At 31.9% G+C, this 111,748-nt stretch carries 90 protein-coding genes (1 of these 90 only partly in view); 26 read left to right on the top strand and 64 right to left on the bottom strand.

All coding sequences use genetic code 11. The features are described from left to right. The 4 genes from Q0891_RS05410 to Q0891_RS05425 all read left to right on the top strand — a co-directional run. Positions 1-847 carry the 3' portion of a DUF6268 family outer membrane beta-barrel protein gene (locus tag Q0891_RS05410; protein WP_299099494.1) on the top strand. 44 nt of this gene lie to the left of the window's left edge, so only the last 847 of its 891 coding nucleotides appear in the window; its start codon lies beyond the left edge, outside the window; its stop codon occupies positions 845-847. Between the two features lie 2 nt (positions 848-849). Continuing rightward, the gene (locus Q0891_RS05415; RefSeq protein WP_299099496.1) at positions 850-2,013 is read left to right on the top strand and encodes a sigma-54 dependent transcriptional regulator; all 1,164 of its coding nucleotides are present in this window, start codon (positions 850-852) and stop codon (positions 2,011-2,013) included. A 628-nt stretch (positions 2,014-2,641) separates the two neighbouring features. After that, complete coding sequence (locus tag Q0891_RS05420) at positions 2,642-6,925, top strand: T9SS type A sorting domain-containing protein (RefSeq protein WP_299099498.1); 4,284 nt, start codon at positions 2,642-2,644, stop codon at positions 6,923-6,925. 147 nt (positions 6,926-7,072) lie between these two features. Then, complete coding sequence (locus tag Q0891_RS05425) at positions 7,073-7,951, top strand: PPK2 family polyphosphate kinase (RefSeq protein ID WP_299099500.1); 879 nt, start codon at positions 7,073-7,075, stop codon at positions 7,949-7,951. A gap of 51 nt (positions 7,952-8,002) precedes the next feature. On the opposite strand, the gene Q0891_RS05430 is transcribed toward Q0891_RS05425, so the two are convergent. Together Q0891_RS05430 and lysA are read right to left on the bottom strand one after the other, a co-directional pair. Then, positions 8,003-9,022, bottom strand: a complete 1,020-nt coding sequence (locus tag Q0891_RS05430) for an AI-2E family transporter (RefSeq protein ID WP_299099502.1) — start codon at positions 9,020-9,022, stop codon at positions 8,003-8,005. A gap of 90 nt (positions 9,023-9,112) precedes the next feature. Next, a complete protein-coding gene (lysA, locus tag Q0891_RS05435) occupies positions 9,113-10,318 on the bottom strand; it encodes a diaminopimelate decarboxylase (protein WP_299099504.1) in 1,206 nt (401 codons plus the stop codon). Positions 10,319-10,439: 121 nt separating this feature from the next. Between lysA and Q0891_RS05440 the strand changes: the two genes are divergently transcribed. From Q0891_RS05440 to Q0891_RS05450, 3 genes are all read left to right on the top strand, one after another. Continuing rightward, complete coding sequence (locus Q0891_RS05440) at positions 10,440-11,096, top strand: hypothetical protein (RefSeq protein WP_299099506.1); 657 nt, start codon at positions 10,440-10,442, stop codon at positions 11,094-11,096. A gap of 63 nt (positions 11,097-11,159) precedes the next feature. Continuing rightward, on the top strand, positions 11,160-12,350 hold the full coding sequence (gene sucC / locus Q0891_RS05445; protein WP_299099509.1) for an ADP-forming succinate--CoA ligase subunit beta: 1,191 nt from the start codon (positions 11,160-11,162) through the stop codon (positions 12,348-12,350). Positions 12,351-12,513: 163 nt separating this feature from the next. After that, positions 12,514-12,852, top strand: coding sequence for a hypothetical protein (locus Q0891_RS05450; RefSeq protein ID WP_299099512.1), 339 nt, complete (start codon positions 12,514-12,516; stop codon positions 12,850-12,852). 87 nt (positions 12,853-12,939) lie between these two features. Here the strand turns inward: Q0891_RS05450 and Q0891_RS05455 are convergent, their stop codons facing one another. Then, a complete protein-coding gene (locus Q0891_RS05455; protein WP_299099514.1) occupies positions 12,940-13,200 on the bottom strand; it encodes a DUF1456 family protein in 261 nt (86 codons plus the stop codon). A gap of 8 nt (positions 13,201-13,208) precedes the next feature. Continuing rightward, positions 13,209-14,012: an alpha/beta hydrolase-fold protein gene (locus Q0891_RS05460; protein WP_299099516.1), complete on the bottom strand. Its 804-nt coding sequence runs from the start codon at positions 14,010-14,012 to the stop codon at positions 13,209-13,211. 142 nt (positions 14,013-14,154) lie between these two features. On the opposite strand from Q0891_RS05460, the gene Q0891_RS05465 reads away from it, so the two are divergent. Next, positions 14,155-14,556, top strand: a complete 402-nt coding sequence (locus Q0891_RS05465; protein WP_008268994.1) for a hypothetical protein — start codon at positions 14,155-14,157, stop codon at positions 14,554-14,556. Between the two features lie 59 nt (positions 14,557-14,615). On the opposite strand, the gene Q0891_RS05470 is transcribed toward Q0891_RS05465, so the two are convergent. The 10 genes from Q0891_RS05470 to Q0891_RS05515 form a co-directional block, all read right to left on the bottom strand. Then, a complete protein-coding gene (locus Q0891_RS05470) occupies positions 14,616-15,107 on the bottom strand; it encodes a hypothetical protein (RefSeq protein ID WP_299099518.1) in 492 nt (163 codons plus the stop codon). Positions 15,108-15,185: 78 nt separating this feature from the next. Beyond that, positions 15,186-17,189: an excinuclease ABC subunit UvrB gene (uvrB, locus tag Q0891_RS05475; protein WP_299099521.1), complete on the bottom strand. Its 2,004-nt coding sequence runs from the start codon at positions 17,187-17,189 to the stop codon at positions 15,186-15,188. A 143-nt stretch (positions 17,190-17,332) separates the two neighbouring features. Beyond that, the gene (locus Q0891_RS05480; RefSeq protein WP_299099523.1) at positions 17,333-18,742 is read right to left on the bottom strand and encodes a tail fiber domain-containing protein; all 1,410 of its coding nucleotides are present in this window, start codon (positions 18,740-18,742) and stop codon (positions 17,333-17,335) included. Positions 18,743-18,744: 2 nt separating this feature from the next. Then, the gene (locus Q0891_RS05485) at positions 18,745-19,227 is read right to left on the bottom strand and encodes a T9SS type A sorting domain-containing protein (RefSeq protein ID WP_299099525.1); all 483 of its coding nucleotides are present in this window, start codon (positions 19,225-19,227) and stop codon (positions 18,745-18,747) included. A 449-nt stretch (positions 19,228-19,676) separates the two neighbouring features. Next, complete coding sequence (locus Q0891_RS05490; protein ID WP_299099527.1) at positions 19,677-20,369, bottom strand: hypothetical protein; 693 nt, start codon at positions 20,367-20,369, stop codon at positions 19,677-19,679. A 24-nt stretch (positions 20,370-20,393) separates the two neighbouring features. Continuing rightward, positions 20,394-22,115, bottom strand: a complete 1,722-nt coding sequence (locus tag Q0891_RS05495; protein WP_299099529.1) for an OmpA family protein — start codon at positions 22,113-22,115, stop codon at positions 20,394-20,396. Between the two features lie 8 nt (positions 22,116-22,123). Further along, positions 22,124-23,704, bottom strand: a complete 1,581-nt coding sequence (locus tag Q0891_RS05500) for a hypothetical protein (protein ID WP_299099531.1) — start codon at positions 23,702-23,704, stop codon at positions 22,124-22,126. A gap of 14 nt (positions 23,705-23,718) precedes the next feature. Then, positions 23,719-24,339, bottom strand: a complete 621-nt coding sequence (locus Q0891_RS05505) for a hypothetical protein (protein WP_299099533.1) — start codon at positions 24,337-24,339, stop codon at positions 23,719-23,721. 318 nt (positions 24,340-24,657) lie between these two features. Then, positions 24,658-27,594, bottom strand: coding sequence for a response regulator (locus Q0891_RS05510; RefSeq protein ID WP_299099535.1), 2,937 nt, complete (start codon positions 27,592-27,594; stop codon positions 24,658-24,660). Between the two features lie 468 nt (positions 27,595-28,062). Beyond that, positions 28,063-28,185, bottom strand: a complete 123-nt coding sequence (locus Q0891_RS05515; RefSeq protein ID WP_299099537.1) for a hypothetical protein — start codon at positions 28,183-28,185, stop codon at positions 28,063-28,065. 106 nt (positions 28,186-28,291) lie between these two features. Here Q0891_RS05515 and Q0891_RS05520 point away from each other — a divergent pair, with 106 nt between their 5' ends. Further along, positions 28,292-28,960: a DUF3800 domain-containing protein gene (locus Q0891_RS05520; RefSeq protein ID WP_299099539.1), complete on the top strand. Its 669-nt coding sequence runs from the start codon at positions 28,292-28,294 to the stop codon at positions 28,958-28,960. A gap of 4 nt (positions 28,961-28,964) precedes the next feature. Continuing rightward, positions 28,965-29,504 carry a hypothetical protein gene (locus tag Q0891_RS05525; protein ID WP_299099541.1) on the top strand — a complete coding sequence of 180 codons (540 nt, stop codon included), beginning with the start codon at positions 28,965-28,967 and terminating at the stop codon, positions 29,502-29,504. A 222-nt stretch (positions 29,505-29,726) separates the two neighbouring features. On the opposite strand, the gene Q0891_RS05530 is transcribed toward Q0891_RS05525, so the two are convergent. Then, a complete protein-coding gene (locus Q0891_RS05530; protein WP_299099542.1) occupies positions 29,727-30,659 on the bottom strand; it encodes an IS1595 family transposase in 933 nt (310 codons plus the stop codon). Positions 30,660-30,754: 95 nt separating this feature from the next. Here Q0891_RS05530 and Q0891_RS05535 point away from each other — a divergent pair, with 95 nt between their 5' ends. The 4 genes from Q0891_RS05535 to Q0891_RS05550 all read left to right on the top strand — a co-directional run bounded on the left by Q0891_RS05535 (position 30,755) and on the right by Q0891_RS05550 (position 32,850). Further along, entirely contained in the window at positions 30,755-30,961 is a 207-nt protein-coding gene (locus tag Q0891_RS05535; RefSeq protein WP_299099544.1) for a hypothetical protein, read from the top strand. A 353-nt stretch (positions 30,962-31,314) separates the two neighbouring features. Next, positions 31,315-31,896 carry a hypothetical protein gene (locus tag Q0891_RS05540; RefSeq protein WP_299099546.1) on the top strand — a complete coding sequence of 194 codons (582 nt, stop codon included), beginning with the start codon at positions 31,315-31,317 and terminating at the stop codon, positions 31,894-31,896. A 326-nt stretch (positions 31,897-32,222) separates the two neighbouring features. After that, positions 32,223-32,453, top strand: coding sequence for a hypothetical protein (locus Q0891_RS05545; RefSeq protein ID WP_299099548.1), 231 nt, complete (start codon positions 32,223-32,225; stop codon positions 32,451-32,453). 103 nt (positions 32,454-32,556) lie between these two features. Next, positions 32,557-32,850, top strand: coding sequence for a hypothetical protein (locus tag Q0891_RS05550; RefSeq protein WP_299099549.1), 294 nt, complete (start codon positions 32,557-32,559; stop codon positions 32,848-32,850). A 125-nt stretch (positions 32,851-32,975) separates the two neighbouring features. Here Q0891_RS05550 and Q0891_RS05555 read toward each other — a convergent pair whose 3' ends face one another. The 7 genes from Q0891_RS05555 to Q0891_RS05585 all read right to left on the bottom strand — a co-directional run bounded on the left by Q0891_RS05555 (position 32,976) and on the right by Q0891_RS05585 (position 50,544). Then, a complete protein-coding gene (locus tag Q0891_RS05555; RefSeq protein ID WP_299099551.1) occupies positions 32,976-35,327 on the bottom strand; it encodes a choice-of-anchor L domain-containing protein in 2,352 nt (783 codons plus the stop codon). A gap of 295 nt (positions 35,328-35,622) precedes the next feature. Continuing rightward, the gene (locus Q0891_RS05560; RefSeq protein ID WP_299099554.1) at positions 35,623-40,464 is read right to left on the bottom strand and encodes a T9SS type B sorting domain-containing protein; all 4,842 of its coding nucleotides are present in this window, start codon (positions 40,462-40,464) and stop codon (positions 35,623-35,625) included. Positions 40,465-40,859: 395 nt separating this feature from the next. Beyond that, the gene (locus tag Q0891_RS05565) at positions 40,860-42,584 is read right to left on the bottom strand and encodes a gliding motility-associated C-terminal domain-containing protein (RefSeq protein WP_299099556.1); all 1,725 of its coding nucleotides are present in this window, start codon (positions 42,582-42,584) and stop codon (positions 40,860-40,862) included. 95 nt (positions 42,585-42,679) lie between these two features. After that, positions 42,680-45,148 (bottom strand): T9SS type B sorting domain-containing protein, encoded by a 2,469-nt coding sequence (locus tag Q0891_RS05570; protein WP_299099558.1) that lies wholly within the window; start codon positions 45,146-45,148, stop codon positions 42,680-42,682. Then, complete coding sequence (locus Q0891_RS05575; RefSeq protein ID WP_299099560.1) at positions 45,145-48,582, bottom strand: T9SS type B sorting domain-containing protein; 3,438 nt, start codon at positions 48,580-48,582, stop codon at positions 45,145-45,147. Before Q0891_RS05575 ends, Q0891_RS05570 begins: the two co-directional genes overlap by 4 nt. Positions 48,583-48,710: 128 nt before the next feature. Continuing rightward, positions 48,711-49,535 (bottom strand): ABC transporter permease subunit, encoded by an 825-nt coding sequence (locus tag Q0891_RS05580; RefSeq protein WP_299099562.1) that lies wholly within the window; start codon positions 49,533-49,535, stop codon positions 48,711-48,713. A 106-nt stretch (positions 49,536-49,641) separates the two neighbouring features. Then, positions 49,642-50,544 (bottom strand): ABC transporter ATP-binding protein, encoded by a 903-nt coding sequence (locus Q0891_RS05585; protein WP_299099564.1) that lies wholly within the window; start codon positions 50,542-50,544, stop codon positions 49,642-49,644. A 135-nt stretch (positions 50,545-50,679) separates the two neighbouring features. On the opposite strand from Q0891_RS05585, the gene Q0891_RS05590 reads away from it, so the two are divergent. Beyond that, positions 50,680-51,735 (top strand): hypothetical protein, encoded by a 1,056-nt coding sequence (locus tag Q0891_RS05590; protein ID WP_299099566.1) that lies wholly within the window; start codon positions 50,680-50,682, stop codon positions 51,733-51,735. Positions 51,736-51,814: 79 nt separating this feature from the next. Here Q0891_RS05590 and Q0891_RS05595 read toward each other — a convergent pair whose 3' ends face one another. The 6 genes from Q0891_RS05595 to Q0891_RS05620 form a co-directional block, all read right to left on the bottom strand. Next, positions 51,815-52,333 (bottom strand): hypothetical protein, encoded by a 519-nt coding sequence (locus tag Q0891_RS05595; RefSeq protein ID WP_299099568.1) that lies wholly within the window; start codon positions 52,331-52,333, stop codon positions 51,815-51,817. Positions 52,334-52,532: 199 nt separating this feature from the next. After that, entirely contained in the window at positions 52,533-53,549 is a 1,017-nt protein-coding gene (locus Q0891_RS05600; RefSeq protein WP_299099570.1) for a COX15/CtaA family protein, read from the bottom strand. Then, positions 53,546-54,001, bottom strand: coding sequence for a GNAT family N-acetyltransferase (locus tag Q0891_RS05605; RefSeq protein ID WP_299099572.1), 456 nt, complete (start codon positions 53,999-54,001; stop codon positions 53,546-53,548). Before Q0891_RS05605 ends, Q0891_RS05600 begins: the two co-directional genes overlap by 4 nt. A gap of 3 nt (positions 54,002-54,004) precedes the next feature. Further along, positions 54,005-55,417 (bottom strand): HD domain-containing protein, encoded by a 1,413-nt coding sequence (locus Q0891_RS05610; protein ID WP_299099573.1) that lies wholly within the window; start codon positions 55,415-55,417, stop codon positions 54,005-54,007. A gap of 162 nt (positions 55,418-55,579) precedes the next feature. Next, positions 55,580-56,278, bottom strand: a complete 699-nt coding sequence (locus Q0891_RS05615; protein WP_299099575.1) for a sugar phosphate nucleotidyltransferase — start codon at positions 56,276-56,278, stop codon at positions 55,580-55,582. 3 nt (positions 56,279-56,281) lie between these two features. Beyond that, on the bottom strand, positions 56,282-57,478 hold the full coding sequence (locus Q0891_RS05620) for a UDP-N-acetylglucosamine 4,6-dehydratase (RefSeq protein WP_299099577.1): 1,197 nt from the start codon (positions 57,476-57,478) through the stop codon (positions 56,282-56,284). Positions 57,479-57,721: 243 nt separating this feature from the next. On the opposite strand from Q0891_RS05620, the gene Q0891_RS05625 reads away from it, so the two are divergent. Beyond that, entirely contained in the window at positions 57,722-58,486 is a 765-nt protein-coding gene (locus Q0891_RS05625; RefSeq protein ID WP_299099580.1) for a lipopolysaccharide kinase InaA family protein, read from the top strand. Here the strand turns inward: Q0891_RS05625 and Q0891_RS05630 are convergent, their stop codons facing one another. Then, on the bottom strand, positions 58,487-59,257 hold the full coding sequence (locus Q0891_RS05630; RefSeq protein WP_299099582.1) for a glycosyltransferase family 2 protein: 771 nt from the start codon (positions 59,255-59,257) through the stop codon (positions 58,487-58,489). A gap of 40 nt (positions 59,258-59,297) precedes the next feature. Here Q0891_RS05630 and Q0891_RS05635 point away from each other — a divergent pair, with 40 nt between their 5' ends. Further along, positions 59,298-60,122 carry a glycosyltransferase family 2 protein gene (locus Q0891_RS05635; protein ID WP_299099584.1) on the top strand — a complete coding sequence of 275 codons (825 nt, stop codon included), beginning with the start codon at positions 59,298-59,300 and terminating at the stop codon, positions 60,120-60,122. Here the strand turns inward: Q0891_RS05635 and Q0891_RS05640 are convergent, their stop codons facing one another. From Q0891_RS05640 to Q0891_RS05655, 4 genes are all read right to left on the bottom strand, one after another. Further along, positions 60,123-61,211: a CDP-glycerol glycerophosphotransferase family protein gene (locus Q0891_RS05640; RefSeq protein WP_299099586.1), complete on the bottom strand. Its 1,089-nt coding sequence runs from the start codon at positions 61,209-61,211 to the stop codon at positions 60,123-60,125. Positions 61,212-61,242: 31 nt separating this feature from the next. After that, positions 61,243-62,181: a Stealth CR1 domain-containing protein gene (locus Q0891_RS05645; RefSeq protein ID WP_299099588.1), complete on the bottom strand. Its 939-nt coding sequence runs from the start codon at positions 62,179-62,181 to the stop codon at positions 61,243-61,245. Positions 62,182-62,207: 26 nt separating this feature from the next. Further along, on the bottom strand, positions 62,208-63,122 hold the full coding sequence (locus Q0891_RS05650; protein ID WP_299099591.1) for an ATP-grasp fold amidoligase family protein: 915 nt from the start codon (positions 63,120-63,122) through the stop codon (positions 62,208-62,210). Positions 63,123-63,221: 99 nt separating this feature from the next. Continuing rightward, on the bottom strand, positions 63,222-64,037 hold the full coding sequence (locus tag Q0891_RS05655) for a 2,3,4,5-tetrahydropyridine-2,6-dicarboxylate N-succinyltransferase (protein ID WP_299099593.1): 816 nt from the start codon (positions 64,035-64,037) through the stop codon (positions 63,222-63,224). Positions 64,038-64,501: 464 nt separating this feature from the next. Here Q0891_RS05655 and ruvX point away from each other — a divergent pair, with 464 nt between their 5' ends. The 4 genes from ruvX (at position 64,502) to mazG (ending at position 66,964) form a co-directional block, all read left to right on the top strand. Continuing rightward, entirely contained in the window at positions 64,502-64,915 is a 414-nt protein-coding gene (gene ruvX / locus Q0891_RS05660; RefSeq protein WP_299099595.1) for a Holliday junction resolvase RuvX, read from the top strand. A 168-nt stretch (positions 64,916-65,083) separates the two neighbouring features. Further along, positions 65,084-65,674 (top strand): peptide deformylase, encoded by a 591-nt coding sequence (def, locus tag Q0891_RS05665; protein ID WP_299099597.1) that lies wholly within the window; start codon positions 65,084-65,086, stop codon positions 65,672-65,674. A 10-nt stretch (positions 65,675-65,684) separates the two neighbouring features. Further along, complete coding sequence (locus Q0891_RS05670) at positions 65,685-66,113, top strand: DUF5606 domain-containing protein (RefSeq protein ID WP_299099599.1); 429 nt, start codon at positions 65,685-65,687, stop codon at positions 66,111-66,113. Positions 66,114-66,190: 77 nt separating this feature from the next. Continuing rightward, the gene (gene mazG / locus Q0891_RS05675; protein WP_299099601.1) at positions 66,191-66,964 is read left to right on the top strand and encodes a nucleoside triphosphate pyrophosphohydrolase; all 774 of its coding nucleotides are present in this window, start codon (positions 66,191-66,193) and stop codon (positions 66,962-66,964) included. 364 nt (positions 66,965-67,328) lie between these two features. Here mazG and Q0891_RS05680 read toward each other — a convergent pair whose 3' ends face one another. The 16 genes from Q0891_RS05680 to Q0891_RS05755 form a co-directional block, all read right to left on the bottom strand. After that, the gene (locus Q0891_RS05680; RefSeq protein ID WP_299099603.1) at positions 67,329-69,329 is read right to left on the bottom strand and encodes a DUF349 domain-containing protein; all 2,001 of its coding nucleotides are present in this window, start codon (positions 69,327-69,329) and stop codon (positions 67,329-67,331) included. Positions 69,330-69,473: 144 nt separating this feature from the next. Next, a complete protein-coding gene (locus Q0891_RS05685) occupies positions 69,474-70,244 on the bottom strand; it encodes a shikimate dehydrogenase (protein ID WP_299099605.1) in 771 nt (256 codons plus the stop codon). After that, positions 70,213-71,232 carry a DUF368 domain-containing protein gene (locus Q0891_RS05690; RefSeq protein WP_299099607.1) on the bottom strand — a complete coding sequence of 340 codons (1,020 nt, stop codon included), beginning with the start codon at positions 71,230-71,232 and terminating at the stop codon, positions 70,213-70,215. Before Q0891_RS05690 ends, Q0891_RS05685 begins: the two co-directional genes overlap by 32 nt. Continuing rightward, on the bottom strand, positions 71,232-72,200 hold the full coding sequence (locus tag Q0891_RS05695; RefSeq protein WP_299099609.1) for a DUF368 domain-containing protein: 969 nt from the start codon (positions 72,198-72,200) through the stop codon (positions 71,232-71,234). The genes Q0891_RS05690 and Q0891_RS05695 overlap by 1 nt, the downstream gene beginning before the upstream one ends. 37 nt (positions 72,201-72,237) lie before the next feature. Then, positions 72,238-73,644, bottom strand: coding sequence for a tetratricopeptide repeat protein (locus tag Q0891_RS05700; protein ID WP_299099611.1), 1,407 nt, complete (start codon positions 73,642-73,644; stop codon positions 72,238-72,240). 161 nt (positions 73,645-73,805) lie between these two features. Continuing rightward, on the bottom strand, positions 73,806-74,981 hold the full coding sequence (locus tag Q0891_RS05705) for an aspartate aminotransferase family protein (protein ID WP_299099613.1): 1,176 nt from the start codon (positions 74,979-74,981) through the stop codon (positions 73,806-73,808). Then, a complete protein-coding gene (locus tag Q0891_RS05710; RefSeq protein WP_299099615.1) occupies positions 74,982-76,778 on the bottom strand; it encodes an OstA-like protein in 1,797 nt (598 codons plus the stop codon). Between the two features lie 83 nt (positions 76,779-76,861). Continuing rightward, positions 76,862-77,443, bottom strand: coding sequence for an outer membrane beta-barrel protein (locus Q0891_RS05715; protein WP_299099618.1), 582 nt, complete (start codon positions 77,441-77,443; stop codon positions 76,862-76,864). Between the two features lie 9 nt (positions 77,444-77,452). Next, the gene (locus Q0891_RS05720; RefSeq protein WP_299099620.1) at positions 77,453-78,733 is read right to left on the bottom strand and encodes an adenylosuccinate synthase; all 1,281 of its coding nucleotides are present in this window, start codon (positions 78,731-78,733) and stop codon (positions 77,453-77,455) included. Positions 78,734-78,742: 9 nt separating this feature from the next. Continuing rightward, entirely contained in the window at positions 78,743-79,198 is a 456-nt protein-coding gene (locus Q0891_RS05725; RefSeq protein WP_299099622.1) for a Fur family transcriptional regulator, read from the bottom strand. A 115-nt stretch (positions 79,199-79,313) separates the two neighbouring features. Beyond that, positions 79,314-81,521, bottom strand: coding sequence for a RelA/SpoT family protein (locus Q0891_RS05730; protein WP_299099624.1), 2,208 nt, complete (start codon positions 81,519-81,521; stop codon positions 79,314-79,316). Positions 81,522-81,613: 92 nt separating this feature from the next. Next, positions 81,614-82,096: a DUF2628 domain-containing protein gene (locus Q0891_RS05735; RefSeq protein WP_299099626.1), complete on the bottom strand. Its 483-nt coding sequence runs from the start codon at positions 82,094-82,096 to the stop codon at positions 81,614-81,616. A 209-nt stretch (positions 82,097-82,305) separates the two neighbouring features. Further along, positions 82,306-83,025, bottom strand: a complete 720-nt coding sequence (locus tag Q0891_RS05740) for a 3-ketoacyl-ACP reductase (RefSeq protein ID WP_299099628.1) — start codon at positions 83,023-83,025, stop codon at positions 82,306-82,308. A 113-nt stretch (positions 83,026-83,138) separates the two neighbouring features. After that, complete coding sequence (locus Q0891_RS05745; protein ID WP_299099630.1) at positions 83,139-83,588, bottom strand: SET domain-containing protein; 450 nt, start codon at positions 83,586-83,588, stop codon at positions 83,139-83,141. Positions 83,589-83,602: 14 nt separating this feature from the next. After that, positions 83,603-84,835 carry a M48 family metallopeptidase gene (locus Q0891_RS05750; protein WP_299099632.1) on the bottom strand — a complete coding sequence of 411 codons (1,233 nt, stop codon included), beginning with the start codon at positions 84,833-84,835 and terminating at the stop codon, positions 83,603-83,605. A gap of 4 nt (positions 84,836-84,839) precedes the next feature. Then, positions 84,840-85,637: an RNA methyltransferase gene (locus Q0891_RS05755; RefSeq protein WP_299099634.1), complete on the bottom strand. Its 798-nt coding sequence runs from the start codon at positions 85,635-85,637 to the stop codon at positions 84,840-84,842. Between the two features lie 336 nt (positions 85,638-85,973). Here Q0891_RS05755 and Q0891_RS05760 point away from each other — a divergent pair, with 336 nt between their 5' ends. The 3 genes from Q0891_RS05760 to Q0891_RS05770 all read left to right on the top strand — a co-directional run bounded on the left by Q0891_RS05760 (position 85,974) and on the right by Q0891_RS05770 (position 90,859). Further along, positions 85,974-86,759 (top strand): hypothetical protein, encoded by a 786-nt coding sequence (locus Q0891_RS05760; RefSeq protein ID WP_299099636.1) that lies wholly within the window; start codon positions 85,974-85,976, stop codon positions 86,757-86,759. A gap of 179 nt (positions 86,760-86,938) precedes the next feature. Beyond that, positions 86,939-89,953: a choice-of-anchor L domain-containing protein gene (locus Q0891_RS05765; protein WP_299099638.1), complete on the top strand. Its 3,015-nt coding sequence runs from the start codon at positions 86,939-86,941 to the stop codon at positions 89,951-89,953. A gap of 105 nt (positions 89,954-90,058) precedes the next feature. Beyond that, a complete protein-coding gene (locus Q0891_RS05770) occupies positions 90,059-90,859 on the top strand; it encodes a DUF6503 family protein (protein ID WP_299099640.1) in 801 nt (266 codons plus the stop codon). A gap of 90 nt (positions 90,860-90,949) precedes the next feature. On the opposite strand, the gene Q0891_RS05775 is transcribed toward Q0891_RS05770, so the two are convergent. The 3 genes from Q0891_RS05775 to Q0891_RS05785 form a co-directional block, all read right to left on the bottom strand. After that, a complete protein-coding gene (locus tag Q0891_RS05775) occupies positions 90,950-92,260 on the bottom strand; it encodes an amidohydrolase family protein (RefSeq protein WP_299099642.1) in 1,311 nt (436 codons plus the stop codon). Between the two features lie 10 nt (positions 92,261-92,270). Then, positions 92,271-95,255: an amidohydrolase family protein gene (locus tag Q0891_RS05780; protein ID WP_299099644.1), complete on the bottom strand. Its 2,985-nt coding sequence runs from the start codon at positions 95,253-95,255 to the stop codon at positions 92,271-92,273. Positions 95,256-95,421: 166 nt separating this feature from the next. Next, entirely contained in the window at positions 95,422-96,489 is a 1,068-nt protein-coding gene (locus tag Q0891_RS05785) for a DUF3810 domain-containing protein (protein WP_299099646.1), read from the bottom strand. 548 nt (positions 96,490-97,037) lie between these two features. Between Q0891_RS05785 and Q0891_RS05790 the strand changes: the two genes are divergently transcribed. Continuing rightward, entirely contained in the window at positions 97,038-98,501 is a 1,464-nt protein-coding gene (locus Q0891_RS05790; protein ID WP_299099648.1) for an aminoacyl-histidine dipeptidase, read from the top strand. A 157-nt stretch (positions 98,502-98,658) separates the two neighbouring features. Here Q0891_RS05790 and Q0891_RS05795 read toward each other — a convergent pair whose 3' ends face one another. From Q0891_RS05795 to Q0891_RS05805, 3 genes are read right to left on the bottom strand one after another with little or no spacing between them, the layout of a single operon-like run. Continuing rightward, positions 98,659-99,840, bottom strand: a complete 1,182-nt coding sequence (locus Q0891_RS05795) for a peptidylprolyl isomerase (RefSeq protein WP_299099650.1) — start codon at positions 99,838-99,840, stop codon at positions 98,659-98,661. Then, positions 99,833-100,366 carry a gliding motility-associated peptidyl-prolyl isomerase GldI gene (gldI, locus tag Q0891_RS05800; RefSeq protein WP_299099652.1) on the bottom strand — a complete coding sequence of 178 codons (534 nt, stop codon included), beginning with the start codon at positions 100,364-100,366 and terminating at the stop codon, positions 99,833-99,835. Before gldI ends, Q0891_RS05795 begins: the two co-directional genes overlap by 8 nt. 10 nt (positions 100,367-100,376) lie before the next feature. Beyond that, entirely contained in the window at positions 100,377-101,411 is a 1,035-nt protein-coding gene (locus Q0891_RS05805) for a bifunctional oligoribonuclease/PAP phosphatase NrnA (protein ID WP_299099654.1), read from the bottom strand. Between the two features lie 211 nt (positions 101,412-101,622). Between Q0891_RS05805 and Q0891_RS05810 the strand changes: the two genes are divergently transcribed. After that, a complete protein-coding gene (locus Q0891_RS05810) occupies positions 101,623-102,042 on the top strand; it encodes a nucleoside-diphosphate kinase (RefSeq protein ID WP_173301589.1) in 420 nt (139 codons plus the stop codon). 359 nt (positions 102,043-102,401) lie between these two features. On the opposite strand, the gene Q0891_RS05815 is transcribed toward Q0891_RS05810, so the two are convergent. From Q0891_RS05815 to Q0891_RS05855, 9 genes are all read right to left on the bottom strand, one after another. Further along, a complete protein-coding gene (locus Q0891_RS05815) occupies positions 102,402-102,794 on the bottom strand; it encodes a hypothetical protein (RefSeq protein WP_299099656.1) in 393 nt (130 codons plus the stop codon). A gap of 170 nt (positions 102,795-102,964) precedes the next feature. After that, a complete protein-coding gene (locus Q0891_RS05820; RefSeq protein ID WP_299099658.1) occupies positions 102,965-103,546 on the bottom strand; it encodes a hypothetical protein in 582 nt (193 codons plus the stop codon). A 4-nt stretch (positions 103,547-103,550) separates the two neighbouring features. Next, positions 103,551-104,042: an RNA polymerase sigma factor gene (locus Q0891_RS05825; RefSeq protein ID WP_299099660.1), complete on the bottom strand. Its 492-nt coding sequence runs from the start codon at positions 104,040-104,042 to the stop codon at positions 103,551-103,553. Positions 104,043-104,371: 329 nt separating this feature from the next. Then, positions 104,372-104,812 (bottom strand): hypothetical protein, encoded by a 441-nt coding sequence (locus tag Q0891_RS05830; RefSeq protein WP_299099662.1) that lies wholly within the window; start codon positions 104,810-104,812, stop codon positions 104,372-104,374. 14 nt (positions 104,813-104,826) lie between these two features. Beyond that, the gene (locus Q0891_RS05835) at positions 104,827-105,225 is read right to left on the bottom strand and encodes an immunity 7 family protein (protein ID WP_299099664.1); all 399 of its coding nucleotides are present in this window, start codon (positions 105,223-105,225) and stop codon (positions 104,827-104,829) included. Between the two features lie 359 nt (positions 105,226-105,584). After that, positions 105,585-109,535 carry an Eco57I restriction-modification methylase domain-containing protein gene (locus Q0891_RS05840; protein WP_299099666.1) on the bottom strand — a complete coding sequence of 1,317 codons (3,951 nt, stop codon included), beginning with the start codon at positions 109,533-109,535 and terminating at the stop codon, positions 105,585-105,587. After that, on the bottom strand, positions 109,522-110,532 hold the full coding sequence (locus Q0891_RS05845) for a restriction endonuclease subunit M (RefSeq protein ID WP_299099668.1): 1,011 nt from the start codon (positions 110,530-110,532) through the stop codon (positions 109,522-109,524). The genes Q0891_RS05840 and Q0891_RS05845 overlap by 14 nt, the downstream gene beginning before the upstream one ends. After that, the gene (locus tag Q0891_RS05850; RefSeq protein WP_237275260.1) at positions 110,529-110,729 is read right to left on the bottom strand and encodes a helix-turn-helix transcriptional regulator; all 201 of its coding nucleotides are present in this window, start codon (positions 110,727-110,729) and stop codon (positions 110,529-110,531) included. Before Q0891_RS05850 ends, Q0891_RS05845 begins: the two co-directional genes overlap by 4 nt. 352 nt (positions 110,730-111,081) lie before the next feature. Further along, on the bottom strand, positions 111,082-111,660 hold the full coding sequence (locus Q0891_RS05855) for a hypothetical protein (protein ID WP_299099670.1): 579 nt from the start codon (positions 111,658-111,660) through the stop codon (positions 111,082-111,084). Positions 111,661-111,748: the final 88 nt, after the last annotated feature.

Raw genomic sequence — 111,748 nt, forward strand, 5'->3', positions numbered from 1 at the left:
ATGTTTTGGCTGTTTGCAACTTGCGCAAGCACAATTAACAGATTTGGCGCGTTTAGAATATTCATTTATTCCTAGCAGTAAATCAGAAGATCAATATACTCGTTTAAAAGCTTCGTTTAATTACCCTATTAAAATTAAAGAAAAAAACTATCTCATTGTTGGAGCAGAATATAATAGAATGATACTTAATCTTGAAGAAGATTATCCTTTTAATATTAAACAATTAGAGAAATTACATGTAATTGATTTTAGCTTAGGTTATACGTTTAAAACTAGCGAACATTGGCGATTGGGATTAAAAGTCACACCAAGAATTGCATCTACGCTAACAACTGATCTTACCTCGAATGACCTCTTTTTAAATGGTGGTGTTTTTGCAATTAAGGACAGAACTGATTCTGAAGATTTAAAAAGACCTTACCGATTAATTTTAGGACTTACTTATAATTCTACAGCAGGTATTCCGTTTCCGTTGCCATTTGTGAGTTATTACAGACGTGTCAATGAAAAATGGTCTTTTAGTCTTGGTGTACCGAAGTCTAACGTAAAATATTTCTTTAACGAAAAAAGCCACTTGCAAACATTTGCAGGTCTAGATGGTTATTTTGCCAATATTCAAAATCCTATAGCCGTAAATCAGAAGGTTGCTGATAATATTTCACTTTCAGTTGCCATTGGAGGACTTGGGTATGAATATTGTTTTACAAAACATTTAATAGCATACTCTTATGTCGGTTATACCTTTTTATTGAGTAATCATTTGAGAGATGATGATAGAAAAGATGTCTATAAACTAAATGACTTGAATGCCTTCTATTTTAGAAGTGGATTAAAATTTAAATTATAATTATGCCAAAAATATTAATAATAGAAGACGAAGCTGCAATTAGAAGAGTATTGGTAAAAATACTCTCTGAAGAAAATGATACCTACCAAGTAGAGGAGGCAGAAGACGGTTTAGCAGGTATCGAAAAGATTAAAAAAGAGGATTATGATTTAGTGCTTTGCGATATTAAAATGCCAAAAATGGATGGTGTGGAAGTTTTAGAAGCCGTAAAGAAAATTAAACCAGAAACACCAATGGTTATGATTTCTGGACATGGTGATTTAGATACAGCCGTGAACACTATGCGCTTAGGTGCCTTTGATTATATCTCAAAGCCACCAGATTTAAATAGGTTATTAAATACTGTTAGAATCGCTTTAGACCGCAAAGAATTAGTTGTAGAGAATAAAATGCTGAAGAAAAAAGTCAGTAAAAACTACGAAATGATTGGTAAAAGCGATGGTATTGCGCGTATCAAAGATATGATTGATAAAGTAGCACCAACTGATGCTCGTGTTTTAGTCACAGGTCCAAACGGTACAGGGAAAGAGCTCGTAGCACATTGGTTACATCAAAAAAGTGATCGTTCTAAAGGCCCTATGATTGAAGTTAACTGTGCAGCAATACCAAGTGAATTAATTGAAAGTGAATTATTCGGTCACGTCAAAGGTGCGTTTACTTCTGCAGCAAAAGATAGAGCCGGTAAATTTGAAGCTGCAAATGGCGGAACCATATTCTTAGATGAAATAGGAGATATGAGTCTATCTGCTCAAGCTAAGGTTCTGAGAGCATTACAAGAGAGTCGTATTCAGCGTGTTGGTAGTGATAAGGATATTAAAGTGAATGTTAGAGTTGTAGCAGCTACAAATAAAAATCTTAAAAAGGAGATTGCCGATGGAAAGTTTAGGGAAGATTTATACCATAGGTTAGCAGTTATCTTAATTGAAGTGCCAGCATTAAACGATAGACGCGAAGATATTCCTCTTTTAATTAATTATTTCGCGGATAAGATTTCAGGGGAACAAGGCAATGCTAAAAAGTCATTCTCAGCAAAAGCGATTAAATTACTTCAAAATTATGATTGGACAGGTAACATACGAGAATTAAGAAATGTTGTTGAACGTTTAATAATTCTGGGTGAAAAAGAAGTCAGTGAAAGTGATGTGAAAGCTTTTGCTTCAAAATAAGGTGTAATTTTTCGGATTAGTAACGTTTTCAAATATCAGTGTCTTAAAGAAATAGCTATTAAAATCGGATGAAATACATTTTTTATCCGATAAAATGTATTTTTTTGTTAGATAAAGTGTATATTGCAAAAATTTTAATGACTAATTTAATAGCCTATTTTTGTAATGTTATGAAAGACAATCCCTTATCTTTTGAAGTGTTATATTCGTATAACTACTTCATATAAAGTTAGAGTAAAAAACATATTTTAACTTTAATCAATTCCCTTTATAGAAAAATTTTCCCCTAATTTACTTATACTACAACCCTTAATAGTATCTGGTCTAGAATTACTTCATAAATAAAATTGATTTTACATCTTTTCGAAAGTTTCGACGAATCGATTAATGTCTAAACTTACCGTTAAAATACTGATGTCATTTCTGTTGAATATGCCTTAAATAATTGGGTGAAATCAACTCCTCGACACATAATTGCATTTCATCGTAACTAAAAAGGTGCTTTACCGAAATAGTAGATTTGAGCTGAGTATAGCCGATATCTTTGCATCAGAATTATTGATCTTAGATATGTACTATTTCAATAATCATGGAATCAAAATTGAATAATTAAATACCTACATACGTTATGAATTTAAAACCCTTAATTTTCTGTGCCTTGTTGATGAGTTGCAGTTTAATCAGTTTTTCGCAATCTCCTGGAGGTGTTGGTAAGTCCGACATGTCTATTTGGGTAAGAGGCGACTTTGGTGTGAGTGATGATGGAACATTAACTTGGTTAGATGATAGTGGATTAAACAATGAACTCTATCAAGCTACTGCTAACGCTAAACCAATACAAAGTAGTGCTTTAAATTTTAATAGTACGTTCACTTTTGATGGTGCAAATGATAGTTTTGCAATTTCTAATCTGAATTATGCTAATAATCAAACCATAAACCAGCTGTACGGATTTGTGATTTATAAAACCGATTATAGTTCTACTGGTTATAATGGGAATTGGTCGTTTATTGATTTCGATAGAAGTGAAACCTTTAACTTTTATATTCATGGAGACGGGAGACTAGCAATGTCTTATCAATCTGGTGGAACACGAGATTTAGTAGCAAACACAGCATCAAATGATAATGCCGCGCATTTAGGAACATTTATATTCAATTCTTCAGAGACAAATGAGTCTGTGATGAGATTAGATGGTAATATTGATTATTCTCAAGATATTACATCTTCACCTATTTTAACATCGAGTAATAGATATGGTTTTGTTGGTGATGGATCAGAAGCATCATCCGAAAACGGGACTACAAATAATGTAAATTATGATGGAGAAATTGCTGAAATTATTTTTTACGAAGAAAATAGTTTGTCAGCAACAGACATTCATAAAATAGAATCTTACTTAGCGATTAAATATGGTATTACCTTAAATGAAAGTATCGGTAGTTATGTGAATTCATCGAACACCATTTTATGGGATAATTCTTCATATTGGAATGATGTTTCAGGTATTATCAATGATAGTAGTCTTGGCTCTATTAATCAAAAAGTTGCGCAATCAAATAATAATGAAGAGCTTATAATAGCAACTAGTAATAATTATTCATCTCTAAATAGTGATGCTTCAAGGACAGAATTACCATTAAATACGTCATTGCTTTTTGGTCATAATGGCGAAAATTTTGAAGTTGAAAATTTTGACGTCGCAAATAGTGAATTCATAATCAAAAGAAAATGGTATTTTCAAGAAGTAGGAGAAACAGGTACTGTGTTTATTGCATTGCCAAAATCAGCTTATAATAGTAGTGAAATAGATGTAATAGTTAGCAGCGATGATACGTTTGATTCGAGTGATGCGAGATATCCATTGATAGAGGGATCAGATCACTTTTATACATCAATCAATATCAGCAATGGAGATCGTATAACCTACATTATAAAGGATAACGTAGCTCCAGGTGGAGCAATAGGCTCTAAATTATGGTATAAAGCAGATAAAGGCGTTTCTCAAGTAGGTGGATCTGTAGATGGTGTAAAGAATCAATTAGGAAATAGGAATCATTTATCACAATCTAATGCTACTAATCAACCAAGTAATGTTAATTCAATGAACTATAATCCAACATTTACATTTGATGGAAATAGTGATAGATTACCTATTGAAGACTTAAATTATACAAGCGCAGATAACTTAAACCAAGTTTATGTATGGACAGTATATTCTACAACTTATTCAGATTTATCAGGTGTATCTAATACATATGATAGTATGAACTGGGCATTTTTAGATTTTGATAGAAGTGAGTGGTTTAATACTTCCGTTGGTGGTGATGGTACATTAGGGTTTTCATACCATCCATCTGGGTCTGATATCGTAGACGTTAGCGGAACAACAGTTACAAATGATGGTACACCTCAAATTGGAGGATATGTTTACGATCTCTCAGAGGTAAATGAAACTTCAATAAGATTAAATGGGTCAGAAGAAATTAGTGTGGATATGTCTACAGTAGCTTTAAATAGTAATAATAGACGTTTTGGCTATGTTGGTGATGGTTCTGAAGCCAATAATTTTGATTCTGCAGCGAACAACTTGTACTATTCTGGAGACATCTCTGAAATTATATATTTTGAAAATGTAGTCTTAGAGCCTTCAAAAATTGAGACCATAGAATCATATCTAGCTCTAAAGTATGGTGTTACGTTAAATCAGGACATTACACCAACAAACTATTATGCTAGTAATTGGAATGGTACATCTGGTTTAGTAACTTGGGATGCTACACAAAATATAGGCTACAATAATGATATAGCAGGTATAGGATTAGATAAAAGCACGGGATTAGATCAACGAGTTTCTAAATCTAGAAATGGAGATGCATTAGTAACATTTGCATTAGATAATGACTTTGTATCCTTAAATACAGATGAAATTGCAAGAAGCACTCAGCATGATTCAAATTTAAGTTTCATGACATGGGGAAACAATGATGCCGCTTTATCTTGGTCAGCATTAGATATAGAATCTTGCGAAAAACAAATATTTGATCGTGTTTGGCATATTGAAGAAACAGGTGTTGTAGGTATAGTATACATTTCAGTGCCAGATTATTCTAGTACAGAAACTACAAAAATACCTACAGTAGTATCTAATTTAAGTTTAGTGACTAAACTTGGTGATAATGATTTTTCAACGGGAGCTACAGTGACAGCATTAACATTAAATGGGACAAATTGGGAGTTGCCAGCAGGTATAGATTTAGAAGATGGCGTTTATTTTACCTTCCAAACTTACGTAGAGTCAAAAACTGCTATTGGTACAGATTGGAATACAGCTGCAGATTGGTCGCCTTCTGGTGTGCCAAGTGCATCAAATAATGTTGTTATTCCTAGTGGAATAAATATGAATATAGCAGCAGGACTTAAATCTGCGAATTATATAAAATTAGAAGCTGGTTCAGGACTTACCATAGAAAGTGGCGCAACTTTAGATAGTTACTGTAAAGTTTTATTAGAGTCAAATTCAACAGGCTTTTCAAGTTTAATTTTAGATGGTACAATTAATGGCGAAGTGACTTATGAGAGACATGTAAATATTGCAGCAACGTCAGGTAATGCAACTGCTTCTAATGATTTAATTAGTGCACCATTAACAGGACAATCATTTGGAGATTTTAGAGCAACTAATCCTAATATTCTGTCAGGTACTATTGGTGGAAGTCCGGCGTTTTTATTCGGACCATTTGATACAGCAGCAGATGCCTACGTAAATTATGAGCCAAGTGATGATACATCTACTTTAGATGCAGGTATAGGTTACCGAACAGGTTCTACTGATAATGGAGTTTATAAATTTACTGGTAATATAGAAACAACAACAGTAACTACGCCAGTTGAAACAGGTTCAGAATTGGTATGGAATCTTGTAGGTAATCCATATCCTTCATACTTAAATGTTCAAGATTTTTTAAGCAATGCAGATAACCAACAAATCATTAATAATGGATTTTATTTTGGAGTCTATGGTTATGATGGTGCTGCACATGATGGATGGACGATTTACAACCTAGCCAATACTACGGCGACAACAGCATTGGCGCCAGGTCAAGGGTTTTTTATCGCAACGGAGCCAAATGTCTCTGGTAGCATAACGTTTACAACAGGTATGAGAAGTACTGGTAATTCAGATGATTTCATTGTAGGTAGAAATGAAACAAGCCCATTAACGTACTTAAAACTTAAGGCGAGTACAGATAATGATGCCTACAGAACAGATTTCTATTTTAATACTAACGGAACAAGAGGGTTAGATGTAGGTTACGATGCAATTACAGGATTTGGAGCTTTAAATGGTTTTTCATTGTATTCTAATTTATTAGAGAATAATGTAGGTGAGCCCATAGCACTTCAAACTTTAAATGATGCCGATCTAAATAATGTTACTATACCATTAGGTGTACATGCTAATGCAGGTGAATTGCTAACGTTTAGTATTCAGTCATCGACGTTACCTTCTGGTACTCAGGTTTATTTACAAGATACAGCTACTAATAGATCGACACTTTTATCAGAAACGGATTATATAATCACACCAACTTCTGATTTGAGTGGAACAGGACGCTTTTATTTAAACATTGTAAACAATGCCTTGTCTTTAATTAATTATGAAGATGAATCATTAGTGCTTTTTAATAATCCTAACTCAAATACTTTAGTGTTAAAAGGAATGTTGAGTACAGAAGCAACGATTCAGCTATATGATATACAAGGAAGATTGGTTGAAAGTAGAGTTCTAGAAACGAATGTAAATTCTCAAAACATTAATTATAACAACTTAAAATCTGGAGTATTTGTTGCAAAAATTTCCGGAGAAAATGTTTCAAAAATTCAAAAAGTAATTTTTTACGATAATTAGACCCTTAATTAATTGACATTTTTGAAATCCCGTAATGGGATGAATAAGCTGGCCTCGTGTCAGCTTTTTCTTTTTAATTAAGTTGATCTGAATTCACAAGCCCTATTTTATAAAATCTTCACTATATTTAAGTCATTAAATAAAAACATGAAAAAAATTAAAGTAGAGGATTTTAAAATTTCTTCAAAGGTAAATATTAAAGATTTAGAGACTAAAGTTGATCTTGGTGTAGGTAAAAAACAGCTTGAACGAGAACTTAGAACGGTCAGTGAAAACTTAGCAGATATACAAAATACAATGTATGCTCATGGCAAATATGCTGTACTAATGTGTATTCAAGGTATGGATACTGCAGGAAAAGATAGCCTTATACGAGAAGTTTTTAAGGAGTTTAATGTGAGAGGAATTGTTGCTCATAGCTTTAAAAAACCAACGGAATTAGAGTTGAAGCATGATTATTTATGGAGACATGTTATTGCCTTACCAGCTCGTGGTAAATTTGGTATCTTTAATAGAACTCACTACGAAAATGTGCTAGTTACAAGAGTTCATCCTGAATATTTAATGTATGAGAATATGCCAGATGTCAATAGTTTAGATGATGTAGATGACGCCTTTTGGGACAGACGTTTTAACGAAATCAATAATTTTGAGAAGCATATAGCAGAAAACGGAACTATAGTTTTTAAGTTTTTCTTAAACCTATCTAAAGACGAACAAAAAAATAGACTTTTAAGGCGACTGAATAAACCGAGTAAAAACTGGAAATTTTCTCCAGATGATTTAGATGAACGTAAATGTTGGGATGATTATCAAGACTATTATGAAGATGCTTTAAACAGAACATCTAAAGAACATGCTCCTTGGTATAATATTCCTGCAGATGATAAACCTGCAGCAAGATATATTGTTGCCAAAATTCTTTATGACACTTTAAAGGAATATACAGATATTAAAGAACCAGAATTGCCTGCTAAACAAAAAGCAAATATAGATTTGTACAAAGCGCAGTTAGAGGAAGAATAACTTTAGATTTACTATAACTTGTTTAATAATAAATGTTATTGGCCGATCACATTATATTTGATCGGCTTTTCCATATTCATCTTTATATATTTTAACCAAAGCCATAAACATACTTACTAATAGTGGACCAAAAATTAGACCAATAAAACCAAATAAGGGAACACCAACAATGACACCAATCAATGTGATTAATGGATGGACATTATCTAATTTTTTTAAAACAAATAGTCTAATTAAATTGTCTGTAGAACCTACCACAACAAACCCGTAAATTAAAATACCGTAGGCTTGAAAACTATTTCCAGTGGACAATGTTAAAATAAATACTGGCAGAATACCTACTAAAGTACCTACAAACGGAATCATAGAACCGATTGTTACAATAACAAACCAAAACAAAGGTTCTTCAATACCAAAAATTAAAAAACCAATTAAAGCAATGAGTCCTTGTGCTATGGCAACTAACGGAATTCCGATGGCGTTAGATTTTACCATGGTCTGTACTTCACGACCTATTTCATTGATATTATCATTGTCCATGGGAATGTATTTTCGCAACGATTGTCTTAGTTCCTGTCGGTTGGTAAGCATAAAGTAGAGCATAAAGTACATTAAGCCTATAGCAATAAATAGGTTAAATGTATTGCCAACCATACTTTGCGCACTATCAGATATCCATGTGGTAATAGCCTCAGTATCCATTTGAGAATTTATATCTATACCAGTTTTAAATTTTATTTTCCCAACTTGATCTTGAAATGCATCTATTACTCTTTCGCTATTAGCTGCTATATTCGAAATTTTATTAGCCAACATAATACCAAATCCACTAAGAGGTATCATAACAATAACAAACGAAGCTAACATTAAAATTAATGCGGTTATGTTCGATTTCCATTTGTAATGAGTAACTAAATATCTCATTGGTTTCCTTAGGAGTATATAAAATGTAATTGCGCCTAAAACACCACTCAAATAAGGAAGCATTTCACGGAAAATCAAACTACCAGTGAGTAAGATTAGCAGTAAAACAAATATTTGGCGAATAATTTTAGGCGCAATTTGAGTCATATAAAAGTGGAATAAAATCAATCAAAGATAACCGCAATTGATATTAGTTAGTACTTTATATACACAAAAAGTTAACGCAAATAGATGAAGTTAAAAAGCAATCTCTACCTGATTGTGTATGATGTCCTCAAAAACTTCGCGTTTTCTAATAAGATGTGCTTTACCTTTATAGACTAAAACTTCAGCAGGTCTGTAACGAGAGTTATAGTTGCTCGCCATAGAAAAGCAATAAGCACCAGCATTTTTAAAGCATAGAATATCGCCTTCGTTTATTTCTGCAATACGTCTATTATTAGCAAAGGTATCTGTTTCGCAGATGTATCCTACTACAGAATAGAAACGTTCACGTCCTTTAGGATTAGAAATATTTACAATATCATGCTGAGAACCATATAGCATTGGTCTAATTAAGTGATTAAAGCCAGAATCTATCTGAGCAAAAACCGTGGAAGTAGTTTGTTTTACAGCATTCACGTTAGCTAAAAAGACACCAGCCTCACTCACTAAAAATTTTCCAGGCTCAAAGGCTAAGGTTAAATCTTTGCCGTATTCCTTACAGAATTCATTAAATCGTTTAGATAATTTTTCGCCTAACTCTTCAATATTAGTTTCAATATCTCCTTCTTTATAAGGTACTTTAAATCCAGATCCAAAATCAATAAATTCTAAATTCTTGAAATTTTTAGCCGTTTCAAATAGAATTTCACTGGCATATAAAAACACATCGATATCTAAAATATCGCTTCCTGTATGCATATGAATTCCGTTGATATTCATCTTAGTATTCTTAATAATACGAAGTAATAAAGGAATTTGATGAATGGAAATCCCAAACTTACTATCAATATGTCCTACAGAAATATTAGTATTTCCTCCAGCCATAACGTGCGGATTAATACGAATACAAACAGGAACTTTTGGATGTTTTGTTCCAAATTGCTCTAAGATAGATAGGTTGTCAATATTAATTTGTACACCTAATTTTGCAGCTCTTTCTATTTCTTCAAGAGAAACGCCATTTGGTGTAAATATTATATTTTCTGGTTTAAATCCTGCCTTTAAACCTAATTGTACTTCTTGGATAGATACAGTATCTATGCTAGAACCCAATTTGTTAAATAACTTAAGTATTGATAAATTAGAAAGTGCTTTTACAGCATAATTTAATCGCAACTGTTTAACCTTACTAAAAGCTTTTGTTAATCGTTTGTACTGAAATTCTATTTTTTCAGCATCATAGACATAAACAGGACTTCCAAAATCTTTTGCAATCTTTAATAAGGCGTTATCTTTCATTCTTTCTTTATCTTAAAATTTATTGTTATTTGAAGTGCCGAAAATAGAATGATTCCTTTTAATAAACATATAAATGTAAAAAAAAGAGTATTTTTACACAAATTGTTAAATAATTAACAAAATGAAAACAATCGCATCTTGTGTACAAGAGATAATAGTAGAAAGTCCATTCTTAGAAGAGGGCTTGTCTCGTGAGATCATAAATTTCTCGGCTTTAGCTAAAGATTTGAAAGAACCAATTTCAAAAATGTTAAGAAAACCAGTAAAAGAAGGTGCTATAATGATGGCTTTACGACGCTATCAACAACCTCTGAATCTCAAAAATTCTCAGAGTTTAAAAAAGACATTTGATCAGTTAGGAGATATTACTGTGCGTTCTAATCTAAGTGATTTTACATTTCAGAATTCTACGACCTTAATAGATAGTCATTCTCAAATTTTAGAAAAAATAAGTAGTAATCACCAGATATTTTATGCATTTACTCGAGGTATGTTTGAGAGCAATATTATTATTTCTACCTCAGAAAAGGAAAGTGTATTAAATGCTTTTAAAAACGAAACACAAATAGGGTTGCAAGAAAAATTGTCTGCAATAAGTATTTATTTGCCAAAGGGTAATTCTAAAATAGTAGGATTATATTATCAAATTTTCAAGCGATTGGCTTGGGAAAATATTACGCTTTATGAAGTCGTATCTACAACAAATGAATTTACCATTGTAGTAGAAGATTATTTAGTTGATAAAGCGTTTTCAGCGATAAAGCGATTAATTGATTAAAAACTATTGGTAAAAACTTTTAGTATGTGTATTTTTGTTGGACTAATAAACTTCTGATCAAAAATGAATTTACACGAATATCAAGGAAAAGAATTATTGAGCAGTTTTGGAGTACGTATCCAACGTGGTATAGTAGCCCAAAGTGCTAAGGAAGCTGTAGATGCAGCAAAACAATTAACAGCTGAAACCGAAACAGGTTGGCATGTTATAAAAGCACAAGTTCATGCAGGTGGACGTGGTAAAGGTGGCGGTGTGAAACTAGCCAAAAACCTAAAAGAAGTTGAAGAAATTGCAGGACAAATCATAGGTATGGATTTGGTAACACCTCAAACTTCAGCAGAAGGTAAGCGTGTTCATCAAGTATTAGTTGCTGAGGATGTTTATTATCCAGGTGAAAGCGAGCCAGACGAATTTTATATCTCTGTGCTATTAAATCGTGCTACAGGAAGAAATATGATTGTTTATTCTACTGAAGGTGGAATGGATATTGAAACTGTTGCTGAAGAGACACCAGAATTAATACACAATGAAGAAATTGATCCTTCAACAGGGATTTTACCTTTTCAAGCACGTCGTATAGCTTTTAATTTAGGCTTATCTGGTACTGCTTTTAAAGAAATGACAAAGTTTGTTACTGCTCTATATACAGCTTACGATAAGTCTGATGCTTCTTTATTTGAAATCAACCCGGTTTTAAAAACAAGTGATAGCAAAATAATGGCTGTTGATGCTAAAGTAACATTAGATGCTAATGCTTTATACAGACACAGAGATTTAGCTGAGTTACGTGACTTACGTGAAGAAAATCAAATAGAGGTTGAAGCTGGAGCTTTAGGACTAAACTATGTAGACTTAGACGGAAACGTTGGTTGTATGGTAAATGGTGCTGGTTTAGCAATGGCAACAATGGATTTAATTAAGCAAGCAGGTGGAGAACCAGCTAACTTTTTAGATGTTGGTGGTACTGCAGATGCAGCTAGAGTAGAAGCGGCATTTAAAATTATATTAAAAGATCCTGCTGTAAAAGCAATCTTAATTAACATATTCGGTGGTATTGTGCGTTGTGATAGAGTTGCACAAGGTGTAATTGACGCTTATAAAAACATGGGTAACATTACTGTACCTATCATTGTTCGTTTACAAGGAACAAATGCAGACATTGCTAAAGAATTAATTGACAATTCTGGTTTAGATGTAATGAGCGCTACAGAATTTCAAGAGGCAGCTGATAAAGTTCAGACTGTACTTGCATAAGGATAATAAGATTTATTATTATATTAAAAATGCGCCTTCTAAGGCGCATTTTTTGTTGGCTAATATTTTGGTTTACTTGTTGTTATGTTAAAAAACGTTAAGAATTGTAACAGATTTATTTAATGGTCGTCTATAGAGTATCAATCATATAAATCGAACAATTATGAAAACTTTTAAAACTATTTTACTAGTCGTAGCAATTACGTTTAGTAGTGTACTTGTAGCAAGTACAGATCCAATCAAGAATTCTACGAAAACTACTATCTCAGAGGTTGTAGGAGACTTATTAGAAAAACCAAAATTTCACATTGAAAGTGATGAGGTAATTAATGTGTATTTTTTTATTAACAAGAATAACGAAATTGTTGTATTATCTGTAGAAACAGAAAATTCAACATTAGAAGATTTTGTTAAGAGTCGTTTAAACTACAAAAAGGTACCTAAAGAAATTGCGCAAACCAAAAGATTTAAGATACCTGTAAAGATTTTGAAATCGAAATAATTACGTATTGGAATTTAAAAAGAGCAACTATTGATAGTTGCTCTTTTTTTTATAGCTATTAAAATGGTTGTTTTTTAAAAGAAAGGATCAATCCTTTTTCTTTGCTGTATTTTTCTTCTCTCCCTTTTTTGGCATTGGCCCACGTAAATGAATAATTAATCCATTCAAGAAATTTCTTAGAATTTGGTCGCCACAAGCCATAAATTTAGGATGGTCTTCATTTCTAAACAGTGCATTTAACTCACTTTTAGAAATTCTAAAGTCAACGAGTTCTAATATTTTTACAATATCATCATCTCTTAGTTTGTGAGCTACTCTCAGTTTTTTAAATATGTCGTTGTTTGTCATAATTTGATTTATTTAATTAGCCAATTATAAGCTTTGCCAAAATGCTCTGCCCAAAATTTTTCATTGTGCTGACCACCTTCTATAATATGGCTTTCAATTTGATTTTGTTTTAGTCCTTTAGATGTTAATAATTCTAGCATTTCCTCTAGCTTAGGAATCATTGTTTCACCTTCATCTGTACCTGCTAAAAAATAAAACTTTGTTGATTCTCGAATTTCAGTGGTTTTGACCAAGTCATAAATTTCTGGGTTTATCCAAAAGGCCGGAGAGAATACACCAGCTTTTCCAAAAGTTTCAGGGTATTTAATTACAGCATAAAAAGATATTAATCCACCTAAAGAAGAGCCAAATATAGTTGTATGCTCTGCATCTGTTTTAGTTCTATAGGTTGCATCAATGTGTGGTTTTAAAGTGTTTTTTATAAATGTTAAGTAGGCATTACCATTTCCGCCATCATATATTTCATTAGTATAAGGTGTCAATTCCTCAATTCGTTTGTTATTTCCATGTTCTATACCAACAATGATACTTTTATTCTCGACCAATGTGTCCATATATTCGTCTACTTCCCATTCGCCAGCATATGCTGTTTCGGTATCAAATAAATTTTGAGCATCGTGCATGTAAATTACTGAAAACTCTTTTTCAGAATTTTGATAGTCACTTGGTAAATACACCCAAATTGTCTTAAGTGTATCTAATTGAGGTGCTGCAATTGTAAACTTGCTAACTTGCTTAGAGGCAGTTGTTTGTGCAGGTGTTATTTGAAGTGCAAAAGCTATAATTACGAGGTATAAATGCTTCAGATTCATGTTAATATAGGTGTAGCGAATTGATAAACGTTATTATTTGCCGACTAAATACAATTAATTTTTCGACAAGATACAGTTATTCGACGACAATAAAATAAACAACCTCTGTAACTTTACAGTATAATTTTATTCCCTCAAAATCATGATAAATCGAGCTGAAAAATTGAGCCTACTGTCTGAAATGATCGCATTTGCTCAAACAGATGAAAATATAAGATCTATTGAATATAATTTTCTATTCAGTATTGCTAAACAATTAGATATTTCAAAAGAAGATTTTGAATACCTCTTTGAGCATCCTGTAACCTACGTGCATCTAAAATCGCACAGTGAACGCATTGTACAATTTCATAGATTGGTCCTTCTTATGAATTTAGACCATAAGGTGTCTCCTAAACAGTTAGTGAAAATTCACAACTTTGGTTTACGTATGGGTTTAAGTCATGAGTCAATTAATCGCGTGTTGGATTTAATGGATAGTTTTCCTAACAAAATTGTACCACCAGATTTTTTAATTGATATCTTTAAGGTGCAGTATAATTAAAATTTAACCTTCATATTTTGAAGTTAAGTTGGTTGTCATTTTGGGAATATGACTTGTTTTTAGCTTTTCAATTCAGTACTTAGGCTATTGATCAGCTTTAAAAACTTTGTTTCTTTAAGTTGCTTTTTTTCTACTCCATAGTTTCGAAAGCGCAGTATTAGTTCATAGTTGTCTTTTGTTTTAAAAACAATCTTTTCATTATTTAGTATATCTATATTAGTTATTAAATAATGTAGTACGCGGTTTTCTTTTTGTACTATTTGGTATCTATTTGTATGAAATATAAAATGGCAGTTTCTATCATTGTAATAGTCGAAACCATATATTAATAAATCATCTTCTGAATAGATGATATTCAAATCAACATCCATGAGAATGCGAATTTTCGAAAATTCTATTCTTCCAGTAATCTTAATTAGGTTAGGATAATCAGATTGTAAAGATTTTAAAAACTGCTCAGTACCTCTCTTTCTTTTATTATTAAAAATCCAAGAAATAATCATAAACACGACTAACGAGATAAATAATAAAAAGTTTATATCACTATTCATGTAATGAGTTTGTGAATTTATACAATTTGAGTAATTATGTATGTTGAGCTATTAAGACTAATCTTGATTGTTAATGTATTAGGCCTTTAATTTTTCTAGCTTACTCTGATAAGCAGTAATCTCATCTCTAAAACGAGCAGCTTCTAAAAAGTCTAAAGCTTTGGCCGCTTGTTCCATTAATTTACGTTTTTCTCTTATTTTCTTTTCTAATTCGCCTTTGTTAAGATATTCACTTTCTGGTTCTGCCGCTATTTGTGCATCAAGTTCTGTTCTGTATGTACTTACAGAATTTTGAGTTAAGGCACTATCTAAACTCTTATTAAGTGCTTTTGGCACAAGATTATGCTTAGTGTTATAAGCAATTTGTTTTTCGCGTCTATACTCTGTTTCATCAATAGTTTTCTGCATACTTTTAGTTACTTTATCAGCATACATAATAGCTTTTCCTTCAAGATTTCTTGCAGCTCTACCAACGGTTTGCGTTAATGAACGTGCAGAACGTAGAAAACCTTCTTTGTCAGCATCTAAGATTGCAACTAATGATACTTCAGGTAAATCTAACCCTTCACGTAATAAATTAACACCAACCAAAACATCAAACACACCTTTACGCAAATCTTGCATAATTTCAACACGTTCTAAAGTATCTACATCACTATGAATATATCGTGTTCTTACTGAAATCCTAGTTAAATATTTGGTTAATTCTTCAGCCATTCTTTTAGTAAGTGTTGTTACTAAAGTACGTTCATCTTTTTCTACACGAATTTGAATTTCTTCAATTAAATCATCAATTTGATTTAAGCTTGGTCTTACTTCAATAATAGGATCTAATAAACCAGTTGGCCTAATCACTTGTTCCACAAAAATTCCATCTGATTTTTGAAGCTCGTAATCTGCAGGAGTTGCGCTTACATAAATAACTTGATTTTGAAGGGCTTCAAATTCTTCAAATTTTAAAGGTCTATTATCCATAGCAGCAGGTAAACGAAAACCGTAATCAACTAAGTTAACTTTTCTGCTTCGGTCGCCTCCATACATTGCATGAACTTGAGATATGGTTACGTGGCTTTCATCTACAACCATTAAAAAATCATCAGGAAAATAATCTAATAAACAGAATGGTCTTGTTCCAGGATTTCGTCCATCTAAGTATCTGGAATAGTTCTCAATACCAGAACAATAACCCAATTCGCGAATCATTTCTAAATCAAATTCTGTACGTTCTTTAAGCCGTTTGGCTTCAAGATGTTTTCCTATTTCCTTAAAGTAATCATGCTGTTTTACTAAATCATCTTGTATTTCTTTTATAGCACCATTTAAAACATCTGGAGACGTAACAAACATGTTTGCAGGATAAATATTCAGTCTGTCGTAACGTTCAATGATTTCATTACTACGAGCATCAAAGGCCTCAATTTCTTCAATTTCATCGCCAAAGAAATGAATTCTAAACGCATGATCTGAATAACCTGGAAACACATCTACTGTATCACCTTTAATTCTAAAGTTTCCGTTTTTAAATTCTGCCTCTGTTCTAGAGTAAAGACTTTGCACCAATTGATGCAATAATTTGGTGCGTGAAATGACTTGATCTTTCTCTATAGAAATAACATTTTTCTGAAACTCTACAGGATTTCCTATACCATATAAACATGAAACAGATGCGATTACAATAACATCACGCCTACCAGATAATAGGGAAGAGGTGGTGCTGAGCCGCATTTTTTCAATTTCCTCGTTAATAGATAGATCTTTTTCTATGTAAACACCAGAAACAGGAATATAGGCTTCAGGTTGATAATAATCGTAGTAAGACACAAAATACTCAACCGCATTTTCAGGAAAGAATTGTTTAAATTCTGAATAAAGTTGCGCAGCTAAAGTTTTATTGTGAGCCAAAACCAAAGTTGGTCGTTGTACTTCTTCAATAACATTGGCAACGGTAAATGTTTTACCAGAACCAGTAACACCTAAAAGCGTTTGGTACTTTTCGTTATCATCGATACCTTTTGCCAATTTTTTTATGGCTTGTGGCTGATCTCCTGTGGGTTTAAATTCTGACTCAATTTTAAATCGCATAATGCAAAGTTACGATAAAGAATTAAGGTCATAACTGTTTTTTATTTGAGCAAATAAAACAGACTGAATAGTGAATTTTATATCATAAAAACCTAAGGCCTAATTTAAGTGCTTTTTTAGACCTTAGGTTGAGTAATACTTTATTATTTGTTTTCGAGCACTTCAATACGTGCTTTCAGGGTTTCTATAATTTGCTGTTGCTCTTGTATGGCTTTTAATGCAACTACTGTAAGTTGGTTATAGTCAACCATGAAGGTGCTTTCTTTTCCGCCCTCTCTATTGATCGTTTCTGTAACTAATTCTGGAAATTGTTCTTGTACTTCTTGTGCTATAAACCCTATAAATTGTTTATTGAGATTGGTTTTGTAATTATATGTTTTGGCATCTAATTGAGCCACTTTATCAAGGACATTTTGGGCGGTATTAATATTGGTTTTTAAGCGACGGTCTGAGGTCGCACTGTAGTTACCGCTAGTTGCATCAAAATTACCAACATAACTTCCATTGGCAAAGAGTTGTAAAGTTGTATTAGCTACGTAAAACTCCCAATTATTGTTAGCATCATTTTGATTAATCAATTGCAGACCATAATTACTTGATTGTTCAATACGAACCGAATAAGGATTTGCACTAAAACCAGGTTCTGTACCAATATTTAGCTGACGTGTACGCATTTCAATAATACCTAACCCATAACCACTGGCGTCTGAAGCTATAAGTCTTGTGCGGTCAAAACCAGAAACAGCATCAAATCTAAAATTTGTGGTGGTATTTCCAACAAGTAATCCACCTCCAATAGTATTACCAATAGTTGCAGCAGGAACTCCCCAACCAACTCCAAAATTATCACCAATAACAAGTTCTTCGTCTGGGTTCGTATTGCCAATACCAACATGGCCATTTTGCTTTAATGTAAATCTCGTGTTTGAGTTAGTCACTCCAGAAACTTTAGATTGAAATAACAGGTCTTCACCACTATTTAATGTAGCTAAACGCCATTGATCGCCATTATTTGGATACCCAATTCTTAACGAACCCTCATTAGATTGTACAAGCAAGTCTCCTGCAACGTGCAGATCTACTTCTGGTTCATAAGTGCCAATACCGACATTTCCATATTCATAAGAAATATCATCTTCACCATCTGCAGGATACCAAAATTGATTACCAGCGCTTATGGCGTATGGTACAGCATGTATTTCGGTAGTGCCAATTTCTGTACCGTTTAATGAGACGTTTACATAAGAAGCTAAACCTCCCCATTCAAGAGTATCATAATCGCCTAAGGTTGTTGTACCATCTCCAATTTTAAGATTAAATACACCACCTGCATCTGTGGTAATACTATGTGTTTCTGAATATGACGAAGATACGGTTGGTGCCCCAAAACGTAATTCTATTTCTATGGTAATAGCTTCTTCGGTAAGAATGTCTCCGCTGGCATCTCTAGCAATACCTTGATAATTAATGAAATAAGATTGTCCTGATTGTGCATGTCCTATTTGTGTTGCAATTAGAACTGCTATAATTAAAATGCGTGTAATTATTTTCATGATTATAGTTTTAAGAATTTCATTGTTTTTATAGTTAGCGTTTCAGAATCTTTAATATGCAAAAGATAAAGACCTGCTGATAAATGTTTGATATTTAGATTATTTACTAAAACATTCTCTGAGGTTGATTGATGTGTTTTTTTTCCTTCAGTATTATAAATGGTAAAGACGTAATCTTTTATTTTCTGCATTGAAATATTAAGGATGTCTTCTGCTGGATTAGGATAAATAACTAAGTCATTATCAACCTCAATAGGTTCTGACATACTCAAAGTATTTATAAGATGTGTACTTGCCCAAAAACCTTGATGTAAGGTTTCAGAGTTAGTGATGGTCCCAACTATAGGTTCTCCGATAGTGGAATTAATAGAATTTGTTCCATTGCTATGTAACTCACCTCCATTTGAGAAAGTGTCATTTTCAACCGATTGTGCATTGATATATGCACACATTAATAATAATAGTAACATTGTTTTTGTTTTCATAATTTTTGGTTTTAATTGTGGTTTGTATAAGACTTTAAAATTGTTACTTCAAATCTAAGTATCAGATTATCAGAGGTCTATTTGAGATGTAACAAATGCTGTAATTATTGTAACATGTCAATGATAGTCACGAATAATCGTTGTTTTATAGCCATGATATTTAGGTTTTAACACCTGTTTTTAATGAGAAAAACGTATCAGGTTATTTATTAGGGCTTTGGTAAAACAAGACTGAATCTAATAATTAGAAATAGATCGATTGTTAGGAAATAAATATGGAGATTCTATAAAATTTTGAATGGAAATAGAATCTAATGAAAGTCTACAAACGAAAGTTTTTATACGCCTCTAAGGAATGCGCGTGACTTAAATTATTTTTATTTAGGTCGTTGTAGAAACGTAAATTGAAAATAATGAGGTAATAAAAGCGAATGAGTTACTCTTAATATTTAATCATTAGATTTCTGATTAATTAATTGGGTCATATCGTTAGATTCAAAAAATAGTTTAAATTCTCGTTTTAGAATATTTCTCAACGATTTAACGTATTGTTTTGATAGTTCATTAGAATCTGCACGTGCAAATTTTCCACTTATAGTGATACCTTTTAGTTCAAAATTAATCTGACCCTCTATTTTTATTGGTGTTAGTAAAAGGCTAATGTATTTGTCTCCTGTCCAATCTACTTTGTGCAATGCAGAATCTGATGTTTTATGGTTACTAGTATAAGCATTTAAGCTACTTTTTAAACTAATAGTATCTTGATTCTCAAAGTGAATGGTACAAAATAATTGCTGGTATTTATTGGTTCTAAACTCAACTGAGGAGTTTGTTGCTGACTGAAAATTATATTGCCAATACACAGGACCTTCATGTGGTCCTGATGATAACTTCTTTTTGATTTTTTTAGAAATGCTGTCTTCAGCTATTTCATAACTATCTCTTAAATCTAGTGTTTTGTTTAGATTATCTATTTTACAGAAGGCCGAATCATTTTTTAATTCCACGTTAAAATGTGGAGCGACATTAGTATCTAAAAGCTCTTTAAATTTTTCAATCTCATTTTGCTGGAGCTTTTGACTGTGAGATGTTTGAAACATGGATGCAGTTAAAATGCACATAAATAGAAACTTGTTTTTCATGATAATGATTTTTAAATTATATATCTAATTTGGTACGACTAATATCTCCACACGTCTGTTTTTGCTTCTGTTTTTATCTGAGTCATTTTTTACCAATGGTTTAGATTCTCCATGACCTTTTTCTTGCCACTTAAATTCCGTACTTGGTATTAATGCTCTTAATGCTTTAGATACACTTTTGGCACGTGCAAGCGAAAGTGATTTATTAGATGTTTCGCTACCGACATCATCTGTATGACCTTCAACAATAACTTTTCCTTTTTTAAGTACAGTGATACTATTTACTAATTCTTTTAAAGCGCTTATACCTTCAGCTTTTAATTCGCTTTTTCCGGAATCAAATAAAACCTGACTGTCTAAGTTTAATCGCATCGCAGAACCAATTGCAGCGATGGCATCTACATCTGCTCCAGGAACACCACTTTTTTCTTTTAGATCCTTGAATCTAACATAATAAAAGAGTTCATTTGGCTTAACAAATGGTCCTATGTCAACTTCAGCAACACCACCATCTATCTTACCGATTTTAATCCAAGTTTTTCCATCTTTAGAGATTTCTAGTTCAGTAGGTTCTAATTGTCCAATTTCGAATAAATACAAATCAGGTCCATTGACATCTACCAAAGCGTTGTCTGTAAAACGAATTGTGAGTGTACCAGCAAGACCAAGACTATAAATGCCTGTGGCATCATCAAAAGTTTCAATAACATCTGGTTCTCCAAGTACATTTTTTACGTCTTGAGTTAGGAGTTTTGGGTGATTAACCTTTACCACTTCATCTGCAAAAGACAAAGGACCTAGAGGTAAATACACCGTTTTTTTTAGATTACCAACGTAGCTTACGCCAACATCATCGCCATAAAATAGATCAGGATTTAATTGTTTAAATTTTCGTTTGGCAGCTTGTGATTTGCGTTGAATATCTTTGTGAAAAACATTAACAATTTTCTTTTTATGCGTAATAACACGTTGGTATTGAGGACTTGCCTTCAACGTTCCTGAAGCGATAGCTTTTTCTGTAGCTTCTAATTCTGCAAGGAGTTCTTTAGATTCTTTTTCGCTATGCATTTGCCCAGCTTTATCACTAAGTTTTTTTATTTTCTCTAATTCGTTTGCACTTGCTTTAACTTCATTTTTACGTTCAACATCACTCATAACATAGCCAGCTTCTGTGATGTCGAGTTGAGACATAACATTGGTGCCAGCTAAGGAATCAATCTTTTTTAATTTCGCCATAGTAGCTTCAGGACCAGATTCTGCTTGTACCATTAAAATAGCTTTTTCTAATGATATACCAGTTGACGTTTGTTTTGAACTTAGTTGTTCTTTTGAAATTTTTCCTTTTAGAACTATTTTGTCATCGTTAGCCGCTTGTCGTTCTTTCCTGGCTTGTTGCGCAAGAATTTTAAGACTATCTGGATTATTAATAAGTTGCTCCATTGACTCACGCGATACACCACTTTGTTCTAACATATCTAACAAGGCGTTAGTATCAAATTCTAAATCAGTATTATTGTTTTTGTCTGATCCTTCTAGTAAGCCTTTACTCATGTTTAGAAGGTTGCTGATTTCAGAATTGGAATTTTCATTTACAGTGTTTTTATCTTCGTTTTTAACAGCTTTAGAACCTGAATTCGTTTCGGAATGTGGGCTCAAATTGGTGCTAGATTTATTAGTGTCACTGGATTTTTTACCGCAAGTATAAATTATACTTAAAAGTAATATAAGAAGGAGTGATTTTTTCATAATGTAAATTATTTGGTTATTCTAGCTGCTTTAAGTATGAATATAACTTGACCCACTTGAGCCTCATACGCTCCTATGCTGGGAAACCTATCGCGATCTCCTGTATAGCAAGATTTAATTAGTCTTAAATCTCTTTCCATTTGTTTTATGTAGTAATCGAACTTCTTATCATATTCGTTTTTTAATTTATCCATAGCAGGTCTTACATCTCTTATTAATTTACCATTCCATCCGAGTCCTCCACCTCCTGGTAAACTTGCTCTACTATTTCCCCATGCTATCCAATCATTTAGTTCTGTAGCTTTTTTTAAATAATATTTTTGAAGAAATTGGTAATGACTATAATGTGCTAAATATTTTTGATAAGCTTCATCAATACAAGATTGACAATCAGGAATTTGTTCGCAATATTGTAGAATTTGAAGACCATCATTATGAGTTTCTTGGCTTTCTTGATCTCTTTCGGAAAGTAAATCTACCTCTAGTTCTAATTGTTCTATGCGCCTTATTAGTTCTTCTAATTCTTCTTCAGTTATATCAGTAGGTAGTGTTCTTGTATCTCCGTTAGTCTTTTTTCCAGGACTGTTTTCTCCATAATTATTATTAAATTCTTCACTATTCTCATCCATTCCTCTCTGAATTTCTGCAACTTCATCGCCTGATAATTCAATTGAGCCTTGATTAGGATTCAATTGAACAGGTTGATAGGTTTGACCTCCATCGTTGCTAACATATGCAGTTCGATCTGTAGCAGGCCTTACTCCAGGGTTGTTATAATCTACTGGGACCTGATTTTCTACATTAGTAGACTGATAGTCTACAAAGACGGACTCCATATTTGATGGTGGTATATTATGAGGTATAGATCCTTGAGAAATTACTATCTGTGTAAAACCTAATGAAATTATTAAAAGCATAGTCACTTTCGAAGGTTTGTTTTTCAAAATAAATATGGCAAAAAGTATTGCGATGATAGCCAGCAGACCAATTATAACGTACATTAATGTATTGTCGATATTAGAGTTTGAGTTATTTGTGGATGCACTTTCAGTGTTGGAAGACGTAGAGCCATCTTCATTAAATAGTTGACCCATATAACCTAATTTTCGCATGTGTTGGGTGTACTCTTCTTTATCATCTGTAATACGAATTAAAGATTGGGTTGAAGGAAATTGTAGACCAACTTTTACAGTTATCAAGTATGGGATACCTGCTACTTTAGAACTGATTCCTAATCCTGTTGAACCCATGGTTCTAAAGGTTTTAGTTGCATATTTTTCGCCGTCAGTTGAAATTTTTGATTCTACCTTTTCCCAGTTTTCTTTATGAAAACTTAAATCAATATTGTGATCTGGTGCTTTTGAGATAATTGAGACCATAACCGGAGCTTTAATATCTAAGTCATTAATGATGAATTTTTGTAAAGAATCTAAACTTCCAGTAGTCCACTCAATAGCTCCAGAATACATGCCATTATCTAGTTTATTTAGCTTAATCTCATGTGTAATAATCTTGCCAAAAGGGTCAGTAAGTTGTGCAAAAACAATATGGCTAAAAATTAATAAGATTAGTGTGATTAAAGTTTTCATAGTGTTATAGTTTTTTATTTATTACCAAATACTTTATGAAGATCTGAGTATCCAATTCCACTAAAATTTAATGGAGAAAAAGACACAATAGCCATAGATTGGTCTTCTAATTGACCTTCCTCAAACCTGATTTTCATATTTGTGACCTCAGCGGTTCCTGTTGCTCCTTTAGAATTAGATAAATCTAGGGTTCCTGAGATTTTACTGTCAGGCAAACGTTTGCCTCCTTCATTAAGTAACTGATACATGGCGCTCATTGTTCCTCCTCCTTTTTTTGGAGTTTTAAGAATGGCTGTGGCTTTTTCCAATTGATAGTTGTCGCCATCGTAAAAAAGTTGCACACTTTCTGAGCCTTTATCTAGCTTTTTTTTAAATGTAATAATTGCCGTTCGTTTTTTAGTTTTTGGATGTGTATCTACAATACCTGACGTTTTGGTATAGCTCCAGTCTTTACCGTTTATTTTGCAAAGAAAAGTACCATTAGTATCTGGTTTTTTTTTAGCAGTTTTTGCCGTACTTGCTATTTCTGTTGGTTCTTTTTCTGTTATCTTTTCCGTTTCTGAAGATGTTTTTTTGTCATCGTTACAAGATGTTAAGAATAGAATGAAGACTATTAATAGTTTGAAGGTTTTCATGGTTTTATATTTATAGATTGTGTTAAACATGATTTGCAACTTTATTTTTTAAAGGTTGTTTTTTGTATCACTTTATTTTTATGCATTATTTTTAATACATAAGTTCCAGGCTGTAAATAATTAATATTAAGGTAGATTGTGTTAGTAGGAATTTGATCAAGCTTGCCTTGTAAGGATGTACGTTTTTTTTTCATACACTACAAAGCTAGGAGGAAGGCTCTTTTAACTCTATAAGAAATGTAACAAGTATTATGAATATTGTAACATGCTAGTGTTAGTAAGAGATGTGAGCTGAATTATGATATGTAAATTCGTATTCTAGTTGCGTTTTGCAAACTCAGATGGCGTACAATTATAAGCTTCTTTAAAGCATTTTGTAAAATAAGAATGGTCATTAAAACCTACAGAGTAACCAATTTGAGACATATTGATGTCTGAGTTTTTTAGAAGTTGAGTAGCAAGCTTAAGGCGTTGTGAACGAATAAACTCTGAAGCCGTTAAGCCAGTTAATGCTTTTAATTTTCGGTGTAATTGCATACGACTCATACCAACAGCTTCTGAAAATTCTGAGACATTAAATGAAGGTTCAACGAGGTTCTCATCTAGAGCAGCTTGTACTTTATTCAGAAATTTTTCATCTAAATTAGTAAAAGCAATGTCTTTTGGAAGTAGAACTAACTCTTGACTATAGCGTAGTTGTAATTGTCGTCTTGATTCTATTAGTTTTTCAACCTTTAAGATTAATAATTTTTTATCAAAAGGTTTGGTAATGTAGTCATCTGCACCAACATCAATTCCAGTAAATTGGCTTTCTATATTTGCTTTTGCTGTGAGTAATATAATTGGGATATGCGCTGTTAGTTCATTGGTTTTGAGCTCTGTTGTAAGTTCAATCCCATTTTTTTCTGGCATCATTATATCAGAAATCACTAAATCTGGTATATCCTCTAAGGCCAATTCTACACCCAAATTACCATTGGCTGCGGTAATAACATTATAATTGTTTTTAAAAGTTTGTTTCAATAAATTTCTTAAATCATCATTGTCTTCTACTATTAATAAAATTGGTAATTCACTATCAGTGATTTTAGCTTCGCTATCAATGTTGGTGTTATAATGTAATGTTACATCTTTTATATTTTCATTATTAGGATTAACGACAATGGTATTTTTACTAAACATGTTTTTGTTTAGATTAAGACTTACAAAAAAGATAGTTTCTTTATTTGGTTCGCTTTTTACTTCAATAGAACCTTTATGTAATTCTACCAATTCTTTTACTAGAGCCAAACCGATACCAGAACCTTGGTTTTGTCCATCGGTTTGGTAAAAACGTTCAAAAATATTATTGAGTTCATAAGGTGTTAATCCTTTTCCTGTATTTGAAATTTTAAAAAATAAGGTATCGTTCTTTGTGTAGACTTCGCATGTGACCTTACCATTTTCTGGTGTGTATTTTAAGGCATTAGAAAGTAAGTTAATTGTGATTTTTTCAACAGCATCTTTATCAAACCATCCTGTATCATTAGAGGGTATAATATCAATAATATAAGAAATGTTTTTTTGAGTTGCATAATAGGTAAATGACTCACTTAAAGCAGAGATTAGTTGCGTTACATTGCCTTGTTGGATTTGCAATTTTAGTTGACCATCATCAATTTTAGATAAATCTAAGAGTTGGTTAACGAGTTCTAAAAGCCGCTCAGAATTTTGTTTGGCAATAGTGAATTGTTGTCTTTTTTGGTCTGATATGGTTTCATCCAACAGCGTGTCTTCAATAGGACTCGATATCAGTGTTAATGGCGTTCTAAATTCATGAGAAATATTAGTAAAGAAATTAGATTTTAAGGCATCAATTTCTTTTAATTTAGTGTTGGTTCTTTGTCGGTTGCGATAAAGGATATAAAAAAATAGACCAGCGATAGACATAATGCCTAAGCCACCTAAAAGTAAGTTTCGTTGATTCAGTTTCTGCTGTTCCACCGTTTCATTCTGAGATTTTAATAATGTGATTTGTTGCTCTTTTTTCTCAGTTTGATATTTAGAGTCAATTTCACTAATGGAAGCAATATTTTGAACATTGTTAAGAGAGTCTTTCAGCTTATAAGTTTTATTTAATGTGTTATACGCTAATGAGTAGTTGTTATTTAAGGCGTAGGCTTCAGAGAGACTTTTTAACGTTTTTTGTTGCAATGACCTATTGTCATAATCCTCATAATTCTGAAGTAATTCAGTTAAATAATAAATGGATTTTTTAGGTTCATTTTTGCTGATATATAATTTACCAAGTTCAAGGGTTGCCTCTGCAGTTTCATAACTGTATTTTTTGTCTTTATGCAACTGAAAACCCTCATTTAAGTAACGCTCAGCTGCGTCTAAATCGCCTTTTTTTATTCGTATTAAACCTAAATATGTGCTTATTTTTGCAACTGAAACGTCTTCTTTTATGCCTTTAAAATAAGAGTAGGTTTTTTGTAATATGCTATCTGCTAATGCTAGATCTCCTTTGTGGTAATAGGCTGAACCCAAATGTAAATCTGTTGTGTTTAAATAAAATGTAACATCTGCTGGAATTTTTTTAAATTCATCATTGGCTTTTTTAAAATATGTTATAGACGTGTCGTAATCTTTCAGATCTTCATAAATGGTTCCTAAGCTTTGGTATGTCGCCGCAATTATATCTGGTCTTTGCGGTTCAACGCTATGTATAGAATCGGCTTTTAAATAATATGAAATGGCCATATTCATATCATTGTGCCTTCTATAGGTATTTCCTAAGGCAGTATACGTATCTGTTATAATGGGTAGATCGTTCATCTCTATGGCGACATCTAAACAATTAGTGCAGGCATCTACAGCATTTTCCGTTTCACCTAAAAAATAATGTATTCTACATAGCCCATTTTGCGATAGCGCAATTCCTCTTAAATAATTATGTTCCTTTGCTAATTTTGATGATAAATTGAAATAAAATATTGCGGAATCTAACTTTTGCATTCTTCTGAAATAATAGGCCTTAAAATATGGCGCTTCAACTATCCCAACTGAATAGTTTTTTTCTAAACCAAAGGCTTTAATTTTAGACGCATATACTAATGAGCTATCAGGATTAGGATTAATATGTTTTGCAAATTGTTGCTTTAATTTTAAATACGTTATTGAATCTTTTTTAGATAATTCTTTTACACTATTCTCTGACTGAGCAAAAGAAGCATATTGAAATAGGAACAAGCATAAAAGAAAATGATACTTCATAGTGTTCAATTGTATTGGTTAGATTGATCAATTTAAACGATAATTATGTTTAAAAAATTCTTGAATCTATGTTACGAATTTTTATTGAAATAAAATCGTTTTTAATGAATTATAATTCAGCAATATTAAGAATGTCAGTTACTTAACGCTCGTTGATATGTAACAAAAAATGTTACATACCTTATAAAACTATGAGAAATGGCACTTTAATTTAAAATATGAAGAAATACGGCATCTATATACAATTTACCACAGTTTTGAAAAGTTTTTTTATGTTAGCGAGATTCGCTTTTTTTTGGAAAGTAAGCCCTTTAATCCACGATTGAAATTCCACCTTTTCGGAATTACAGAGCATGAGCATCTTGCCGAAATAATCAAATTAAAGGTAATTCTTATATCAAATAACGTGTCGCACTAGTTAATGTTTGCTCAATTGGGTTTAACCCTAACTCACGGTCAATACCGATGCTATTTATTGTCCTTATCCTTTTCTTTAGGTTTAGGAACTGATACACTTAGAACGCTGTCTAATGTGCCTTTTATTTTTAAGCTACCTTTTTTATCGGTTGGCTTTTTGTCTTGTTTGCTCATTACGCAAAGATAGTTAAACATGAGAAAATAAAACTAATTATGCAAGTGAATTTTGCATAGTTAATTACTTGTTTCTTAGTAGTTTTGTTACTCAACTTTAATTATAATGAATAAAACGTTTAATCTTTACTGCGACGAGAGTACACATTTGCAGTATGACGAAAAACCATATATGATTATATCATATATAAATTGCGCTTACCCTCAAATAAAACAGCATAAAGCATATATAAAACTTTTAAAAGATAGACACAATTTGTCTGGAGAGATGAAATGGTCTAAAATTTCAAAATCTAATGCTGAGTTCTATGCTGATGTAATTGATTATTTCTTTGCAACAGACCTGAGTTTTAGAGCGATAGTTGTCGATAAAAGTCAAATAGATGAATCACGTGAGGGGTTTACTTATAATGACTTCTATTTTAGGATGTATTATCAATTGATAGCACAAAAAATGCATGCTAAATATTGTTATAATCTTTATTTAGATATTAAAGATACACGTAGTCAAGAGAAGCTAGTAAGACTTAAAGATATGCTTAACGCTAAGAGTAATGTGAGAAACATTCAATTCATAAAATCTTACGAAAGTTATTTGATGCAAATATCTGATGTTATGATGGGTGCTATTAATTACCATATAAGAGGTTTAAATAAAGTTACTGCAAAAAATAGAATCATAGAAAAAATGCAGTCTAATGCTAAAATAAACCTAAGAGAATCTACACCTAGAGAAGCGGATAAGATTAACCTATTTTATATAGATTTAAGCTAAGAGTATGCCGCACAATTTAATAAAAATATATTCAGACTTATTAGAAATAATGCATTACAGTGAATACGATAGAAAAAAATCACTTAGAGCTGTTTTTGATAAAGATATTACAGATAATGACAACTTTACATTTAATAATAAAGTTATTAGACCTACTAAAGTTGATGGAGAAATTGATCTAAGTACAGTATTTCATCATCTAACAACAGAAGATTATTTTTTTAAAGATAAAGATGGTAAAACTATAAAGAAGCGTGTATTTGAGAAAGATCGGTCGCACCGTCTACATTGGATAAAACCGCACATAGAAGTGAAAATTAAAGATTCTGTTTATCTTTTTTCTGTAATGGAGAGAGATGTTAAAAAAAGAAAAAACGTACCTAGAACATATATACTAAATACAACTCAAAAATATGTTGTTGTATTAGAACCTCAAGATTCGGGATTAGATTATTACCTTGTTACAGCGTATTATCTTAATAAAAAATATGGGTTAAAACAAATGAAAAATAAAATGAAAAATCAGTTAAAAGAATTGTTATAAAACCGCAAGGCTCGGTACATATCTTGATGTATCGAGCCTCGAAACTCTATCTTCCTATGAGCGGTAAGATGAGCACTGCAAATATATATCTTTTATACCACACAAACAACTAAATTATCCTTTAAATGTATAAAAAACCAGTTGAAACGCATATTTTTTATAACAATAACTTGTTTTGTAAACATGTTATAAACATTTAATCGACGAATGACATACATTAAACTATTTAATTAGTCGTTTATAACTTAATGTACTTTCAGTATCAACCAAAAACTTCTCAAAACGTTCTTGACTTGTCAAAGTTCTAGTATTAAAACGTGCGCTATACTCGTCTAAATAACGCTCCAAATGCTTATCGCTTACTTGGTGGTATATTCCGTAAAAACCACGCTTTAAAACAGACCAAAAACCCTCTATAGTATTCGTGTGAACGTTACCTTCAACATAAATATTAAGCGCATGCTTAACGTTATCATGCGTGTAAAAACGCTTTAATTGATTGTATGCAGGTGCTTCATCAGAATATATAGTTGCATCTTGCGGAACGTGTGTCGTCACAAAATCTACCATATTTTGAGTAGTCTCTCCGCTTACATGTCTTAAAGCTACTTTTCCGTTACGCTCGATAATACCAATAATAGTTTTCTTTGGCTTATATACCTTACCTTCATTGGTTAAACTCAAATTCTCTTTTGAACGTTTCTTATTATAATGTTTATTACGCTCTTTACCACCAATATATGTTGCATCAGTTTCTAACGTTTTACTCTCTCCTAACATTTGCGGAGACTTTTCTCTTAGCATTTCTCTAATTCGGTGTAATACGTGCCAAGCTGATTTTTGAGTTATACCTAAATCTAAAGCCAATTGAACCGAACTGATACCTTTTTTATGTGTTGTAGCTAAAAATATCGCTGCGAACCATATTCTTAAAGGGATATTTGAATTATGGAATATAGTTCCAGTCGTTACAGTAAAATCCTTTTTGCAGTCTTTATCACTACATCTAAAACCTCTTTTAGTTCTATATGCTTTAACGCATCCACAATGAGGACAAGCAACGTCGCCATTCCAACGGATAGTCTCGTAATATTCTTTACAAGTACTTTCCTCTTTAAAGTAATCTAAAAGCTGTGGTAGTGATTTGAAATTCATGGTTGTTTAGTTTGATATATACAAATATATTCGATTATTTTTGTAATACCAAATAATTATGCAATTATTCTCGAGTTTTTTTGTAGTTTTGCAGCATGACTACATACAAAGAACAGCAAGAAAACAAAATGTCCTACGTCTTATTAAAAGATTGTGAGGTTTTGGGAACATTCGGAAATCTAAAAAAGGTTTGCGATTTTATGGAAGATGAGGATTTTCCGAGTTATTGGACTTTAATTAGAAAAAAGAATTTTCCTATTACAATAAATAACTACTCAATTCACAAGGTTAAGCATCACTAAAACAAACTTATTAACATATTATCAGTATTTAAGATAGTGTAATTAGCGACTTTTAACTTATTATAAGTCAAATAAATCGAGTGAATTTGCATATACATAGCTAGTTGATTTTAAGCTTATGCTTTGTGTAGTTTTTTTGTGTAGTTTTCTTTGCTGTATATTAAAAATTATTCCTTATTTTTGAAGAAATAAAAAAGGTGTCATCGCCGCCAAGCAAATAAACACCCTTTTTAATTTTACAAGAATCGTTAGTTTATTGGTTAAAACCCCATTCTGATTTAATGGAGAAATAAGGTTCAATTCCTTATACGATACCTTTTTTATAGAGCAAATATAACAAATACGCAATTATTATGCAAGTAAATAAATTAATATCCACAATAGAAACTTTAAATTCTGTAGGACAAACAGAGTCTATTGTTTCATTAGCAAAGGAATTAAAAGAGGCTTATGACTTTGCATTGAAAATTATAGGAGATAATGAAACACTATCAGATACTAAAACTGATGATAATATAGTTAAAGACAATATCTTAATATCAAATAATTTTAAACAAAAATTTTCTGAATACAACGATAAATGGAATTTAAAAAATAAATTCCTTTACATATTAAAGAAAGAGAATAGGTTTTTACATTTTAGAGAAGTTGCTCAAATCATATTTAGATTAGAGGACAAGAAAAGCTCATACGAAGAGGAAAGAGATTTAGCTAGACTCATTAGTAACAATAATTCTTTAAGAGCATACAAGGCAACAGGGGATATTGTAAATATAAAACACAAAGGAAGTCCTAAAAAAAGTTTTTGGGGGAGTAAAAAATGGGTTGACAAGGATGGAACAATAAAGAGAGGGTATGAGTATTCTTTAGATATTGTGAATAATACTGGTAAGAAATTTAAGTCAAGTAATGAAAAAGACTTATTTAATTTATAACAAAATAAAAGCACCCTAAAAGGATGCTTAAAATACCAAGTGAAAGAGGGGTTGAAGATGGTTTCATTCGCCATTCCTAAATCGAGTTTAGTATACTCAACCTCTTTTATTTACCAAGTCTCTCATCATTAGAGAGCAATAGACCAACTGTTAAAAAGTGTGCCGTCTCTCATTAAGATAGGGCTTTTAGCTTAAAGTCGGAAACGTCAATGCTATGAACATTGACGTTTTTTCATTTTACAAATATAATAATTTTATAATAGGTCGTCCACCTTGTCAAGACCTTTCTTGTGGATATGGTGCTTTTTTGATAGATTTATAAAATTATGACACTCTACGACTTCAACATACTAACACTAGAAGAAAAACAAGCCACCGTTTGGGATAAGGGTATGTTCCTAGATAATTATGTAACTAAGGATGTTAAAATAAACTGCTACGCAATAGATAAATTCTTTGTAGAGGTTCACTACGATTCCAAGCATAATGTTATTACGGATGTTACGGCTTTTAAATACGGTCATAATCTGGATAAATATTCTAACTTAGAGGTATGAGTAAGGAAAACGACAAACACGAAATGTTTTTGTTCGCACTTATAGTTATAGTTGCGGTTCTGTTTGCTATTGCTTCTCGTTAACGTGACTTACTAATCATATTATGAAAAGAAAACCTAAAAAATCTAACAAAAATATTCTCATTAAAAGAGTGTATCTCGATAAAGGTAATTATGATTATGTACCAGTTAAGGAAGTGGATTACTATAATTTATTGACCCAGACAAGAGGTAGAACTTCTGGTCATAAATATGAAAAAGCCGAATGGAATGAGGTATTAAAATATAAGATAAAAAACATTTTAAAAAATCGACACTCTGAAAAAATTGTATATATGATAGTTGGGATGCTAATCGCTCTTTTAGGAAAATATGTATACGACGTATGGATAAATTAAATCTATAATCAAATAGCCTAAAATCAAGTAAACTAAATTTTCTATTTTTTTAATTCTCCTCTTTAAATTTTTATTTTTCATTTTGTGGTAAGTTGTATATAGATGCCAGAAATACTTATCTTTAATTAGCGTTTTAACGCAAAATGACCTGTATAAGTTGAGCCATCAACAAAATTAGCGATATACCAATAATCATCACTAGGTACTTCATTTCCCTTAAAAGTACCATCCCAACCGTCTAAAGAAGTAACTTGTTGCGTAATTAACTTACCGTATCTATTGTATATTTCAATTGAAGAGATAAGTTGAAACTGCTGTTCTGAGCCAAAAGCTTTCCATACAGGATTATCATCATCACCATTTGGTGTAAAGAATTTTGGAAATCCTAAGACGGAAATAGTTTCCTCTGTAATACCACAGCCATTTTTATCCTTAATATAAATGGTGTGAAACCCTTGTGAGACATTAGAAAATACAAGATTGTCATCGTAATACAAACCATCAGGATCATCTAATGACACTTCATAGTCTCCTGTTCCCGAAATAGAAATTGAAATGGTGTTATTTGGAGCTATACCTTCAATATCTACACTTTCAATACTGCCTATTTGAGATTGTGAAACTGTAATTGTTCTGCTAGAAGAACAGCCATTAGGATCTGTAACAACAACTGTATATACACCAGGTTCAGTAACATCATAAAATAATGTGTCAATATCTGTAATTACGCCATTAAATAGCCATTCGTAATAATAATTATTAGGTAAATCGTTGAGTACACCACCATAAATAGTTAGTGGTACTTGCCCTTCATTTATACAATAGAATACCGTTTCATCTTCTTCTAGAATAGGTGTATATAACACATTTAAATTTACTGTAGAAATACTATAACATTGGCTATTGCTATTCACTTTTACGTAAATGGTTTGTGAATCTATTACGCTATTTGTATATGTTGTAGGTAGAGGGTTATTCTCTAGAATCGCATCGATTTCAGATTCGTAAAATGTAGCGAATGCATCAGTAGGAATATGATCTTGTATCGACGTTGTAATATCATTAAGATTAAAAGTAGCCATACCATCTATTACAATACCATCACATTTTTCTAAATTAGGAATTTCAATGATATTATTAGAGGTTTGTAATTCTAATTCTGCAATAGCATAACAATTAGCATCGTTTACTAACCTTGCATAAACCGTTTGAAAAGGTGTTGAATTTTGAAAAACTTCAGGGCTTGTAATTGCATTAATATTTAAACTTGCATCAGATTCTGATAAGAAAAAAGCTGAGACATTATTATCTTGATTACCATTGGTTAAATTTATAGCAGCATCAAACAAGTTATATGTAGTAATTCCGTCTTGGTTAAGATCACATTCTATTAAAACAGAATCAAATCCAATTGGTAAAGTCGCATATTCAATAACAATTTCACCGTAAGACAGGCATCCATTATCTAAAGTTACTTCTACGTTATAAGTACCAGCTTCGCTAATTGTATATTTGCCACAATTGAAGCAATTTCCGGATTGTGTTTCAACTAAGACATTATCTTTATACCAATTATAAATGTTTTGACCCTCTTGAGTAGCATTTAATTCTAGTGTTTCTCCCTCACAAAGGGCATTGCTAGTTTCAATAAGTAAATTAGGACCTAAATCTGAAGATAACTCAAAACTACTCGCTTCTAAAAATACGGCAGAATCATATCTAAAGTTGTGTTCATCGGCAATTACTAATTTTACATGGTAGGTTTCATTTGGAATAATATTAGCTGTAGCTGTCAATACATCAGTCTGCCCATTAAAATTAATAGGTGCATCTGAACCATTAAAACTACCAAAATAAGTTTCGTTAGTAGGAGGGCAGTCGCCAGGTACACCAGGTGTTACAGTAGTTACCTTTACTGGTGTATTGGTATTTGGTACTAATGCAATATTTTCATAAGCGCCTTGACTACTAGCTGGTCGTATTAAAAAACCAAATAAATCTGAGAATAAACAGGTGTTAGAATTATTTTCTTGATATTCTTCAGAGGCAAAAATATAATTGAAACTTACTTGTGTGGCAACTGAGGTAAATTCAAACTCTAATATAGTTGCATTTAGTGTCCCTGTTTCAGCGAGTGCATTTTCTAAATCATTATCGCCAACCCAATTTGTAGCGTCATCATCACTTAAACTTGTATTTGGTCCAGGTACATTTAAAAGCCTTCCAGTGCTGAGAACAATACCGCTTTCAAAAGGAAATGTAGTTCCTGCGGCATCAAAATAACCGTAACTTTGATCACTACCTCCAAAATCGCCACCTACTATATTAGTAACAATAACATTTTCAATACAATCACTATCAATTAAAATATTTTCTATGAGTTCTTGTGCTGTATATGTTTGACTATCTACTGTTATATTTTGAGCAGACGAAAATAGGGATACTATTAAGGCAGTAAAAAGGATTAATCTCTTCATTTTCTGTTTAAGGGACAGCAAAGATAAACATCTTGCAACTTTTGATATGCAAAAAGATGTTAAACATCGTTTGTTATCGATGTAACGTAAAATGAGCGATTACATTTAATATTCTAATATATCGTTTTTCCTGGGCAATAATATAATAACTTGTTTAAGTAAGTTTTATGGAAAACATTTATTGCTGTGAATTAATTAGGATAAGACCTAAAAAAACCCTCTGTTTTAGAGGGTTTGTATAATTGTTTACTTAAATTAATAGCACGCTTAGCGACTTATTAACGTAATGGTTTTCTTAACGTTTTAAAGTGAAATGACCTTTTACATCAAAGGCAATTGAGCCTTGTTGTACATGTGCTATAAACCAATAATCACTAGTTGGCATTTTGTTTCCATTATAATAGCCGTCCCAACCAGGAGAACTAGAATTTAATTGTTTTATAAGCTTACCATAGCGATCAAAAATGTCTATAGTGGTACCTAGTAATGTTTCAATCCCAACAATATGCCATGCATCATTAGAGCCATCAGCATTTGGTGTAAAAAACTTTGGTATATCTACAACTAGTACTTCTTTAGTAACATTTGCACAACCGTTTAAATCTATTATCGTTACTGTATGGTAACCCATAGCTACATTTTCGAAATGATTAGATTCTTGAGGTTCATAATCATCTAATTGATACAAATAGTCACCAATACCACTTATTGTAACTGTAATATTGTTTGGATCAGAGAAATCAACGACTTCTGTTGTTTCTATTGTTGCAGTTTCTGATTCAGACACACCAAAATATTCAGTGTATACACATCCAAATTGTGTTGTTACTTCTACGGAGTAGTTTCCAACATCTGTTATTTCTATTTCTGGTGTAACTTCTCCCGTTGACCATAAATATGTATCTGTAGCAACATTTGTATTTGCAGAAACCAATAATGGACCGCTTTCTAAACAAATGACTTGATCTCCAATATCAACTAATGGCAATGGATGAACAATAGCAGTAAAACTAGTAATATCGTAGCAACCTGTACTATTATTCTCTAAACGTGCATAAATAACTTCGTTATCAAAAGCCATATAATTAAGCTCTAAAGGCGAAGTCTTTTCATTTGCCTTAAGTTCGGAATTATGGTATGTAATACTAAATGAATTAGAATTATTTCCACCTAAAACACTAGAATTTTGTTGAGAAAGATCAAATTCTAAAATACCATCAAAATCATCATCACAAGCTTCCAAGTCATTTGGCTGACCCGCTGTTGGCAGTGGATTTACATTAATATTGAACTCGTAATATGTAGAACAGTGCGTTGTGCTATATTCAGTTCTCACAAATAACGTATCAAAATTAGTTTGATATGTATAATTTGTATCCAAAGCATTTGTATTTGCTATGGCATCTGCTTCGTTGTCAAAATAACTAAATATAACATTGAAATTTGTATCTCTAGCAACTGTGTTAATTTCGGTTAAATCTACTAACTGATCATCGTTAGCACAAACATCAAATACTTGGAAATCATTTATTAATGGTGGCTGATTAACAATTAGTTCAATTGGTGTTGTAACATAACAATTAGAAATGGTGTTAGTTACAGTCATATAAACCGTTTGCGGATTTGAAGTGTTTGTATAATTTTCAGGATTTGAAATTTCATTAATATTAGCTTCTGAATCTTCAAAGTTTTCAAAAAAGCTGAATTCTAAATCTTCTTGTCTTACATCTAATACGTTTGATTGAGCAAAAGTTAAATCAAATTGAAGTGTTCCGTCTGTATCATCATCACATTCAATTAATGGATCTGCAGGTGCAACATCCGGCGTTCTAATTACATTTATAACAAATGATGTAACAGACTGACAGATTGTACCATTATCTATTTGAACATAAATTTGCTGTGGATTTACTGTATTTTGAAATTGAAGTGGAATTTCATTAACATCATTTACAGCATCCTCTTCAGATGTAAAGAACTTTACAGTTTGAATATCTGGAATGCCTGCAGAAACCTCTGTTATTTTATCGGTAAAATCAAACATTGTAGAACCATCTACCACACTATCATCACAGACAAGTAGGTTTGTTGGTTCATTATATATAGGATTTGTACCAACTTCAATAGTGAATGAAGACGTTGTATAACAAGACTCATCTGTAGTGTTATCAATTCTTACGTATATTTCTTGTGGATTTGTTACGTTTTCGTAGATACTCGTTTTATCTATAGCATTTGTTTTATTATCAGCATCGGCTTGGTTAATGTAGTAACTAACGTCTTTACCGGTTTGTCCACTTAATGCTTCTTCATCTTTGTTTTCAAAAATGAATTCACCAAAACCATCTGAGTTATCTTCACAAAAAGTAAGCTCATTGACGTAGTTACTTAAATCACCAACAAATGGCAATGTATTAACGATAACATCTAATTCTTCGATTGCGTAACAACCCGTATTTGTGTTTTCAACACGCATTAAAACGATTTCAGTTTGTGCATTATAGTTAGATACACTAGATATAGCATTTTCGTCTAATTGAGCGTCAGATAATGTGTTATGAAAAGTAACACTTCTGTTAGGTGTTGCTAATATAGAAGTAGGAATACTATTATTTAAATTAATTACAGAAAAACCATCTCTATCTGCATCACAAATAATTATTTGATCTGGTGTTTCACTTTCAGGAGCAGGTAAAACAGTAACTTCAAAGGAGTTTGTGTCGTAACAACCTGTTTCTCCCGAAGTTATTCTAGGATATAAGGTAAAAGGATTTGTTGTATTAGTATAAAAATTTGGTAATACATTGGTGTTATCTTCTGCATCTTGTTCTGTTGGGTAATAACTAACGTTAAAACCTTCTTGACCATCTGTTACGGCATCATCTAGTGTAGACAAGTCTGTTGTAGTAAAGCCATCTTGATCTTCATCACAAACGGTTGTACTTACGATAGAATCAAAGGTTTGAATTTGATTTAATATTAAATCAAATTCAGAAACTTCCTCACAGCCATCTTTTCTCAAGATTATAAATATCGTTTGAGGATTACTCTGGTTAGCGTATGGTATGTCTGGGTTAATTTCATTAACATCATTATCTCTTTGAGTTTCAGTTTCAAAATAATGAACAGTAACACCTTCAATATTATTTACGAAATTTATAGTAATGTCATTAAAATGAAAGTCTTCAGTACCATCGTCTGCAAAATCACATAGAGTGATGTCATCAATTTCTGTACCTGTAAGTAATAGGTTGGTATGTATTTCTATTGGAGCCACCGAGTAACAATTAGAATTGTCACTAACCACTCTGATATAAACAACTTGCTCGTCAATATTGCTGTTTTGGTAATTGGCATCATTTAATATAGGGTTATCTCCAGTATCAGCATCTTCTTGAGTTTCATGAAATGTAACCGATACATCAGTTAGTCCTTCGAGAACTTCAGGGATTATTGATGTTAAATCAAAATCTGCAAAACCATCGTGATCGGAATCACAAGCATCAATATAGTGAGGTTCCATATTCAGTACAGGGCTTTCTAAAACAGAAATATCTAAAGTTGTAGTACTAATACAACCGGTTTCAGAATTTTGTACACTAACAAATAACTGTTCTGTTGGATTAGTGTTGGTATATGGCATAGGATAAGCGTTGACACCTGCTGATGCATCACTAGCAGAACTATGGTAAGTAACAATAAGGTTGTCTTGAGATAAAGTGATTTCAGAATCTTTTAATGCATTTAAATCCATTGCTGTAGTACCATTACCTGATTGGTCGTCGCATATTTCTAAAGGCGTAGGATTAGTGATAATTGGTTTAGAATTAACAATTAAATCAAAAGATGAATAAGCTAAACAACCATTAACCGTATCTTCAATTCTTACATAAATTGTATGTGGATTTCCAATATTTTGAATCGGACTATTTATGGCATTGGCATTGCTAATAGCATCTGTATCAGAATAGTGATAAGAAATTGCATAGGTAGAGGCAGGAACTGAATCTATAACTTCTGCGTCTTTTGTAGTTAAATCAAAAGTTTCTACACCGTCATTACTAATATCATCACATAAAGCAAAATCTGTAATAGGCTCTGATGTTTGCGTAGAATTTAGGGTAATATTAATATCATCCTCAATTACACAAGAACTGCCTGCTAGAGGTAATGAAATTTCAACTCTATAGTTACCAGAAGCAATAGCTGTTAAAGTTGATTGATTTTCTGCTGGAATTTCAACATTGTTTAAAAACCAAGAATATGTCGCATTAGTATTTTGAATATTTCCATTTAAAACTGCACTATTTGCACAGGTTGTAATATCGTCTCCTAAATCGACTGAAGCATCAAAACTGTTACCTTCTATAAATACAGCCGAATCGTAATTTTTATCTGTTTGATCAGCAATAACTAATTTTATTTGGTATTGCACATTAGGTTGTATTGCCGCAGTTGCAGAAAGTACTGTTGTTCTTCCGTTATAATTTGTATCTCCCAAATTGTAGCCTTCAAAATATTCTTCGTTTGAAGCATCACAGAAACCAACAATGTCATCGTGTACAGTATTGGTATTAACTGGTATTGATGTACCAGGCACCAACGCAATATTGGTGTAAGGATCGCTCGTTCCACTTTGTCTTATTAAAAATGCGAATCCATCTGAATATTCACATGGAAAGTTTCCAAAATACTCTTCGGATGCTAAGATGTAATTAAACTGAATTTGGTTGGATATGGAAATGAAATCAAACTCAATGGAAGTAGCATTGACTGTACCAGAAATACCTAAGGCTGTTTCGAGATCACTATCAGTAAGCCAGGTCTCGTCGCCATCGTTTAAGATGTCATTATTCTGTCCGTTTCCAGCAGCATTGGCATTACCTGTGGTTAACACTATTCCGTTTTCAAAGGGGAAATCGGACGCGCCTTTTTCAAAGTAACCGTAACTACCTATACCGATAGATGTTCCGTTTGAAGGTGACGAAATGTTTGAGACTTCTACACAACCTTGTATTAGTGTGTTTTGTATTAAGTCTTGTGGTGAAACTGAATTATCTACGGTAACTTGTTGTGCAAATGAAATGCCACAAATTAAGCCCATAAATAAGCAGAGGGAGCGATTTAAATAAGTCATTTAGTTTCGGTTAAGTTTAAAAGTTCTGGTGTAGAGTGATTTGGGGTCGACTGATACACGTTCTTTATTATGGCCGAAAAGTAGAACTAAAAAAGATGAAATACAAAAAAATACGTTGAAATACGTTAAATGTTAACATTTTTCACGATTTTATGACTTAAATGAGAGAATCAAACTACAAAAATTAGGATCTAAAATAGAATTGATAATTTTTTGTTTAATTTTTTTTGTGAGAAATATCTAACAATGCTAATTATATTTCAATCAAAATCAAGAGGGAAGTTAAAAAAATGAAGAGGGAAATAGTATTGAATTCATACTGACGTGTTTAAAAGTATAATAACATATACTTAATTCCAAAAAAATAAGGTGAACGACCTAAAATTTTAACAGTTTTAATAATTTACGTAAACCCAACCCATCATTGGTTGAAAATTTGAGTCATTTAAATTTAAGATATAATAATATGTACCAACAGGCACAATACTTCCGATATTATTAAGCCCTCTATTTATTTTGCCGAACCAAGGTTTTGAATTATTTCCTTCAAAAATTAAATCGCCGTAACGGTTATAGATTTGCAATTCGTGTTCAGTGAAAATATCATATAACCCTTGAATATTAAACCAATCATTATGTGTGTCATTATTTGGTGAAAATCCCTGCGGAATATAAGGAGGACAATTTTCTGTGGTTAGGTTGAATTGAAAAATTTCATAACAAGGAGGACTGTACATACGCGCATAAATAGTTTCGGGATTAAAACTATTAGTATAATCTGACGGGATTAAAATAGGAAGCATGTTGGCTTCTAAATCCTCGAGCGTAGTAAAAAATGAGAGATCGCTTTCTTCATAGTCTATCCCTAAAAAAGCATCGTATAAATTATAAGATGAGGTTTCAAAGCCTTCATTACAACCAATAAGTAATGGAAGGGTTGTTATTTCGGGTATTAAAAGTAAATCAACATTAAATGTAGTTATGTTATTATCTTCATTTGTTTCTGTAATTATACCATTCATTGTACCATCATCATCAACAATGGCGACCACTGTAACACTAGAATCAATATCATCAGGAAGTGTTAATAAAACAGAATTACTTTCACTTCCGTTTATTGCTATAATATTCTGGGTTTCGCTTTGTCCTAAAAGTATATCGTTGTAATAAAATGCAATTGGTGTATTGGCTGGCAAAGTGGCTGTACTATTGTTGTTATAAACGGTATAATTCAGCTCAATGGTGTTGTTACCACAATTCACAATATAGTCTTCAGTTGTTAATGTTGCATCAGGTAATTGACTATTCAACACAGTAATTATGTTATTAATCATAACAAAATCTTGACCAGAGGTTAGCTGAATAGTTGCAGACGTATCACCAATATTTATATTATTTTGAATATTATATACATCAATATCCATATTATATAGATTTGAAGCTCCTGTAAATGAGTTTGTACCGTTGAAAGCATTATTTGCAGGATTTAATGGGAAGTTACTTATTACACTACCATTAATAGTAAGTTGTTCGTTTACAGAAATCCCACTATCACCTTCCCAAGCAACAAATCCTATTTTTGCATTTTCATTATCTAGTACATTCAGGTTGTCTAAATTTATATTTAAAAAGGTAGGTACACTTTGTAATCCATCATATACATTTAACTGATTAAGAGGTAAGCTTAGATCTTCGTAAATAATAGTAATTGCCCAACCACCAAAATTCGTTCCTGTAGGACAGTACGTTGAGATGACACTGTTTAAATCAAAATCTGAAACTGTATATTCTGTATTTCCTTGAGTTGAGATAATGGAGGTGACATCTGCAAATGCGGCAAAAAATACGCGGTTTGGATCTAATGAATCTTCAAACGAGCGCTCTGCACTTATAGCAATTCCATTTAATGAAATGTCTAAATCTCCAAGTCCCGAACCTGCCCAATATAAATAGGCTGCAACTATAGTTTGATCACTCTCTAGATTAAAATTAGCGGAAGATGAGGTAAGAATTGAGCAGGAGGTTCCCAATCCATTTTCTTCAGTATTCATAGTATTGCCAATGGCAGTGTAATCATATCTTCCATTAAATTGCTGATACAAAGAAATATCTTGCGCCATTAATGGTAGTGTTGCACCAATTAATAAGTAAATTAATATTAAGTTGCATTTATTCAAGATGGTGTATTCTTTATATTTTAGATATTTGATAGGCTTTAGCGTTTTAAAGTAAAGTGTCCTGTTAAAGTTCTTCCGTCTTCAAGTTTAACTTTAAACCAATAATCATTAGTTGGTAATTGAGCACCATTATAGGTGCCATCCCAACCTGCACTCAATGGATCTAGTTTTTTTATAAGTTTCCCATAGCGATCAAAGATAAAAATATCAGAATTCGATTGAAATTGAGTTGATACACCACTGACTTGCCAAAAATCGTTTTCAGTATCGTTATTTGGTGTGAAAAATTTTGGAAAACCAATAACTGAAACTAGTTGATCTGCGATACCACAATTATTTTTATCTCTAACATAAACAGTGTAAAGACCAGCAAGCACATTGTTAAAAATATTAGAGTTTTGGTAAGGACCGTTAATATCGTTTAAGGCATATTCATAATTTCCACCATTACCACTTGCTAAAATTGTAATAGTGTTATTCTGTAAACCATCTTCAACCTCAATACTGGTTATTGTAGCAATATTTGAAGCTACCACAGTTATTGTTCTATCCTTGGAGCATCCAAATGAATTTGTAACACTCACAGTGTACGTTCCTGGAGCATCTACTTCAATTTCAGTAGTTGTTTCACCTGTTGACCATAAATAGCTGTAGTTATTCGGGATATCATTGATTACTCCACCAGTTAAGGTTGTAGTTGATGGCGCAAGATTTTCGCAATAAATTCTTTCATCTGATATTTCTATATTCGGTAACTCATAAACCGAAAGCTCAATTTCACTTATACCGTAACAAGCATTTGAGTTTTCTACACGTGCATAAATGGTTTGATTGTAAGCTACAGTATTGGTATATAAATTATTTAAAGGGTTGGTCTCAATTAAGGCATCTAGATATGTTTCATAATAGGTTAAGATTAAGTCAGATGGTATACCTGCTAAAACATCGTTATTAATAGTATCTAAATCAAATTCCATAAAACCGTCCTCTAAGCCATCTGTGTCGCATAGTTCTATACTGGCGTTATTGGATGAAGTTGTACTTACTTCCAACGATATTTCACTAAAATTTACACAGCCACTGTTAGTATTAGTTACCCTTGCATATACTATTTGAGGATTGAAAAAATTCTCAAATGAAGTTCCATCTATAGGATCATTTTGATTTTCTGCATCTACTTGAGATAGGTAAAATTCAATTGTAGTTTCAGAAATGTTATTAGTAATATCTACAGCAGCTTCGGTCAAATTGAAAATGGTATAGCCTTCTGGAATTCCGTCTTCATCACACTGAATAAGCGAAACGTCATTTGCAATTGGTTTCGCCAATACAGTAGCATTAAATGAGGTAAATCCTATGCATCCAAGATCTAAGTCTTCAATTCTTGCAAATATTTCTGTAGATCCAGGTGCAGTATTTGTGTAAATGAGCGGTAGAGGAGAGGTTAATGATTCGGCATTAGCTTGAGATGAATAATAGCTAATATCATAATTAATATTATTAATTCCTTCAATAATTTCTTGGCTTACGTTATTAAAATCAAAAGTAGCTAGTCCATTTTGATCATTGCCATCTGTGTCATTGTCACAAATTTCGTAATCGTTAGGCTGGTTAAAGTTTGTTAATGCCGTTACATTCAACGTAAAATTGTTAATGATAAAGCAGTCTGTGGTTGTATTTTCTATCCTTACATAAATATCTTGACTACTAGACGTGTTATTAAATACATCACTTAATGCATCTGCATTAATGTTAGCATCACTTTCAGATAAATGATAACTCACAGAAACATCTCCCTCACCATTAATTATATCTTGCGATAGTTGACTTAAATCAAATTCTCTAATAGTATCGTCGTAAGGTGCAAGATCATCGCAAATATTTATGTTAGGTAAAATAGTAGAATTAGGGTTAGACAATAACGGATTTGATGGACCTTCAGGAAAGGTTGCTGTCCCTGTCCAATTTATAGAAAAGGGACTATTTCCGATCGGTCTATCAATAACAATAAAATAGCTTTCACCAGCAAGAGCATCTATTGCGCTCACAAAACTATCACCATCAGCACCAGGTCCTTCATTGGTAGCAGGATCTGTAGTATTTAATCCTGTAAGATTATTGCCTTGGTTTGCCGCAGCAGGATTAGTTGTAGAGCAACGAATTGCTTGTCCTATACTACCACAACTTGCATTTGGCCCAAAAATAAAGAAGTCATAATCTTCATTTATACTACTGCTACCTGGTGTCAATGTAAACGCCAATGTACCATCTGTAGCAATATTAACCTTCAACCAAATACTATTGTTTTCTTGTCCGGAACATGAGTTTGAGCTATTCAGTTCTTGCGTGCCTGAGCCATTAACGTCTAAAGTAAAGTCAGAATTTCCGCAAACCGTTACGGCAAATTGGCAATCGTTTGGTTGCTGTGCAAATACCATAAAGTTGAAAATGAACGTTATGGTAATAGTTAGTGTAGATTTAAAAAAAGTGGTAAAATTTTGGGTCATCGTTTTAATGTGAAATGATTTCTGAAAACACGGCCATCTTCTAATGTAACTTTAAACCAATAATCACTTGCTGGCATTTTAAAACCATTGTAATTACCGTCCCAACCAGGACTTAATGGATCTAGTTCTTTTAGGAGTTTTCCGTATCTGTCAAAGATATATATAATTGAATTTGATTGAAACTGTTCTGTAATACCATAAACCTGCCAGTAATCGTTAATGGTATCATTATTTGGTGTGAAAAATTTAGGAAAACCAATTACTGAAATTAATTCTTCGGTAATACCACAATCGTTTTTGTCTCTTACGTAGATGGTATGTAAGCCTGGTAAGACGTTTTCAAAAGTGCTACTATCTTGGTATGGTCCTAATTCATTATTTAAAGCGTATTCATAATCGCCTGAACCACTTACAAAAACAGTAATAGTATTGTTTTGTGTTGCGTCTGTAACTTCAATATTTGTAATAGAGGCATCTATTGATGGTAAAACAGTTATCGTTCTATCTTTATAACAACCATTTGTATTAGTGACTCTAACTGAATAATTACCTGCTTCATTAATTTCAATCTCGGAAGTCGTTTCTCCTGTTGACCACAGATAATAATAGTTGTTTGGTAAATCGTCTTGAATTCCGCCATTTAAAACAATGGTATCAGGAAAAGTATTGACGCAATATATCGTTTCAAATTCTGTTTCAATATTTGGTAAACTAAAAACGGTTAGGTCAATTTCACTAATTCCATAACAATTGTTATTATTTTCTACACGACCAAATATGGTTTGATTAAAAGCTATTGTATTTGTAAAAGAATTATTCAGTGGATTAATTTCTAACAAGGCATTTTCATAGGTTTCGTAATAGGTCAAATTAACATCAGAAGTTGTTTGAAGCAATACAGCATCACTAGCTTCAGATAAATTAAAGGTCATAAATCCATCTTCTGTGCCATCAGAATCACAAAGTTCTAAGCTTGTATTAAGAGTAGATGTTGTGCTTACTTCTAAAGTTATTTCACTGAAATTTATACAATCAGATTCTGTATTAGTTACTCTGGTGTATATCGTTTGCGGATTATAGTAATTCTCAAAGGCATCTGCATTTATAGCATTTTCTTGGTTTAATGCGTCGGATTGAGATACGTAGAACGAAACAATAGAACCTTGAATATTGTTTGTGATTTCGTCTAAATGATTATTTAAATTGATTAGGGTGTAACCTTCAGGAATTCCATCTTCATCACATTGGATAATAGAAATATTATTTGCTACAGGAATAGGATTTACCTGCAACAAGAAGCTTAATGTAATATAACAATCTTCATTCTGACTATTTTCTATTCTTACATAAATTTCTTCTTCAAAAGCTGTTGTATTACTATAATTAACAGGTAATGCAGAAGCGTTAGAGTCAGCGTCGTCTTGTGAAGTGTGAAATGAAATTATAGTATCAGCAACATCTTGTTCTCCAAATATTGAAGGCATTAAATCTTGAAAATTCACAGTGCCAATACCATCAATTGGATCGTTTAGATTATCACAAATTACAATGTCATTTAATTCTGAAAATTCCGGATTACTAAATACCTCAACAGTAAAAGAGTTAATATCATAGCAATTTGGATTCTCTGTATTTTCCACACGTACAAAAATCGTTTGTGGATTGGCAGTATTACTATAAGGAAAAGTTAGTCTATTCTCTCCAGAATTGGCGTCATCTATAGATGCAAAATATTGCACATTATAAATTGTAGGATCTTGGTTTAATAACGCTTCAGAATCTTTGTCTATAAAATTAAAATCTTGAAATCCATCATTAGTAGAATTATCACAAACATCGATATCAGTGAGGGAATTAGCCACAGGAATATCAAAAATACCAACAACAGCACTCCCTTCAATTGGGCAATTTCCATTGTTAGGTTCAATATATACTTCGTAATAACCAGGTGTGTCCACAAATAATTGCGAAGTGGTTTCAGTTAAAGCCACGTCATTAAAAGACCAATAATAATCTGCGCCAGCGATATCTTCCGCCTGTAAAGTGTAAGAGTCATTGGTGCATAGTTTTAATTCTGTAGTACTAATACCATTTTGAATGATATCTATTTCAGAATTAAATAAAGATTGAATAAAAGGAGGTAAGCCAATTCTACTTTTATTGACGTTTGAACCTAAAATATCGAGTAAAACGCCTTGTTGATTATAATTGACATCTGTAGCGTCTGCTTCTGGATTTGAAATAACACCTAAATAATCTGAAATATTATCATTGCCAGTATAACTAAGTTGTGCTCTATAAATGCGTCTATCAATTCCCAACTGCAACGCACCTGCAGTCATTTGAGTTGAAGAATGAATGATCTGCATAGAATTTATAATATCAGAACTTTCTAAATCCCATTGCATTACGTGACTTGTACCTGCACCACCAGCGCCTTCGCTTATAGTTGCATATACTTTTCTGTTTTCAGCAGAAAATTCTACACCATAAGGACTATTATTGTTTTGAGGTCCATAGAGTTCAATATGGTTAGAGATAACACCAGTTTCGTTATTAAAATCAAATAAGTCTACACTTCCAGGTGCATTTCCTGCAGCAATGGTTGCTCTACCAAAATTTGCCGCAATTACTTTTGATCCATCTGGTGAAGCTTTTAAGTAACCTAAAGAGTTTCGTCTGTAACCTTCAATAGGTATATTAGGACCAACTGTAGATATAACAGGTGTTGTATTTACACCATTGACATCTACTCTAAAGGAATAAAACTTATCTCCAAAATGGGTAATTACCCAAAACGACGTACAATCTTCTGCTCTAACCGCCGTAATTTTTTCAGAGCATTTGTATTGGATTTCCAAAGTTGATGCAGGATCATAAGTAACTAAATGTATGTTTTTTTCTATCGCATCTACATCACCCAATCCACCATTTAGTGACATGTCTATTAAGGAATAGTTAAACCCGTTATTAAAGCCGTCGTCCTGTCCAGGCACTGTACCACCTTGATCATATGTGCCAACAAATTGATTAGGATATGCACTTGCATTATCGTGGTGAGGCTCATCTACCGTAAACAAATAATATTTTGTTGGATCCTCTGGTTTTGGAACAATAAGACCAGAAGATGTGCTTGAAGGATCACCTAAAAGTCCTGTGCCTAATGCATAATTACCATTAGACATGACTTGATGATTACTGTTCCAAACGGTTCTTCCATCAGAATAGAATTGCAAATTACCTTCAGCATCAGAGATTGAGGTACAACCTTCTAAGGTGTTTATTTGTCCATTAGTTAATGCAGTTACAGATCCGTTTTCAGCATTAAATTGCAAGCCACCATATTGCCCAAAATACCAAAATGACGCTTCATTTTGAGCAAATAATGGGACACTAGTAATTATAAAAATAAAAACTAAATAGATCTTTTTCATAAGAGCTTAACCTGTAATTTATACTAATTAGCAATTCAATTAGTATAACGCATACAATATAACAACTAGAACTAATAAACTCCTAATTTTTAACATTGAAACATTGTAATGCAACACTGTTAAAGCTATTACAAATCTCTCTTTTTTAATAATCGATACGATAAAAAGACAAAAATGGCTGTCCAACCTAATACAATAGCAATCTCATACCAATGCACAGCGTAGTCATACATCATGTCCGTTTTTTCAGGGAATTTGGTCATGGCAATGCGCTGAATAGGTTGGTTGATAAGATTCCACATGGATTGCAATGGCATAAAATTATAAATACTATCTGCTATAGAATCTGTTAACTTCCATTTCATTAAGCCATAAGATATACTTTCAGTAATGAATAACAAGAATAAAAATCCTAATGCAAATGCAGAACGTTTTACTAACATGCCTAAAAATAAACACAAGCTAAAGAAACCAACTAGTTTTACAAAATAAGCAAGTAAAAATTCTACTTCTCTAAATACAATGGATGCTTCTGTGTAACTTGAATAGTATAAACCAATAAAGTAAGTCGCTAATCCAATAAGTATGGTTGCGCAAACAGAGAAAAATACAATGGTATAGAATTTAGAAAGGATAAATTCCTTTTTACTTAAGCCATCAATTAAGTTTTGTTTTAGAGTTTTGTTACTGTATTCATTACCAATCATACTGACAACAACAATCGCAAAGAAGAATTTAAATTGGGCAGCAAAAAAGGTTGTTATATGCCAAATAATAGGAAAATTAAAAATCCCAAGTTCACCTAGCTCTAAAGTAAAGAAACCAAAGAAATTAATTTTTATAGACGAAAGTATAAGTACCGTAAATGGTAATATAAATGAAATTATAATTAAAACTTTACTAGCTCTATTTAGCCAAAGTTTTTGTAATTCGAGTTGTATAAGACGTAACATATGGTTTGATTGGTTTATTAGTGGTGGTTTTTAATTATTCTCATTTTAACCTTAACTTATTCTGTGAAACATGCAGTGGTCAATGAGGTGATAAAATAATTATGGGTTAATTTTCTTGACTGTCTGTTAATTGTAAAAATTGCTCTTCTAAACTTTCTTTTCTTTTCACAAGATGAGATAGCAAAATACCTTTATCAAACATTAATTTGTTGAAATCTGAAGCTGACATAGGCTGGTTTAAAAATGCAGTTATTAACTCGCCTTCCTCCTTTACTTTTTCAATATTTGGATGTGCATTTAAAATTGAGACTAATTCTTGGTGTTTTTCAGTTTTTAATTCAAAGAAGCCATGACTATTAATCATTTCGTCTACACGACCAGAATATAATTTTTCTCCTTTTCTTAAAACAACCACATGAGAACATACTTTTTCTACTTCATCTAATAAATGCGATGCCAGTAAAATTGTAGTTCCATCAGCAGCAATATCTTTTATAATTTGACGAATTTGATGTATACCTTGAGGATCTAAACCATTTGTTGGTTCATCTAAAATTAAAATTTCAGGATCATTGAGTAGAGCAGAAGCAATAGCTAAACGTTGCTTCATACCTAAAGAATAAGTTTTAAACTTGTGCGTTTTTCTGTCGAGTAAACCTACAACATCTAATTTTTCGTCAATTTTACTATAATCAACACCTTTAATACGGCAAACTAATTTTAGGTTTTGTTCCGCAGACATATAAGGGTAAAAGTTAGGTCGCTCAATAATGGCTCCAACTTGTTTTAATGCATCGTGTGTTGAAATATTCCCATCAAACCAGTGAAATTCGCCTTGAGTTTTATTGACTACGTTTAATACGATACCTAAAGTGGTTGATTTTCCACTTCCATTAGGTCCTAAAATACCGTATACATTGCCTTTGTTTATTGTAAAACTTAAGTCTTTTACAGCTGTTAAATAGCCAAATTTCTTTGTGAGATTATTAATTGTAAGGATTGGTTCCAAAATGATTGGTTTTAAAATACCTATAATCCTCTGAAATGAGACAAAAAACTATAAGATATTGATTGGTTATGTACGTAAGACGAATGAAGCTTTTATTTGTTACAATATTTTACAGAAAACCCTTAAATTTAGAAAATGAATGAAGATTTAAAAATATCGAAAAAGAAACCATGCTACCCAATTTCTTCTAAACTCGATTCGTATTTAACGCATTATAGAAGAAATATAAATTTGCCAATTTACTACGATGATTTACTGAGGTTTCAAGGTTCTATTGTGGTTTATGATAAAAATGATGAGGATACACTTTGGGTTCGTGTTTATTATAATGATTTTGAACGTGATGAAATTGACTTAAGTCTTAAGCGTGTTTATTCTAGCTTAGTATCTGATGGTAGCGAAGGAATTTTAAAATATTTAAGTGTAGATGCTATTGATTTTTGCACCTTCGGGAATTCAAAGCCCTTTAGAGTAAAAGTGAGAAATATTTTAAATGATAACTATACGTATTTCTATATTAAAACAGCAGATGCATCACGTATTTATGGCTTAGAATTAGAGCATATGCTCTCGCCACACAGTTTAAACTTTTTAGTCTGTAAAGAAACTTTAATAGAAGAACACATAGCGGGAATTCCAGGAGATGAATTTATAAAAAACATGTTGCCAGATTGTAGTTCTTCAGAGAAATCTCAGATAGCAAAAGAATTCGTAAAATTTAATGAACGTTGTATGATTAGGCTATTGGGAGATATGCGTTCTTACAATTATGTCTTTGTACCTATTCATGATTTTGATCAAGTTGTCTTCAGAATTAGAGCTATAGATTTTGATCAGCAATCTTATGAAGGAAATTTAAAAATATACAGACCACAGTTCTTTAAAGAGAATTTTAAAATGGTAGAATTGGTAAAAGAAAAGATTCAAAAAGAATCAGTAGACCAATATAAAATTGAAGAACGTTCTATTGTGGCAAAACGAATGATTAGTTATAAAAACCGATTAAGGCGATTGCTAGATTGTATGGAGAATGATGAAATTTCAATTGAAAAGCATATCGATATGATTAAAGGACAGATCTTTAATTATACTCACGATGTCAATTTTAAAAGAAGTAAGAATATGGGAGAAATTCTAAAACACGCTCTCGATTTTGTAAAACGAAATTATGAAGGTGTTGGTTTACGTTAAGTTAGATACAAAAAAAAAAGTATGCCTCAAATATCTATCTGAGGCATACTTTTTATTTTTATAAATGATAAGTAATTGACTAGTTCCAATTTTCATCAAAATTTAGATTGTCATAGTCATCCATATCTATATCGTCTTCAAAATCACCGTAAATATCATCGTCTTCTTCGGCTTCAAAAGTTTTTTCTGGAGCTTCATCTGGTATTTGTCCATGCACGTACATTAGGTTAGGATAATCAGTTCCTTCTGCCTCCTCAACAATTTCACCTAATTCTACATAAAATGTCCACATATTCATAAAATCGTATAAGTAGATTAAGCGTGTAGATGCTTCGTGAATCATGTCTTTAATGATAGTAGTACTCATCATTTTTACTTCATTGCCGGCTTCACTCATATCCATCATAGATATTTCTTCGCCTTGATTCCACTCTTCATCACTCATATAAAAAGAAGCCATTTCCATACCATCAAACCCAAAAGATTGTGTAATTACATTATGCAAATCTTCCATAGTGTCAGTTTCACGAATCTCAATATCGCGAAACACATCATCTTCGGTATCATTATCTAGGATAATTCTAAATCTGTAAATCATTGTTGAAAAATTATTTTGCAAAGATAGGGTTTCCTATTTCTAAATAGCAAGAACTAAATCCCAAATTCTATTGCAGCTTTGTTAAAAATATAAGACACTTATTTTGTGAATTGTCACTAACAATTTAAGCTTTTTTTAGAATTGATTTATTGCAGTTAAAGTGGTTCAACTATTTAGTTTTGTATAACTTGAAAAATATTTATTTACTAAAACGATGTAAAGTAAATATCATAGCACTTAACAAAATGAATGCACCAACCTGATGTAAAACACCTAGCCAAACTGGTACAGCCAAAATAAGAGTTAAAACACCTAAAGAAAATTGAATACCAACCATAATTAAAAGTGCATTCATTCCTCTTTTTTGGTTTGGTGTTGTTGCGATTCTGTTTCCTTTATACCAAATTACAAGTATTAAAATTGCTACAATATAGGCCAAGGTTCTATGTACAAATTGAACACCACTTTTACCTTCAAAAAAGTTGAGGTACGTTGGGTTTTGTTCTATAAAAACGGTTTCGTGTATCCATTTGCCTTCATTCATTAATGGCCAATGATTATGAATCCATCCTGCATCTAAACCAGCAACAAAAGCTCCGTATATAATTTGAATAACTAGTACAACTAAACTAATTCTTATAAAATTTCGTAGTTTTCTATCAATGATTTTTTTATCAGGAAATATTAAATCTAAAGCGACCCAAAATGTATAAGCAAAGGTTAAAAATGCTGTGGTTAAATGCGCTGCTAATCTATAATGACTAACGTCTGGTCTATCTACCAAACCAGATTTTACCATGTACCAACCCAAAAAGCCTTGAAACCCTCCCATTATTAAAAGAATTGTAGCTTTTTTTACCGTTGATTTAGAAAGGCGTTTTTTAATTAAGAAATATACAAACGGAATAAAGAAGACCAAGCCAATAAAACGACCAATCACTCTGTGAATCCATTCCCAGAAATAGATATCTTTAAATTCTTCAATTGTGAAATGATTATTAAGTTTCTGATATTCTGGATATTGTTTATAAAGCTCAAAGGCTTCATTCCATTCTACCTCATTCATTGGAGGAATAGTACCAGAAATTAATTTATAGTTAGAAATAGATAATCCTGAATGTGTTAACCTAGTGATGCCTCCAACAACAACCATAACGAAGATTAAAATGCAACCTGTGAGTAGCCAATAGATGACAGCCTTGTTCTCTTTTTTCATCTTTTTATTTTTTTCTCAAAGCACAAACTATTTTCAACACCTTTATATTGACCATAGTTTGCGATAATTTGATAATCATTTTTTTTATAAAACTGAATTGCTTCTTTTTGACGCACTCCTGTTTCTAGTATGCATGAAGAATAATTTAATTCATTAGCCCAGCATTCTAATTCAGTTAAAACTCTAGTAGCAATGGCTTTTTCTCTTGTTTTAATAGTTGTAAACATTCGTTTAACTTCAACACTATTATCATTAAAATGTTTAAAAGCACCACATCCAGAAGGTTTTCCGTCTAAGTAGGCAATAACAACATGATTTAGTGATTTTATAGAATTAAACTGATTATAAAATTCATGCTCATCGCCATCGGTAATTTTTAAATACGCATCAAGTTGCTTAACTAAAAATTTAAAGTCATTGTCTTCTGAATTTGATCTAACAAATTTTATCATCTTTTAAGATGTTTCAAGTCCTAATTGTTTTCCTTTTTTCAACATTAAATCAAAAGCAGCTTCATGATCGTTAGGAATTTCGCCTTCCAGAATAGCTTCTTTTATCGCTTCTTTAATTAATCCTATTTCTCTTGAAGGTTTTAAGTTGAATGTTTTCATAATTTCTTCACCTGTAACTGGTGGTTGAAAATTACGTACCTGATCTCGTTCTTCTACTTCAACAATTTTATCTCTAACCTTCTGAAAATTATTATGATATTTTTTGAATTTTTTTGGATTCTTAGTTGTGATATCTGCTTCACAAAGTGTCATTAAATCTTCTACATAATCGCCAGCATCAAAAACCAAACGTCTTACAGCGGAATCTGTAACATCTGATGCTAAAACAATTGGTCTAGAACTCATAAACACCATTTTCTGAACAAATTTCATCTTGTCATTTAATGGCATTTTTAAACGCTTAAATAATTTGTAAACCATTTTAGAGCCTACAAATTCATGCGCATGAAACGTCCAACCCACTTTTTTATGAAACTTTTTAGTTGGTGCTTTTCCTATATCATGTAATAAAGCTGCCCACCGCAACCATAGGTTGTCCGTAGTTTTTGCGATATTATCTACAACTTCTAAAGTGTGATAGAAATTGTCTTTGTGTCTTTGACCTTCAATCTCGTCAATACCTTTTAAAGCTGTTAATTCTGGAAGAATATATTTTAAAAGGCCTGTTTTTTCTAAATGAATAAAACCAATAGAAGGTGTTTTACTTTCAAGAATTTTATGGAGTTCAACTACAATACGTTCTTTAGTAATAATCTTAATACGCTCCTTATTATCAGAGATGGCTTTAAGCGAAGCATCTTCAATTTTAAAATTTAATTGGGTTGCAAATCTTATGGCACGCATCATTCTTAGCGGATCATCACTATATGTAATATTTGCATCTAAAGGTGTGCGAATTATGCCTTTGTCTAAATCGTTAAGACCATTAAAAGGGTCTAATAACTCACCAAAATTGTTTTCATTTAAACTTAGTGCTAAAGCGTTAATAGTAAAGTCTCTTCGGTTTTGATCGTCAGCTAGTGTTCCGTTTTCAACAATAGGATTCCTGCTATCTTCATTATAACTCTCCTTACGTGCACCAACAAATTCTATTTCAATATCATCGTAACGTAACATTGCTGTTCCGTAGGTTTTAAAAACCTGAACTTTAGGTTGGTTAGGTAAGTTTTTAGCCACTTGTTTAGCTAATTCAATTCCGCTACCAACAGCAACCACATCGATGTCTTTAGCATCGCCACGTTCTAGTAAATAATCGCGCACAAAACCACCAATGACGTAACTATCTACTTGTAATTCTTCAGCAGATTGTGTGATGTATTTAAAAATATTGTGTTTTAAAGCTTGTTTATGGTTCATATGATAATTGAATCAACAGAAGTTCTTCAAATTAATTGAAAAAAATACCGTTTTTTTAGCTGTGCAAAGATACGACACAAGGCTAATCTTTTAAAATGAAAACTGAGCTTTTTAAAACATTAGGAGTATAAAAGATTTAAAATTAGATATAACTTAAAGTCTCTAAAATTTAATATGTTTTACAGCTTCTTGGGCTTTCTTGTAATCTTCATGCTGACCAATATCTAACCAATATTCTCTAATTGGATAGCTTATAATTTTCTTGCCGTCATCAATTAAAGCATTTATTAAATCTGTAGCATTAAAAAAGGAGTCTTGAGGAATGTATTTTAAACATGCTTTTTTAAACATGTATATTCCCGCATTTAAATTATAAGCAATTGAATGTTTCTCCTTTAGGCGAGTAACTTTTCCTTTTTCCTTTTCAACGATATCATGTGGAAGGCTAATTTGAAATGGCACAGTGGCAATTGAAGCATCTGCCTCATTCAATAGAAAATTATTTACCAATTGTTCTACGTTTAAATTAGTAAGTAGATCGGCATTCATTACTAATATATTATCTGTTTTATAAGCATCAAATAGTTTTAACGCACCTATTGTACCTAAAGGTTTCTCCTCTTTAATAAAATTAATTTCAATTTTACTATTGTCCTTAAAATATGAAATTACAGTATCGCAAAGATGATGTACAGATATGTTAATTGATTGAACACCATAAGACAGAAGCAAATCTATATTGTATTCAATAATTGATTTATTACCAACTTTTAAAAGTGCTTTAGGTGTATGTTCCGTCAATGGTTTTAAACGGTTTCCTTTTCCACCAGCCATTATTACAACATCAATTTTATTATGCATTCATTACATTTTATGATCTAAATATGTTTCCGTTTCAAGGTGGTTAAAGTTCGGTAATAAATTATGAATTATACGACTTAAATCGGTCTTATTCCAAGACTTTTTTTCTCTCAGTTGGTTTATAGAATGCGCAAATTCTTTGAGGTTTTTATCATTATTACCTAATGCTTGATTTTTTATAATGCCAATGGATTTAAATCGGTTATTTTCTACGGTTTCTGTAGTAGTAAAAAAAGCTTCCATTTCTTTTTCTCCAGTAGTATTAGTAGTTGTGAATAGGCAAGGCCATTTACCTTGTTTAGGTAAGGTTTTAGCCAATTTTCTGGCTTCTTCTTCAGTTGAACATAAATATGGTTTGTAACCTTGTGACTCAATAAAATTTACAGCAATCTCATCAAAACGAACAGGTTTTAGTGTTTCGCTTAATTTTGGAATCAATATTTCATTATTTCTGCCGAAAATGCAAGCTATTAAGCAAAGTTGACCTGATTCTTCTGGTGTTATAAAATAACGCTGAATATCATTAGGTGCTACAATGGGTTGCTGTTTTGTAATACGCTGTTCAAAACTGTGTAGTAATGACCCATCGGAAAATGCAACATTTGCAAAACGAGCAGAAGAAATACTTATGTCTTTACTTTTTTGCGACAAAAATAATTCCATAATACGTTTAGAAGCTCCCATCATATTTACAGGATCAGTAGCTTTATCTGTAGAAACACAAAAGTATTTGTTGACACCTTTATCTATTGATTGTTGAATGGTTTTTTCCGTATTGAAAATATTAACATCTAACATTCGCATAAGTGTGAAGGGATCTTCTTCATTTCTAACGTGTTTTAGTGCAGATAAATTGAGTACATAGTCGTAATTTCCATCTGACTCAATAAATGCGTCATAAGGAACGGAACCAATGTCTAAAGCAAATGTTTTAAAATCGCCATTGATGTAACCGAGAGAACTTCTAATATCTCTAACTAATTCTACTAGGTTATTTTCACTTAGATCTACCACGTGCAGCTTAAGCGGATTTCGTTTAAATATTTCTTTTGTAACCGCTTGACCAATAGTTCCTGCACCTCCTAGAATTAGAAACTTTGATTTTGTAACAATTGCTTTTAATTCATCATTAAGAACTTTTAAGTCATCATTAAATAACTCGTTTTTTCTTCCTATAAGATTTAGAATTGTATTGGTCAAGATTTAATTTTAGGTTATTGATTGAGAATAAAGTGTTGAATTACGGATTGTATTATTTCAACACTTAGCTATGTAAATATAAGGTATAGTATTTATGATAAAAAATGAGATGAACTAAAAAAACCAATTGCGCTTAAAATATTTAAAAGTTGTAGATTTGTTTTCTATTACAATGGTTTATTCAAAATTTTAAAAGCATAAGTATTAAACCTAATTTTATATAATTATTTCAAATCAATATAATTGAAACAGACTAAAAGCATACATTATAAGTTTACTCAGCACGAGACGTTTTTAGATGATATTATAAATAATTACGAAAGTAAAGGCGAAGATTTTGGTAACCAGAAAAGGAACTCCTTAAAGCTTTTTAAACTTGAAGGTAAGCGGCTTAACGTAAAGTCGTTTAAAATACCAAATATGGTTAACCAAATTGCTTATGGTTTTCTAAGAAGGAGTAAAGCACAGCGGTCCTTTGAGTATGCACAGAAGCTACAATCTTTAGATATTGGTACGCCTCAGCCTGTAGCTTATTATCAATTTTCAAAATCGTTTTTATTTAAAAAGAGTTATTATATTTCTGAACATCAAGATTATGATCTAACTTACAGAGAACTTACTCATGATTTTAATTACCCAGATTACGATGCTGTTTTAAGAGCTTTTACCAGATTTACTTATAAAATGCATATTAAAGGCATTAAATTCTTAGATCATTCTCCTGGAAATACTTTGATTAAAAAAAGTGAAAATGGATATGATTTTTATTTGGTAGATCTTAACCGGATGGAATTTAAGCAAATGGGTTTTGAAGAACGCATAAAAAATTTCGATCGCTTAACAATCCATAAATCTATGGTAGAGATAATGAGCGATGAATATGCTAAGGTTTCTGGTGAAGATTATGAAACAATTGTTCGTTTAATGTGGCAATTTACGGAAGAGTTTCAAGCTAAGCATCACAAAAAGCAGCGTATGAAAAAACGATTGAAATTTTGGAAAAAGTAACTAACTATTTTCTTTATCCTTTTTTTGTAAATCACGTAATTTTAGATATTTCAAATATGTAATTCTACCTGTTTCTTTACAGATTATAAATCCATTTTTACCATCCAATATACCAAGTCTTATTACATAAGATTTAAAAAATGCCCAAGATGGATTCCAGATTAAATTCCAAATTGAAGCTCTCTTGCCAGAGCTATAATAAGCTTTGGCAGCAATAGTAGAAAAGTAGTCTGTTTTCTCACTAAATTCCAGATAACTTTGATAGGTAAGGTGTAGAATATCACCTTTTAGATGTCCTATATTTGATGATGTGTTATGAAGTTGAACGTTATCATGAGGATTAATTCCTTTCCATTCGGCTTTTCTTCTATCAAAAACACGTAATTTTTTGTTAGGATACCAATCTGAATGTTTAATCCATTGGCCACAAAAATTGTTGAAACGGTTTGCGTAGTAACCATCAAATGTCCAATTAGATTTTAAATCTAATATGGATTCTTGAAGTATTTTAGATAAAGATTCATCACCATCTAAAGAGACAATATGATTATAGCTCGCTTGGGATAATGCAAAATTTTTCTGCTCTATGTAACCTAAGAAATTTTGTTCTACAAACTTTACATTGTAACGTTTACAAATGGCTTTAGTGTTATCAGTAGAAAAAGAATCTACTACTACAATTTCATCTACAACATTTTCTAAAGATTGTAAGCATTTTTCAATATTACGTTCTTCATTAAAGGTTATAATAACTCCAGATAGTTTTAACATTGTAGTAATTTCTCTGCTGTAAAAATAGTATTTTTACGTTATGCAATCTAATCTAAAGGCTTCTGTAATTATAAGTACTTATAACCAACCTGAGTGGTTAAGATTGGTGTTGCATAGTTATAGCCTTCAAACTATAATAAATTTTGAAATTATCGTAGCAGATGATGGTTCTGATGAGCGTACAAAATCAGTTATAGATGAGTTTTCTGCCAATACAGAACTAAATGTTATCCATGTTTGGCAAGAAGATGATGGGTTTAGGAAAACTAAAATTTTGAATAAAGCCATAATGGCTTCAAATTCTCATTACTTAATTTTTACAGATGGAGATTGCATTGCTCGTAAAGATTTTGTGGCTACACATCTTAATTTACGTCGAAAGACATATGCACTTTCAGGAGGTTATTTTAAGTTAAATGCATCTATTTCAAAGGCTATAACAGCTAAAGATATTACTCAACAAAATTGTTTTGATGACGATTGGCTAATATCAAAAGGTCAATCTAAAACTTTCAAATTAAATAAACTCACCAAATCAAAAATTAAAGCTAAACTTCTAAATAAGCTAACACCAACAAAAGCTACTTTTGATGGAATGAATGTGTCTTGCTACAAAGCTGATATTTTAGCCGTTAATGGTTTTGACGAACGTATGCAATATGGTGCAGAAGATAGGGAAGTAGGAGAACGCATGATGAATAATGGAATTAAGTTTCTGCAAGTACGTTACAGTACTATTTGCGTCCATTTATTTCATGAAAGGCCTTACAAAAATGAAGCAGCTATGGTATTAAATAATAAGATAAGAAAAAGTACAAAGCAAAATAAATCTCGATTTACTGACTTCGGAATTACCAAAAAATAACTATTCAGGTTGAATAGTGTAAGGTTTATTATAGCTTTTAAGAGTAAAATATCTTAAACGCTTTCTTATTTTATATTTTCTAATCAAATTAAGAGGTTTGTTTTTTAGTTGCGACTTATCTTCGTGTAAATAAGTAATAGAGGCATCAATTACTCGTTTACTAGATTTACCATCAAAATAAGGATGTAATTGATTGATAAAAGGTTCTATTTTTTCAATTAAAGCTTCGGGATAACTTAAAGCATAATTAAAGTTTTCTTCAATTTTACTAGCGTCATTTACATGTATTAAATAATCATGATTAAATGTGTGCTTATAACTAACAACAGGTTTTTTTTGTAACAAAAACTCTTGAATGGCAGATGTTGTATCTGCAAATAAAATATCAGAATTTTGAAATATTGGAATTAGATTAGTTGTATCATAATACGTGAAATTTTCATTTTCTAGTGATTTCCATTTGTCTACAATGTCCTTAGGGATTTTAGGATGTAACACCATTGCAAATGAATATTTTCCTGTTTTTGTTAAACGCTTAACTTCGTTGAAAACGGAATCGTCAAAAGCTAAACTAAGTCTTTCGGTAAACGTTGAAGCTATTAAGATTTGTGGCTTATCGGTTGATTTGGATTTTTTAATAGGAAAGAGCGGGTCAACCTTACTCCAGCCTGTTTCAATAATTTTAAAATGTTTATACTTACGTTCAAGTTGTTTAAAAATAGACGTTGTACTTGGTCCTTGTGTACAATATAAATCGAAGAATCCTCTAATTCTGAATTCACTAAAGATATGTTTTTTTGAAGGTCTTTTTTGTGCTAAAAAACCATGAAATATCTGAACTTTTAATCCTGAAATAAAATCGGGTACGTCATTAGTGGCCGTTAAAACAATGTCTGGTTTATAATTAACTACATCTTGTATTGTGCTTAAAACATTGGTGTTACCTTCTGTTTCTAATGCCACTTTACCTTCATTGAGATCGCTAAACCACATAATTGAATGTCCTCTTTTCAAAATTTCTTTTTCTAAAGGTGCACCTATAGGAAGAGCGTAACTGTAAGAAATGTATATTAAAAATTTATAAGTCATACCAATACGTAATTTTGTAATAAACCTAAGTTTATGAGGTTCTGTTTTCTAACCAACCTATTATGTAATCTAAAATATGTTGAGGACTGCGATCTAAACTTTGAAGTCCTAAAAATAATTTCCCCTTAATTTTAGTGTTTAATTTATACTTATACCAATACAGCGATTTTTTGTAAGATCTAAAATACATCAATTGCAGATCGCTTTTAAAATAACAAGTTTTGTTTTTTATTTCAAGATGATTTGCTAATCCTTGAGGTGTAAACTGACTTGGTTTTCTAAAACGATGTTTTATATTTTCTCTAAACACATTTTCATTCGCTTCAAAATAACTCTGAAACGTTGATTTTCTCATTGGATGAGGTGTATGCTTAAAGTTATAGTATTTATTAAAACCAGCTAATTTTGCAGCATTCTGCTGAATTGATTTATGGCCAACTCTAGGCTTTTTAAATTTCTTATAAAATATATCGTTATCAAATTTTAACCATTTACCTCTTAAAATTGGCCAACCATTTTTAAAGAAATCAGTTGGCTTAGTTTCATTAATTAAGAAGAAATCATCATTAAAATAAATAAAATGTTCTGCTAAATTAGGAATTCGATATAGACAGGTTTCTATTGGTCTACAATTAAAAGTAGGCAAGTATTCTTCATAGCCTTTAAAGATTATCTTGTGATCTACAATAGATACATTACTGTAATCCTTATTGTGGTTTTTTAAAAATTCTGGAGTCTGGTTATCTGTAACAATATAAATATTATTAATATACGATGCGTATTTTAATATAGAATCAATAGTGAATTTAATTTCATTTACTTGATCATAGCGTGTTCTAAATTTTTCAGAATTAATTTTAGTTTTATCTTCTAAAAAAGGAAGCATTTTAGTCCTATGATCTATGTCATTGCCATCAACCCAAAGAATTACTGCGTCTATTGGGTTATTTTGAATGTTATCAGTCGTCATATTAATATTCCTTTAGTTTTAGAAAATTAATTCAATGTTGTTATTGCATTCTTTGCCGAGTCTAATTTAGGAAGCACAAAATAATCTCCAATAATTTGGTTATAGGCTTCAGGATAAAAAGCTTTTCTCGCGTCAGATGGATAAAAGGTCATTTCTCCAAATATGGTTTTTCCGTTAACAGAATAAAAATCTACACGTACAAAAGGTAATTTATCGGCCAATGCTTCAGTGCACTTTATCATTTCTTCTAGATTAATAGGTTTTTCTATTTCTGAAGAAATACTCTTATAATTTAAGCTTTTTCCAAAAGGTAATAAACTAAATTCTAAATCAAAACAACCTTGCTTATGGTTGTCTTCTCTATCTATATGAACGTCAATAAATTTTGCCTTTCCATTAAAACAATAAAATTTATAATCTACGAGAGAATTTTTATCGTCTTCTTTTAAAAATTTTTCAACTATTATTCTTGGTGCTACGTCTTTGTAAGCCCATTCTTGTCCCATTCTATAATACTGATTCTTTCCGAGCCATTTCGTCATCTTTTTTTGGGCTTTAGAAATATCTAGATTTTCTTTATCTGTGACAATAAGATTATGACTGCTTGTATGTGTAGCTTTTATTACAAATTTATTAGGCAATTCGTCAAAAGGAATACTTTCGGCATTATTATAAACACCAAAAACTTCATTAAGATATTGCTTACCTATTTTAGCTTCAACATAAGATCTTACAGCATATTTGTCCACCAATTGATTTAAAATTTTAGGACGATAGAATACTTTGTACCATTCAATTTTAGCATTAAAATCCCTTGGGTCGTTTAAGTCTAATTTTTTACCTGAAAAGTACTCGTAATGATAACGTACATACATTTTTGAAGGCAAAAAACGCATTTTTCTTAAATGCCTGCAGAAAAAACGACGTACTTTATTTATCATTTATATCAGTATTTTTAATGAATATATAGAAATTAGTGCGCTTCAATTTTTGCAAGACTTAATAATATTAGTCTGTTAAATTAAACACTAAGGCTGTTATTAAACAGCGACATCATACTCACGTAAAGCATCATTTAATGATGTCTTCTTATTTGTACTTTCTTTACGCTTACCAATAATTAATGCACATGGTACTTGAAATTCACCAGCAGCAAACTTTTTAGTATAGCTTCCAGGAATAACAACAGAACGTGCTGGCACAACACCTTTAGTTTCCACAGGCTCGTCTCCAGTGACATCTATAATTTTTGTGCTCATAGTAAGAACTACGTTGGCACCTAAAACAGCTTCTTTTTCAACGCGTACACCTTCAACTACAATACAGCGAGAACCAATAAAAGCACCATCTTCTATAATTACAGGCGCAGCTTGTAATGGTTCTAAAACACCACCAATACCAACTCCTCCAGAAAGATGAACATTTTTACCAATCTGTGCACAACTACCAACAGTTGCCCAAGTATCTACCATAGTGCCTTCATCTACGTAAGCACCAATGTTTACATAACTAGGCATTAAAATAGTACCTGCAGAAATATATGCACCATGTCTTGCTACCGCATTTGGTACAACTCTAATTCCGCGTTCAGCAAAGTTTTTCTTTAATGGAATCTTATCATGATATTCAAAAATACCAGCTTCTAAAGTTTCCATTTGTTGAATAGGGAAATATAATACAACCGCTTTCTTTACCCATTCATTTACTTGCCAACTATCTTCAACAGGTTCTGCAACTCGCAAGGTACCAGCATCTAATAGGTCAATTACGTTTCTAATAGCACTAATAGTAACTTCATTTTTTAATAATGAACGATCGTTCCAAGCATCTTCTATAACAGATTGTAGTTGTGTCATTTGTGTATTTATTATTTGTTTATGAAGATATGCGTTTTGTAAGATTCAATAAACATTACAATGAGCATACGAGTTTCATAATAAGGGTTTAATTAATTTTCAAGCCCAAATATAAGTCCATAAGTGACCATCAAAAAATAATTTAAAATTTATTTAGTATAAATGTGACTTTTTAAAAAAGGTAGTGTCTTAAAAGTAGTTAAACGGAAGATAAATTATTTCTGATAACTTATCTGAGAATTTAATTAATAGCTAATTTCGAAAACCCCTTTCCCCTTTTTAAGGGGTTTTCTTTTTTTATAGAATTAAATTTTGTGACCTATTTAAAATAATGGTGTCTTATAAGTGATTGAGTGATTATCATAATCATGGTTTGTTAGATTGGTTATCTACAAAACGCTTCTTACTTGTAAGGAGCGTTTTTCATTTTCTATTTAAATTTATAAATGCATTACCTTTGTTTTATGGGAAGAATTTTAGCCATAGATTATGGTACCAAACGCACAGGTTTAGCTGTAACCGATGAAATGCAAATTATAGCATCTGGTTTAACAACTGTTGAAACTAAAACGTTGCTTCAGTATTTAAAAGATTATACCTCTATAGAAATGGTTGAAAGAATAGTTGTTGGTTTACCAAAACAAATGGATAATACAGCTTCAGAAAGCGAAGTGTATATTCAAAAGTTTTTAGTGCAACTATCTAAAGCACTTCCCGAAATTCCGGTTGCTCGAGTAGATGAAAGATTTACTTCTAAAATGGCATTTCAGACTATGATTGATAGTGGATTAAAGAAAAAACAACGAAAAAATAAAGCGCTCGTTGATGAGATTAGCGCAACTTTAATTTTACAGAGTTACCTATCTAGTGTACAGTAAACAATTATAAATTGTTACACTACCTTGAAATGAGACGGATTAAACAAAATTATTTAAATAAAAAAAAGACTTAGCGTTTTGGTAAGATAATTTAATAGAATTTAGTCCTTATATATAGGAATATAGTTTTTGAAAATTAATACTTTTGCAATCGAAAATAAATGAATTATGATTTTACCAATCGTTGCGTATGGTGACGCAGTTTTAAAGAAAAAAGCAATAGCCATTGATAAGGATTACCCAAAACTAAACGAACTAATTGATAATATGTACGAAACGATGTATGGTGCATATGGTGTTGGTTTAGCCGCTCCGCAAATAGGGTTAGCAATAAGAATGTTTATGGTTGATACGAGTCCTTTTGCAGAAGATGAGAGTTTTTCTGAAGAAGAACAAGAGAAGCTTAAAAATTTTAAAAAAACATTTATTAATGCTCAAATACTTGAAGAAGTAGGTGAAGAATGGGCTTTTAATGAAGGCTGTTTAAGTATACCAGATGTAAGAGAAGATGTCTTTAGACGACCAACGATAAAAATAGAATATCAAGATGAAAATTTTGAGACTCACGTTGAAGAGTACGATGGTTTAATTGCTAGAGTGATTCAGCATGAATACGATCATATTGAAGGCGTGTTGTTTACAGACAAATTATCATCATTTAAAAAGCGTTTATTAAAAGGACGCTTAACCAATATTGCAAAAGGAAAGATTAAAATTGATTACAGAATGCGTTTTCCTCTAATGAGTAAAAAACGCTAATACATAATATATGAGTTTAGATAAAATTTTATCAATTTCTGGAAAACCAGGATTATATCAAATCGTTACACAAACTAGAACTGGTGCAGTAGTAGAGTCGCTAATAGATAAAAAACGAATCACTGTTGGTGCACACAGTAACATTAGTATTTTAAGTGAAATTGCTATTTATACTTTAGCTGAAGAAGTGCCTTTAAGAGATGTGCTTAAAAAAGTAAAGGAAAAAGAAGGCGGGAAACCAACATCTATAAGTCACAAAGATGGAAAAGATACATTAGAAGAATTTTTCTTCGAAGTATTACCAGATTATGATGAAGATAGAGTTTACCCTTCTGATATAAAGAAGGTGGTACAATGGTATAATTTACTTCAGAAAAACGATCTATTAGGTTCACTTGAAGAATCTAAAGAAGATAAAGATACTTCTGAGGAAGAATAAATAAATATCAGTTAGAGTAATTCTTATTCTAAGGTAATTTGAATAAGTATTGTTTCTAGAACAACTTACACTAATTAATGTCTGATAAAACGGTACAATTAAAAGCCTTTGAGCGTTTGTTAATTATCATGGATGAGTTGCGCGAGCAATGTCCTTGGGATAAAAAACAGACCATGGAATCTTTACGTCATCTCACTATTGAAGAAGTCTACGAGTTAGGTGATGCTATCTTAGATAATGATTTAGAAGAGGTAAAAAAAGAATTAGGTGATGTACTCCTTCATATTGTATTTTACTCTAAAATAGGTAGTGAAACTAATAATTTTGATATCGCAGATGTGTGTAATAGTATTTGTGATAAGTTAGTAGATCGTCATCCTCATATCTATGGAGATGTTGTTGTGGAAGATGAAGAAGAGGTAAAGCGAAACTGGGAACAACTAAAGCTAAAAGAAGGTAAGAAAAGTGTTCTAGAAGGTGTCCCAAAAAGTTTGCCAGCAGTTGTAAAAGCAAGTCGTATACAAGATAAAGTTGCTGGTGTAGGATTCGATTGGGAAAACCCAGAACAAGTTTTTGAAAAAGTAGAGGAGGAGTTAGCAGAATTAAAAGCTGAAATTTTAAAAGGAGACCAAGATGCTATTGAAAGCGAGTTTGGTGATGTGATGTTCTCTATGATTAATTACGCACGTTTTCTTAAAGTGAATCCCGAAAATGCCTTAGAACGTACCAATAAAAAATTCATTAAACGCTTTCAATATCTTGAAGGTAAAGCTAAAGATTTAAACAAATCTCTGAAAGACATGACACTTTCTGAGATGGATGTGTTTTGGGAAGAGGCGAAATCACTATAATTATTTGTAACTAGTAAGAATCTTCTACATAAAATCCGGTGGTTGCATTTTAAGTTAGGCTCTTTTTGAAAAAATAATACGTGAATTTATTTGTTTTTATTATCTGATATACAGCTTTTTATGCGTTTTAGAGTTTAATCAGTTTTATTTATTTCTTAAAAAGGGCACAGCAAAACATCCAAAACTAGATTTTCTGCGTAAATAATGTATATAAAAGCTAATGCTTTTATTTCTTAGTAGGAAATCTTGATTATTATTTTAAGCGGTTGTAATTAAGGTTAATTTAGTTTAGTTAGGGCAAAACCCATCTGTTGAGGCAGATGGGTTTTGATTTTTTATATATAATTCTTAAAGTATTGTACGATTATTTATACATGCCTTTAACCTTAGTCAGCTTAGCCTTCCAAGTATCTAATTCATTTTTGTGATTAGCAATGTTCTTGTGTACATCTTTTACTAATGGATTATCTGCTTTAACATTAGAGAAAAATTGTAAGTTGTTTTCTAATTGATTAATTTCAGATTTAATCTCGCTCATACGTTTTTTGATAAAGTTATATTCGTTATCAAGTAATCTTGTATCATCAGGATTTGCTAGATTTTCAAGTTTGCTGTCAAACTTAATCATCTCTAATTTGGTTTTATCCATTTTAAGCTTATCAAACGTATCATCAATAGCTTTGTAGAATTTGCCATCAATATAACGTTTGCTTTGTGGTACATGTCCTATGGCTTTCCATTCCGATATTTTTGATTTTAAAATCTCAATATCAGCTTTAGGGTCTTCAGTAAGTTTCATGGCTTTTAGATCATCTAACAACTTAACTTTTTTATCAAAAGCATCAAATAAGTGTTGGTCTTCAGCTTTACGAGCAGCATGCATTCTATCAAAATAGTGGTTACATGCATTTTTAAACTGCTTCCAAATTTTATCACTGTCTCGTCTAGGTACATGGCCAATTTTCTTCCACTCATTCTGAATTTTTTTCATTAATGGTGTTACAGTCTTATAATCGTCACTATCCTTATTGTCTTCAGCAACTTGAATTAATTCCTTTTTCTTTTTAAGATTTTCGTATTGGTCTTTCTTTAAGTCTTTATAAAAACTATTTTTTCCTCTATTAAAGGTTCTAACAGCTTCTTTAAACTTAGCCCAAGTTGCTTCGTTGACCTTTATTGGTACTTTTCCAGCTTTAAAAAATGCGTCTCTTAACGCTTCAATTTCCTTTATTTTTTTCTGCCATGCACTGTGAGAGTTGTTTTTATCCTCAGCAATTGCAGATATTTGTGCTATAATTTCTTCTTTTCGCTCAAGATTTTTCTCGTGAGCCTTATCCATGTCCGCATAGTAGGCTTGGCGCTTATCATGTATTGCTTTAGTGGCATTGCTAAAACGTTCCCAAATGGTTTCTCTATGCTCTTTGCCTACAGGTCCAAGTTCCTCTTTCCACAATTTGTGTAAAACTTGTAATTCTCTAAACGAACGATTTGTGTTTTCGTCTTGAGCTAACTCTTCCGCACGTTCTATAATTTTTAATTTTTGATCATAGTTGTGCTTAAAATCCATATCTCTCAAATCATTATTGAGATGTAAAAAGTCATAAAAACGTTCTACATGATGATGGTATGTATTCCAAGCATTATTGTACTTGTCTCTAGGAATAGGACCAGCATTACGCCACTTTTCTTGAAGCTCTTTGAAGTTTTTATAGGTTGTACCCATATTCTCTTCAACACTAAGTAATCCCTTAATATCTTCAATAATCTGCAATCTATTATCTAAATTAAGTTTAAGGTTTTGCTCTCGCTCCTTGTAATATGCGTTAATGGATTGCTTGTATTCTTTATAAAGTGAATTGAACTGTTTTTTTGTATCGTTGGAGTAGTAAAAGTCCATTTCTACGCCACCATCTGCGATAAACTCTTCCTTTTTTTCGTCTAGAAGTTCACTGTATTTAGCGTTGAATTCAGATTTTATATCATTAATGTTCTTAGATATAGTCTGTACTTTATGAAGCTTTAGAAGTCTGTTAAATTCCGTCACTAACTCCGTTATAGACATAGCGTGGTAATCTTTTTCTTCTACTTCGTGTCGTTCTGCATTCGATTCATCTTCTGCATCCTCAGCGTTAGAAGCTTCGATTTCTTCAACATGATCATCCTTTGAGTCGTCTTCTGAATCGGCAGGTGTTTCAGCCTCCTCTTCTTCAGATTTTACTTCTTCAGTTGATTCTGAAATATCACTTGCTGATTCTATTTCAGATTCAGTTTCAACTATTTTAGCTGTTTCATTTGTTGGAGTAGTCTCTGTAGATTCTACTTCTTTTGTTCCTTCTGCATCTAGCAGGTTATCATTCTCAGACATAAGTCAATTATTTTATAGGAGTTAAAGATACTAACAGTTGTTAGATAAACAAAGGAAATGCTTCTAGAGCTTATATTTTATGACTTATATCAACTCAGATTACCTTTTGTCGATTAAAACATTAACGGAATTGTTTTAAAATCATTATTTCGACTTGAGATCGAGCCATATTTCCCACGATTTTTCGGCTTGTAAACGCAGCATTTCTAATCCATTAATTGTTGTTGCTCCTTTTTTAAAGCCATAATTAAGGAATTTAGTTTGTTCAGGATTATATATCAAATCGTATAAAATATGATGCTCAGATAAACCACTATATGGCAAATCAGGACATTCTTCTATATTTGGAAACGTACCAATAGGTGTGCAATTAATGATAATAGTATAATCTGAAATAATGTTTTCGGTTAAATCTGAATATGAAAATGTCACGCCTTTTTTATGAGATCGTGAAACAAAATCGAACTGAATTTTTAGCTTTTTTAGAGCGTAGGCAATTGCCTTAGAAGCACCTCCTGTTCCTAATATTAAAGCTTTTTTATGATGTGATTTTAAATGTGGCTTAAGAGAGTTTTTAAATCCATAATAATCGGTATTGTAACCAACTAGTTTTCCTTTTTTTGAAAACTTAATAGTATTTACTGCGCCAATTTTTTCTGCCGTCTTATTTAATTTATCAAGTATAGGAATAACTTCTTCTTTGTAAGGAATAGTAACGTTTACACCTTTTAAATTTGATGTATTTTCAATTATTGATTTAAGATCATCAATGGTTTGTAAATCAAAATTCACGTAGGAGTGTGGTAAATTTTCAACTTTGAATTTTTCGGCAAAATATCCTCTAGAAAAAGAGTAAGATATATCTCTACCTAACAGGCCAAATTTAAATTTTATTTTTTCTTGTTTTGTCTCCATACCATTCTAGTCCTAATACTATAAGAATTCCGAAGGCAATATAAACAATTGCTATATAAGTTTCGCTGTTGAGTTCTGGTAAAAAACGCTGATAATTGATGATTATTTTTTTTCCGGCTGAATGTAATACAAATGAGCCATCACTATCGGTTTTGTAAATAGTTTCTTTCCATGGCCAAACTACACCAAGAGAACCAATAATAAAACCCATAATGGTTGCCAACGTAATGTTTTTATAATGTTTTAAAATATAATTTAAAATATGAGAAAAAGTAACTAAGCCTGCAACTGAACCTACAGTAAATACAGTTAATACCTTTAAAAGTCTAATACGAACTTCGTTATGTATAAATTCAAAATTACCACTAATTATATCATAAATAGTGTCAAAAAGGGCGTTGACAGAATCTACTAATAGTAATACATAGTTGCCCAAAATTATTAGAATAAATGACCCTGAAAATCCTGGTAGCGTCATGCCAGAAACACTAATAATGCCACAGAAGAACACGAAAAAAAGATTGTCATTTTCAGTAGCTGGATCTAAAAAACTTATACTAACACCAGCAATAGCACCTAGAGTTAAAGCTAAAATTGTGTTTTTATTCCATTCTTTAAATTCTTTACTTATATAATATATGGAACCTAGAATCATTCCGAAGAATGTGCTCCAAACATATAATTCGTAGTGCACAATAAGGTAATCTAAGATTTTAGAGACACTGAAGTAACTTATAATCATTCCTAAAAATAGGAGGCTTAGAAATTTACCATTGATGTAGCGAAAAAAGCTTTTAAAACGACCTTTAAATAATAGCTTAAATGCTTTTTTATTAACGCGCTGTAAAGAATAAATAAACTCTTCATAAAAACCAGCTACAAAAGCAACCACACCACCAGATACGCCAGGAACTTTATTTGCTGCTCCCATGGCTAAACCTTTAATGACCAAAAATAAACGATCTTTAAAGCTTCTGGTGCTTTGCATTATACCTCGTTTTTTTGTTTGCCTAAGGTTTCTAATAATAGAATTGCCCCAAAACCAATAACAATAAATACAATAGCTAATACCATTTCGTTGTCACCAACGTAAGATGTAGGTAAAATACTTCTATCGAGTAAAGTGACTACTTCACCTTCTGAATTTACACGTGTTTTTAACACTTCTTTCCATGGCCAAATCTTGTTTAATGAACCAATCATAAAACCGGTTAAGATTGCTAATGTGAGGTTTTTTTTGTGTTTAAACATCCAATTAAGTGCTTTTGAAAATACTTTTAATCCAATAATTGCACCTACCGCGAGTAATAAGAATTTTATAAATGCATCTTTAAAAAGTGCCATGTTACCATTTAGTAATCCATCTCTTAAGTCATTAATTGTATCAATTGCTGTTTGGTATGCACCTAGTATAAGAAGAATAAAAGCACCAGAAACACCTGGTAAAATCATGGCAATTATAGCGATAAAGCCACAAAACAGAAGATATAATGGACTGTCTGGAGACGCAAAAGGCTCTGCTAATGTTATAAAATAGGATAAGACTGATGTAATTATTATGGCAATAATAACTTTTATAGACCATCCTTTAATTTGTTTGGCGATATAAAGTATGCTAGCCAAAACAAGTCCAAAAAAGAATGACCAAAGCAAAATCGGTTCATGATGTAATAACCATTTTATGAGTTTTGCTAATGACAAAATACTGATGGCAATCCCAGAAAATAAGGCTAATAGGAAGTTTCCGTTAATGGAATTCCAAGCGGTTTTAAAACCTTCTTTTTTCCAAACTTTTAAAAAGCCAAGGTTAACTTTATCTATACTTTCTAAAAGCTCTTCGTAAATTCCAGAAATAAATGCTATAGTTCCTCCAGAAACACCAGGCACAACATCGGCTGCTCCCATGGCAATACCTTTGAAAGTAATGACCAAGTAATCTAAAAATCGTCTTTGCATATTTTATAAAAATAAGACTACGAAGGTATGATTTTTTTTAATCTGAAGTCTTTTTAGCTTCAGAAATTATAGCTTTAATTAAAGGTCTATCTGTAAGTTGCGGGAATAATTCTGAAATTATAAAGCTATAATCAATATTAATACGTGTCGCATTTTTTAAATGAAATCTACCTTCTTCACTTTGGTGTACTTTAAAGTAGAGACCCGCTAAACGGTATTCAACTTCTGAATTTTCTGGATAAAACTCTGTGGCCTGTAAAAGATTGAAAATTGCAGCTTGATATTCGCCAAGTGAAATAAGTATATCTGTTCGGTTAAGCCAAGTATCTAGCTCATAATTACCTAATTCTATTGTGCGCTTATAGCCTTGCTCAGCTTCTTCAAGAAAATTTAAACGTTTATTTACAGTTGCATATAATTTCCAATAAAGCACATGGTCTCCATCAATGGCAACAGCTCTTTTAATATAGTCTAGTGCATTTTGGTAATCGAGACGCTTCATGTAAAAGCGAGTAATTGCAATCCAGCCTTTGTCTAGCAATGGGTCTTCGTCAATCGTTTTTTTGTAAAATTGAATGGCTAAGTCATCTTGATTTAATTTAGAATAACAATGACCAATCCTTAGCAAGGCAAACGAAGTAGGATCTTCTAGAGCAAGCGTGATTTTATAATTTTCTATGGCTTCGTCATGCTTTTTAAGTTTTTCTAAAACTTTACCTTTTTCAATGTAAGCCCCTACAAAAGTATCATCTGAAATAATAGCAAAATCAAAAGCAGCATTGGCTTTAGCATATTCATTAATGGCAAAATATTGTCTTCCTAATTGATGCCAAGCGACTTCGCAATATGGATTTGTGTCTAAGAAGTTGTTTAAATAATCTATTGCTTCTTCATTAAGATTTAAAAAATCATAACAATAAATAATGTTATGTAAAGCAGAATAATCTGAAGTGTCACTTTCTAAACATTTTTTGAAATATATAATCGCTTTATCAAACTTATCTAAAAACAGATATTCCATACCAACCAAGGCGTATAAATCTGCATCATCTGATGGTGTGTTAGATATCTCAATTGCTATGAGTAACGTATCAATAGCTTTTTGATGCTCATCTTGTTTAGAGAGCACATTTGCTTTTTGAATATAAATCTCTTCGTTTGTAGGCTCTAAATTGTGAAGTTTATCTAATAAATCATCAGCTTCTGAAAATTTATTTTCAATGACCATAATTTCAACTTGAAATAATCTCAAGTTGATAGAAGTTGGATGTTGTTCTAAGCCTAATTTTATAGCGCGTTTTGATAAGGCAATTTTGCCATTCTCCAAGTAATGATGAATTATATTTTCAAACTCATTTGAGTCAAAGAACAAAATATCATTTGTCTTTAACATCGATTCAAATCGAGTAAGCGGAAAATTTTCGTCGTCGCGACTGTATTGCATAAAAGGTTTAGTAATTCTTTGAAATAAAATTACAGTTATCCTTTGTTCGAGATGATTTTTTGAACTAATGTTTTTAACAAAGTAGTTAACATTGAAATAGTTGTTTACTTAAGTTTATCTAAATAACTGGTATTTAGGTTTTTTTGAAACTTGAAATAATTTTATATCTCGTCTAATATTGAAGTGATTATACCGCAACCTTCAATTATTTCTTCGTTAGAAATGGTTAAAGGAGGTGTAATGCGAATGGCTTTAGGTTCAAAAAGTAACCAAAATAAGATGAGGCCATGCTCCTTAGCTTTTAAAATTACTTGATTTGTGATTGCTTCGTTTTCAGTAAAAGCGGCTAACATTAATCCGCGTCCTCTTACTTCTTTGATATGTTTATGCTTAAGATATTTCCTTATTAATTGTTCTTTCTTTAAGGCTTTTACCATGAGATTGGATTCTGTAATTTCTTTTAAAGTTGCTAATGCAGCAGCAGCAATTACTGGATTACCACCAAAGGTAGTTATATGGCCAAGTTTAGGATTGTCACTTAATGTGTTCATCATTTGTTTTGAAGCTGAAAAGGCACCAATTGGTAATCCTCCTCCTAAACCTTTGCCTGTAACAACGATATCTGGTTGACAATTATAATTGTCAAAACCAAATAATTTTCCTGTTCTTCCAATACCTGGTTGAATTTCATCTAAAATAAAAACGGCACCTACCTCATTACAACGCTTTTGTACTTTGGTTAAATATTGATCTTTTGGTTCAATAAAACCTGCACCACCTTGAATGGTTTCTAAAATAACGGCTGCTGTCTGTTTTGTAATTTGAAGTAAATCGCTCTCTAAATTAAATGCAATGTGTTTAATATCTGGTATTAATGGGTAAAATGGTTTTTTACGTTCCTCAAAATCCATTAAACTTAATGAGCCTAATGTGTTTCCGTGATATGCGTTTTTTGCTGCTATTATTTCAGTACGACCAGTAAATCGTCTCGCCAATTTTAAGCTACCTTCTATAGCTTCTGTTCCTGAGTTAACTAGGTAAGTTGAATTAATACTATTTGGTAAATGTTTAGCTAATAACTTTGTCAGTTCTACAGCAGGATTTAAAATGTACTCGCCATAAACCATGACATGAAGATATTTGTCAACTTGATTTTTTATGGCATTTACAACTTTGGGATGCGAATGGCCTAAACTACATGCTGAAACACCAGCAACAAAATCAAGGTATGCCTTGTCATTGGTGTCATAAATATAAGAACCTTTGGCATGACTAATTTCCATTGCCAATGGATGTGGTGTTGTTTGTGCCTGGTATTTAAAAAAGTCGTGTTTCAATTATTGCCCTGCTTTTTGTGCTTCGTCGTTTAAAGCTTTTTGCTTTTTCTCTCTTTCGGTTAAAGGCGCAACTTTTTCTTTTTTTGGTAAATTACGTGCAGCTTTATTTGCCTTTTTTGGAGCGGATTTACCAGCATCTTTAATACGTTTTTTTGCAGCCTCATCAATAAATTCTTCCGGAGGAATATAAGCTTCTAGCCCTTTTATTACTGGTAACACTAAAGGTGGATCGTCTTTAAACAGATCTTCTACAGACATTGGTCGTTCTTCGCCTCGCCAATCAAAACCTCGTAATCGTTTTCCGGCTTTGGGGAATTCTGATTCTGGAAATAATTCGGCATCCATTTGATTAATAAACCGTGTTTCTACAATTTCTTGATTTTCAATTTGAATATTGATACTTCCCGATTTAGATTTATTAATGCCAACTAATTCATTATTATCATTTCTTAAATAGTAGATGACTTCAGCATTTTTTATGATGTCTACATTATAAAGCTCGTTGTCTCTAAACAAGCCTATTAAACGTTTTCCTTTTATTTGATTATATCCATCTTCACTTATAGTGTCTTTACTTACTAAAAATGCATTTTCAAATACTTTTAATGAATCGAGTTTTTCAGTAACTACATTATTTATTAAATGAATGGTGTCTCCCGTCATTTGGTTGCCAATATTCCATAAAACTGGTTTTCGCTTTGTAGAAAATGCATCAGTAGAGCTAAACCTACTCAGGTTAATCATTTGCGTTAATCCTTTTTTATGGTCTACATGTACTGAGTCTGCTTTGCCAGCCATATCGCTTTTATATAGCCTAACGTTATAAAAAGCTCTGGTAATGCGGTTGTTTTCTTTACCTGTTAGCATTAAAGTATCCGCATGCATGTATACCGAGTCTCTTTCTTGTATGGTTATTGCTAATGCTCGTTTTGTAATATAAACAGAATCTTTTTCGCGCCATACTTCAGCATAATGGCCTTTTACGATACTTTTATTTAAGGTGTCTGTTACTTTAATATTATTGGTGGCAGATGCAAAATTTATATTCCTATCAAAGTAGAGACTGTCCCCTTCTACAGTCCGATTGTCATAATCTATTTTGGCATTTCGTTGAAAATTACCAACATTGTTATTGGTGTCATAAAAACCGCGTTCGCAATAAATTTTATTAGTTTCACCAGTAATTGTTGACGGTCCAAAAAGATAGGCGTGTCCATTTTCGGTAAAAAAATCAAGGCGCTCTGTGTTTAAAGTGTATTGAGGGTTTACAAGAACAACATCATTTAAAAATTGATACTTGCTAGTCGCCATGTAATATCGACCAATTTTGCTTGTAATAGTACCTGAAGAATCTCTTACTACTGAGCCTCCTGTATTGTAATAGGCCTGTTGTTTTATTCTGTCAAAGTGCAGTGTGTCTGTTTTTAGTGTAGATTGTGGTTCCGTTAATATCACATCGCCTCTTGCAAATGCTAACTGTGTTTTTCCACTATATTCAACATATTTAGCAACCATATTAATGGTGTCACCTTGCTTCATTACAACATTACTAAAGGCTTCAAGGTAATCTTGATCTTCATAATAAATTGCTTTGTCACACCAAACGTTAACACCTTTGTGAATAAAATGTACTTGTTGAGATTTATCTCTAAGGAAAACTAAAGCACCATCTTCAATGTCTGGAGCCGTCGATGTATTACCTGAATATTCTACAATAATTTTTTGTTTTTCTTGAGCAAAAGCAATTGATGCTATAGAAAAGCAAAAAAATAAGAATAGAATTTTAAAACGTTTCAAAGTCATATATTTTTACAAAATAACACTTAAATGGATTGTATTAGTATGTGTTAACGTTTTTTTTAACAGTAATTAAATTTGAATTACAATCGATAGCCTAAACCAACTTTCAACAGATTGACATTGGTATTGTATTTTGAGTCAATAACACTATCATCGATATTTATTTTTACAAAGTCGTATTGTATTAGTGCTGTTAATTTGTTTGATAAATCGTAAGACAAACCTGAATTAAAATTAAGTCCTGATTCATTTTTATTTGTCCCAGCAACATTATTATTAATTGCAGTTTCATTGTTTATTACTTTAAACATAAATATACTATAGCCTAATCCTATAAAAGTGTGAAATTTAGGAATCGCTGGTAAGGTAAGTTGTGCAAATATTTTAGGCTGAATTGTAAATAAATTGACGTCATAAGGTTGGTTTTGAGCTGATTCTGATTTTTTTAGATAACCTAAGTTTACAGAACTACCAAAACGAAAAACATCTAAGTTGAAAATATAATACTTCAGTCCTAAATCGCCAATACCATTATTGTTGGCTCCAACAAAATTATCGTCAATGGCTAAAGGATAACTAAATTCAATAGTAAGTTTTGAATTTTGAGCGTAGCTAACCATTGATACAAAGCATATCATTAAAACAATAAACTTATGCCACATAGAATAAATCTAAATCGTCTTACGAATAATTGTCTGTTTTCTATCTGGTCCTACAGAAACTATAGTAATAGGGATATTTAATTCCTTTTCTAAGAATTCTACATAACCGTTTAAATTATCTGGTAATTGTGATGCCTCAGTCATACCAGTTAAATCTGCATCCCAACCGTTTACTTCCGTGTAAATAGGAGTAACGTTTTCTTCTTCTATATTGTATGGTAGATGCGTAATAGTTTCGCCTTTATAATTGTATGCTGTACAAACTTTTAAGGTTTTAAAACCAGAAAGCACATCACCTTTCATCATAATTAATTGTGTAACACCATTAACTTGGCAAGCGTAGCGTAAAGCTACTAAGTCTAACCAGCCACATCGTCTAGGACGACCTGTTGTAGCACCAAACTCATTACCAACTTTAGCCATGGTTTCGCCATCCTTATCAAACAATTCAGTTGGGAAAGGACCTGAGCCAACACGTGTAGTATATGCTTTAAAAATTCCGAAGACTTCACCGATTTGGTTTGGAGCTACGCCTAAACCAGTACACGCACCTGCAGCAGTTGTATTAGATGATGTTACAAATGGGTATGTACCAAAGTCAATATCTAATAACGACCCTTGGGCACCTTCAGCTAAAATAGACTTACCAGATTGTTGTGCTTGGTGTACATATTCTTCAGAATCAATAAATTCTAAGCTTTTTAATGTTTCAATCGCACTGAAGAAATCAGTTTCTAATTCTTTTAAATCATATTGAATATCTACATCATAAAAAGCAATCATAGCTTCATGCTTATCAGCTAAAGCTCTGTATTTATCTTTCCAATCAGCTAATTCTATATCACCAACTCTAATTCCGTTTCTACCAGTTTTGTCCATATAGGTTGGACCAATACCTTTTAATGTAGAACCAATTTTAGCTTTTCCTTTTGAAGCTTCACTTGCAGCATCCAATAAACGATGCGTTGGAAGTATGATATGCGCTTTTCTAGAAATACAAAGTGATTTTCTGTAATCAACATTTTGTTCTTCTAGTTTATCTAGTTCTTTCTTAAAAATAACAGGATCTATAACGACACCGTTTCCTACAAGGTTCACTTTGCCTTCATGGAAAATTCCAGAAGGAATAGTATGCAAAACATGTTTTTTTCCGTTGAATACTAAGGTGTGTCCCGCATTTGGGCCACCTTGAAAACGTGCAATAATATCGTATTTAGAGGTAAATACATCGACAATTTTTCCTTTGCCTTCGTCTCCCCATTGTAATCCAAGTAGTAAATCTACTGCCATTTTAAAATTTTATTTGTCGTCTTTTTTACGATTACCGTAAAAATATAGTGAATGATTAGTTATTTGAATATCAAAAACTTCTTCGATAGTTTTTTTAATAGATTGAATGCGAGGATCACAAAATTCAATAACCTCACCAGTATCTGTTAGAATTACATGATCGTGATTTTTATCGAAATACGATTTTTCATAATGTGCCTGACTTTGTCCAAATTGATGTTTACGGACTAATGCGCACTCTAACAATAATTCAATAGTGTTATAAAGTGTCGCTCTACTGACGCGATAGTTCTTGTTTTTCATTTTGATATACAAAGATTCTATATCAAAATGTTCTTCACTTTCGTAGATTTCTTGAAGTATAGCGTAGCGCTCAGGTGTTTTTCTATGACCTTTTTCTCCTAAAAATTGTGTAAAAACTCGTTTTACAATTTCTTGATTACTTTCTTCTGTTGTTGCATTCATAATTAAGGAACAAATTTAAGTAATTTTTACATGATACTTATAATAAAAGTAATGATTAAAAATGAAAGAAATGAACAAGTTTTAAAAACAAGTTATAGTTTTGTAAGTGAGGTGTTTAAACTCTTGTAACCTTGTCAATACCGTTAATTTTTTTAAGGTTGTCAATAAGTTTTTTTAACATGGTTTGATTCTTCACGTCTACAGTGATTTTTCCTGTAAAAACACCATCATCACTTGAAAAACTTAGACTTTTCATATTTACATGCATGTTTTCAGAAATAAGTTTAGTGATATGGTTTACTAATCCCATATCATCAATTCCAGATAACTTTAGTTGTGAGGTGTACACTTGCTGAGAGGAATCTATCCATTTGGCTTGTAGTATTCTATACGCATAGTTTGATTGCAGACTCACTGCATTAGGACAATTTTTCTTATGAATTTTTATACCGTCATTAATGGTCAAAAACCCAAATACTTTATCACCTGGAATGGGATTACAACAATTAGCTAGTGTGTAATTTAGTTTCTCTTCTTCTTTACCAAACACAAGCATATCGTATTTAGAAGTTATTTCTTCTTTATGGATATCCTTTGGTACTGAAGGTTTATAGATTTTATTTTTAAAATAACTAACAAATGCATTGCTTCGAGATGAAGCAAAACCTTTTAGTTTGGTGTTGTCAATAGTGCCAATTCCAACACGATAAAATAAATCTAAAGATGTATTTAACTTAAAGTAACTTACTAATTCATTGACAGAACTTTCATTTAAAGTTATTTTAAGTTGTTTTAATTTTCGTCTTAATATCTCTTTTCCTTCCTCTGCTATAAGTTTGGTATCGGCATTTAGAGCCGATTTAATTTTACTTCTCGCTCTTGCTGTAGTAGCATAATCTAACCAATTGGCATTGGGTTTTGCATTTTCTGAGGTCATGATTTCTACACGATCTCCGCTTTGTAACTCATGACTTAAAGGCATTAATTTACCATTGACTTTAGCGCCTCGTGTTTTCATGCCAACTTCGGTATGAATACTAAAAGCGAAGTCTAATGGTGTAGCACCTTTTGGTAGTGATTTTAAGTCGCCTTTTGGAGAAAAGACAAATATTTCTTTTGAATATAAATTCAATTTAAACTGCTCAACAAAGTCTACAGCATCAGCTTCGTTATTTTCTAAGGCCTCTTGTAGTCTATTTATCCATAAATCGAGATTATCTTCTTTATCATTAGCATTTTTGTACTTGTAATGTGCAGCATAACCTTTCTCAGCGATCTCGTTCATTCGTTCACTACGTATCTGAACTTCGACCCAACGACTTTTTGGACCAACTACTGTAATATGAAGGGCTTCGTAACCGGTTGATTTTGGAGAAGAAATCCAATCTCTTAGTCTAATTGGGTTCGGCGTAAAATGATCTGTAACGATGGAATAAATTTTCCAAGCCAAGAATTTTTCATTAGCAACATCTGACTTAAAAATAATTCTGATGGCGAACTTATCATAGACTTCCTCAAAAGAGACGCCTTGTTTAACCATTTTTCTTCGGATACTGAAAATTGATTTAGGTCGTCCTTTAATTTCATAATGCAAGCCTTCTTTGGTTAGTGAGTCATCGATAACTTTTGAGAACGCTTTAATGTATGCATCTTGATCTTCTTTACTGTCTTTTATTTTTTCTAGAATATCATTATAGACTTCTGGTTCAGTATACTTTAATCCTAAATCTTCGAGTTCAGTTTTAATATTATATAGTCCAATTCTATGTGCTAATGGTGCGTATATGTATAAAGTTTCTGATGCAATTTTAACTTGTTTGTCTGCACGCATAGAATCCATAGTCTGCATATTGTGCAAACGATCTGCAATCTTTATAATAATAACTCTTACGTCATCATTTAAAGTTAATAGCATTTTTCTAAAATTCTCAGCTTGTAAAGACACGTCCATGTCTTTTTTTAAGGAAGAAATTTTTGTGAGTCCATCTACAATCCTTGCTACAGTTTCTCCGAATAACTGTTCCATGTCATCAATAGTATAGTCTGGATTGTCTTCTACCACATCGTGAAGTAATGCGGCAGCGATAGATGTAGCATCTAAACCAATTTCTTGAGCCACAATTTTTGCGACAGCAATAGGATGGAAGATATAAGCTTCGCCAGATTTGCGACGTTGATCTTTGTGCGCATCAACAGCCACTTCAAATGCATGACGAATTAATTTCTTATCGTCATCAGTTAAAGTTTGGTAGCTTACCTTAAGTAATTCTTTGTAAGCTTTTGCAATGGCTTTGTTTTCTTTTTCTATCGCTTCTTCCGTCATAGAACTAAATTAGTGAAATGCTTTTTAATTGGCAATTGTTTTTTTGAAGTAAATCTGAAGATTAGTTTTAAATCATCTTCAGTTGTTAAGAGTTAAATATTAGAAAGAGTTACTAATCCTATAATTATGAAAAGTAATATAATAGGAGCAAAACTGTTTACGCCTCCTTTTTTAATAATCATTTCATTTTGTATAATGGTGTCTTTATTTTCATTCAATATTTTTCTAATATCCTTTTTTGTTTTTGAGATATATAATCCATTTGATAATGTGGCAAATAGAAAACTCCAAATAAACATGCTAATAAAGTCAATTACTTCATATACAGCATAGGAGATCACTCCTAAACCTAATAACATTTCTTCAATCAACATTTCTGCGAGAATAATTCCAAATACTATTGCAATATGAATATACATTTTACGGTAAGCCATCCAAAATATACCAAGAAAAAATGCAGCAACGTTAAATGTAAATTTTTTTCCAGTATTAATTTTGTCCATTTGTTCTATGTAGTAATCTGCATTTGATTGAAAATAATTTTCGTAATAGATTTTATTTTCTTCTGTTAACATATTCTGTAAGAGTTTAAGAGTGATGTAAACTATTGAAAGTTTGTATTAAAAAGATGTTTAAATTTTAGAACTACAAGGTATAATAAATTGTGTTATTTTGTTAAATCGTATTGATATAAAAAATGAAGAAGATTAACAGAAATTCTAATTTTGCATAAAACAATAAAACCCACAATAAAGTGGGTTCTGTTATTATTTTTAATACTAAATTACGGATTAGTAGACCATAAAGATGCATTTGCCATCATTGCACGTCTTGGTAATTTTAAACCCGACACAATTAATTCTGCAAAATCTTCAGGTTGTAATACGCTGTCTTCAGAATCTTTATTTGCAATACCTAAGTCAATTGACATATCTGAAGCAATGGTACTTGGTGTTAATGTACACACTCTAATATTGTTTTTTCTAACCTCTTTCATTAGGGATTGCGACATGCCAATAACTGCAAATTTAGATGCTGAATATGCAGAAACCGTTGCATTACCAGTTAAACCAGCAGTTGATGAAACGTTTATAATATCGCCTTCATTCTTATCAATTAAATGTGGTAAAACCTCTTTAGTTACGTAATACATTCCCATTACGTTGGTCTGTATAATTTGGCTCCATTGGCTAACTTCCATATCTATAAAAGAACCAAATGCTGCAATACCTGCGTTATTTACTAAGATGTCTATAGAACCTAAAGTGTCTATTAATGTTTTAATGCTTGTCTTAACTTCGTCATAATTACTAACATCAAAAGCAGCGTAAGTTGCATTTACACCAAATGCTTTTAATTCTGAAACTGTAGCTTTTAAAGCTTCTTCATTACGGCCTGTAATGGCAACATCAATCCCTTCTTTTGCAAATGCAATGGCAGTTGCTTTTCCGAGACCTCTACTTCCTCCTGTAATTATTGCTTTTCTATTTTTTAACTCTGTCATGATTTTATGTTTTCTTTAATTCAAAGTTATAAAAATAGCGCTTGCTTTATGTTATAATAATGTGAAGTTAATACACAATTTTCATAAAAAAGGTAGAGGAGACGTAATTAGGTTTAGTTGGCGTGTTTTTTCCAGTATGGTTTGCCGTAACTGCAAAATATCTCTTCGCCTGCATCTATATTTTTAATGGCTTTAATGCAAACGTTATCGTTGTCATCTAAAGTAATAATGGCATTGTTTTTAAATGAGCTTTCTATTAAACCTTCTGCATCATTGGCATATTTAGCAAAGCAATCAGTATGCATGCTATCCATTATTGAGCCATCGAGAAGATTGATGAAATACCTGTCTTCGTTTCGTTGTGCTCTTTTTTCTGCTTCTTGGTTATTAATAATGTCGCCTTGGAATAATGCAATTATTTCATCTTCAAAAATATCGATAGCAGTAAATAAGCCTTTACCAGCATTTTCAATTTGTGAAGTTTCCGTGTATAAATAATCAGATTCTGCTGCTTCAATGATATTTAAGCTGATATAGTCGTCTTCCTTTTTAGAATTATTCAAGATTTGAGCCGATTTTATTTTTTTAAATTTTGAATGCGTTCTGCAAGTGTAGGATGCGAATAATGCATAAATACATAAGCTTTATGAGGTGTTAAATTACTCAAACTATTTTTAGATAATTTTTTTAATGACGAAATTAAAGGTCCAGCTTTATAGGTGTTTTTGGCATAATCATCAGCTTGATATTCAAAAACGCGCGACACATAATTCATTATCAGTCCTGTGATTTCTTGTATAGGCGAATAAAGTAATCCGAAAGCAATCAGTCCAACGTGAAAACTTGGCATCTCAACACCAATTGCGTTTGAGAGCAATGGATTTGAAACAAAAATAGAAAGAATAAACAGCGTTAAACCTGTGAGTAGGATAGAAGTTACTAAATTAAAAATAATGTGTTTTCGTTTGTAGTGGCCAACTTCGTGTGCTAAAACAGCAACAATTTCTTCATCATCTAGGTCATTAACTAAAGTATCATAAAGTGTAACGCGTTTTTCGTTCCCAAATCCAGAAAAATAGGCGTTGGCTTTTGTACTTCGTTTAGAACCATCGATAATAAAAATCTTTTCGAGATTAAAACCTACAGATTCTGCATAAGCCGAAATTTTAGTGCGCAGTTCGCCTTCTTCTAAAGGGGTTTGTTTATTGAATAATGGCACAATGAGTTTAGAGTAAAACATATTCATAAACACAGTAAAAACGGTTACAATTCCCCAAGCATATAACCAAAATTGATTTCCAGTGATTTGGTAAAACCAAACAATAAGAGAAACAATACCTCCTCCAAGAATAACGGTCATAAGCAAACCTTTCAGTTTATCTAAAACAAAGGTCTTTTTTGTGGTTTTATTAAACCCGAATTTCTCTTCAATCACAAAAGTTTTATAATAACCAAAAGGTGTTGTGACGATGTCGCTAGCAATCATAATAATTCCAAAGAAAATTAAAGCAATGATGATTGGGTTTTCAGAATAACTTCTAGCAATATTATCGACATATTCAAAACCATCTAAAAGTAAAAACCCTAAGGTTAGAGCAAATGAAAATAAAGAAGTTCCTAGTCCGAATTTATAATTTACGGTTTTATAGGCTTGGGATTTTTTGTATTCAGTTTCGTCATAAACATCATTTAAAGCTTCTGGAATTGGGTCATTGTAATGTTTAGCATTTATGGCATCTAAAACTTTATCTATTATAAAGTTGATGACAATAATAGCTATGATGATGTAAAAAAGTGTGTTTGCTGTCATTCTGTTATTTAAAATCGCGTTGGCGTTTGGCTTCAAAAATAAGAATTCCTGCAGCAACGGAAACATTCATAGAATCAATAACGCCTTGCATTGGTATGCTAATATTTTGTTTGGCTGCTTTTCGCCATTCTTGAGTTAAACCTGTCGCTTCTGTACCAACAACTATTGCAGTTGGTAAGGTGTAATTTTGTGAGTGATACGATTCTGATTCTTGAAGTATAGCAGAAAAAATATTGAAATTATACTTATGTAAAAAAGCTATCGCTTCCTCTGAGCTTGCCATGGCAATTTCTGTAGTAAATACGCAACCAACACTAGAGCGAATAATATTAGGATTATATAAATCGGATTTTGGATTTGCAATAATTACAGCATCAACATTTGCTGCATCTGCTGTACGCAATAAGGCACCAATATTACCAGGTTTTTCTGGTGCTTCGGCAACTAAAATCAAAGGGTTTTTTGAAGTTAGTTTTAAATCTTCAAGCGCTTGAGTTTTGGAGTTGACGAGCGCAATAACACCTTCAGTTGTATCTCTATGTGCTAATTTTTGAAACACGTCTTTAGAAATCTCTATAATTTCTATGCCATAAGCACTCATTGCTTTTGCTTCGCTCTCAGAAAATAAATCAGGAAAAAATAAAAGTGTGTCTACTTTATAACCACCTTTAATGGCAAGGGATAATTCGCGTTTACCTTCAATTAAAAATTGATTCGTTTTTTTACGAGCTCTAGATTTTTCCTTCAGAAGAACCAATTGCTTAATTAATGGGTTTTGTGCGCTTGTTATGGATTTAATCATATAAAATAGTTATCGTATTTAAAGATACTTTTTAATTAAGAATTATGCTCTTAAAGAACTGTAAAGTTAAGAATTTACTGTGTTCGTTTTAATTTTTTAGTAAGAAGTCTTCAAACTAAAATTATATGGTTTTATAACGTACGAGCACATATTAATTTGGGACATATTTCCAAAAAAAAATAATGTATCTGCATTTTGGAGCAATTATTGATTAATAAAAAATAGTTGTGACAATCTTAGATTATTATGGTCTAATAATTAGGATATGCGGATGGGGAAAACACCTTTTGGCTTGTTATATTAATAAAAAAAAGAACTTCGTTTAAATAGTTGAAAATGAAAATAATGATTAAAACATATTGCTTTATTATTTTTTTAATAACCAGTTTGTTTTCATTTGGTCAAAAAATCTTTTTTCAAAAAAATATAAATTCTACAGCCCAGAATATTTTAGAAGTACAAAAATTAAATATAAGTGGCGATAGTCTTATTCTAGAAAGTAATCAATTGAAAATAATAGAAGTAGATATACTTAATGATGAGTATTTGCAGACAATTAGAGTAGATAGTTTAGAGGCTAAGATTGGTCTAAATCATTTGCCATATGGAAATTATGTAATTCAAACCAAAGTAAAAAATCACAATATTGTAATGTATCTTGAGAAGATAAAAGATTTAGACTCAGATATCAGCTATGTAGATATACAACTTAAAGAAAAAATGAGACATATATCTAAATTACCTATTGAGGTTGATGGTAAATACTTTTCATTTTATCGAAATACACTCGAGAATCAAATTGAAGAAAAGAAGATGTATTGGGTGGTATCAGAAACTAATTCTTCATTTTCATCGACTAAAACTATGGGTTTAAAATATCCTGAAGAAATAATTGATTTAATTGTCAAAGTAAAATTAGAAGAACGTACTGAGGTTGGAAAAAATAATAAACTATTGATTTTTGAAGTTTATGATACGGCAGAATTTATGAGTAGACAACTTAGAAATCGAAAGTATTATGAAAAAGGAAATTCTACATTTTTTAACGTGATACCATTTTATAGTTCTGAAGACGTAATGGCCAATACTTCTAACAATAATCTCACTTATAATAAATTCTAATTGTTTAGACGCTCTCTAGTTATTAATACGTTTTGCTAACATTCTTAGTGTTTAAAGGTTTAGTAATTAACTTATTTTGATAGTAATTAAATTGATTTAATTTAAATAATTTATTCTTAAGGTTGTAGGTGTTTTTTTGTTTAACTTGTTTTATAGTTAAATCATCAATCCAACCAATTATGAAGCAAAAATTACTTTTCTTTCTATTTACAATACTTACAACACTACTATCTTTTTCTCAAGTCGCGAATGGACCACAATTAATGGAATTGTGTGATGATGGTAATTATACTGGTACAGCTACGTTTGATTTAGCTCAACTAGAGGTACAAATTTTAGGAACACAAAGTCCTAATGATTATGACCTCTCTTATCATCTGTCTCAAGCGGATGCTGATGCAAATGTTAATCCTATTCCTATTATTTATACCAATACAGCTAATCCGGAGACTATTTTTGCGAGAGTCACAGAAAATAGCTCAGGTAATTTTGCTACAACAGATGTTACTCTCATCGTTAATATGTTACACCACGTAAGTATAGAGGATTATAGTATATGTTCAGGTACTTCTGTAACATTGTTCACTAATTTGGAAGGAAGTAACTATACATTTAATTGGTATTTAGACGGTTTTATTTTAATGGGTGAAGAAAACTCCTTCTTAACGGTGAACCAGCCAGGTATTTATGAGGTGTATGTCACGGATTTAGTTAATGGATGTACAGCTAATGATTTAAGTACAGTTTCAGAAGGTGCATTGACATTTAACGTGCCAACACCATTAAATATTTGTGATGATGATTTAGATGGTTTTGCTCAATTTGACTTCGCTGTTAAAAATGATGAGATATTAAATGGTCAAAATGACATATTGCTAACGTATCACGAAACCCAAAATGATGCCGATAGTGGAATGAATGCTCTTGCTTCTCCTTATGCTAATATTACCCCAAATATTCAAACTATTTTTGCTAGAGGAGAGAATTTGGCTGGTGATTGCTTTTCAACAATCTCATTTGAAATTATAGCAGAAGATTGCTCGGTAGATCCAAATGTTATAGTAGATGAAACTACATACACTGTAAATGAGCTAGTGGAGAATGTTTTGCTTGATGGTCAATGCAGTCAGGTTTTTAATATAACATATTCTACAGGTATTAATTTTGGAACTCAAGAACCTAATGGAATAGGGTATTTTACTTCTAATGGAATTGATTTTCCGTTTACAGAAGGCTTAATACTTTCTAATGGAAGTGCCATTGATGGTTCTGGGCCAAACGATAGTAACCACAGTAGTGGAAGTAACCAATGGCCTGGAGATGTTGACTTGGAGAATGCAACAGGAATTCAGTCTTCAAACAATGCAACGATAATAGAATTTGATTTTATACCAGTAGTTAATGAAATAAATTTCGAATTCTTAATGGCATCCGAGGAATATGACCAAAACACTTTTGAATGCAGTTTCTCCGATGCGTTTGCTTTTTTGCTTACAGATTCTCAAGGTATTACTACCAATCTTGCCGTTTTACCAGGAACACAGACACCTATATTAGTCACAAATGTGCACCCACAAAACAATTCATGTGAAGCTATAAATGAAAACTATTTTGGAGGTTATATTTCTGAGAACACAAGCCCTATTGGTTATAATGGAATGACAACAGTCTTTAATGCGCAAGCTCCTGTTATTATTGGTGATTCATATCATATTAAATTAGTAATTGCAGATGCCTTAGATTCTGCATTCGATAGTGCTGTGTTTTTTAAAGCTGGCAGTTTTGATGTTGGTGATTTATGTAATGATATAGGTTTAATTAATGTAAAAGCTTTTAATGATAGTAATAATAATGGAATATTAGATACAGGCGAAACCGATTTTTCAAATGGTTATTATACGTATGAAAAAAATAATGATGGAGTAATCAATGAAGTAAATACATCTAATGGTAATTTTTCAATAGTAAGCACAAACGAAAACGATACTTTTAGTGTGTCATTTAATGTGTATGATGAATATTCTAGCTGTTTTACACAGAATATAAGTTCTTATGATGGAATAAGTGTGTTAAATGGAAACTTAATCACTATAGAATTTCCTATTACAGATAATTTGATATGTGAAGATTTAGCGCTTTATTTAGTGAATCCATCAGAGTCTCCAAGACCTGGTTTTGATTTTGAGAATCAACTTATAATTGAAAATATGGGATCTACAGTAATTACATCAGGAACAGTTGAGTTTACTCATGATGATTTATTAACTGTTAATAACATTACCAATCTTAATCCTAATTATACAACAACAACGACTGCAACAGGATTTACGATAGATTTCACGGATTTAGCTCCTGGTCAAAGTGAAATTGTAAATATCTCTTTGTATTGCCCAACAGGTGTAAGTTTAGGAGAATTGGTTACAAATACACTTACTTATATTACAGATACTAATGATTTATTCTTTGACAATAATACCTCCTCATTATCTGAAACAGTCATTGGGTCGTACGATCCTAACGATAAAATGGAATCTCATGGAAAAGATATCGTTTATGATGATTTTGTAACTTCAGATGAATATTTATACTATACTATTCGTTTTCAAAATGTAGGAACAGCAGAAGCAATTTTTATTAGAATAGAAGATGAATTAGATGCGCAATTAGATGAAAGTACATTCCAAATGTTACGTTCTAGTCATGATTATCAGGTTACCAGAACCGGTAATAACTTAGAATGGTATTTTGATGATATCAATTTACCAGCAGAACAAGATGATGCAGAAGGAAGTAATGGGTTTGTTTATTTTAAAATAAAACCAAATCCTGGATACAGCATTGGCGATATTATTGAAAACACAGCTTCTATTTATTTCGATTATAATGCACCTATTATTACCAATACCTTTCAAACTGAATTTGTTGAAACATTATCTGTAGCAGGTTATGATAAGACTGCGTTTACGCTTTTCCCAAATCCTGCAAAAGGAGAAGTAACGATTCAATTCACAAATTCTAATTTTGAATCTGGAAAAGTTTCGGTTTTCGATATCCAAGGCAAAATGATTTTGAAAGACATCAAGCTTCAAGAACAATCTTCAACTTTAGATATTTCAAATTTAGAAAGTGGATTGTATTTTGTTGAATTAACAGCAGGAAACGCCAAGACTATTGAAAAATTAATGGTCGACTAAACTAACGTAGTTACTATAGGATTAAAAAGCTTCAGATAAATTCTGAGGCTTTTTTGTAATGTATGCTATTTCTATGCGTCAAACCAATCAACTTAAAACTTAATCATGAAAAAAATATTACCTCTATTAGCTTTTGCAATTTTTGTGTCTGCTTGTAAAAATGAACCAAAACAAGAACAAGAAGTGATGACTGAAGCTGTTACAACAGAAGAAATCACAACCAGTATTTATCCAGAATCTATCACTAAAGTATTTGATGCCCACGGAAGTATAGATACATGGAATAAAATGCAAACACTGTCTTTTTCTATTGATAAACCAACAGGAAAAGAAGTTATTATTGAAAACTTAAAAACAAGAGCAGAACAAATTGATACGCCAAATTACACACAAGGATTTGATGGAACAACGCTTTGGATTAGTGAAAAAGATGGAAAAGAATATAAAGGAAAGCCAAAATTTTATAAAGGTTTAATGTTTTATTTCTATGCCATGCCTTTTGTATTAGCTGATGATGGTATTAAATACGAAACTACAGAACCATTGGTTTTTGAAGGTAAATCGTATCCAGGAATTTTAATTTCTTACGAAGATGGCATTGGTGCATCATCAGAAGACCAATACAAGATTTTTTATGATGCTGAAACCGGAAAAATGGAATGGTTAGGTTACACGGTAACATATGGTAAAAACGAAGGAAGTGAAGATTTTCATTTTATAAGATATAACAATTGGCAAACCGTTAACGGTTTGGTAGTACCAGCAAGTATAGATTGGTATAAGTATGAAAATAACATACCAACAGAAAAACGAAATACAGTTGCCTTTACAGATGTTGTACTTTCTGAAAAAGCGCCAGACGCAAAATTATTTATGCAACCAGAAGGTGCAAAAGTGATTGAGTAATGTATATAAATTTCAGATGAGGTTTTTCACTTCATTCTGAATGAAAAAAGCGAGCCATTTGGCTCGCTTTTTTTATAATCTAAGTGTTAGTTATTTTTTCTCTGAGAGTTTCTCAGAATAACGTTTCCAAAGTTCAGTTTGGTGTGTTTCTAAACTTAAGTTTCTACCATCGATAAAAGCATGCGTTAATATATTTGTTCGCATATCTAAAGCATCGCCTTCACTGATAAAAAGTGTTGCGCTTTTGCCAACTTTTAGCGTACCATACAAATCGTCAATGCCTAATATCTTAGCTGGATTTTCAGTAATTAATTGCAACGCTTGTGCTTTGGTTAAACCATGAGCAACCGTTGTGCCGGCATAAAATGGAAGGTTTCTAGAATTCATACGTTCCATTTGTCCACTAGGTTCTAATGCTACTAAAATACCAGCATCAACTAAAGTTTTGGCGAGTTTAAATGGTAAATCGTAATCGTCATCTTCTAATTCTGGTCTGGTGTGTACACGTCTTAAAAAAACAGATACGTTATTTTCCTTTAGGAAGCTGGTTAATTTATCGGCTTGGTAAGCACCAACAATAGTAATTTTAGAAACCCCTTGTGCTTTTGCAAAATTCACAGCGTCAGTAATTCCTTTTTCGTCATCTACATTAATATATAAACGTTTAGAGCCATCAAATAATCCAGACATAGCTTCGTATGGTAAATGCGATTCCTTTTTATCGCCTTTATTGTAGCTTTTAGATTCTGTAAAATAAGCTTCTAATTCAGTAACTTGTTTCTTATACTGTTTATTAGGTTTTAATCCAGCATCTTCGCCTAACCACCAACGACCACGACTAAAACTGCTTGGCCAATTCATGTGGATACCATCATCCATTTTTATAGCAGCGTCTTCCCAATTCCAAGCATCATATTGTACTACAGATGAGGTTCCAGAAATACGGCCACCTCTTGGTACAACTTGCCCAAGCAACACACCATTTGGTCGCATAGATTCCACAACTTTAGATTCTGTGTTGTAGGCAATAATACTTCTGATGTGCGGATTGTAAGTCCCAAGTTCTGATAAATCTACAGAGGCTTTTACAGCATCTACTTCTACCAAACCAAGCGTTCCATTAGCGACAATAAAACCAGGATAAACGTGTTTGTCTTTAGCGTCTATAATCGTCATGGCTTGTTTGGTAAGTGGTGTAGACGCTTCTGGTCCTATGGTTGTTATTTTACCATCGCTAACTATAATTATACTGTTTTCAATAACAGTTCCATCGCCAATATGAGCGGTTGCACCTACAATAGCAAAATCTTTGGTTTGCTCTGGTGCAGGAGTTTGCTGTGCGAAACTTAATGTAATGCACAATAAAAATAAAGTTATATGTATGTAATTTAAAGTTTTCATATCTAATTTTTTAGTGTGCAGAATGTTGTTCATTATCCATAGAATCGCAATGCAATAAGCGTTCTCTTTTCTTCTTTACAGGTTGTGTTTGCATTCCTTTGTTTTTATCTTGAAGCATTAAATTAATCAACTCGCTTTTTTCCTTTTTAATTGCTTCACGCATTTGTTTGTCTTGCTCTAGATCAAAGTACGTAACCCCTTCAATAATTGTTTTTTCAGCTTTTGCATAAATAGACATAGGATGGTCTGTCCATAAGACCACATCAGCATCTTTTCCAACTTTTAAACTTCCAACGCGGTTATCTAAATGTAGAAGTTTAGCTGGATTCAAAGTCACAAACTTCCAAGCCTCCTCTTCACTAATGCCACCATATTTTACAGATTTAGCAGCTTCTTGATTTAAGCGTCTAGACATTTCGGCATCATCAGAATTTATAGCCACAGTTACACCTGCATTATGCATAATAGCTGCATTGTACGGAATGGCATCATTTACTTCATATTTATAAGCCCACCAATCACTAAAAGTAGAACCACCAACACCATGGTCTTTCATTTTATCGGCGACTTTGTATCCTTCAAGAATGTGCGTAAAGGTGTTAATTTTAAAGTCGAATTGCTCTGCAACTTTCATCAACATATTGATTTCACTTTGCACATAAGAATGACAAGAAATAAAACGCTCGCTATTTAGAATCTCAGCAAGAGTTTCCATTTCGATATCCTTTCGGTATGGTTGGCCACTTTTCTTTAAGTCGTCATATGCTTTGGCTCTTGTAAAGTAATCAACAAACACTTGTTCAACGCCCATACGAGATTGAGGGAAACGTGCATTTCTTCGAACTCTAGATTGTTTTACATTTTCTCCTAATGCGAATTTTATAAACTTTGGCGAGTTATCATAAATTAAATTTTCAGCAGATTCTCCCCATTTTAATTTAATAATAGCCGAACGGCCACCAATAGGATTTGCTGAACCATGTAAAATCTGAATCGATGTTACACCACCAGCCAAATTTCTGTAGATATCAATAGATTCGTCATTAATAACATCTTCAATAGTAACTTCTGCCGACGAATTTTGACCACCCTCGTTTATAGATGAAGCCGCAATATGCGAATGCTCATCTATAATACCAGCCGTTATATGTTTGCCAGTAGCATCAATAACTTTCGCTTTTTTATTTGAAAGGTTTTTGCCGATTTTAGAAATCTTTCCATCCTTAATTAGAACGTCTGTATTTTCTAAAACACCATCTTTTTCATTAGTCCAAACAGTTGCGTTCTTAAATAATAAAGTTTCAGATTGTGGCTTTTCTTCAAAACCATAGGCTAAATTAGGATATGAAATAGGGCTCATAAATGGTTTGTCCTTTATCACTTCATGTCTCTTTTTACCATCCTTTTTAGGTGCTTCTTTTTGTTTTGCTTTTAAGGCATTAAAAGGTAATTCATTGCCATTTGGAAGAATTGCTTTGCCATTTAAAGCATTGTGATTTGAAGCATTTGCAACCACTCTTATATACTCTTGTTTGGTACTATCCGCAGTTTTAAATGTTAAGGTTGCCCAGTTATCTTTATAACTCATTTTGGTGCTTAAATCCTTATCGGTACTTTTAATTTTAGCCTTAGGTTTACTTGTGCTACCAGAGATATTTAATTCATAAGCTGTGTTATTGATTTTAAAGGTGTAATCGCCATCAATATCAGTTTTAGACCTGTCCGAAATTATATTAGCTGTACCTTGAACCCAATTTTCGTAAAGTTTGGTCTTCTTTTCAAAAATATCGCCATCTGTGATTAAGAAGTTAGCGTAGCTACCTGTTTTTAACGTTCCTAAAACATCTGATTTTCCTAATAATGAAGCTGGAATCGTTGTTAAAGCTTCTAAGGCCTTTTGTTTAGAAAGTCCCATTTCAATGGCTTTCATTAAATTGGTTTTAAATGATTTTTTAGATTTTAAACCATGCGTTGTAAATGTGAAATTTATACCGTTTTCGGCTAATAATCTCGGATTGTGAGGTTCTTGATTCCAAGAACGCATATCGCTCAAAGACAACGTACTTGCTAAGAAAGGGTCTTCAACATTGTAAGCCAATTGAAAATCTAACGGAAGAATAATAGTAGCATTTGTCGCTTTAACTTCGCTAATACGTTCGTACTCATCGCCACCACCTAAAATGGTGTATTGAATATTATAAGCATCGCCAACTTTATCGGCACGCAAAAGATTCATTCTGCTTCCAGCTTCAAAAATCTGTAATAAATTCTTATTTTTATTTAAGGCTTCTAAGGATAAATCTTTAGTATTAATATGTCCTGCCGCATACCAATCGGCATCAAGGTACATTTGTCTTAACAAGGCCATGCTTCCCATAATTGAAGATGGATAAGACTGATTAGATTTGGCACTTTTACTAAATGAAAAATGCTGAGACGTTCTACCATCTACAATTCGCATGGCATTATCAGCATTGTTATTTAAAGCAATTAAAGCACCTGTTCCGCGCACAACACCATCAGGAAAATGGGTGTTTACGGTTCCGAAACCTAAATTTAGTAATTCTGTAGCGGATTTTTCATCGTACTTAAAAGTCGTCATAACGTCTTGTTCTGGCATCACGTGGTCGTTCCAGTAAAAACCGCTTCGGCTTGGTCCATATTGAGATTCGCCGCGTTGTCGTTTTGGTTTTTCTACACCAAATGTGGTATATAAATCAATAAAAGAAGGATAAATAGTTTTACCAGAGAGGTCAATGGTTGTTGTATTCTTCGGAATTGAAACCGATTGGCCAACGCTTACCACTTTACCATCTTTAATAAGAAGTGTGGCATTGTTTATAACTTCGGTTGGCGATACATGTATCGTTGCATTGGTAAATGCTGTGTAATTGGTGTTATTTGCTATGACACCAGCATTACTAGGAAAGTAATCTTGAGCAAATAGTGAAAAACTGCACATTAGTACGAGCAGTCGTAGGTAGTGTTTTATCATAAAATATGTGGTTGGATTAATGCTTTTAAAGATAGTAATTATTGGTTAAATCGGAATTAAAAATGTTGTTTTAACTTTTGAAAGCTGTGTATGCAGTGATTTTGAAAATCGTCTAAGCGGATTTCTATGCGCACTCTTCGTAGCTTAAATAGCCGTTGTAGAGAAACTATAGGTTTTTATCCTCATAATAATTTACCAAAAGTGCGACAACGTAGCTGTAGCTTTTCATGCCAGCAGATTGGTTGTTGGCTTTTAAGAAATTGTCGAATGTCTTTTCAAAAAAAGGTTCAATAGGATTTTTATAAGCGTTCCAGAAGTCCTGATTTTCTTGATAGTTTTTTAAGATGCCTTTGTTTATGGTTTGTAAGATTGTTTCATAACGTTCGGGCTCTCTTTTATAAACTTCAGCCAAGCAATAGCGCAAGGCAAAGGTGTAACCCGAATATTTAAAATAAGTGTCTTTATTATGAATGGCAGCTAAACTACCAATAAAATTAGCTTCGTTTTCGGCAGCATAACCTAATTGATGTGCGGCTTCGTGACACGATGTGGTTGGAAATTTATAGGTTGGAATTAATCCATTTACTTGAGCTTCATTGGTAAACGGATTTATATAACCCGAAAATCCCATGTATGTTAGTGCTAAACTGTAAATAGATTTTTTTATGCTCTTAGGATGGTATTCTAAATGTGGATATTCCTCTGATAGTGTTTGGTAGCCCTCCTTTACTTTGGCCATTATTTCAGTTTTTGTAAAAGGCAATTCAACTTTTATAGTATCGTTTTTTGCAAGTTGAAGTTGTAGTGAATTCGATTTTTTAATTAAGCGTTCTGTAAATGTGATGAGTTGTTCGGTTGTGTATTCTGCTTCAAGATTTAAGGACTTGTACAAAGGTTGTCTGTAATAATTGAAAGCCCAAAGGATATGAAAAGCAAAATAGGCTAGGGATAATGTGGCACCAATATCTAATAACCAATTTTTAGTATCTTTTACAATACGTTTTCTGTTAATAATTAGCCATCTTATAAGATAAATGCCAGCCAAAGTGTAAAAAATATCGCCTATGGAAAACGGTAGCCAGCCAAAAACATAGCGCGACAATTTAGATAAAAACTGATAGATTCCGTTGCTGTAAAATTGCTCAACAAATTCAGGGTAATATTTCAATTGAGATAAAATGAGCAACTGAATTCCGAAGAAAATAACAAGGATGAGTTTTTTGTTTTTACGCATGTTTCAAATTTAGGGAAAAGTTGGAAGGTTGGGAAGCCTTAAAGTTGTGAAGTTTGATAGTTTGAAAAGTTATAAAGATACAAAGTTGCAGAGGTTCAAAGGTTCAAAGGTTCAAAGGTTCAAAGGTGCAAAGTTTTTGATTTATTTTTTTTCTTAATTTTTTCTTTGATTAATAAGAAGCTCAAAATTAAAATAGTACTAATTCCAACGAAAAGTAATCCGTATTTGAATAAACCTGTTATGAAAAATGTTGCAAATCCTTTATAACGATTCTTATTTGCGCATTCAACGAGTTGCGGTATGATGTTAGAGTGTTCTAGAAAGAAATAACCGACTATACAGATTACGCTAATTATATAATATTTTAGAATTTTTAGGTTCCGTTTTGTCATTACTTATTTGTCCTATGCGTGTTATATCTTAATGATACATTAGTAAAGTTAAATCATTATTTGTTATCCCAACAAAGACTGCTTCATATTTCGTAAATTTGCACAACCTAAAAATAAATTATTAACTTAAAAGACACCCATTTTGTGGGCATATATATGAGTTCAGAAATAAGAAACTTAGAGCCAAAACAACTTTGGAATAAATTCGCAGATTTAAACGCGGTACCACGACCTTCTAAAAAGGAAGAGCGTGTGATTCAATTTATGAAAGATTTTGGAAACCATCTTGGATTAGAAACTATTGAAGACGAAGTAGGTAATGTTATCATCCGCAAACCTGCAACGGCTGGTATGGAAGACCGTAAAGCCATTGTAATGCAAAGTCATTTAGATATGGTGCATCAAAAAAATAACGACACTGTTTTCGATTTTGATACACAAGGTATTGAAATGTTTGTAGAAGGCGATTGGGTAAAAGCAAAAGGTACTACGCTTGGTGCAGACAATGGGTTAGGTGTAGCCACCATTATGGCTATTTTAGAAAGTGATTCTATTGCACATCCTGCTTTAGAAGCTTTATTTACAATTGACGAAGAAACCGGAATGACAGGTGCTCAAGGTTTAAAAGGAGGCTTGCTTAAAGGCGATATTCTTTTAAATTTAGATACTGAAGAGGATGATGAGATTGGCGTCGGTTGTGCAGGAGGTGTTGATGTTACAGCAACAAGAGACTACAAAGAAGAAGAAACACCAGAATTTAAAATTGGTTATACTATAACTGTAAAAGGGTTGCAAGGTGGACATTCAGGTATGCAAATCCATGAAGGTTTAGGAAATGCTAATAAGCTAATGAATCGTTTACTATTTGATGGTTTTGAAAACTTTGGATTACGTATTTCTGAAATTGATGGTGGAAGTTTACGAAATGCTATTCCTAGAGAAAGTAATGCTATTGTAGCCATAGATGCGGTGCATGAAGCTGCTTTTGAAGCCGAAATGAAAGATTTTGTTGATCTGCTTAAAGTAGAATTTAAAACGATGGAACCAGATTTAGAAATTATAGTGTCTAAAACCGAACTTCCTGTAAAAATTATGGATTTAGGTGTGCAAGAAGGTTTAACTAGAGCTTTGTATGCTGCACATAATGGTGTTTACAGAATGAGTCCGGATATTGAAGGCTTAGTAGAAACATCAAATAACATTGCGAGAGTTATTGTAAAAGATGGAGCAATAAAAATTGGTTGTTTAACACGTAGTTCTGTTGATAGCACCAAAGAAGATTTAGCGAATACATTACGTGCTACTTTTGAATTAACTGGTTGCGAGGTAGAATTATCTGGCGATTATCCTGGTTGGGCACCAAATATGGATTCTGATATTTTAAAAGTGATGGTACCTATTTATGAGCGTTTAAACAATGGAGAAAAACCTCATGTTGCAGCTTGCCACGCAGGACTAGAATGTGGAATTTTAGGAACTAACTACCCAAAAATGGATATGATTAGTTTTGGACCAAATATTAAAGGTGCGCACTCACCAGATGAACGTGCTCAGATTTCTTCGGCACAGAAGTACTGGGAATTTGTATTAGAGATTTTAAAAAATATCCCGAAAGCATAATTTTATTGATTCTGCTAGACTTTTATGAGTAAGTAAGTTAGTGAAAAAAGTAAAAGACCTGTCAGGTTTTCAAAACCTTACAGGTCTAATATAATTGCAATAAAAAAGCTGGTATTAAGTCAATTCTTAATACCAGCTTTTTTTATGTTACACTTTATTATTCTGAAATTTCAGTAAGTTCCATGATAAATATTAAATCCGTATTTGGTGGAATAGGATTACGACCTCTTTCACCATATGCTAAATGAGAAGGCATATAGAAATACCCTTTTTCTCCAACTTTTAACATCGCTGCCGCTTCTTTAAAACCAGCAATCATACCTGCTTCTGGCGTAATTTTCATTGGCATTGGCTTATACATATCACGTTGTGTCTTCATAGGATTTAGCATTCCGTATTTTTCTTCAACGTCCTTAACGTTACTGTCAAATAATTTACCATCTACAAAATAACCTTCATAATTGATTTTTACATCAGACCCTTGTTTTGGTTTAGCACCATTAGTTGTGGTTATCATGTGCACCTTTAATCCAGATGCTAATGTTTTAGTTTTTGAATTATAATCTTCAAAAATCAATTTAGTTGCTTCAGCAGCTACAGCAGATTTTTCTTCTCTAACTTTTTTAGCTTCTTCAGCTTTTTTTCTAGCTTCAATTCTCGCTTCTGCAGCACGTTCCTTAATTTTAGGTAATTCTTCAGTAAAAACTTTAGGTGCATCAAAAGACTTTGCATCAGACCCTTTTCTTATAATATTAAGCTTTGTAATTACAACGTCTTCAACTGGCTTGTGATTTCTAGCACTAGGGTCAATAACTTCAACATTAGAAATAGAATCTTGTATTTCTAAACCTTCAACCAATTCTCCAAAAACAGCATGCTTGTTATCTAATCTTGGATCTGGTCTTTCCATAATGAAGAATTGACTTCCGTTTCCATTAGGGCCGCCATTTGCCATAGATAAAATACCTGGTTTGTCGTGTTTTAAATCTACATGAAATTCATCATCAAATTTATATCCAGGATCTCCCATTCCTGTCGCAGTTGGGTCACCACCTTGAATCATAAATCCATCAATTACTCTATGAAACGTTGTGCCATCATAATAAGGTTTACCTTTATATTCTTCACTTGCTAATGGGTGATTTCCTTCAGCTAATGCTACAAAATTAGCAACTGTTACAGGCGTTCTATCTGCATATAATTTGGCAATCATAGTGCCTTTATTGGTTACAAACTCTGCATAAAGTCCGTCTTCTAAATTGGGATATTGTACTTGGCAAGAAAAATTTACCGTTAATAATAATAGTACAACGATTGCTGTAAGCGTTTTTTTAATCATTTGTTTTAATTATAGTGTTTAATGTTACTTCGCAAATTAGAGGAATATTAGTTCCTATTTTATGTTCGTCTCCATAATATCCAAAAGCTTTTTGGGATGGAAAAATAAATGTAGCAGATTCTGTAGGTTTAAGTAATTTTAGCCCTTCGCGTAAACCAGTGAACAATTCTTCCTTGTCCATAACGTAAGTTTTATTGGTGTCTGCATAAATCTGATCACCTTCTATATTGGAGACATCAAAAGTGAAATCGACCACATCACCAAATTGCGGTTGAACCGTGTCATTTTCTATTTGGGTGTTATATGAATACCAAAAACCGCTTTTAGATGCAATATAGTTCCTGTTTGGATTACTTTTTATTAAGTCTTGAATTTGTTGGTGTTCTAGCTCGTTGAGTTTTTTGTTTCGCTCAGCAGATGCTTTTAAAAATGAACCAGATTGAACTGATTCTGGTAATCTAGCTTCAGGTGATTTACAACTAAAACACAGCATAGTAAGAGCAAATACGAAGAGTAGGTTTTTCATAATATTTAATTTAATGCCCATTTTGGGCTTGGGACAAATCTTTTTTATACTGTGGTAATATACTAATAAATTTATTTATAGCCGTTTCCATGTCTGTTTCACTGCGTCCACCCGCTGCATTTGTGTGTCCTCCACCATGAAAATGTGCTCTAGAAAATTCATTTACAGAGAATTCTCCTTTACTTCTAAATGAGATTTTGATAATGTTATCTTGTTTGTTTTCAATAAAAATTGCAGCAAATATAATTCCCTCTAGCGACAATCCATAGTTTACAAAACCTTCAGTGTCTCCTTTTTTAAAATTGTATTGGTCTAATTCTGCTTGAGAAAGGGTAGTGTAAGCCGTTCTCAGTTCTGGTATCACTTTTAGATTTTGCATCGCTCTACCTAATAATTGTAAACGACTGTAACTGTTAGAATCGTATATATTATTATGAATTTGAGAATTGTCTGCTCCTTTTTCAATTAAACTACCAATAACTTGATGAGTTTTGGTTGTAGTTGCCGGGAATCTGAAAGATCCTGTATCTGTCATAATGCCAACATACAAACATGTTGCAATGGTTGCCTCTATTTTTTGAGTGTCTCCAAGCATATCTATGAAATTATATACCATTTCGCAGGTTGAAGACATTGTTACATCAGAGTACATATATTTTGCATAATCATCTGGTTGCTGGTGATGGTCTATCATAATTTTTGTAGACTTAGAAGCTTCTAAAACTTCTGCCATTTGATGGCCAGCTCTATGAAAGGCATTAAAATCTAAAGTAAAAATTAAATCTGCGTTTTCAATATGCGGAATGCAATCGTTTTGTTGAGTTTCAAATTTTAATACTGTATCGTCTCCTGGCAACCATTTTAAAAAGTTTGGATAATCATTTGGTGCAATAACAATGGCATTATGATTATTTAATTTTAAATAATGATATAAGCCAAGTGTAGAACCCATAGCATCACCATCTGGATTTCTGTGTGGCACAATAACAATGTTCTTAGGTGAACTTAATAGCGCTTTTAGGTCTGAAATTTGAGCTTTATTCATAGATGGCGAAGATACGTTTTTTTAGATTTTATTAATCTTATTTTTAAAATTGAAATGATAAAATTTTATTAAAATTTTACAGCATAGCATAGATATCACTAGGGTTGGTAAGATTTATTAACAGCACTAAAACTATGATCAAATTAATAAATATTGCACTTGATTAATTAAAGAAATACATTACTTTTGCAGAATATTTAAAAAAAGATACATGGCAACTAACAGAACATTTACAATGTTAAAGCCTGATGCTGTTGAAAAAGGACACATTGGCGCAATATTAGAAAAAATTTCAGCTTCAGGATTTAGAATCGTAGCAATGAAATTAACACAAATGACTAAGGCGGATGCTGAGGAATTTTATGCAATACATAACGAGCGTCCATTTTTTGGAGAGTTAGTAGAGTATATGACTCGTGGACCTATTGTAGCAGCTGTTTTAGAAAAAGAAAATGCAGTTGAAGATTTTAGAACATTAATTGGAGCTACTAATCCTGCTGATGCAGCAGAAGGTACTATCCGTAAAATGTTTGCAGATTCTATTAGCGAAAATGCTGTTCACGGAAGTGATAGCGATGACAATGCAGCTATAGAGAGTGCTTTCCATTTTGCAGGAAGAGATATGTTTTAAGCTAAAAACATTAAGCTAAATAAAAAAGATCATCTTATTAGATGGTCTTTTTTGTTTGAAAGTGTTTTCAGTTGTTTGTCGCTTTATCTTCTCCTTTTGGAATTTTTCTATCCTCTAATATTGTATCTGTTATTGGTATTTGCTTTTCATAAAGAAGTTGCTAATCATAATTATCCTAAAAATATTCATCTCTAAATTCATTGTTAACATTTATAAAATCTGATTCTTTCGAGATTTTCATGCGTTCAGCTCCTTAAAAAGAGCAAACAGAATGATTAAGCCAACTTATAATAGTGTCTGATTTTCCATAGTAGGCAAGAATCAAGCAATAAATTATATGCTGTGTTAGGCACTGGCTTTTATTTTTTCTTTAAGCCGTTTTCTTTCATTATATCAAAGGCTTTGTCAAATTCGGCTTTCCGTTCCGTTTTTACATTGCCATAAACCATTTCTGTTCCATCAATATATTCCTTTCGTGAGTGAGTTTCAGAGTTCTCATTTTTCGGTAATTCAAGTCCTGCATTTCCGCCTCTTAAAATAATCACATAGCTATTATCAGAATATACAAAGTCTTGGTAAAATCCCTCTTCGTAAGATTCAACTTGATTTTTTTCAATTCCGATTGGTAATGTCAAATAATAGTCAGACATATTTATTTGAACATCTGCGAAAGAGTACTCAATTCCGCTTTTCTGTTTACAACTCAGCAGTATTAAAATTCCGAAAATCAGTATGAAAATTTTTCTATTCATTCTTTTCCGTTTGAGTGAGTTCAGCTTGTGCCTAACGTTGTTGTATATGGAAAGTTGCGTGTTTACGTGCGAGGATTTTCCGAAGGAAAATCAGACGTAGTAAACGTACAACGACCTTTATTTTAGCACAACACCAGCAATAAATTATATACGGTGTTAGGCACTGGCTTTTAATTCTTATTCTCCAAATCAGAAATTAAACTTAACGTTTTTCTTTTGTTGACATCTAGATTTCTTTTATTGATGATGTAAGCTACAACAAAAAGAATGACTGTCGCTAAATGAAAAAATATTCGATTTTCGTTGTTAATCTCAAAATTAAATATTGTTCCATTTTTGTTTAGACCAAGCAATGCAATATTTAGCGCTATTATTATTACTGACATATATATTAACAAATGTTTAATGCTATAATCCATTTTTTTAGACAGGTTTTTAATGAAGTCATGATTGTTAAAATCAGATTCATTAGAAATAATTTCATATTTGTTCTTATAAAGAGGTATTAGTTTTATGGAAACACCAATTAATAACATTACAAAGGATACTAAATAATACTTATTTGCTAATAATTCAGATATTCCAATTGAACAAGCCGTAATAAGAATGATTGATACAATCACTAACTTTGTTCTTTGTTCTTTAGAATTTCTTTCCATTTGATTTAACCTTTCAATAAGTTCATTCGATTCAAGTGTATTTGATTTTTGTTCTTGCCACATATTTTTCCATTTTATTATTTGTGTTTCCATTTTCTTAAATTTTAGTGATTAATTTTTTCTTAATTCTGTTTATTCTTGCACCTACATTAGATGTACTAATTCCTGTTATTTCCGCTATTTCTTTGTAGGTATTATCTTCTAATAGTAAGCTAATTATTATTCTGTCTATTTCTTTTAAAGTTGAAATAGCTTGATACAATTTTTTAATCTGGTCTTGTTTGTCAGATTCAAATACTTGAGTAGTTTCTGTTTTTAAATTATTTGGTAATAGGTTTGTTTCCCTATATCTAGATTTATTGATTTTATTTATTGATAACAGCGCAGTATTTGTTGTTATTCTATAAACCCAAGTATTAATTGAACTTTCTTGTCTAAAACTGTCTAAACTTTTCCAAACTCTAATTAAAACTTCTTGAAATAGGTCATCTGCATCTGTTGTATTTCCCATAAAACCCAAGCAAAGACGATAGATTTTATCTTTTAAATCTACATAGATTTGGTCAAAATATTTTTCTTTATTTTTCATAAAATTCGGTAAAAGCACTAGAGTAAATCGAACTGATTTTATGAGAAATCTTAAATGGTTTTTGTGTAATTATTGCTGTTTTTTTCATCTAATTTGTTTGAATGATTTACTCTTTAGATTAGCAAATGAAGTTTTTATTACACTTTTCTTGAAATTTTTTATTTGAGGTGGTTTTTCAGCTTGTGCCTAACGTGTTTGTGTATGATTAGTGGCGTGTTTAAGCACCTAATTTAGCAAATAAAAACCGAATAGAAAATCCGCTAGGATTTTCGTAAGTAGGCGAGAACCAAGCAATGAATTATACACGGTGTTGTGTGTAGTTTTTTTTATTAAGTTTCAATTTCTTTAAGCAATCTTTCTAATTCCAGATTGTTATTCCAACCGCCTGACTCATTCATTGAAATCAAAAGGTATTTTTTTGCATCTACTAAATTCCGAGTGACTCCTTTTACAGTTGCATTTTTCCAAGGTTTTTTATCATCAGTTATTAAATACTCAAAATAATATTCGTGTCCGAGAGCTTCGATAATCACAAACCATTTGGAATCCCACTTATCTTCGTTTTGTAAAATTAATCTTGAGTGAGAAGTCAATCCCCAAATTTTAGTTTTTTTGAAGTTCTCATTTAGCATTTCAACAAACTTGAGCATATTTTTTCCTCTTTCAGACCAAACAGAGTTGCTTTTATCTTTTGATATGTCCAAATAATATTCTTCTATTCCGTTAAGTCTTTTTCGTTTATTCTGCTTAGTATTTGCTAATAGAGGCATTGGCTAATGAGTTTTTATTCTTCAATTTCGGGATTCAATGGTGAAAGATAAATATCGTTCAATTCAACCACTTTTCCTTTTTTCATAGACCATACTTTAAATTTATCTTCGTTTCCTCTTTCAATATCTTCGTCATCTTGAACATACATAATTCCATATGAACCTTTTGAAATTTGGGCAATCCATTTAAAAAAGTCAATTACGTGTTCAGCCACAGTCCGATGATTATGATTTACCATAATAGATAAATGATAAGTTCCATTCAAGCACTTTAAAGAATAAAATTCATTCCTATAATCTAACTCGTTTAGTTTTGATTCAATTTGCTTTACAATCGAGTTCAAAAGTTCATTATCGTCATCTTCTTCTTTATAAGATTCTCGGATTACAGCCCAACCATTAACTTCAATCATATCGTTTTTCTCAAATTACACACAACGGTCTTGTGTATGAAACGTAGCGTATAAATAAACGCTAACTTTTCGGGTTTAGCACGAGCGAATTTTTTATTTTTATGTTTAATTTTCTTTTTTAAATATAACCAAACAAAAAATTTGGCGTACTTTGTAAATACACAAAAACCTCTCGGAAAGCCTATAATAGCTATGTTTTATACACGTTGTTGTAAGTAGTGCTTTCACGTTCTGCTTGGTTTTTCGATGTTTGTTATTTAGTTCAAATGTGAGCGTTGGCTAGACATACTCTTTTGCAATTTTTGGCGTAGCGTTGGCTGTAGCGAATTGCGAATGTGTATGGCTTTGAGCGTTGGCTTTTACATCGTTTTTATCATTTTTTCAATAAATTCAATTTCTTCTTTACTCAATTTATATTTTTCATAAAGTTGCTTGTCAATTTCCTCAATGGATTTACTCCAGTCGATGTCAGATTCAGAAGTGAAATTCTGGAGAGGAACAAATTTGTATGTTTTTGATGTTCCGTGTTGGCTTACTTTCGGAATGCTATGCATAAACCTAGTAAACTTAGTGAAACAATAGTTTGTTAGATTTTTAGCTGATTCTTTTTTTAAGTCTAAATCAGCTCCTATAACGATATATGTTTCAGTACTTATTGTATTTGGCTCTCCTACGAATGCATTCAAGTTATCATCATTTAACTCTGTCCCAATATTGTTAGCGTAAGGTGCAAATACTTTGAATTTATCAATCCAATTAGTATTTTTTGCGATTTCCTCTTTATTTAAAAACCCTACTTGTTTTCCTCTACCATAGCACAAAACAGGTGATGTTAGTCCATTTTTTGTAGACCTAAAGATTGTTTTGTTTTTAACAATATTTCCCTCTAGACCAAAAGGTTTTCTTGAAGATATAATGTTTTCAAAAGACTCATATTTATCATTTGATTTAACCTTTTTGAGTATATCCACAGCAATACTGTGTCGAATAAGAATGTCAGAGTCTTCTGTTTTTAAATTTCTTAAACTTTGAGTTGGGATTAAATTATCATTATAAGTAAATACTTTCGTTAAGTCTTCACTATTGTCATAACTCTTATCTCTTAAGAAAAAACAAATACCTCCTCTGTTATTTGTATTGGAGAAAATGATATCTGGCTTTAAAAAATCGTGTAGTTCCGAAACATTTTTGTCATTTAACATTTGGTCTCTAAATGTATCTAACCCTTTTCCACCAGCATACCATCTTGTTGGCATAATGATACAGGTGTAGTTAGAATCCAACTGTTTTGCAATATTTACAAAATGGTGATAAATAGGTCTAGCACTAGCTTGTGCACCTCCATCGCTTTCTTGGTATGGTGGATTACCAACAATTACATTAAATTTCATATCGTTGTTGTTAATTTTTATAGTTTCATCTTCAATCAAATCGTTTTCTTTGATTAAATCGTAAGATGTGTAGTTTGATTCTATATTTTTAATTTCTAGTTCAAGTAGTTTGTATACTTTTCTAGTAAACTCGTAAGCAATCTTGGATGTTGGGATTGAGTAAAAATTATTTGCTACTTCTTTTCCGAATTTTTTATATGTGGCATATACAAACTCGCCTTGTTTGGAAGCAATATCAAGTAGTAAAGTAGTTTCATTTATTGCATCGACAGGTAATGAGTTCATCATTTTATCGGTAACAATTTCGGGTGTAACAATCTCAGAATCCGATAAGCGACTAAATTTCTTCATAGCATTACTTGCTCTTTCAATTGGTGAAATTGTAGTGTCGTTTGCTAAAGAATTTATATTAGAGATTTTATAATCTAATTCGCTTAGTATAAAAGGATTAATGTGCTCCTGAAATAGAACAAGTATGTCTACTTCAAGATTTAAATGTGTTGCTATACGCAGATTGTTTTCATCGTTAATTATTGCATTGATAATTTCTTGAAGTGATTTAACAGTTGAATCCGTTAAAAAAGAAAAGAAAAGAATTCTTGCATAATACATTGCAAACTTTCCTTTGTAATCTATTTTTTCATCATCTTTTGAAGGTTTTGAATCCTTATCACCTTCATCTGGCTTTTCACCATTATCAGGTTCATCACCAGTATCAATATCGTCACCTTCTCCCTCTGATGGTTCTATTTCTAAACCTTGTCTTGATTTTAAACCACCTTGTTTTTCGATTACAGCTTTTATTGCCTCTATGTCTAACAAAGAAAAATCTATAGAAATTGATGTGGCTTCATCTATAACACTCCTTTCATTCGAATATTTGCGAACAGCATCTAAAATATCTGTTGGCTCAACTTCAACCATTTTTTTGTTGTTAATGACAACTATTGGTGAAATTTGTAGTTCTCTTTTTATTCTTTCTTCTAATTCGGTATTTCCGTTAGATTCTACATTAACATTATAAATCTGCGACTTTTGTTCCTGCATTTGGAACACTCTATTAGGGTTAAAATCAACTAATAAGGTTTGAGGTTTCATATTGTATTTTACAATATCGCCATCAGGTTCTTTAAAAACCTTAATAAATTGGCTTTGAAGCCTGAAAATTGCTTGGTCGTACTCTTGTGGTGAAGCTGTATCTTTTAAATAGAGCATAGTATCCCATTCAGGTACTGTACTTCCTGTAAGCATTCTATTTACAGTTAAAGTGATAGTTTTTTTGTTCTCGCTTTCACACTTAGTTATTTTAGATTTTACTGACTGTGTGTCTTTGTAAATTTTAATATTTTCTACACCGGAAATATTGATTACTTCGTAAGAACTTAGGTTTTTGAATTCATTCGATTTAATTAATTCCTCTAAAGCATCACAGGAAGCACGATAGGGAAGAACACAAACCATATGACGACACATTTTACCTTCTTTCAACTTATCATAATCTAGAAAACTTAATAAGTTGTCATCTTCATCTTTACCATCAATCACTTTAAGTAAATCGATGATTTCTTGCTCATAAATAAACTTTTTATGTAGTTGATTTGTGTTGTCTTTAAGTATGGATTTAGGTTTTAATAATTCAGAGAAAGCATAAGTAATACCTGCTTTTTTAAGTTCTTCCATTCTTTGTCTGGAAGATTTATTTGGATTAAATGCAAAACGTATCATTTGAGGAAAACCATAATAAGGGTTATCCCATTCTTTTATTTCATCTTTAATTAGGTTTTGCTCATTCCAATTTTCTTGGTCTTCTGCGATATTTGTGAATTGATAAAAAGCGATTATATCATCATTTGTAAATTCACTATTCATTAAAATTCGATAAGGCGTTCCAGATAGATGAATGCGAACCTTTGCGTTTATAGTTTTAGTAGTATCGTCTAATTGGTCTATAGATTCATCATTTAGTTTTTCCTCATTTTTTCGTTCTTTGGTTGAAAAGTCTTTTAAAACCTTACCATATTCTAATGCTCTTGCACCAAAATGTGTCTCGTCAATAAGTAATAAATCAATTTGATTTTCAAATACTTCCTTATGTTTTGTTTTTATATCATCGCCTTGTAAATCTTGAAGTGTTAGAAATAAAGCGATGTTTTCATTTGCCTCAATTTTTTCTTTAATAATAGAATCACTTTGCAAAAGTGAGTTACTGTCTAAAAACGTAAATCCATCAAACTTTTTATGGCTTTCTACAGTTTTTTTCCATTCTTCTCTAACATCAGCTTTTGCCGAAACAATTAAAACAATTTTGGCATTCATTTCTACTGCACAACACATTGAAGTAAATGATTTACCAAAACGCATTACAGCATACATTAAAAGATTGTTTCTACCTTTATTTAATGCATTTGTGAACCTTTCAATAGTCTCCTTTTGATTTGGTCTTGGCTCATAAGTTTCAGTTCTATTGTAAGTATGAACTATTGGAATATGACTGTCTTCAAATTTATAGAGCTGATATTTTGTATCGTTATTTTTATGAGATTCTTTTATATCAATTATAGCATCATCTACGTCCTTTGGTGTAGCATCTTTGAAAAATTCATTTGAATAATATGGTATTGACTCTAAGGAATCAGGCAATAACCTAGACTTTTGAATATCGTTTTCTAAATATTTATGAACTGCAAAATCTCTAAAAAAAGTTTCTTCATCTATCTTTGCAACTTCTTGAAATTTCTTCTCTAGTTCAGGAAAATATTTTCTCCATTCATTAAGTCTTGTTTCTACTGGTCTGTATGTATCGCCAACTTTTAAATAATTAGGAATTGTTCCAGTTGTAAAAGCGTAAATATGAGGCTCAACTCTTCCAATGATTAATTCCTCAAGTATTTGTATATCTAGTTGATTATTTTCTGCCATTTATTGATTTCTTATTTTCTATTAGGTCAATAAACCTTAGTTTTTTCCCTTTTAAATCTTTGTTTGACCAGTCCATAACTAGACAGTAAATTCCATTATGTTCAAACATATTGTTGTTAAGACAGCCTTTGCAAAATGAATTGTCTGTTTCTTCTTCTCCAAATAGGTTAACTGATTTTGTTTTTATTTCACCACAAGAGAATGGAACAACACCTTTTAAACCATCCATTTGCCAAACATTCCAAGAAATTATATATGCTATCTCTTGAATTGATTTAAGTAAAGGTTCTTTTCTGAATTTATGTTTATAGTTTTCAATGAAAGTAAATAGCATTGACTCTCTTGCTAATAACAAACTGTCACCTTGCCATTCATAAGCATAAGTATTTTTATAAGCTGAGTTCATTGCCTTAAGCCATTCACTAGAATCATCAACATTTTCGTTTATAACTCTTAGTTTTCTATCTAATAAACCAATCCTGCTTTCAATCTCAATGAATTTACCTGTTGTAGTATCGTATCTACTTGTTATGTATGGTGCTTCTCCACAAGAAATTTCAAGTCGAGTATCATTTACATAATCTTTCCAAGTCTTATTTTTGGGGAATTCAATTTTTGTTTGGTTAGTTTCCCATTTTTTTTCATCTGGAATTTCTTTATTGAAAACATTTTTTCTTTCGAACCAAGCATTATCTATTAAGTTATTTTGTGCATTACAAATCCAAGATGGTGTAAATACTTCAGCCATCTTCTTTACTCTGGAATGTTGTAATATTTGGTCTTTTTGAACCCTTGGCATTATTATATTACCATTTATGCCAGTAATGTACTCAGATTGAATCTGATTACTTTCTAAATATGATTCTCCCAAATCCTCATAATTACTTGTTGCCCAAATAATGTTTTTTTGAGTTGTTTGGTCTAGCAAAAGAATATCCAAAACATCTGGATATTTTTCTAAGATTTCATTTTCTAATATGTCGATTTCTGTCCTCAATTCAGTTCTTTTATTGGCACTAGTAATTCTTTTGCTTCTATATTTAAGATTTCAGCAATCTTGTATAAATCCTCTAAACTAGGTTGTCTCCTGTTTTGGGCATAAGAGTTCACCATATTGTAACTTTTTTCCAGTTTTTCAGCTAACCACTTTTGCTTAATTCCTTTTTCTTCTAAAACCTCTTTAATTCGGTTCATAATTGAATTATTTAATTCAGTTTACTAATGTAGGAAGAATTATCAAATATCTCACTAAATGAGTATAAAAATAATCACTTGGTTTGGATGAGCGTTGGGGAAAGGCAAGCTCTTTTTATTTTGTGAGGCACGAGCAAAATGAAATGTGCTTGACTGTGCGGTTGGCTTTTCTAGTTCGAATCTTGAAGTTTAGCACGATTTCCGCATTACTTACAACGCATTTGTATATGGTTTGTTGCGTGGTTAGGCACGTAATTTAGCAAATAAAAACCGAATAGAAAATCCGTGAGGATTTTAGTAAGTAAGCTAGAACTAGCAATGAATTATATAGGGTGTTGGCAAATCGTTATTTTTAATTCCAATATTTTTCTATTAGATGATATACAATTCCTTTATCCACGTCAATTGCTAAATAATTCGCATTCGGATATTTATTACATCGATAAAATTCAATTTTCTCAATATTTTCTATATTATAAAAGAATGAAATTTCCTTTTTAAAATCAGGCATTTCACGCTCTATAAATTCCAAATTCTTTTTCAGTTCATTTCCGTCAGACTTTTTAATTTCTGAGTCAGATATTTCAGGTTGTATGGTTTTCAATTCCGATAGAAACTTTATTATACCTGCCTTATCTGTTTTATATCTAAAATAGCAGGAATAAAAATTAGGCGGAAAGTTAATTTGAACACTTTTTATTTCGTCCATTTCTGGAATAATTTCATCAGAATATATATCTTTTAAAGTTACGTTTTCAGTTGATGAAAATGAATTAAAGGCAAAATTTACTGATTTCTTCCAAGCTTTTTTGGAAACATCCGCAATTTCGGTTTTTGATTTTTCAATCAATTCCTTTCCTTTATTTTTCGCTCTTTGACAAGAACAGAAAATAATTAAAATCGTTAATATTATGTTTGTTTGCGTTTTCATTTAATGTTTGCCAACGTGTTTGTATATGGTTTGTTGCGTGGTTAAGCAACTAAGTTAACAAATAAAAACCGAATAGAAAATCCGCGAG

The sequence above is a fragment of the uncultured Winogradskyella sp. genome (genome assembly GCF_947498005.1).
Taxonomy (GTDB): domain Bacteria; phylum Bacteroidota; class Bacteroidia; order Flavobacteriales; family Flavobacteriaceae; genus Winogradskyella.

Bases quoted from the DNA above. Each gene is read 5' to 3' on its own strand.
- Q0891_RS05415 (WP_299099496.1), top strand. From the start codon at position 850: ATGCCAAAAATATTAATAATAGAAGACGAAGCTGCAATTAGAAGAGTA.
- Q0891_RS05420 (WP_299099498.1), top strand. From the start codon at position 2,642: ATGAATTTAAAACCCTTAATTTTCTGTGCCTTGTTGATGAGTTGCAGT.
- Q0891_RS05425 (WP_299099500.1), top strand. From the start codon at position 7,073: ATGAAAAAAATTAAAGTAGAGGATTTTAAAATTTCTTCAAAGGTAAAT.
- Q0891_RS05430 (WP_299099502.1), bottom strand. From the start codon at position 9,022: ATGACTCAAATTGCGCCTAAAATTATTCGCCAAATATTTGTTTTACTG.
- lysA (WP_299099504.1), bottom strand. From the start codon at position 10,318: ATGAAAGATAACGCCTTATTAAAGATTGCAAAAGATTTTGGAAGTCCT.
- Q0891_RS05440 (WP_299099506.1), top strand. From the start codon at position 10,440: ATGAAAACAATCGCATCTTGTGTACAAGAGATAATAGTAGAAAGTCCA.
- sucC (WP_299099509.1), top strand. From the start codon at position 11,160: ATGAATTTACACGAATATCAAGGAAAAGAATTATTGAGCAGTTTTGGA.
- Q0891_RS05450 (WP_299099512.1), top strand. From the start codon at position 12,514: ATGAAAACTTTTAAAACTATTTTACTAGTCGTAGCAATTACGTTTAGT.
- Q0891_RS05455 (WP_299099514.1), bottom strand. From the start codon at position 13,200: ATGACAAACAACGACATATTTAAAAAACTGAGAGTAGCTCACAAACTA.
- Q0891_RS05460 (WP_299099516.1), bottom strand. From the start codon at position 14,012: ATGAATCTGAAGCATTTATACCTCGTAATTATAGCTTTTGCACTTCAA.
- Q0891_RS05465 (WP_008268994.1), top strand. From the start codon at position 14,155: ATGATAAATCGAGCTGAAAAATTGAGCCTACTGTCTGAAATGATCGCA.
- Q0891_RS05470 (WP_299099518.1), bottom strand. From the start codon at position 15,107: ATGAATAGTGATATAAACTTTTTATTATTTATCTCGTTAGTCGTGTTT.
- uvrB (WP_299099521.1), bottom strand. From the start codon at position 17,189: ATGCGATTTAAAATTGAGTCAGAATTTAAACCCACAGGAGATCAGCCA.
- Q0891_RS05480 (WP_299099523.1), bottom strand. From the start codon at position 18,742: ATGAAAATAATTACACGCATTTTAATTATAGCAGTTCTAATTGCAACA.
- Q0891_RS05485 (WP_299099525.1), bottom strand. From the start codon at position 19,227: ATGAAAACAAAAACAATGTTACTATTATTATTAATGTGTGCATATATC.
- Q0891_RS05490 (WP_299099527.1), bottom strand. From the start codon at position 20,369: ATGAAAAACAAGTTTCTATTTATGTGCATTTTAACTGCATCCATGTTT.
- Q0891_RS05495 (WP_299099529.1), bottom strand. From the start codon at position 22,115: ATGAAAAAATCACTCCTTCTTATATTACTTTTAAGTATAATTTATACT.
- Q0891_RS05500 (WP_299099531.1), bottom strand. From the start codon at position 23,704: ATGAAAACTTTAATCACACTAATCTTATTAATTTTTAGCCATATTGTT.
- Q0891_RS05505 (WP_299099533.1), bottom strand. From the start codon at position 24,339: ATGAAAACCTTCAAACTATTAATAGTCTTCATTCTATTCTTAACATCT.
- Q0891_RS05510 (WP_299099535.1), bottom strand. From the start codon at position 27,594: ATGAAGTATCATTTTCTTTTATGCTTGTTCCTATTTCAATATGCTTCT.
- Q0891_RS05515 (WP_299099537.1), bottom strand. From the start codon at position 28,185: ATGAGCAAACAAGACAAAAAGCCAACCGATAAAAAAGGTAGCTTAAAA.
- Q0891_RS05520 (WP_299099539.1), top strand. From the start codon at position 28,292: ATGAATAAAACGTTTAATCTTTACTGCGACGAGAGTACACATTTGCAG.
- Q0891_RS05525 (WP_299099541.1), top strand. From the start codon at position 28,965: ATGCCGCACAATTTAATAAAAATATATTCAGACTTATTAGAAATAATG.
- Q0891_RS05530 (WP_299099542.1), bottom strand. From the start codon at position 30,659: ATGAATTTCAAATCACTACCACAGCTTTTAGATTACTTTAAAGAGGAA.
- Q0891_RS05535 (WP_299099544.1), top strand. From the start codon at position 30,755: ATGACTACATACAAAGAACAGCAAGAAAACAAAATGTCCTACGTCTTA.
- Q0891_RS05540 (WP_299099546.1), top strand. From the start codon at position 31,315: ATGCAAGTAAATAAATTAATATCCACAATAGAAACTTTAAATTCTGTA.
- Q0891_RS05545 (WP_299099548.1), top strand. From the start codon at position 32,223: ATGACACTCTACGACTTCAACATACTAACACTAGAAGAAAAACAAGCC.
- Q0891_RS05550 (WP_299099549.1), top strand. From the start codon at position 32,557: ATGAAAAGAAAACCTAAAAAATCTAACAAAAATATTCTCATTAAAAGA.
- Q0891_RS05555 (WP_299099551.1), bottom strand. From the start codon at position 35,327: ATGAAGAGATTAATCCTTTTTACTGCCTTAATAGTATCCCTATTTTCG.
- Q0891_RS05560 (WP_299099554.1), bottom strand. From the start codon at position 40,464: ATGACTTATTTAAATCGCTCCCTCTGCTTATTTATGGGCTTAATTTGT.
- Q0891_RS05565 (WP_299099556.1), bottom strand. From the start codon at position 42,584: ATGGCGCAAGATATTTCTTTGTATCAGCAATTTAATGGAAGATATGAT.
- Q0891_RS05570 (WP_299099558.1), bottom strand. From the start codon at position 45,148: ATGACCCAAAATTTTACCACTTTTTTTAAATCTACACTAACTATTACC.
- Q0891_RS05575 (WP_299099560.1), bottom strand. From the start codon at position 48,582: ATGAAAAAGATCTATTTAGTTTTTATTTTTATAATTACTAGTGTCCCA.
- Q0891_RS05580 (WP_299099562.1), bottom strand. From the start codon at position 49,535: ATGTTACGTCTTATACAACTCGAATTACAAAAACTTTGGCTAAATAGA.
- Q0891_RS05590 (WP_299099566.1), top strand. From the start codon at position 50,680: ATGAATGAAGATTTAAAAATATCGAAAAAGAAACCATGCTACCCAATT.
- Q0891_RS05595 (WP_299099568.1), bottom strand. From the start codon at position 52,333: ATGATTTACAGATTTAGAATTATCCTAGATAATGATACCGAAGATGAT.
- Q0891_RS05600 (WP_299099570.1), bottom strand. From the start codon at position 53,549: ATGAAAAAAGAGAACAAGGCTGTCATCTATTGGCTACTCACAGGTTGC.
- Q0891_RS05605 (WP_299099572.1), bottom strand. From the start codon at position 54,001: ATGATAAAATTTGTTAGATCAAATTCAGAAGACAATGACTTTAAATTT.
- Q0891_RS05610 (WP_299099573.1), bottom strand. From the start codon at position 55,417: ATGAACCATAAACAAGCTTTAAAACACAATATTTTTAAATACATCACA.
- Q0891_RS05615 (WP_299099575.1), bottom strand. From the start codon at position 56,278: ATGCATAATAAAATTGATGTTGTAATAATGGCTGGTGGAAAAGGAAAC.
- Q0891_RS05630 (WP_299099582.1), bottom strand. From the start codon at position 59,257: ATGTTAAAACTATCTGGAGTTATTATAACCTTTAATGAAGAACGTAAT.
- Q0891_RS05635 (WP_299099584.1), top strand. From the start codon at position 59,298: ATGCAATCTAATCTAAAGGCTTCTGTAATTATAAGTACTTATAACCAA.
- Q0891_RS05640 (WP_299099586.1), bottom strand. From the start codon at position 61,211: ATGACTTATAAATTTTTAATATACATTTCTTACAGTTACGCTCTTCCT.
- Q0891_RS05645 (WP_299099588.1), bottom strand. From the start codon at position 62,181: ATGACGACTGATAACATTCAAAATAACCCAATAGACGCAGTAATTCTT.
- Q0891_RS05650 (WP_299099591.1), bottom strand. From the start codon at position 63,122: ATGATAAATAAAGTACGTCGTTTTTTCTGCAGGCATTTAAGAAAAATG.
- Q0891_RS05655 (WP_299099593.1), bottom strand. From the start codon at position 64,037: ATGACACAACTACAATCTGTTATAGAAGATGCTTGGAACGATCGTTCA.
- ruvX (WP_299099595.1), top strand. From the start codon at position 64,502: ATGGGAAGAATTTTAGCCATAGATTATGGTACCAAACGCACAGGTTTA.
- def (WP_299099597.1), top strand. From the start codon at position 65,084: ATGATTTTACCAATCGTTGCGTATGGTGACGCAGTTTTAAAGAAAAAA.
- Q0891_RS05670 (WP_299099599.1), top strand. From the start codon at position 65,685: ATGAGTTTAGATAAAATTTTATCAATTTCTGGAAAACCAGGATTATAT.
- mazG (WP_299099601.1), top strand. From the start codon at position 66,191: ATGTCTGATAAAACGGTACAATTAAAAGCCTTTGAGCGTTTGTTAATT.
- Q0891_RS05680 (WP_299099603.1), bottom strand. From the start codon at position 69,329: ATGTCTGAGAATGATAACCTGCTAGATGCAGAAGGAACAAAAGAAGTA.
- Q0891_RS05685 (WP_299099605.1), bottom strand. From the start codon at position 70,244: ATGGAGACAAAACAAGAAAAAATAAAATTTAAATTTGGCCTGTTAGGT.
- Q0891_RS05690 (WP_299099607.1), bottom strand. From the start codon at position 71,232: ATGCAAAGCACCAGAAGCTTTAAAGATCGTTTATTTTTGGTCATTAAA.
- Q0891_RS05695 (WP_299099609.1), bottom strand. From the start codon at position 72,200: ATGCAAAGACGATTTTTAGATTACTTGGTCATTACTTTCAAAGGTATT.
- Q0891_RS05700 (WP_299099611.1), bottom strand. From the start codon at position 73,644: ATGCAATACAGTCGCGACGACGAAAATTTTCCGCTTACTCGATTTGAA.
- Q0891_RS05715 (WP_299099618.1), bottom strand. From the start codon at position 77,443: ATGTGGCATAAGTTTATTGTTTTAATGATATGCTTTGTATCAATGGTT.
- Q0891_RS05720 (WP_299099620.1), bottom strand. From the start codon at position 78,733: ATGGCAGTAGATTTACTACTTGGATTACAATGGGGAGACGAAGGCAAA.
- Q0891_RS05725 (WP_299099622.1), bottom strand. From the start codon at position 79,198: ATGAATGCAACAACAGAAGAAAGTAATCAAGAAATTGTAAAACGAGTT.
- Q0891_RS05730 (WP_299099624.1), bottom strand. From the start codon at position 81,521: ATGACGGAAGAAGCGATAGAAAAAGAAAACAAAGCCATTGCAAAAGCT.
- Q0891_RS05735 (WP_299099626.1), bottom strand. From the start codon at position 82,096: ATGTTAACAGAAGAAAATAAAATCTATTACGAAAATTATTTTCAATCA.
- Q0891_RS05740 (WP_299099628.1), bottom strand. From the start codon at position 83,025: ATGACAGAGTTAAAAAATAGAAAAGCAATAATTACAGGAGGAAGTAGA.
- Q0891_RS05750 (WP_299099632.1), bottom strand. From the start codon at position 84,835: ATGACAGCAAACACACTTTTTTACATCATCATAGCTATTATTGTCATC.
- Q0891_RS05755 (WP_299099634.1), bottom strand. From the start codon at position 85,637: ATGATTAAATCCATAACAAGCGCACAAAACCCATTAATTAAGCAATTG.
- Q0891_RS05760 (WP_299099636.1), top strand. From the start codon at position 85,974: ATGAAAATAATGATTAAAACATATTGCTTTATTATTTTTTTAATAACC.
- Q0891_RS05765 (WP_299099638.1), top strand. From the start codon at position 86,939: ATGAAGCAAAAATTACTTTTCTTTCTATTTACAATACTTACAACACTA.
- Q0891_RS05770 (WP_299099640.1), top strand. From the start codon at position 90,059: ATGAAAAAAATATTACCTCTATTAGCTTTTGCAATTTTTGTGTCTGCT.
- Q0891_RS05775 (WP_299099642.1), bottom strand. From the start codon at position 92,260: ATGAAAACTTTAAATTACATACATATAACTTTATTTTTATTGTGCATT.
- Q0891_RS05780 (WP_299099644.1), bottom strand. From the start codon at position 95,255: ATGATAAAACACTACCTACGACTGCTCGTACTAATGTGCAGTTTTTCA.
- Q0891_RS05785 (WP_299099646.1), bottom strand. From the start codon at position 96,489: ATGCGTAAAAACAAAAAACTCATCCTTGTTATTTTCTTCGGAATTCAG.
- Q0891_RS05790 (WP_299099648.1), top strand. From the start codon at position 97,038: ATGAGTTCAGAAATAAGAAACTTAGAGCCAAAACAACTTTGGAATAAA.
- Q0891_RS05795 (WP_299099650.1), bottom strand. From the start codon at position 99,840: ATGATTAAAAAAACGCTTACAGCAATCGTTGTACTATTATTATTAACG.
- gldI (WP_299099652.1), bottom strand. From the start codon at position 100,366: ATGAAAAACCTACTCTTCGTATTTGCTCTTACTATGCTGTGTTTTAGT.
- Q0891_RS05805 (WP_299099654.1), bottom strand. From the start codon at position 101,411: ATGAATAAAGCTCAAATTTCAGACCTAAAAGCGCTATTAAGTTCACCT.
- Q0891_RS05810 (WP_173301589.1), top strand. From the start codon at position 101,623: ATGGCAACTAACAGAACATTTACAATGTTAAAGCCTGATGCTGTTGAA.
- Q0891_RS05815 (WP_299099656.1), bottom strand. From the start codon at position 102,794: ATGAATAGAAAAATTTTCATACTGATTTTCGGAATTTTAATACTGCTG.
- Q0891_RS05820 (WP_299099658.1), bottom strand. From the start codon at position 103,546: ATGGAAACACAAATAATAAAATGGAAAAATATGTGGCAAGAACAAAAA.
- Q0891_RS05825 (WP_299099660.1), bottom strand. From the start codon at position 104,042: ATGAAAAATAAAGAAAAATATTTTGACCAAATCTATGTAGATTTAAAA.
- Q0891_RS05830 (WP_299099662.1), bottom strand. From the start codon at position 104,812: ATGCCTCTATTAGCAAATACTAAGCAGAATAAACGAAAAAGACTTAAC.
- Q0891_RS05835 (WP_299099664.1), bottom strand. From the start codon at position 105,225: ATGATTGAAGTTAATGGTTGGGCTGTAATCCGAGAATCTTATAAAGAA.
- Q0891_RS05840 (WP_299099666.1), bottom strand. From the start codon at position 109,535: ATGGCAGAAAATAATCAACTAGATATACAAATACTTGAGGAATTAATC.
- Q0891_RS05850 (WP_237275260.1), bottom strand. From the start codon at position 110,729: ATGAACCGAATTAAAGAGGTTTTAGAAGAAAAAGGAATTAAGCAAAAG.
- Q0891_RS05855 (WP_299099670.1), bottom strand. From the start codon at position 111,660: ATGAAAACGCAAACAAACATAATATTAACGATTTTAATTATTTTCTGT.